The sequence below is a fragment of the Xanthomonas sacchari genome, from assembly GCF_040529065.1.
Classification (GTDB): Bacteria; Pseudomonadota; Gammaproteobacteria; order Xanthomonadales; family Xanthomonadaceae; genus Xanthomonas_A; species Xanthomonas_A sacchari.
The window spans coordinates 1538496-1651252 of record NZ_CP132343.1 but is presented as its reverse complement, the minus strand read 5'-3'; the positions used below and the strand labels follow the sequence as shown (position 1 = coordinate 1651252).

102 protein-coding genes and 1 pseudogene (2 of these 103 cut by a window edge) are annotated in these 112757 nt (G+C 69.9%); 56 read left to right on the top strand and 47 right to left on the bottom strand.

All coding sequences use genetic code 11. From position 1 onward, the window contains the following. Both leuS and RAB71_RS07010 read right to left on the bottom strand, forming a co-directional pair. A protein-coding gene (leuS, locus tag RAB71_RS07015) for a leucine--tRNA ligase (RefSeq protein ID WP_010340433.1) crosses the window boundary here: on the bottom strand, positions 1-2241 show its 5' portion. Its footprint begins 402 nt before the window's first position; only the first 2241 of its 2643 coding nucleotides appear in the window; it begins with the start codon at positions 2239-2241; its stop codon lies beyond the left edge, outside the window. 222 nt (positions 2242-2463) lie between these two features. Beyond that, positions 2464-3078 carry a DUF998 domain-containing protein gene (locus tag RAB71_RS07010; protein WP_267883976.1) on the bottom strand — a complete coding sequence of 205 codons (615 nt, stop codon included), beginning with the start codon at positions 3076-3078 and terminating at the stop codon, positions 2464-2466. Between the two features lie 163 nt (positions 3079-3241). On the opposite strand from RAB71_RS07010, the gene trxA reads away from it, so the two are divergent. The 5 genes from trxA to RAB71_RS06985 all read left to right on the top strand — a co-directional run bounded on the left by trxA (position 3242) and on the right by RAB71_RS06985 (position 8443). Next, positions 3242-4102 (top strand): thioredoxin, encoded by an 861-nt coding sequence (gene trxA, locus RAB71_RS07005; protein ID WP_010342372.1) that lies wholly within the window; start codon positions 3242-3244, stop codon positions 4100-4102. Between the two features lie 154 nt (positions 4103-4256). Continuing rightward, positions 4257-4706: a DUF4442 domain-containing protein gene (locus tag RAB71_RS07000; RefSeq protein WP_010342371.1), complete on the top strand. Its 450-nt coding sequence runs from the start codon at positions 4257-4259 to the stop codon at positions 4704-4706. A gap of 206 nt (positions 4707-4912) precedes the next feature. Then, positions 4913-5590: a DUF502 domain-containing protein gene (locus tag RAB71_RS06995; protein ID WP_010342370.1), complete on the top strand. Its 678-nt coding sequence runs from the start codon at positions 4913-4915 to the stop codon at positions 5588-5590. Then, complete coding sequence (locus RAB71_RS06990) at positions 5587-6369, top strand: queuosine precursor transporter (RefSeq protein ID WP_029562004.1); 783 nt, start codon at positions 5587-5589, stop codon at positions 6367-6369. Before RAB71_RS06995 ends, RAB71_RS06990 begins: the two co-directional genes overlap by 4 nt. 199 nt (positions 6370-6568) lie before the next feature. Then, entirely contained in the window at positions 6569-8443 is a 1875-nt protein-coding gene (locus RAB71_RS06985) for a DUF885 family protein (RefSeq protein ID WP_041500443.1), read from the top strand. A 384-nt stretch (positions 8444-8827) separates the two neighbouring features. On the opposite strand, the gene mmuM is transcribed toward RAB71_RS06985, so the two are convergent. Then, complete coding sequence (gene mmuM, locus RAB71_RS06980; protein ID WP_010342367.1) at positions 8828-9766, bottom strand: homocysteine S-methyltransferase; 939 nt, start codon at positions 9764-9766, stop codon at positions 8828-8830. Between the two features lie 185 nt (positions 9767-9951). On the opposite strand from mmuM, the gene RAB71_RS06975 reads away from it, so the two are divergent. From RAB71_RS06975 to RAB71_RS06895, 17 genes and pseudogenes are all read left to right on the top strand, one after another. Then, complete coding sequence (locus RAB71_RS06975; protein ID WP_199774662.1) at positions 9952-10341, top strand: VOC family protein; 390 nt, start codon at positions 9952-9954, stop codon at positions 10339-10341. A gap of 126 nt (positions 10342-10467) precedes the next feature. Further along, on the top strand, positions 10468-10920 hold the full coding sequence (locus tag RAB71_RS06970) for a DUF2147 domain-containing protein (protein WP_010342365.1): 453 nt from the start codon (positions 10468-10470) through the stop codon (positions 10918-10920). A gap of 206 nt (positions 10921-11126) precedes the next feature. Continuing rightward, positions 11127-13187 carry a methionine--tRNA ligase gene (metG, locus tag RAB71_RS06965; protein ID WP_010342364.1) on the top strand — a complete coding sequence of 687 codons (2061 nt, stop codon included), beginning with the start codon at positions 11127-11129 and terminating at the stop codon, positions 13185-13187. A gap of 94 nt (positions 13188-13281) precedes the next feature. Next, the gene (locus RAB71_RS06960) at positions 13282-13872 is read left to right on the top strand and encodes an HAD family hydrolase (RefSeq protein WP_041500445.1); all 591 of its coding nucleotides are present in this window, start codon (positions 13282-13284) and stop codon (positions 13870-13872) included. A 4-nt stretch (positions 13873-13876) separates the two neighbouring features. Continuing rightward, positions 13877-14467 carry a hypothetical protein gene (locus RAB71_RS06955; RefSeq protein WP_010342361.1) on the top strand — a complete coding sequence of 197 codons (591 nt, stop codon included), beginning with the start codon at positions 13877-13879 and terminating at the stop codon, positions 14465-14467. A 98-nt stretch (positions 14468-14565) separates the two neighbouring features. Then, positions 14566-14976, top strand: coding sequence for an Rnf electron transport complex subunit RnfB (gene rnfB, locus RAB71_RS06950; RefSeq protein WP_081481952.1), 411 nt, complete (start codon positions 14566-14568; stop codon positions 14974-14976). A 90-nt stretch (positions 14977-15066) separates the two neighbouring features. Next, the gene (locus RAB71_RS06945) at positions 15067-15855 is read left to right on the top strand and encodes a hypothetical protein (protein WP_010342359.1); all 789 of its coding nucleotides are present in this window, start codon (positions 15067-15069) and stop codon (positions 15853-15855) included. Between the two features lie 88 nt (positions 15856-15943). Then, entirely contained in the window at positions 15944-16315 is a 372-nt protein-coding gene (locus tag RAB71_RS06940; RefSeq protein WP_010342358.1) for a hypothetical protein, read from the top strand. A 58-nt stretch (positions 16316-16373) separates the two neighbouring features. After that, positions 16374-16931 (top strand): sigma-70 family RNA polymerase sigma factor, encoded by a 558-nt coding sequence (locus RAB71_RS06935; RefSeq protein WP_010342357.1) that lies wholly within the window; start codon positions 16374-16376, stop codon positions 16929-16931. Continuing rightward, the gene (locus RAB71_RS06930; protein ID WP_010342356.1) at positions 16928-17716 is read left to right on the top strand and encodes an anti-sigma factor domain-containing protein; all 789 of its coding nucleotides are present in this window, start codon (positions 16928-16930) and stop codon (positions 17714-17716) included. The genes RAB71_RS06935 and RAB71_RS06930 overlap by 4 nt, the downstream gene beginning before the upstream one ends. A 612-nt stretch (positions 17717-18328) precedes the next feature. Then, positions 18329-19306, top strand: a complete 978-nt coding sequence (locus RAB71_RS06925) for an acyl-CoA desaturase (protein ID WP_175300590.1) — start codon at positions 18329-18331, stop codon at positions 19304-19306. After that, positions 19303-20556 (top strand): NAD(P)/FAD-dependent oxidoreductase, encoded by a 1254-nt coding sequence (locus RAB71_RS06920; RefSeq protein ID WP_041500450.1) that lies wholly within the window; start codon positions 19303-19305, stop codon positions 20554-20556. The genes RAB71_RS06925 and RAB71_RS06920 overlap by 4 nt, the downstream gene beginning before the upstream one ends. An 86-nt stretch (positions 20557-20642) precedes the next feature. Further along, positions 20643-21422, top strand: a pseudogene (locus RAB71_RS06915) (DUF1365 domain-containing protein); the annotation flags it as partial. Then, a complete protein-coding gene (locus tag RAB71_RS06910) occupies positions 21419-22732 on the top strand; it encodes a cyclopropane-fatty-acyl-phospholipid synthase family protein (RefSeq protein WP_010342347.1) in 1314 nt (437 codons plus the stop codon). The pseudogene RAB71_RS06915 and the gene RAB71_RS06910, both read left to right, overlap by 4 nt. Further along, positions 22729-23274 (top strand): DUF2878 domain-containing protein, encoded by a 546-nt coding sequence (locus tag RAB71_RS06905; RefSeq protein WP_010342346.1) that lies wholly within the window; start codon positions 22729-22731, stop codon positions 23272-23274. The genes RAB71_RS06910 and RAB71_RS06905 overlap by 4 nt, the downstream gene beginning before the upstream one ends. Beyond that, positions 23271-24053, top strand: a complete 783-nt coding sequence (locus RAB71_RS06900; RefSeq protein ID WP_010342345.1) for a DUF1295 domain-containing protein — start codon at positions 23271-23273, stop codon at positions 24051-24053. The genes RAB71_RS06905 and RAB71_RS06900 overlap by 4 nt, the downstream gene beginning before the upstream one ends. Before the next feature lie 21 nt (positions 24054-24074). After that, a complete protein-coding gene (locus tag RAB71_RS06895) occupies positions 24075-25151 on the top strand; it encodes a cyclopropane-fatty-acyl-phospholipid synthase family protein (RefSeq protein ID WP_010342344.1) in 1077 nt (358 codons plus the stop codon). Between the two features lie 214 nt (positions 25152-25365). On the opposite strand, the gene RAB71_RS06890 is transcribed toward RAB71_RS06895, so the two are convergent. Further along, on the bottom strand, positions 25366-25710 hold the full coding sequence (locus RAB71_RS06890) for a RidA family protein (protein ID WP_010342343.1): 345 nt from the start codon (positions 25708-25710) through the stop codon (positions 25366-25368). Continuing rightward, positions 25707-26399, bottom strand: coding sequence for a DUF998 domain-containing protein (locus RAB71_RS06885; protein WP_010342342.1), 693 nt, complete (start codon positions 26397-26399; stop codon positions 25707-25709). The genes RAB71_RS06890 and RAB71_RS06885 overlap by 4 nt, the downstream gene beginning before the upstream one ends. Before the next feature lie 472 nt (positions 26400-26871). Between RAB71_RS06885 and mprF the strand changes: the two genes are divergently transcribed. After that, entirely contained in the window at positions 26872-29436 is a 2565-nt protein-coding gene (mprF, locus tag RAB71_RS06880; RefSeq protein ID WP_010342341.1) for a bifunctional lysylphosphatidylglycerol flippase/synthetase MprF, read from the top strand. Between the two features lie 413 nt (positions 29437-29849). On the opposite strand, the gene RAB71_RS06875 is transcribed toward mprF, so the two are convergent. The 4 genes from RAB71_RS06875 to RAB71_RS06860 all read right to left on the bottom strand — a co-directional run bounded on the left by RAB71_RS06875 (position 29850) and on the right by RAB71_RS06860 (position 32760). Further along, positions 29850-31274: a virulence factor family protein gene (locus RAB71_RS06875; protein ID WP_029562001.1), complete on the bottom strand. Its 1425-nt coding sequence runs from the start codon at positions 31272-31274 to the stop codon at positions 29850-29852. Between the two features lie 122 nt (positions 31275-31396). Further along, positions 31397-31582, bottom strand: coding sequence for an oxidoreductase-like domain-containing protein (locus RAB71_RS06870; RefSeq protein WP_010342339.1), 186 nt, complete (start codon positions 31580-31582; stop codon positions 31397-31399). 75 nt (positions 31583-31657) lie between these two features. Continuing rightward, positions 31658-32257: a hypothetical protein gene (locus RAB71_RS06865; protein WP_010342337.1), complete on the bottom strand. Its 600-nt coding sequence runs from the start codon at positions 32255-32257 to the stop codon at positions 31658-31660. Continuing rightward, complete coding sequence (locus RAB71_RS06860; RefSeq protein ID WP_234006664.1) at positions 32254-32760, bottom strand: 2'-5' RNA ligase family protein; 507 nt, start codon at positions 32758-32760, stop codon at positions 32254-32256. The genes RAB71_RS06865 and RAB71_RS06860 overlap by 4 nt, the downstream gene beginning before the upstream one ends. On the opposite strand from RAB71_RS06860, the gene RAB71_RS06855 reads away from it, so the two are divergent. Further along, positions 32686-32895 carry a hypothetical protein gene (locus tag RAB71_RS06855; protein WP_234006678.1) on the top strand — a complete coding sequence of 70 codons (210 nt, stop codon included), beginning with the start codon at positions 32686-32688 and terminating at the stop codon, positions 32893-32895. The two genes, RAB71_RS06860 and RAB71_RS06855, sit on opposite strands and share 75 nt — an antisense overlap. A gap of 134 nt (positions 32896-33029) precedes the next feature. Here the strand turns inward: RAB71_RS06855 and RAB71_RS06850 are convergent, their stop codons facing one another. Further along, the gene (locus tag RAB71_RS06850; RefSeq protein ID WP_041500455.1) at positions 33030-33485 is read right to left on the bottom strand and encodes a PA2169 family four-helix-bundle protein; all 456 of its coding nucleotides are present in this window, start codon (positions 33483-33485) and stop codon (positions 33030-33032) included. A 444-nt stretch (positions 33486-33929) separates the two neighbouring features. Between RAB71_RS06850 and RAB71_RS06845 the strand changes: the two genes are divergently transcribed. Next, positions 33930-35075, top strand: coding sequence for a tetratricopeptide repeat protein (locus RAB71_RS06845; RefSeq protein WP_029562000.1), 1146 nt, complete (start codon positions 33930-33932; stop codon positions 35073-35075). A gap of 6 nt (positions 35076-35081) precedes the next feature. Here the strand turns inward: RAB71_RS06845 and RAB71_RS06840 are convergent, their stop codons facing one another. Next, the gene (locus tag RAB71_RS06840) at positions 35082-36284 is read right to left on the bottom strand and encodes an MFS transporter (RefSeq protein ID WP_010342332.1); all 1203 of its coding nucleotides are present in this window, start codon (positions 36282-36284) and stop codon (positions 35082-35084) included. 262 nt (positions 36285-36546) lie between these two features. Here RAB71_RS06840 and RAB71_RS06835 point away from each other — a divergent pair, with 262 nt between their 5' ends. Beyond that, entirely contained in the window at positions 36547-37635 is a 1089-nt protein-coding gene (locus RAB71_RS06835; RefSeq protein ID WP_010342331.1) for an alkene reductase, read from the top strand. A gap of 41 nt (positions 37636-37676) precedes the next feature. Here RAB71_RS06835 and RAB71_RS06830 read toward each other — a convergent pair whose 3' ends face one another. Next, positions 37677-40202, bottom strand: coding sequence for a S9 family peptidase (locus tag RAB71_RS06830; protein WP_138985737.1), 2526 nt, complete (start codon positions 40200-40202; stop codon positions 37677-37679). A gap of 320 nt (positions 40203-40522) precedes the next feature. Then, positions 40523-40864: a zinc ribbon domain-containing protein YjdM gene (locus RAB71_RS06825; protein ID WP_010342329.1), complete on the bottom strand. Its 342-nt coding sequence runs from the start codon at positions 40862-40864 to the stop codon at positions 40523-40525. A 90-nt stretch (positions 40865-40954) separates the two neighbouring features. Between RAB71_RS06825 and RAB71_RS06820 the strand changes: the two genes are divergently transcribed. The 8 genes from RAB71_RS06820 (at position 40955) to RAB71_RS06785 (ending at position 46903) form a co-directional block, all read left to right on the top strand. Beyond that, complete coding sequence (locus tag RAB71_RS06820) at positions 40955-41911, top strand: cation diffusion facilitator family transporter (RefSeq protein WP_010342328.1); 957 nt, start codon at positions 40955-40957, stop codon at positions 41909-41911. A 125-nt stretch (positions 41912-42036) separates the two neighbouring features. Further along, entirely contained in the window at positions 42037-42507 is a 471-nt protein-coding gene (locus RAB71_RS06815; RefSeq protein WP_010342327.1) for a peptidylprolyl isomerase, read from the top strand. A gap of 121 nt (positions 42508-42628) precedes the next feature. Continuing rightward, positions 42629-43987, top strand: a complete 1359-nt coding sequence (locus RAB71_RS06810; RefSeq protein WP_010342326.1) for an Hsp70 family protein — start codon at positions 42629-42631, stop codon at positions 43985-43987. A 319-nt stretch (positions 43988-44306) separates the two neighbouring features. Further along, entirely contained in the window at positions 44307-44633 is a 327-nt protein-coding gene (locus RAB71_RS06805) for a YkgJ family cysteine cluster protein (protein ID WP_010342325.1), read from the top strand. A 16-nt stretch (positions 44634-44649) separates the two neighbouring features. Next, positions 44650-44850: a hypothetical protein gene (locus RAB71_RS06800; RefSeq protein WP_010342324.1), complete on the top strand. Its 201-nt coding sequence runs from the start codon at positions 44650-44652 to the stop codon at positions 44848-44850. Positions 44851-45092: 242 nt separating this feature from the next. Further along, the gene (locus RAB71_RS06795; protein WP_010342323.1) at positions 45093-45887 is read left to right on the top strand and encodes an EAL domain-containing protein; all 795 of its coding nucleotides are present in this window, start codon (positions 45093-45095) and stop codon (positions 45885-45887) included. 93 nt (positions 45888-45980) lie between these two features. Beyond that, a complete protein-coding gene (locus tag RAB71_RS06790; RefSeq protein WP_010342321.1) occupies positions 45981-46559 on the top strand; it encodes a mechanosensitive ion channel family protein in 579 nt (192 codons plus the stop codon). A gap of 98 nt (positions 46560-46657) precedes the next feature. Continuing rightward, entirely contained in the window at positions 46658-46903 is a 246-nt protein-coding gene (locus RAB71_RS06785) for a DUF2789 domain-containing protein (protein ID WP_010342320.1), read from the top strand. A gap of 22 nt (positions 46904-46925) precedes the next feature. On the opposite strand, the gene RAB71_RS06780 is transcribed toward RAB71_RS06785, so the two are convergent. Beyond that, positions 46926-47192, bottom strand: a complete 267-nt coding sequence (locus tag RAB71_RS06780; protein ID WP_010342319.1) for a DksA/TraR family C4-type zinc finger protein — start codon at positions 47190-47192, stop codon at positions 46926-46928. Positions 47193-47299: 107 nt separating this feature from the next. Next, entirely contained in the window at positions 47300-47833 is a 534-nt protein-coding gene (locus tag RAB71_RS06775; protein WP_010342318.1) for a DUF2058 domain-containing protein, read from the bottom strand. Between the two features lie 116 nt (positions 47834-47949). On the opposite strand from RAB71_RS06775, the gene RAB71_RS06770 reads away from it, so the two are divergent. Continuing rightward, positions 47950-48447, top strand: a complete 498-nt coding sequence (locus RAB71_RS06770; RefSeq protein ID WP_010342317.1) for a M48 family metallopeptidase — start codon at positions 47950-47952, stop codon at positions 48445-48447. 68 nt (positions 48448-48515) lie between these two features. After that, positions 48516-49226 (top strand): rRNA pseudouridine synthase, encoded by a 711-nt coding sequence (locus tag RAB71_RS06765; protein ID WP_010342316.1) that lies wholly within the window; start codon positions 48516-48518, stop codon positions 49224-49226. 97 nt (positions 49227-49323) lie between these two features. Here the strand turns inward: RAB71_RS06765 and RAB71_RS06760 are convergent, their stop codons facing one another. Beyond that, entirely contained in the window at positions 49324-50130 is an 807-nt protein-coding gene (locus RAB71_RS06760; protein WP_010342315.1) for an SGNH/GDSL hydrolase family protein, read from the bottom strand. Between the two features lie 494 nt (positions 50131-50624). On the opposite strand from RAB71_RS06760, the gene RAB71_RS06755 reads away from it, so the two are divergent. Continuing rightward, a complete protein-coding gene (locus tag RAB71_RS06755; protein WP_175300588.1) occupies positions 50625-52235 on the top strand; it encodes a PQQ-binding-like beta-propeller repeat protein in 1611 nt (536 codons plus the stop codon). Positions 52236-52386: 151 nt separating this feature from the next. On the opposite strand, the gene RAB71_RS06750 is transcribed toward RAB71_RS06755, so the two are convergent. Then, positions 52387-55299, bottom strand: coding sequence for a TonB-dependent receptor domain-containing protein (locus tag RAB71_RS06750; protein ID WP_010342313.1), 2913 nt, complete (start codon positions 55297-55299; stop codon positions 52387-52389). A gap of 729 nt (positions 55300-56028) precedes the next feature. Between RAB71_RS06750 and RAB71_RS06745 the strand changes: the two genes are divergently transcribed. Together RAB71_RS06745 and RAB71_RS06740 are read left to right on the top strand one after the other, a co-directional pair. Then, a complete protein-coding gene (locus RAB71_RS06745; protein WP_010342311.1) occupies positions 56029-57429 on the top strand; it encodes a serine protease in 1401 nt (466 codons plus the stop codon). Positions 57430-57562: 133 nt separating this feature from the next. Further along, positions 57563-57730 carry a hypothetical protein gene (locus RAB71_RS06740; RefSeq protein ID WP_010342310.1) on the top strand — a complete coding sequence of 56 codons (168 nt, stop codon included), beginning with the start codon at positions 57563-57565 and terminating at the stop codon, positions 57728-57730. Between the two features lie 103 nt (positions 57731-57833). Here the strand turns inward: RAB71_RS06740 and RAB71_RS06735 are convergent, their stop codons facing one another. Further along, positions 57834-58007, bottom strand: a complete 174-nt coding sequence (locus RAB71_RS06735) for a DUF1328 family protein (RefSeq protein ID WP_010342309.1) — start codon at positions 58005-58007, stop codon at positions 57834-57836. A 321-nt stretch (positions 58008-58328) separates the two neighbouring features. Between RAB71_RS06735 and RAB71_RS06730 the strand changes: the two genes are divergently transcribed. Further along, entirely contained in the window at positions 58329-58817 is a 489-nt protein-coding gene (locus RAB71_RS06730; protein WP_010342308.1) for a pyridoxamine 5'-phosphate oxidase family protein, read from the top strand. A 54-nt stretch (positions 58818-58871) separates the two neighbouring features. Here RAB71_RS06730 and RAB71_RS06725 read toward each other — a convergent pair whose 3' ends face one another. From RAB71_RS06725 to RAB71_RS06710, 4 genes are all read right to left on the bottom strand, one after another. Further along, positions 58872-60005: a M50 family metallopeptidase gene (locus RAB71_RS06725; protein WP_010342307.1), complete on the bottom strand. Its 1134-nt coding sequence runs from the start codon at positions 60003-60005 to the stop codon at positions 58872-58874. A 156-nt stretch (positions 60006-60161) separates the two neighbouring features. Next, positions 60162-61220: an HDOD domain-containing protein gene (locus RAB71_RS06720; protein WP_010342306.1), complete on the bottom strand. Its 1059-nt coding sequence runs from the start codon at positions 61218-61220 to the stop codon at positions 60162-60164. A 317-nt stretch (positions 61221-61537) separates the two neighbouring features. Continuing rightward, a complete protein-coding gene (locus tag RAB71_RS06715) occupies positions 61538-62020 on the bottom strand; it encodes a nuclear transport factor 2 family protein (RefSeq protein ID WP_029561998.1) in 483 nt (160 codons plus the stop codon). A gap of 170 nt (positions 62021-62190) precedes the next feature. Next, complete coding sequence (locus tag RAB71_RS06710; RefSeq protein ID WP_029561997.1) at positions 62191-65754, bottom strand: methylmalonyl-CoA mutase family protein; 3564 nt, start codon at positions 65752-65754, stop codon at positions 62191-62193. A gap of 218 nt (positions 65755-65972) precedes the next feature. Between RAB71_RS06710 and RAB71_RS06705 the strand changes: the two genes are divergently transcribed. Both RAB71_RS06705 and RAB71_RS06700 read left to right on the top strand, forming a co-directional pair. After that, the gene (locus RAB71_RS06705) at positions 65973-66290 is read left to right on the top strand and encodes a YXWGXW repeat-containing protein (RefSeq protein ID WP_041500459.1); all 318 of its coding nucleotides are present in this window, start codon (positions 65973-65975) and stop codon (positions 66288-66290) included. 466 nt (positions 66291-66756) lie between these two features. Further along, positions 66757-67857, top strand: a complete 1101-nt coding sequence (locus tag RAB71_RS06700) for a Glu/Leu/Phe/Val dehydrogenase dimerization domain-containing protein (RefSeq protein WP_010342303.1) — start codon at positions 66757-66759, stop codon at positions 67855-67857. Between the two features lie 120 nt (positions 67858-67977). Here RAB71_RS06700 and RAB71_RS06695 read toward each other — a convergent pair whose 3' ends face one another. Then, a complete protein-coding gene (locus tag RAB71_RS06695) occupies positions 67978-70806 on the bottom strand; it encodes an autotransporter serine protease (RefSeq protein ID WP_234006599.1) in 2829 nt (942 codons plus the stop codon). Positions 70807-71008: 202 nt separating this feature from the next. Between RAB71_RS06695 and RAB71_RS06690 the strand changes: the two genes are divergently transcribed. From RAB71_RS06690 to RAB71_RS06665, 6 genes are all read left to right on the top strand, one after another. After that, positions 71009-72184 (top strand): thiolase family protein, encoded by a 1176-nt coding sequence (locus RAB71_RS06690; protein ID WP_010342299.1) that lies wholly within the window; start codon positions 71009-71011, stop codon positions 72182-72184. Between the two features lie 122 nt (positions 72185-72306). Then, positions 72307-72648, top strand: coding sequence for a hypothetical protein (locus RAB71_RS06685; RefSeq protein ID WP_010342298.1), 342 nt, complete (start codon positions 72307-72309; stop codon positions 72646-72648). Positions 72649-73244: 596 nt separating this feature from the next. After that, positions 73245-73598: a hypothetical protein gene (locus RAB71_RS06680; protein WP_010342297.1), complete on the top strand. Its 354-nt coding sequence runs from the start codon at positions 73245-73247 to the stop codon at positions 73596-73598. A 129-nt stretch (positions 73599-73727) separates the two neighbouring features. After that, a complete protein-coding gene (locus RAB71_RS06675) occupies positions 73728-75437 on the top strand; it encodes a diguanylate cyclase (protein ID WP_010342296.1) in 1710 nt (569 codons plus the stop codon). Positions 75438-75541: 104 nt separating this feature from the next. Next, complete coding sequence (locus tag RAB71_RS06670; RefSeq protein WP_010342295.1) at positions 75542-76087, top strand: polymer-forming cytoskeletal protein; 546 nt, start codon at positions 75542-75544, stop codon at positions 76085-76087. Beyond that, positions 76084-76446 (top strand): hypothetical protein, encoded by a 363-nt coding sequence (locus tag RAB71_RS06665; RefSeq protein ID WP_010342294.1) that lies wholly within the window; start codon positions 76084-76086, stop codon positions 76444-76446. The genes RAB71_RS06670 and RAB71_RS06665 overlap by 4 nt, the downstream gene beginning before the upstream one ends. A 695-nt stretch (positions 76447-77141) precedes the next feature. Here RAB71_RS06665 and RAB71_RS06660 read toward each other — a convergent pair. Beyond that, the gene (locus tag RAB71_RS06660) at positions 77142-78782 is read right to left on the bottom strand and encodes an acyl-CoA dehydrogenase family protein (protein ID WP_010342293.1); all 1641 of its coding nucleotides are present in this window, start codon (positions 78780-78782) and stop codon (positions 77142-77144) included. 111 nt (positions 78783-78893) lie between these two features. Here RAB71_RS06660 and RAB71_RS06655 point away from each other — a divergent pair, with 111 nt between their 5' ends. From RAB71_RS06655 to pdeM, 4 genes are read left to right on the top strand one after another with little or no spacing between them, the layout of a single operon-like run. Next, positions 78894-79898, top strand: coding sequence for a ligase-associated DNA damage response exonuclease (locus RAB71_RS06655; RefSeq protein WP_010342292.1), 1005 nt, complete (start codon positions 78894-78896; stop codon positions 79896-79898). After that, positions 79895-81487, top strand: a complete 1593-nt coding sequence (locus RAB71_RS06650) for an ATP-dependent DNA ligase (RefSeq protein ID WP_010342291.1) — start codon at positions 79895-79897, stop codon at positions 81485-81487. The genes RAB71_RS06655 and RAB71_RS06650 overlap by 4 nt, the downstream gene beginning before the upstream one ends. Continuing rightward, positions 81484-84030 carry a ligase-associated DNA damage response DEXH box helicase gene (locus RAB71_RS06645; RefSeq protein WP_010342290.1) on the top strand — a complete coding sequence of 849 codons (2547 nt, stop codon included), beginning with the start codon at positions 81484-81486 and terminating at the stop codon, positions 84028-84030. Before RAB71_RS06650 ends, RAB71_RS06645 begins: the two co-directional genes overlap by 4 nt. Next, positions 84020-84670 carry a ligase-associated DNA damage response endonuclease PdeM gene (pdeM, locus tag RAB71_RS06640; RefSeq protein WP_010342289.1) on the top strand — a complete coding sequence of 217 codons (651 nt, stop codon included), beginning with the start codon at positions 84020-84022 and terminating at the stop codon, positions 84668-84670. Before RAB71_RS06645 ends, pdeM begins: the two co-directional genes overlap by 11 nt. A gap of 551 nt (positions 84671-85221) precedes the next feature. Here pdeM and RAB71_RS06635 read toward each other — a convergent pair. The 8 genes from RAB71_RS06635 to rlmD all read right to left on the bottom strand — a co-directional run bounded on the left by RAB71_RS06635 (position 85222) and on the right by rlmD (position 92248). After that, entirely contained in the window at positions 85222-86472 is a 1251-nt protein-coding gene (locus tag RAB71_RS06635) for an NAD(P)/FAD-dependent oxidoreductase (protein WP_010342288.1), read from the bottom strand. Between the two features lie 98 nt (positions 86473-86570). After that, positions 86571-86777 carry a cold-shock protein gene (locus RAB71_RS06630; RefSeq protein WP_003488188.1) on the bottom strand — a complete coding sequence of 69 codons (207 nt, stop codon included), beginning with the start codon at positions 86775-86777 and terminating at the stop codon, positions 86571-86573. Positions 86778-86865: 88 nt separating this feature from the next. Further along, the gene (locus RAB71_RS06625) at positions 86866-87618 is read right to left on the bottom strand and encodes an S-methyl-5'-thioinosine phosphorylase (protein WP_087943469.1); all 753 of its coding nucleotides are present in this window, start codon (positions 87616-87618) and stop codon (positions 86866-86868) included. Between the two features lie 85 nt (positions 87619-87703). Next, on the bottom strand, positions 87704-88258 hold the full coding sequence (locus RAB71_RS06620; protein WP_010342284.1) for a hypoxanthine-guanine phosphoribosyltransferase: 555 nt from the start codon (positions 88256-88258) through the stop codon (positions 87704-87706). Then, positions 88258-89265 carry a beta-N-acetylhexosaminidase gene (gene nagZ, locus RAB71_RS06615; protein ID WP_010342283.1) on the bottom strand — a complete coding sequence of 336 codons (1008 nt, stop codon included), beginning with the start codon at positions 89263-89265 and terminating at the stop codon, positions 88258-88260. The genes RAB71_RS06620 and nagZ overlap by 1 nt, the downstream gene beginning before the upstream one ends. Before the next feature lie 250 nt (positions 89266-89515). After that, positions 89516-90190, bottom strand: a complete 675-nt coding sequence (locus tag RAB71_RS06610) for a DsbA family oxidoreductase (protein WP_010342282.1) — start codon at positions 90188-90190, stop codon at positions 89516-89518. A 117-nt stretch (positions 90191-90307) separates the two neighbouring features. Continuing rightward, the gene (locus RAB71_RS06605) at positions 90308-90832 is read right to left on the bottom strand and encodes a CYTH domain-containing protein (RefSeq protein ID WP_010342281.1); all 525 of its coding nucleotides are present in this window, start codon (positions 90830-90832) and stop codon (positions 90308-90310) included. A 69-nt stretch (positions 90833-90901) separates the two neighbouring features. After that, a complete protein-coding gene (gene rlmD / locus RAB71_RS06600) occupies positions 90902-92248 on the bottom strand; it encodes a 23S rRNA (uracil(1939)-C(5))-methyltransferase RlmD (RefSeq protein WP_010342280.1) in 1347 nt (448 codons plus the stop codon). A 149-nt stretch (positions 92249-92397) separates the two neighbouring features. Here rlmD and RAB71_RS06595 point away from each other — a divergent pair, with 149 nt between their 5' ends. Further along, entirely contained in the window at positions 92398-93108 is a 711-nt protein-coding gene (locus RAB71_RS06595) for a response regulator transcription factor (RefSeq protein ID WP_010342279.1), read from the top strand. Positions 93109-93416: 308 nt separating this feature from the next. Here the strand turns inward: RAB71_RS06595 and recO are convergent, their stop codons facing one another. From recO to rpoE, 10 genes are all read right to left on the bottom strand, one after another. Continuing rightward, entirely contained in the window at positions 93417-94280 is an 864-nt protein-coding gene (gene recO, locus RAB71_RS06590) for a DNA repair protein RecO (RefSeq protein WP_234006665.1), read from the bottom strand. A gap of 141 nt (positions 94281-94421) precedes the next feature. Next, positions 94422-95393 carry an IS110 family transposase gene (locus RAB71_RS06585; RefSeq protein ID WP_353940057.1) on the bottom strand — a complete coding sequence of 324 codons (972 nt, stop codon included), beginning with the start codon at positions 95391-95393 and terminating at the stop codon, positions 94422-94424. Between the two features lie 407 nt (positions 95394-95800). After that, positions 95801-96706, bottom strand: coding sequence for a GTPase Era (era, locus tag RAB71_RS06580; RefSeq protein WP_010340598.1), 906 nt, complete (start codon positions 96704-96706; stop codon positions 95801-95803). Beyond that, positions 96703-97383: a ribonuclease III gene (gene rnc, locus RAB71_RS06575; RefSeq protein WP_010340597.1), complete on the bottom strand. Its 681-nt coding sequence runs from the start codon at positions 97381-97383 to the stop codon at positions 96703-96705. Before rnc ends, era begins: the two co-directional genes overlap by 4 nt. Then, the gene (locus RAB71_RS06570; protein ID WP_010340596.1) at positions 97373-97750 is read right to left on the bottom strand and encodes a DUF4845 domain-containing protein; all 378 of its coding nucleotides are present in this window, start codon (positions 97748-97750) and stop codon (positions 97373-97375) included. The genes rnc and RAB71_RS06570 overlap by 11 nt, the downstream gene beginning before the upstream one ends. A 20-nt stretch (positions 97751-97770) precedes the next feature. Next, positions 97771-98571, bottom strand: coding sequence for a signal peptidase I (lepB, locus tag RAB71_RS06565; RefSeq protein WP_010340595.1), 801 nt, complete (start codon positions 98569-98571; stop codon positions 97771-97773). A 112-nt stretch (positions 98572-98683) separates the two neighbouring features. Next, entirely contained in the window at positions 98684-100474 is a 1791-nt protein-coding gene (lepA, locus tag RAB71_RS06560; RefSeq protein ID WP_010340594.1) for a translation elongation factor 4, read from the bottom strand. A gap of 174 nt (positions 100475-100648) precedes the next feature. Further along, positions 100649-102181, bottom strand: a complete 1533-nt coding sequence (locus RAB71_RS06555) for a DegQ family serine endoprotease (RefSeq protein ID WP_010340593.1) — start codon at positions 102179-102181, stop codon at positions 100649-100651. 90 nt (positions 102182-102271) lie between these two features. Beyond that, the gene (locus tag RAB71_RS06550; protein WP_104609615.1) at positions 102272-103231 is read right to left on the bottom strand and encodes a sigma-E factor negative regulatory protein; all 960 of its coding nucleotides are present in this window, start codon (positions 103229-103231) and stop codon (positions 102272-102274) included. Next, positions 103228-103848 carry an RNA polymerase sigma factor RpoE gene (gene rpoE / locus RAB71_RS06545; protein WP_010340494.1) on the bottom strand — a complete coding sequence of 207 codons (621 nt, stop codon included), beginning with the start codon at positions 103846-103848 and terminating at the stop codon, positions 103228-103230. The genes RAB71_RS06550 and rpoE overlap by 4 nt, the downstream gene beginning before the upstream one ends. Positions 103849-104087: 239 nt before the next feature. Between rpoE and RAB71_RS06540 the strand changes: the two genes are divergently transcribed. Then, a complete protein-coding gene (locus RAB71_RS06540; protein ID WP_010340493.1) occupies positions 104088-106151 on the top strand; it encodes a 3-hydroxyacyl-CoA dehydrogenase NAD-binding domain-containing protein in 2064 nt (687 codons plus the stop codon). Between the two features lie 128 nt (positions 106152-106279). On the opposite strand, the gene RAB71_RS06535 is transcribed toward RAB71_RS06540, so the two are convergent. The 5 genes from RAB71_RS06535 to RAB71_RS06515 all read right to left on the bottom strand — a co-directional run bounded on the left by RAB71_RS06535 (position 106280) and on the right by RAB71_RS06515 (position 110940). Next, a complete protein-coding gene (locus tag RAB71_RS06535) occupies positions 106280-107284 on the bottom strand; it encodes a cation diffusion facilitator family transporter (protein ID WP_010340492.1) in 1005 nt (334 codons plus the stop codon). Positions 107285-107351: 67 nt separating this feature from the next. After that, on the bottom strand, positions 107352-108545 hold the full coding sequence (locus tag RAB71_RS06530; RefSeq protein ID WP_010340491.1) for a zinc-dependent alcohol dehydrogenase: 1194 nt from the start codon (positions 108543-108545) through the stop codon (positions 107352-107354). A 9-nt stretch (positions 108546-108554) separates the two neighbouring features. After that, positions 108555-109088: a hypothetical protein gene (locus tag RAB71_RS06525; RefSeq protein WP_010340490.1), complete on the bottom strand. Its 534-nt coding sequence runs from the start codon at positions 109086-109088 to the stop codon at positions 108555-108557. 76 nt (positions 109089-109164) lie between these two features. Continuing rightward, a complete protein-coding gene (locus tag RAB71_RS06520) occupies positions 109165-109776 on the bottom strand; it encodes a DUF4142 domain-containing protein (protein WP_029561755.1) in 612 nt (203 codons plus the stop codon). Positions 109777-109932: 156 nt separating this feature from the next. Continuing rightward, positions 109933-110940, bottom strand: coding sequence for a YeiH family protein (locus tag RAB71_RS06515; RefSeq protein WP_040900647.1), 1008 nt, complete (start codon positions 110938-110940; stop codon positions 109933-109935). Between the two features lie 102 nt (positions 110941-111042). Between RAB71_RS06515 and RAB71_RS06510 the strand changes: the two genes are divergently transcribed. Together RAB71_RS06510 and RAB71_RS06505 are read left to right on the top strand one after the other, a co-directional pair. Then, on the top strand, positions 111043-111936 hold the full coding sequence (locus RAB71_RS06510; protein ID WP_010340487.1) for a LysR substrate-binding domain-containing protein: 894 nt from the start codon (positions 111043-111045) through the stop codon (positions 111934-111936). Between the two features lie 333 nt (positions 111937-112269). After that, positions 112270-112757, top strand: the beginning of a protein-coding gene (locus tag RAB71_RS06505) for a TonB-dependent receptor (RefSeq protein ID WP_167397500.1). The gene runs 2209 nt beyond the window's last position; the window shows 488 of its 2697 coding nt (coding positions 1-488); it begins with the start codon at positions 112270-112272; its stop codon lies beyond the right edge, outside the window.

The window sequence follows — 112757 nt, the reverse complement described above, 5'->3', positions numbered from 1 at the left end:
CGCGGCGATGGCGGTGTTGAAGCTGTGGCGGCGGCCGTAGTCGTCGGCGACCTTGCCGATGGTCTCGTGGGTCTTGCGCCGCAGCGCCTTGTGCTCGGCATTCAGCGCGGCCGGGTCCAGCGCCGGCGCGGCGCCGTCGGCGACATGCTTGTGCACCTGCGCCCACAGCCGGCGCAGGAACCGCGCCATGCCGTCGACACCGGCCTCGTTCCACTCCAGCGACTGCTCCGGTGGCGCAGCGAACATCGAGAACAGGCGCACCGTGTCGGCGCCGTACTTGCCGACCATCGCCTGCGGATCCACGCCGTTGTTCTTGGACTTGGACATCTTCTCGGTGCCGCCGATCAGCACCGGCTGGCCGTCGCCGCGGTGCACCGCGCCGATCACCCGCGCCTTGTCGTCGCGCTGCACGTCCACGTCGGCCGGGTTGATCCAGTCCTTGGAACCGTCCGGGTTCTGCCGGTAGAAGGTCTCGGCGATCACCATGCCCTGGGTCAGCAGGTTGGTCGCCGGCTCGTCGCTGTCCACCAGGCGCGCGTCGCGCAGCAGCTTGTGGAAGAAGCGGAAGTACATCAGGTGCAGGATCGCGTGCTCGATGCCGCCGATGTACTGGTCCACCGGCAGCCAGTAGTTGCCGCGCTTGTCGACCATGTCCTTGGCGCCGGGCGAGGTGTAGCGCGCGTAGTACCAGCTCGACTCCATGAAGGTGTCGAAGGTGTCGGTCTCGCGCTCGGCCGCCGCGCCGCACTGCGGGCAGGTGGTCTTGCGCCATTCCGGGTCGGTCTTCAGCGGCGAACCGGTGCCGCTCAGCGCCACGTTCTCCGGCAGCAGCACCGGCAACTGGTCTTCCGGCACCGGCACCGCGCCGCAGCTCTGGCAGTAGATCACCGGGATCGGGCAGCCCCAGTAGCGCTGGCGGCTGACGCCCCAGTCGCGCAGGCGGTAGTTGACCCGGCGCTGGCCCTGGCCCTTGCGCTCGAAGCGCTCGGCCAGCGCTTCGAACGCGCCCTGGAAGTCCAGCCCGTCGAACTCGGCGGAATTGACCAGTTCCAGCTCGCGGGTCTTGTCGCCGTACCAGTCCTGCCAGCGGCTCGGATCGTAGCTGCGCTCGTCGTCGTTCTTCGGCGCCTTCAGCGCGATCACCTGGCGGATCGGCAGGGCGTACTTGCTGGCGAATTCGAAATCGCGCTGGTCGTGGCCGGGCACCGCCATCACCGCGCCGGTGCCATAGCCCATCAGCACGAAGTTCGCGACCCACACCGGCACCTGCTCGCCGCTGATCGGATGCACCGCGGTCAGGCCGGTGGCCATGCCGCGCTTTTCCTGGGTTTCCAGTTCGGCCTCAGAGACGCCGCCCTGCTTCAGCTCGGCCAGCAGCGCGGCCAGCTGCGGATTGGACTTGGCCGCATGCAGCGCCAGCGGGTGCTCGCTGGCGATGGACACGAAGGTTACGCCCATCAGCGTGTCCGGGCGCGTGGTGAACACGCGCAGCGGGTCCAGCGCACTGCCGTCGGCGTCGCGCACGTCGAACTGGATCTCCAGGCCCTCGGAACGGCCGATCCAGTTGCGCTGCATGGTCTTGACCGATTCCGGCCAGCCCGGCAGCTGATCCAGGCCGTCCAGCAGTTCCTGCGCGTAGTCGGTGATGCGCAGGAACCATTGCGGGATCTCGCGCTTTTCCACCAGCGCGCCGGAGCGCCAGCCGCGGCCGTCGATGACCTGCTCGTTGGCCAGCACGGTCTGATCGATCGGGTCCCAGTTCACCACCGCGTTGCGGCGGTAGGCCAGGCCCTTGCGCATCAGCCGGGTGAACATGCGCTGCTCGTGCACGTAGTACTCGGGCCGGCAGGTGGCGAACTCGCGCGACCAGTCGATGGCGTAGCCCAGCGACTTGAGCTGGCTGCGCATGTGGTCGATGTTGGCGTAGGTCCACTTCGCCGGCGCGGTCTTGTTCTTGATCGCCGCGTTCTCGGCCGGCAGGCCGAACGCGTCCCAGCCCATCGGCTGCAGCACGTTCTTGCCGATCATGCGCTGGTAGCGGCTGATCACGTCGCCGATGGTGTAGTTGCGCACGTGGCCCATGTGCAGCGCCCCGGACGGGTACGGCAGCATCGACAGGCAGTAGAACTTGGGCTTGTCGGAGGTCTCGTCGACCTCGAAGGCGCGGGTGGCGTCCCAGAACTGCTGGGCGGAGGATTCGACCTGCTGCGGGTCGTAGGCGGTGGGCTCGACGGCGGACATGGAAACGGGCAAGGGCCAGGCGGCAACAAAGCGGCCAAGGGTACCGTAGCGCGGCAAGCCGCTCCAATCCCGGCGACGGACGGCACTGGCGCGCAACGCCCGCGCACGCTCCGGCAGGCGCAGGGACCACCGCTGCAGCGGCGTCGGCGCCGCGGGCGAGCGCGGCGGGCCGCGGCCAAGGCAGCGCCCGCCGCGCCGGCCAACTGCGCAAGACCGGCAGGGTCAGCCGCGGCGCGCGACCGCCCGGGGTCCGGGCCAGCACGCCAGCAGTGCCAGCCAGCCCCACCACAGCAGGAACACCAGCCGCTGCGCCAGCGCCGGCGACAGCAGCCGGTCCAGCGCGAACGCGCCCAGCGCTACCAGCAGCGCCATCGCCAGCGCCAGCGCGGCCCAGACGCGCGCGGCGGGATCGCGGCGCGCGCCCAGCCCCAGCAGGGCCGCGGCTGCCACCAGCGCCACCACCCACAGCAGCCAGGCGCTGGCATGCAACTGGGTCGCGCGCGCTTCCAGGTCGGTCGGGTCCAGCGGCAGCAGGCCCATGCCGGCGAAGGCCAGGCCGGCCAACAGCAGCAATTGCCCGCCGACCCGCAGCGACCAGGGCGTCTGGCGGCCCGCGCGGCGCAGCAGCCGCAGCGCCAGTCCCATCGCCAGGCCCCCAGGCAACACGAATGCCAGCAGGTTGAACGCCCAGGCATGCGGGATGCCGCGCGCACCGAGCAGGGCCAGCGGATGCGACCACGGCAGATAGCCGGGCAGCACCGCGCCGAAGCCCAGCATCGCCACCACCGCGGCCACCGCCAGCAGCGGCCCGATCCAGCGCAGCACCCGTTCGCTCACCTCGCCCATCCGTTCCCGTCCTTTCGCGCCGGCATGGCGCCCGAAACCCGGCATTGTCGCCGCTGCGGCCGCGGCCGGCATCCGTGTCACGACGCCGCCGCCCTTGCATCGGCGCCGCCGCGCCTCCATACAGAGCGTCTTCTCGACTGCGATGACGCCGCCCATGTCCGACACGCCCCACGTTTTCGACGCCAAGACCGAGACCTTCGAAGCCGATGTGCTGCAGCGCTCGCTGCAGACGCCGGTGCTGGTGGACTTCTGGGCGCCCTGGTGCGGCCCGTGCAAGACCCTGAGCCCGATCCTGGAAAAACTGGCGGCCGAGTACAACGGCGGCTTCGTCCTGGCCAAGGTCGACGTGGACCAGGAACAGCAGATCGCGGCGGCGTTCCAGATCCGCTCGGTGCCGACGGTGTTCCTGGTCAAGGGCGGACAGCTGGTCGACGGCTTCCCCGGCGCCCTGCCCGAAGGCCAGTTGCGCGAGTTCCTGACCCAGCACGGGATCGTGCCGCTGGCGGCGCAGGAGCCGGCCGAGGACGTGCCGGCCGCGCCGCTGGATCCGCAGGCCGAGGTGCAGCGCCTGCGCGAGGCGGTGGCGGCCGAGCCGGACAAGGACGAGCTGAAGCTGGATCTGGCCCTGGCCCTGGTCAAGGTCGGCGCCGCCACCGAGGCCGAGACCCTGATCGACGCGCTGCCGGCCAACCTGGCCACCGACGAGCGCGCGGTGCGGGCGCGGGCGCGGCTGGGCTTCGTCGGCGCGCTGCAGGCCGCGCCGCCGCTGGAGACCCTGCAGGCGACACTGGCGCAGGATCCGGCCGACCTCAAGGCGCGCTACCTGCTGGGCGTGCGCCACCTGGTCGGCGGCGACGACGCGGCCGCGCTGGAGCAGTTCCTGGAGATGCTGCGCCAGGACCGCACGTTCGAGGACGGCCTGCCGAAGAAGGCGCTGATCGACGCGTTCCGGGTGATCGAGGACGAGGACCTGGTGGGGCAGTACCGCCGCAAGATGTCCGCCCTGCTGTTCTGAGGCGGCCGCGGCACTGGCGTCGGCGGGCCGCGTGCGCCGCCGACGCCGTCGCGGCGGCCGGTCAGGCGCGCCAGCGCGACACAGGCGCCCCGCCGATGCACCATACGCATGCGTCTGGTAGGCTCGCGTTCTCTGTTCCAGCCCCTCTCGCACGATGAAGCCATCGCTGTTCCGCCTGGGCCTGAACCTGTGGCCGCCGTTCCTATGCGCCGGCATCCACGTGACCGCGCTGAGCGCCGACTACCGCCACGCGCGGGTCGAACTGCGCATGCGCCCGTGGAACCGCAACTACGTCGGCACCCATTTCGGCGGCAGCCTGTTCGCCATGACCGACCCGTTCTGGATGCTGCTGACCATGCAGAACCTGGGACGCGACTACTACGTCTGGGACAAGGCCGGCAGCATCGAGTTCGTGCGCCCGGGCCGCGGCACGGTCAGCGCGCAATTCGACCTGGACCAGGCCCTGTTGGACGAACTGCGCGCCGCCACCGCAAGCGGCGACAAGTATCTGCACTGGTTCGAGACCGACGTGGTCGACGCCCAGGGCGAGGTGGTGGCGAGGACGCGCAAGCAGCTGTACGTCAAGCGCAAGCCGGCGCGATAGCGCGGCCGACCCGCGGTTTCGCCAAGGCCTGTCCTGTCTCTGCGCAAACGGGCACACACTGCGAGCTGACGCGACCTCAACTTGCGCGCGCGGCGCGACGATTCGGCTGGCGTGCGCACGCCCCGGCCCAATCGCAGCTGCACAACCGCGCCGCGCGACCATGCCGCGCCGCACCAACGGCCATCAGGCGCCGCTACACTACGCGGATGTCGCCCGATCTCGCCGCCCCCGCTCCCCGCCCGTCCCTGCAACGGCTGTTCTTCACCGGCCTGCTGACCCTGTTGCCGATCTGGCTGACCTGGGTCGTGGTCAAGTTCGTGTTCGTGCTGCTGTCGGGCATCAGCAGCCCCTGGGTGGTGCCGCTGTCGGTGCGCATCGCCGCCTCGTTCCCGCGCGAACTGGGCTGGGCGACCGCGCAGTGGGTGCAGAACACCATTGCCCTGATCGCCACCCTGGCGGTGATCCTGCTGGTCGGCTTCCTGAGCCGGCGCATGATCGGCCAGCGCCTGCTGCGCTGGTTCGAGGCGGTGATGCGCCGCATCCCGCTGGCCAGCGTGGTCTACGACAGCGTGCGCAAGCTGGTGGACATCCTGCAGACCCAGCCCGGCAGCACCCAGCGCGTGGTGCTGATCGACTTCCCGCACCGGGACATGAAGTCGGTGGGCCTGGTCACGCGGGTCATCAAGGAACACGGCACCGGCCGCGAGCTGGCCGCGGTGTATGTGCCGACCACGCCCAACCCGACCTCCGGCTACCTGGAGATCGTGCCGGTGGAACTGCTCACGCCCACCGACTGGAGCGTGGACCAGGCCATGAGCTTCATCATCTCCGGTGGCGCGGTGGCGCCGGAGAGCGTGCCCTTCACCCGGACCATGGACCGCTGACGCCGATGCGCCGCGGCACGCTCGACGATCGCGCGGTCCGGCTGTTCATCGCCCTGGCGGCGTTCTTCTGCGTCAACGCCGCGCTGGCCGAATTCATCGGGGTCAAGATCTTCGCCTTCGAAGACACTCTGGGCATCGCACCGCTGAACTGGAACCTGTTCGGGCAGACCGGCTCGATGAACTTCACTGCCGGCACCCTGCTGTGGCCGCTGGTGTTCATCCTCACCGACACCATCAATGAGTTCTTCGGCCGCCGCGGCGTGCGCTTCATCTCCTGGTTGGCGGTGGGGCTGATCGGCTACGGCTTCCTGTTCGCCTTCGCCGCGATCGCGCTGGCCCCGGCCGGATTCTGGGTCACCGCCGCGCAGAACCAGGGCGTGCCCGACTATCAGGCCGCGTTCGCCGCGGTGTTCGGCCAGGGCATGTGGACCATCGCCGGCTCGCTGGTCGCGTTCATGGCCGGCCAGCTGATCGACGTGGCGGTGTTCCACCGCATCCGCAGCGTGACCGGCGAAAAGCACGTATGGCTGCGCGCCACCGGCTCCACCGCAGTCTCGCAGCTGATCGACAGCTTCGTGGTGATCTACATCGCCTTCGTGCTCGGCCCGCAGCACTGGTCGATGCAGCTGTTCCTGGCGGTGAGCACGCTGAACTACATCTGCAAGATGCTGCTGGCGGTGCTGCTGATCCCGCTGCTGTACCTGATGCGGCGGCTGATCACCGACTATCTGACCCCCGAGCGCGCCGAGCAACTGCGCGAGGAAGCGGCCGCCGACTGAACGCCGGCACACGCGCGAGCGCCCCGCACGCCCTCGCGCGCGGCCATCGTGCAGCGCCGCAGAGGCCGCTGCCGCCTGGCCCGTCGCGCCACGGCGCCCGCCCGCGACAGGGCGGCGGGCGCCCGCGGGCAGCGGCCATGGGTGGCCTCGGCGGTGCGGATCGGGCAAGCTCCCCGCTCGCTTGTCGTTGGAGCCCGCAATGCCGCCCCGCTTTTCCCGCCTGCTGTCCCTCGCCATCGCCACCGCCCTGAGCCTGTCGCTGGCGGCCCCGGCGGATGCGGCCAAGAAGAAGACCACCAAGCAGACCACCGCGCAGACCCGCGCCAAGGCCAGCAAGGCGCGCAAGGCGCGGCCGGCGCCGGCCCCGGTGGTGCTGACCAAGGCGCAGCAGTTGAACAAGCTGTACGACGACTACTGGGAAGCCTCGCTCAAGCTCAACCCGCTGCAGGCCACCTTCCAGGGCGACAGCCGCTACAACGACCAGTTGCCGAACTTCCTCTCGGCCGCGTTCCGCCAGCAGTCGCACGACTTCACCGTGGAGTGGCTGAGCAAGGCCGAGGCGATCGGCAAGGATGGCCTGACCGGGCAGGACCTGCTCAGCTACGAAATCTTCGTCGGCGATGCGCGCAACGCACTGGAGGCGGAGAAGTACCCGAGCTGGATGCAGCCGGTGAATCAGTTCTACAACGTCGGCAGCATCATGGTGATGCTCGGCTCCGGCACCGGCGCGCAGCCGTTCCACACGGTCAAGGACTATGACAACTGGTCGCGGCGCGCGCTCGGCATCCCGGCGCTGTTCGACCAGGCCATCGCCAACATGCGCGAGGGCATGAAGGCCGGCGTGGTGCAGCCGCGCGCGCTGATGGAGAAGGTGCTGCCGCAACTCGATGCGATCATCAAGCCCACCGCCGAGGAGAGCCTGTTCTGGGGCCCGGTGCGCAATCTGCCCGCCGACATCCCCGAGGCCGAGAAGCAACGCATCACCGCCGAATACAAGCGCATGATCGAGTACCGCATCATGCCCGCCTACCGCTCGCTGCGCGGCTTCATCGCCACCGAGTACCTGCCGGCCACGCGCAGCACCGCCGGCGTCGGCGCCCTGCCTGGCGGCGATGCCTGGTACGCCTGGAACGTGCGCCAGAGCACCACCACCGACCTGACCCCCGCCCAGATCCACCAGATCGGCCTGGACGAGGTGGCGCGCATCCAGGGCCAGATCCAGGCGGTGATGAAGCAGGTGCGCTTCCGCGGCTCGATGCAGAAGTTCTTCAAGTTCATGCAGACCGACAAGCGCTTCAGCTTCAGGAGCGAGGACGAACTGCTGAGCTACTACCGCGGCCTGGAGGGCCGGGTCGACGCGGCGGTGCCGCGCATGTTCTCGCTCAAGCCTAAGGCCGCGTTCGAGATCCGCCCGGTGGAACCGTACCGCGCGCAGTCGGCGGCCAGCGGCTCGTACATGCGCCCCAGCGAGGACGGCCGCCCCGGCATCTTCTACGTCAATACCTACGACCTGCCCAGCCGCAAGACCTGGGATGCGGAAGACCTGTACCTGCACGAGGCCATTCCCGGCCACCACTTCCAGCTCGGCCTGCAGCAGGAGCTGACCAACCTGCCCAAGTTCCGCCGCTTCGGCGGCGAGACCGCCTTCATCGAAGGCTGGGGCCTGTATGCCGAGTCGCTGGGCAAGGATCTGGGCCTGTACCAGGACCCGTACAACTACTTCGGCTACCTGCAGAACGAGTTGTGGCGCGCGATCCGCCTGGTGGTGGATACCGGCCTGCACAGCAAGGGCTGGACCCGCGAGCAGGTGATCGACTACATGCTGCAGAACTCGGCCACCAGCCGCACCGACGCCGAAGCCGAGGCCGAACGCTACATGGCCATCCCCGGCCAGGCGCTGTCCTACAAGATCGGCGAGATGAAGATTCTGCAGTTGCGCGACTACGCCCGCACGCAACTGGGCGACAAGTTCGACATCCGCGAATTCCATGCCGAAGTGCTGAAGGACGGCTCGGTGCCACTGAACGTGCTGCAGGAGAAGATCGAACGCTGGGTGGCGAGCAAGAAGGGCTGAGCGGGGCGCCGCTTCGCTCGCGGGGAACGCGGGCTGAGGCGTCGCGGGATTTTGTAGGAACGGCTTCAGCCGCGACAGTCTCCGCCGCCGACACTGCCTCGCCTGCGCGTCGCGGTTGAAACCGCTCCTACGAAAGGTCGCATCGGCGGCGGCGCCATCGCCCTCCCGCTGCGTCCATCCCACTCGGTGCGGATAGCGCGCCGGTTTCCATCAAGGCATCAGACGCACACGAACCCATTGTGGGAGGGACTTCAGTCCCGACGCGGTTCACTGCAACGCATCGGGACTGAAGTCCCTCCCACAACAGCAGGAGCCGCCGACATCAGCTGCGACCCCACCGGCCAAGACGGCGTACGGTCGCGTGCAAGGCGACCCACCTCCTCGCTACGACGATGCCAGACGCTGCGCCAGCTGCGCGATGTCCTGCGGCGTGGTGCGGCAGCAACCGCCGATCAGGCGCGCACCGGCGGCACGCCAGGCGGTGAGGTGGTCGGCCAGAGCCCCAGCGTCGGCGCTGCCGGCCTGCCAGCATTTGCGGTCGGCGTCGTAGCGCTCGCCAGCATTCGGATACACCACAAGCGGCACGCGGGTCAGCGTCGCCAAATGGCGCAACGCCACGGTGGCCAGCGACGGGGCGACACAGTTGACGCCGAGCGCGACCACCTGCGGATGGCCGTCGAGCAACGCCACCACCTCGCGCAACGGCGTGCCGTCGCTGAGATGCGTCGCATCGCGCAGCGTGCAGGTGAACCAGGCGACGGTCTGCGGGAATGCCTCCAGCACCTCCAGCAAGGCCACCATTTCCACCAGTGACGGCTGTGTTTCGCAGGTCAGCAGGTCCACGCCCGCCTCCACCAGCACGGCGATGCGCGGGCGATGGAAGTCCCGCAATGCCGCCTGCGGCAACGCGTAGTCGCCACGGTACTCGGACCCGTCGGCCAAGTAGGCACCATACGGACCGACCGAGCCGGCAACCAGCAACGGCCCCGCCTGCGGATGCCGCGCGAGATGCGCCTGCCGCGCCTGCTGCGCCAGTTCGACGCTGCGCGCGATCAAGCGCTGCGCTTGCACGAGATCGATCCCGCGTGCGGCAACCCCCTGCGGCGTGGCCTGGTAGCTGGCGGTGATCGCACACTGCGCACCAGCGGCGAAATAGTCGCGGTGCAATTGGCGGATCAGGTCCGGCTGTTCCAGCAGGATCTTCGCCGACCACAGCGGATCGCGCAGATCGCAGCCGCGCCGTTCCAGTTCAGTGGCCAGCGCGCCATCGAGCACCAGGCAACGGTCATCGGCCAGCAACGCGGCAAGCGGGTTGTGCGGCATGCTGCGGCCTCGCAGCGAAGGAACGCGCAGTGTCGCAGACGGCGGCGGCACGGTGCGACGCTGCGCTATGCTGCCGCCATGCCATCGACCCTATTGCCGACTGCGCACGACACCACCGCCGCGCCACCTGCGAGCACTGCCGCCGCCCACGCTCGCTGCGCGAGCGCGCCGCGATGACGTCGCCGCTGACCCTCGACGGCCTGCACCACGTGGCGATCATCGCCTCCGACTACGCGCGCTCCAAGGACTTCTATTGCCGCCTCCTGGGCCTGCCGGTGATCGCCGAGGTCTACCGCGACGCGCGCGACTCCTGGAAGCTGGACCTGGCCCTACCCGACGGCAGCCAGCTCGAACTGTTCTCGTTCCCCGCGCCACCGCCGCGACCGAGCCGCCCGGAAGCCTGCGGCCTGCGCCACCTGGCGCTGCGCGTGCGCGACCTGGACGCCGCCGTCGCGCACCTGCAGGCGCACGGCGTGGCGGTCGAACCGATCCGCGTCGACGAATACACCGGCCGCCGTTTCACCTTCTTCGCCGATCCCGACGACCTGCCGCTGGAACTGTACGAAAACGGCTGAACGCCCACCGCCGGCCACGCTGAACCGCATGACGCAGTGCGGATTCCCAGCACCATACGCTTGGGTATACAGTCGGATCAGGCCGGCATCGCGCCGGCCGCACCGGACATCCCTCGGGAGGGGAACATGCGCACGAGCTTCAAGACCCTGATGCTGGCCCTGCCGCTGAGCGCGGCGGCATTCATGGCGCACGCCGCCGACACCTCGCCGGTCGGCCGCTGGCAGACCATCGACGACGAAACCGGCAAGCCCAAGTCGATCGTGCAGATCGAACAGGCCGGCAATGGCACGCTGAGCGGCAAGGTGGTGGAGATCCTGCAATCCAACCACGGCCCCAACCCGATGTGCGACAAGTGCGACGGCGAGCGCAAGGGCAAGCCGATCAAGGGCATGACCATCCTGTGGGGCCTCAAGCCCGACGGCACCGCGGTGTGGGACGGCGGCTCGGTGCTGGACCCGGCCAAGGGCAAGACCTACAAGGCCAAGATCACCCTCACCGACGGCGGCAAGAAGCTGCAGATGCGCGGCTACATCGGCATCGAGGCGTTGGGGCGGACGCAGACCTGGATCAGAGAGTAGAAGCCGGGAATCGGGAGTGGAGAATCGGGAATCGTTAAAAGCGGCATCTGCTGGCCTGATGCCCCTCCACTCCGACAAGGCGCCTGCAAAGGCGCCTTCTTCGTGGCCCATCGGCTCGCGGGCGGCCGCTCTTGCGATTCCCCATTCCCGATTCCCCATTCCCAGCTCCATGCAATAATCCCCGGCCCCCAGAAACGCCGGCCGCCATGACCACCGCCCTCGTCACCACCGCCCTGCCCTATGCCAACGGACCGCTGCATCTGGGGCATCTGGTCGGCTACATCCAGGCCGACATCTGGGTGCGCGCGCGGCGGTTGCGCGGCGACCGCACCTGGTTCGTGTGCGCCGACGACACCCATGGCACGCCGATCATGCTGGCCGCGGAGAAGGCCGGGGTCACCCCGGAAGACTTCATCGCCGCGATCCAGGCCAGCCACGAGCGCGATTTTGCCGCGTTCGGCGTGGCCTTCGACCATTACGACTCGACCAACTCGGACGCCAATCGCGCCCTGACCGAGGCGTTCTACGCCAGGCTCGACGCCGGCGGCCACATCGCGCGGCGCTCGGTGGCGCAGTTCTACGACCCGGCCAAGGGCATGTTCCTGCCCGACCGCTACATCAAGGGCATCTGCCCGAACTGCGGCAGCGCCGACCAGTACGGCGACAACTGCGAGGTCTGCGGCGCCACCTATTCCCCGACCGAGCTGAAGAAGCCCAAGTCGGTGATCTCCGGCGCCACGCCGGAACTGCGTGATTCGGAGCACTTCTTCTTCGAGGTCGGCCGTTTCGACGGCTTCCTGCGCGATTGGCTGGCCGGCGACGTGGCCCTGCCCGGGGTCAAGGCCAAGCTGATGGAGTGGCTGGACAGCGAAGGCGGCCTGCGCGCCTGGGACATCTCCCGCGACGCGCCCTACTTCGGCTTCCAGATCCCCGGCCAGCCGGGCAAGTATTTCTACGTGTGGCTGGACGCGCCGATCGGCTACCTGAGCAGCTTCCAGACCCTGTGCGCGAGCCTGGGCGAAGCCTTCGAGCCGCACCTGGCCGCCGGCACCGCCACCGAACTGCACCACTTCATCGGCAAGGACATCGTCAACTTCCACGGCCTGTTCTGGCCGGCGGTGCTGCACGGCACCGGCCACCGTGCGCCGACCCGGCTGCACGTCAACGGCTACCTGACCGTCGACGGCGCCAAGATGTCCAAGTCGCGCGGCACCTTCGTCATGGCCCGCACCTACCTGGACGTGGGCCTGGAGCCGGAAGCGCTGCGCTACTACTTCGCGGCCAAGTCCTCCGGCGGCGTCGACGATCTCGACCTGAACCTGGGCGACTTCGTGGCGCGGGTCAACGCGGACCTGGTCGGCAAGTTCGTCAACCTGGCCAGCCGCTGCGCCGGCTTCATCGACAAGCGCTTCGGCGGCATGCTCGCCGACGCGCTGCCGGATGCGGCGCAGTACACGCGCTTCGTCGCCGCGCTGGCGCCGATCCGCGAGGCCTACGAGCGCAACGACCCGGCCAGCGCGATCCGCCAGACCATGGCCCTGGCCGACGAGGCCAACAAGTACATCGACGAACACAAGCCGTGGGTGCTGGCCAAGCAGGATGGCGCCGAAGCGCAACTGCAGGCCGTGTGCACGCAGGGCCTGAACCTGTTCCGGGTACTGGCCGCCGCGCTCAAGCCGGTGCTGCCGCGCACCTGTGCCGAGGCCGAGGCCTTCCTGTCGGCCCCGCTCACCGCCTGGCATGACCTCGACGCCCCGCTGCTGGCGCACGCCATCCAGCCCTACGCCCCCCTGTTCACCCGTCTCGACCCAAAGCTGCTCGACGCCATGACCGACGCCTCCAAGGACACCCTCGCCCCCACTCCAGCTGCCGCGCCCCCCGCCAAGCAGGAAGCGAAGGCCGCCACCAATCCCCAATCCCCAACCCCCAATCCCGGCCACATCGGCATCGACGACTTCGCCAAGCTCGACCTGCGCATCGGCAAGGTGCTGGCCTGCGAGTTCGTCGAAGGGTCGGACAAGCTGCTGCGCTTCGAACTGGACGCCGGCGAGCTGGGCAAGCGGCAGATCTTCTCCGGCATCCGCGGCAGTTACGGCGAGCCGGAAACGCTGGTCGGCCGCAACGTGGTGTTCATCGCCAACCTGGCACCGCGCAAGATGCGCTTCGGCCTCAGCGAGGGCATGATCCTGTCGGCCGGCTTCGACGGCGGCGCCCTGGCCCTGCTCGACGCCGACAGCGGCGCGCAGCCGGGCATGCCGGTGCGGTAAGGCCGGGAAAGGGGATCGGGAATCGGGAATCGCAGAGCTGCAGGTGGCTGCCAGACCCGCTTTTACGATTCCCGTTTCCCCATTCCCCATTCCCATGGACTTGGCCCTTTTCGACTTCGACCACACGGTCACCACCGCCGATACCTATTCGGGGTTCCTGCGGCGGGTGGCCACGCCGGCGCAACAGGCGCAGGCGCGCTGGACGGTCGGGCCCTGGCTGGCCGGCTATCGGCTGGGGCTGGTGTCGGCGGCGGCGTTGCGCACGCGGGTCACCCGCCTGGTGTTCGCCGGACGCGATGCAGACGAGATCGCCCGCGAAGCCGAGCGCTATGCGCACGAGGCGCTGCCGCCGCTGCTGCGGCCGGACATGCTGCAGCGGATCGCCTGGCATCAGGCGCAGGGACACAGCGTGGCGGTGGTGTCCGGTTCGCTGGACCTGTATCTGCAACCCTGGTGCAAGCAGCATGGGCTGCACCTGATCTGCAATCGCCTGGAAGTGCAGGACGGGCGCCTGACCGGACGCTATCGCCACGGCGACTGCGGGCCGCGCAAGGCCGCCCTGATCCGCATGCAGTACGACCTGAACGCCTATCCGCGCATCTACGCGTACGGCGACAGCCGCGAGGACCGGCCGATGCTGGCGCTGGCGCACGAGCGCTGGTACCGCGGGCGCCGGATCGCCTGAGCCGATGACGCCGCGCCAGACACCGCCGCCCCTGCCGTCCGCTGCGCAGCGCGCGGTCGCATCCGCACCACGCAGCGACGCTGGAGCGACGCCACCGCGCGACCGCAGCGCGGTCGTCGCCTTGTCGATCGTGGCGCTGGCGCTCCTGCTCGGCATCGGATTCGCCGTCAGCGCGTGGGGGTGGCGCATGTACCCCGCGGCGCGCAGCGACGACGCCTGGGTGGCGACGCCGGCGTCGCGCGCCGGGGGCGCCAGGCCCGGCGCGCCGGCCGCCGTCTCCACGCATGCGCCCACGGACGACGCGACCGTGGTGATCGCCCGGTTCCGCGAGGACGTGCTGCCGACGATCCGGGTCGGCCAGACCGCGCAGGTGCGCCTGGCCGGCGATGCGGAGAGCGCCTGGGTCGGCCACGTCCAGGCGATCGGCGCCGACACGGACGCGGCGCTCGACAGCGCCGCGCAGGCCGGCAACCATGTCCAGCGCGTGCAGCGGCAGCCGGTGCGGATCGTGCTGGACCGTGCCCAGGACGCGCCCCCCACGCCGGCGCCGGGCACCGCGGTCCAGGTCGTGATCAACACCTACAGCGCGCGCTAGGCTCGGGCCGCAGCGGACGCCGCGCTACACTGTGCCGGCTTGCCACGCCGGCGTTTCCGCTCTTTCGCCTCTGCTCCATGCCGCGCGCCGCCTCCGCCATGACGCCCACCCACGACGCCCTGCTCGAACGTCTCGATCGCCTGCTGCCGCAGACCCAATGCGGCCAGTGTGGGTTCGATGGCTGTCGCCCCTATGCCGAGGCGATGGCCGCCGGCACGGCGCAGGTGGACCGCTGCCCGCCCGGCGGCGACGCCGGCGCGCGCGCCCTGGCGCGGGTGCTCGGGGTCCCCGTCCTGCCCTACGACCGCAGCCGCGGCACGCACACGCCGCCGCAGGTGGCGTGGGTGGTCGAGGCCGACTGCATCGGCTGCACCAAGTGCATCCAGGCCTGCCCGGTGGACGCCATCGTCGGCGGCGCCAAGCACATGCACACGGTGCTGGCACCCTTGTGCACCGGCTGCGCACTGTGCCTGCCGGCCTGCCCGGTGGACTGCATCGTCCTGCGCTGAGACGCCCGCGCCACGCGGCCGCCACCGCGGGCGCATCCGGATCGGCGCCGGCCGCGTATGTCCTGGTGTCATCCCACCGGAGCGCCGTGCATGCCGACGTCGACCGCCGCCTTCCCGTTCACCCGACCGCACCTGCCGCTGGCGCTGGTGCTGAGTACCGCCGCGCTCGTCGCCGCGGCACCGGCCAGGGCGATGCTGCACTACGAGGGCATCGCCTATGCCGCCGACAGCAAGCAGGTGCTGTACCGCGAAAGCCATTGGGTCCGCGACGATGGCGCGCGCGTGGTGCTGTACCAGTGCGCCGATGGCAGCGCATTCGCACGCAAGCGCGTGGACGACGGCAGCGCCGCGCCGGACTTCGAACTGATCGATGCGCGCAGCGGCTACCGCGAGGGCGTGCGCCGCAGCGGCGGCGGGCGCGAGATGTTCAGCCAGGCCAAGGGCCAGGCCGAACGGCGTGCGCCACTGCCCAAGAGCGAGCAGGCGCAGGTGATCGACGCCGGTTTCGACGCCTATCTGCGCCAGCGTTGGGACAGCCTGGGCAGCGGCGCGCCGCAGCGCATCGCCTTCGCGCTGCCCAGCGAACTGCGCACGCTCGACTTCCGCATCACGCCCGGCCCGGCCGATGCCGAGGTGCAGCGCTACACCCTGAGCCTGGCCGCCTGGTACGGCACGCTGCTGCCCGACCTCAGCGTCGCCTATGCACGCCAGGACCGGCGCCTGCTCGAGTTCCGCGGCGTCGGCAACATCCGCGACGCGCGCGGCCGCTACCCGACCGTGCGCATCGAATTCCCCGAACGCCTGCGCGGCCAGGCCGATGCCGGCGCCTGGGAGCAGGCGCTGCAGCAACCGTTGGTCGCGCAATGCAGCGCGCGCTGAGCCGCGCCGCCAGCGCATTCACGCCGGCCATCGCCGCAGCCGCTACAACCATGCCTGCGCATCGCCCGCGCATCGACGAGGACACCTCATGGCCAAGGCCTACCTGTGGTTCAACGCCGCGCTCTACGCGCTCCTGGCCATCTGGTGCACGCTGCTGCCGGCGCAGACCGCCGCCGCGGTGGGCTATGTCGGCCTGGACCGCTCCGGCCAGTCCGAATACCTGGTCATCTACGGCGGCCTGCAATTGGGCATGGCCTTCCTGTTCGGCTACTTCGCCCGCACCGGACAACTGCGCACCGGCCTGCTCCTGGCGCTGGCGTTCTACGTGCCCATCGTGCTCTACCGCAGCGCCAGCCTGCTGCGGCTGTGGCCGGTGGGCCCGACCACGACCGGCCTGGCCGCGTTCGAGATCGTCCTGCTGCTCGCCGCGCTCATCCTGTGGCGGCGCCAGCGCGCCTGAGCGACGGCCGCGGCGAAAGCCTGTAGCATCGCGCCGACCTTCGCCACCGTCTCCCGGCATGACCGAGTCGCCCGATCACGACGAAGCAGGACAATTGCTGGTCGCCACCGCCGCCGGCGACAGCGCTGCGTTCGAACGCCTGTACCGCACCACCGCCTCGCGCCTGTTCGGCGTGTGCCTGCGCATCGTGCCGCAGCGCGGCGAAGCCGAGGACGTGCTGCAGGAAGTGTTCTCCTCGGTCTGGCGCAAGGCCGCGCAGTTCGACCCGCAACGCGCGCGCGGCCTGACCTGGCTGACCATGATCGCCCGCAACAAGGCCATCGACCATCTGCGCGCACGCGCCCCGGCGCGGCAGTCGGTGGCGCTGGACGACGCCGGTGAACTGCAGGACGAAGGCCGCGACCCGCTCGCCGATACCGAGTGGCGGGTGGCGGGACGGCGCCTGGACGTGTGCATGGGCGAACTGGAGCCGCCGCGCGGCGAGCTGATCCGCACCGCGTTCTTCGACGGCATCACCTACGAGGAACTGGCCCACCGCAGCGGCACGCCGCTGGGCACGGTCAAGAGCTGGATCCGCCGCGGCCTGGCCAAACTGAAAGCGTGCCTGGAACGATGAACGCCTCCGTGCCCGATCCGCAGGAAACCCCGCCGCCGCGCGACGTGCTGGCCGGCGAATACGTGCTCGGCGTGCTCGACGCGCAGGAGCGCCGCGCCGCCGAAGCGCGCATCGACAGCGACCGCGCCTTCGCCGAGGCGGTGCTGCAGTGGCAGCAGCACCTGATGCCGCTGGCCGACGAGATCGCGCCTGTGGAGGTGCCCGAACGCGTGTGGGTGCGCATCCGTGCCTCGCTGGGCCTGGATGCGCCGACGCCGCGCGCGCGGCCCGCCGCGCCCGGGTTCTGGGACAGCGTGCGGACCTGGCGCTGGCTCAGCGCCGGCGGCTTCGCCACCGCCACCGCCTGCCTGCTGGCGCTACTGCTGGCGCGTGCGCCGGTGCCGCCGCCGGCCGCGCAGCCGCCACCGGTCGCCACCACCACCCCCAAGCCCAGCGGCATCGCGATGACCTCCACGCTGATGCAGGACGACGGCAAGCCCGGCTACGTGGCGCTGATGGACGCCGACAAGCGCAGCATTACCCTCACCCCGCTGGGCGGCACCCACGACAGTGCGCGCGTGCCCGAGCTGTGGCTGATCCCGGCCGACGGCAAGGCGCGCTCGATGGGCGTGTTCGATGAGGCCAAGGCGCGCGTGGCGCGCATCCCCGATGCGCTGATGCCCATGCTCAGCGACGGCGCGGTGCTGGCGGTGACCATGGAACCGCCCGGCGGCGCGCCCGGCGGCGTGGCCACCGGCCCGGTCGTGGCCAAGGGCGGCATCAGCACGCTGCAGCTGGCGCCGTAGACAACCCCTTCTCCCATATCGGGAGAAGGTGCCCCGAAGGGGCGGATGAGGGTACGGGCGCAGCCTCGTGGAGCTGTTTCCGCGAGGCGCTTCGCGCCGCACCCTCACCCCAACCCCTCTCCCGATGGGAGAGGGGCAATACGCCTCAGCACGCTGCAACTCGCACCGTAGACAACCCTTCTCTCACCGGGACCATGGATTCCCTTCTCCCATCGGGAGAAGGTGCCCCGAAGGGGCGGATGAGGGTACGGGCGAGGCCTCGTGGACCTGTTTCCGCGAGACGCTTCGCGCCGCACCCTCACCCCACAACCCCTCTCCCGATGGGAGAGGGGCAGTTCCAGGCGCCTTGCACGCGCCGCAGGCAGTCCGTGCTGCGCTCAACTGCAAGAACCCGGCGCGCATTCACCCGCCCACCACTCGCGCGCAGGCAACATCGCCGCCGCCGTCGCGCATCCGCGCGACAGCCAGATCTTCCGATCGCGCGACGCCTGCGCTGCGCCGTCGTGGCCCGCGATGCCACGCCCGCAGCCGTGCAGGGGAAATGCGACTTGGGTGCATCCGTCTTCCGGTTTCGCCCGTATCGCTCCCCAAGTCCCCCAATGAGACGCGCTTGTGCCGAGTCCCGTTCCGGAACCCCGCCCTTCCACATCGCCGCCTGCGCCGCGTGGCCGCATCCTGCGCACCTTGCGCCGCTGGTTCGACACCAGTGCCGAGATCGAACTGGATCCGGCGCGCGCCGACCGCATCGACTGGCTGCGCGCCGCGCCCTACATCGCCCTGCACCTGGCGTGCCTGGGCGTGTTCTGGGTCGGCGTGTCGTGGTTCGCCGTGGGCATGGCGGTGGCGATGTACGCGGTGCGCATGTTCGCGCTCACCGGCTTCTACCACCGCTATTTCGCCCACCGCGCGTTCAAGACCTCGCGCCCGGTGCAGTTCCTGTTCGCTGCGATCGGCGCCACCTGCGTGCAGCGCGGGCCGCTGTGGTGGGCCGCGCACCACCGCAACCATCATCGCCACACCGACACCCCGGCTGACCCGCATTCGCCGCGCCAGCACGGCTTCTGGTGGAGCCATAGCGGCTGGTTCCTGACCCCGCGCGGCTTCCGCACCGACTGGGAGGCGATCCCGGACCTGCGCCGCTTCCCCGAACTGCGCTTCCTCGACCGCTTCGACCTGCTGCTGCCGGTGCTGCTGGCGCTGGCGCTGTTCCTGCTCGGCGGGTGGCTGCAGCGGCACGTGCCGCAGCTCGGCACCGATGGCCCGCAGTTGCTGGTGTGGGGCTTCTTCGTCTCCACCGTGGCGCTGTTCCATGCCACCTTCACCATCAACTCGCTGGCGCACCGCTTCGGCAGCCGCCGCTTCGACACCCGCGACGACAGCCGCAACAACCTGTGGCTGGCACTGCTGACCTTCGGTGAAGGCTGGCACAACAACCACCATTTCTTCCCCGGCGCCGCGCGCCAGGGCTTCCGCTGGTGGGAGCTGGACCTGACCTGGTACGGACTGAAGGCGCTGTCGTGGACGCGCGTGATCCGCGAGCTCAAGCCGGTGCCGGCCGGGCTGGTGCGCGCGCAGGCGCGTGCCCGATGAGCCGGATCGCGGTGGTGGGCTCGGGGATCGCCGGCCTCGGCGCGGCGTGGCTGCTGTCGCAGCGCCACGAGGTGACGCTGTACGAAGCGGCCGACTATCTCGGCGGCCATACCCATACCCATGCGATCGAACTGGACGGCGCGGAATACGCGGTGGACAGCGGCTTCATCGTGTTCAATCCGGAGCACTACCCGTTGCTGAGCGCGTTGTTCGCGCGGCTGGGAGTGGAGTCGCAGCCGACCACGATGAGCTTTTCGGTGCACGAGGAACGCACCGGGCTGGAGTACAACGCCGGCACGCTCGATGGGCTGTTCTGCCAGCGCCGCAACCTGCTGTCGCCGCGTTTCTGGCGCATGCTGCGCGACCTGCGGCGGTTCTACCGCGAGGCGCCGCAGGTGCTGCATGACGCTTCCCTGGCGCAACTCACCCTCGGCGAATTTCTGCAGCGCCACGGCTACTCCCAGGTGTTCCGCGACGCGCACCTGGTACCGATGGCCTCGGCGCTGTGGTCCTCGCCGTCGCGGCAGATCCTCGATTTCCCGATGCGTCAGCTGATCGGCTTCATGGCCAACCACCACATGCTGCAGGTCAGCGGCCGCCCGCAGTGGCGGGTGGTGCGCGGCGGCTCCAACAGCTACGTGCGCGCGCTGCGCAGCCGCTGGCGGGTGCGCGAGCGGCTCGGCACGCCGGTGCGCGCGATACAGCGCACCGCGCACGGCAGCGTCGCCATCGCCTGCGATGCCGACACGCAGCAATACGACCATGCGGTGCTGGCCTGCCATGCCGACGACGCGCTGCGCCTGCTCACCGATCCCAGCGACGCCGAAACCGCGATCCTCGGCGCGATCGGCTACCAGGACAACGAGACCGTGCTGCACACCGACGCGCGCGTACTGCCGCGCGACCGCCGCGCCTGGGCCGCCTGGAACGCGCACGTGCCGGCCGATCCGGACGCGCCGTGTACGGTCAGCTACTGGATGAACGCACTGCAGTCGCTGCAGGCGCCGCAGCCGTTCATCGTCAGCCTCAACCGCAGCGATGCGATCGATCCGGCCAAGGTGTTGCGGCGCATGCGTTACCGGCATCCGCTGCAGACCCAGGCATCGGTGGCGGCGCAGGCGCGCAAGGGCGAGATCCAAGGCCAGCGCAACACCTGGTTCGCCGGCGCCGGCTGGGGCTTCGGCTTCCACGAGGACGGCCTGCGCAGCGCGGTCGACGTCGCCGCCGCGCTGGGGGTACCCTGGTCATGACACTGATGCGCCGTGCTGCCGTGTCCGCCCCGCCGGCTGGCGCCGTCTCGACAACGTCGGCGGCGGCGGGCACGACCTTGCACGGCCTGCACAGCGCGGTGTACACCGGCTGGGTGCGGCATCGCCGCTACGCACCCAAGGCGCTGGCGTTCCGCTATCCGCTGTTCCTGCTGTACCTGGACCTGGACGAACTGGAGCAGGTGTTCGCGCGGCGCTGGCTGTGGTCGGTGAACCGGCGCAACCTGGCCGAGTTCCGCCGCAGCGATTACCTCGGCGACCCTGCGCAGCCGCTGGACGAAGCGGTACGCGACCGCGTGCAGCAGCACACCGGCGAACGCCCGCTCGGCCCGGTGCGCATGCTCACCCACCTGCGCTACTTCGGCCATTGCTTCAATCCGGTCACGTTCTACTACTGCCACGACGCGCAGCAGCGCCTGCACAGCATCGTCGCCGAGATCACCAACACGCCGTGGCGGCAGCGCCACGCCTACGTGCTACCGATGGCCGAGGCGCGCAGCCACGGCGCCACCCACGCCTGGCGCTTCGCCAAACGCTTCCATGTGTCGCCGTTCATGGCGATGGCGCACACCTACGCCTGGCGCTTCAGCGAACCCGGTGCGCAACTGCGCGTGCACATGGACGTGCTCGATCCTGCGCCCGCAACCGTGCGACGGCGCTTCGACGCCACCCTCGTCCTGCAGCGCCGCGCGCTCGACGGCGCCAGCCTGGCGCAGGCATTGCTCCGCTATCCGGCGATGACCCTGCAGGTCATGGCCAAGATCCACTGGCAGGCCCTGCGGCTGTGGCTGCGCGGCAACCCGGTGCACGACCACCCCGACCACTCCCTTCCGCGAGAAAGCCGATGAACGCTCCGCACGCGCCCTCTTCCGCCGCCGCGCTGGCCCCGGCCGCACCGCCGTTGCGCGGGCTCGACCGCCTGCTGCGGAAGCGTCTGCTCGCCACCCTCGATGGCCTGCGCGAGGGCCAGTTGCGCATCGAGGAGACCGGCACGCTGACCACGCTGGGCGATGCCGGCGCCGATGCCGACGTGCTGCAGGCGCATCTGCGCATCCACGATCCGCGCTTCTACCGCCAGGCCGCGCTCAACGGCAGCGTCGGCGTCGGCGAGGCGTACATGGATGGGCTGTGGGACTGCGACGACCTGGTTGCGCTGGTGCGCCTGCTGGTGCGCAACCGCGACCGCCTGGACGCGATGGAGACCGGCCTGGCCCGGCTTGGCGGCCTGGCGATGCGCGGCCTGCATGCGTTCGCGCGCAACACCCGTGCCGGCAGCCGCCGCAACATCGCCGCGCACTACGACCTGGGCAACCAGCTGTTCGAGCTGTTCCTGGATCGCAACCTGATGTACTCCTCAGCGATCTTCCGCGATGCCGACGCCGCCCTGGGCGAGGCTGCGCTGGAGCGCGCGGCCGAGCGCAAGCTGCAGCGCATCTGCGCCAAGCTCGATCTGCAGCCGCATCATCATCTGGTCGAGATCGGCACCGGCTGGGGCGGCTTCGCGCTGCACGCGGCCAAGCACCATGGCTGCCGCGTCACCACCACCACCATCTCGCGTGAGCAGTACGAACTGGCCCGGCAGCGCGTCGCCGCCGCCGGGCTGTCGGACCGAGTCGAGGTGTTGTTGCGCGACTACCGCGATCTGAATGGCCGCTACGACCGCCTGGTCTCGATCGAAATGATCGAGGCGATCGGCCACCAGTACCTGGACACCTACTTCGGCAAGGTCGGCAGCCTGCTCAAGGACGACGGCCAGGCGCTGATCCAGGCCATCACCATCGAGGATCACCGCTACGCGCAGGCGCTCAAGTCGGTGGACTTCATCAAGCGCCACATCTTCCCCGGCAGCTTCATTCCCTCGGTGGCAGCAATGACCGGGGCGATCGGCCGCGCCAGCGACCTGCGCCTGTTCAATCTTGAAGACATCGGCCCCAGCTACGCGCTCACCCTGCGCGCCTGGCGCGAGCGCTTCATGGCCAGGCTGCCGCAGGTGCGCGCGCTCGGCTACGACGAACGCTTCATGCGCATGTGGGAGTTCTACCTGGCCTATTGCGAGGGCGGCTTCCTGGAGCGCTCGATCGGCGACGTGCACCTGTGGCTAAGCAAGCCGCGCGCGCGGCCGGCGCAGTTCGCCCCGGCGCTGGCGGGCGACGCATGAACAACCTCGTCAACTACCTCGCCCTGCAGGGGCTGTGGCTGGCAGCGGTGGTCGGCGCCGCGCACGGGTTGGCCTGGGCCGGTCCGGCAGCACTGGCGCTGTTCGCGCTTTACCAACTGTGGCCGCGGCGCCGCGCCCGCGGCGACGCCGCGCTGGTGGCGCTTGTACTGCCCCTGGGCGCCGGCGTGGATGCCGCCATGCGCGCCGGCGACTGGGTGCGCTACGCCGCCGCGCCGCCGTCACCGTGGCCGCCGCTGTGGATCCTGGCGCTGTGGGCCGGCTTCGCGCTGACCTTCCAGCACTCGCTGGCATGGGTGATGCGCCATCTCTGGCGTGCGGCGCTGTTCGGCGCCACTGCCGGCCCGCTGGGCTACGTGCTGGCCGCGCGCGGCTGGCAGGCGGTGACGCTGGTTGAGCCGTTGCCGCAGGCGCTGCTGGCACTGGCCGTCGGCTGGGCCGCGGCGCTGACCTTGCTGAGCCTGGCGACACGCCGCCTGATGGTCGCCACGCCGGCCCTTCCGGCAACCGGAGCGGCGCGATGAACGCCTGGCCGCTGCTGCATGTGGGCGTGTTCACCGTGCTGGTCATGCTCGCCGGCTGGGCCTGGCAGCGGCATACCCGCAACGCCGGTGTGGTCGACGTGCTGTGGTCGGCGTGCATGGCGCTGACTGCGGTGTACTGCGCCTGGCGCGCCGACGGCGCACTGCTGCCGCGGGTGCTGACCGCCGTGTTGGGCGGACTGTGGGGCGCGCGCCTGGCCTGGCACCTGGGCGTGCGCGTGTTCGGCGATGCCCACGAGGACGGCCGCTATCGCGCCCTGCGCGAGCACTGGCAAGGCGACCAGCGCAAGTTCCTGGCGTTCTTCCTCGGCCAGGCGCTGGTGGTGCTGGCGTTCGCGGTGCCGCTGTCGGTGGCCGCGCACAATCCGCAGCCGCAGTGGAGCGTGTGGACCACCCTGGCGGTGGCGACCTGGCTGGTCGCGGTGGGCGGGGAAAGCCTGGCCGACCGGCAACTGGCCGCGTTCCGCGCCGACCCGGCGAACAAGGGCAAGACCTGCCGCCAAGGCCTGTGGCGCTACTCGCGGCATCCGAACTACTTCTTCGAATTCGTGCACTGGTTCGCCTACGTGTTCCTGGCGGTGGGCAGCGGCGCGCTGTGGGTCGGTGTGGCCGCGCTGGGGCCGCTGCTGATGTTCGCCTTCCTGTACCGCGTCACCGGCATTCCCTACACCGAACAGCAGGCCCTGCGCTCGCGCGGCCGCGACTACGCCGACTACCAGCGCAGCACCAGCGCCTTCTTCCCCATGCCGCCGCGGCACTGAGCCGCACCAGGAGATCCGCCGATGTCCAGCACCTTCGCCACCTCTTCCCCGCCCGCCGCGCCGGCCGAACCACTGGCCACGCGGCTGGCCGAATCCGGCCTGCTGCCCGACGCCATGCTGCGCGCGGCGATGCGCCGGCTGTGCGCGCAGCGCCTGCGCGAGGAGCGCGCCGGCGGCGCCGACGCGGCCTGGGAACGCCAGCGCCTGCTGATCGAATCGCTGCGCGAGAGCGCCATCGCCATCGAGACCGATGCGGCCAACCGCCAGCACTACGAAGTGCCACCACGTTTCTTCGAGCTGTGCCTGGGCAAGCGCCTGAAGTACAGCAGCTGCTACTGGGACGCGACCACGCCCGACCTCGATGCGGCCGAGGAACGCATGCTGCAGCTGTACGGCGAACGCGCGCAGTTGCGCGATGGCCAGCGCATCCTCGAACTGGGCTGTGGCTGGGGCTCGCTGACCTTGTGGATGGCCGAGCAGTTCCCCGGCGCGCGCATCACCGCGGTGTCCAACTCGCGGCCGCAGCGCGAGCACATCGAAGCGCAGTGCCGCGCGCGCGGGCTCAGCAACGTCAAGGTGATCACCCACGACGCCAACACCCTAACCCTGCCGACCGAGAGCTACGACCGCGTGGTCTCGATCGAGATGTTCGAGCACATGCGCAACTACCGCGAACTGCTCAAGCGCGTCAGCCACTGGCTGGTGCCGGGCGGGCGGCTGTTCGTGCACATCTTCTGCCATCGCGACCTGGCCTACCCGTTCGAGGTGCAGGGCGAGGACAACTGGATGGGCCGGCACTTCTTCACCGGCGGCCTGATGCCGGCGGCCGACACCCTGCTGCAGTTCCAGGACGACCTGGCGATCGAACGCCGCTGGCTGCTGTCCGGCCAGCACTACGAGAAGACCGCCAATGCCTGGCTGCACAACCAGGACCGCCACCGCGACGCGCTGATGCCGGTGCTGCAGGCCACCTACGGCGCCGACGCCAAGATCTGGTGGCAACGCTGGCGCATGTTCTGGATGGCCTGCGCGGAACTGTTCGGCTACGAACAGGGCCAGCAGTGGGGTGTGGCGCATTACCGGTTCGTGCGGCGCTGAGGCGCTTGGGCGCCGGGAATGGAGAATGGGGAAACGGGAATGGGCGTCCCGCGAGTCCCGGCATTACCTGGGAAACCCGAGGAACTCGCGGTCAGCGGGAACGGGCCTTACCGGCGACGCCTCTCGTGGCTAAAGCAACTGATCCACGCGGTCGCCCAGGCGACGACACTGCCGCCTTTCCCATTCCCCATTCCCGACTCCCCATTCCCGGCTTTCACGCCGCCGCGGTAATCACGATCTCGATCTTCCAGGCCGGGTCGGCCAGCTTGGCCTGCACGGTGGCGCGGGCCGGGGTGTTGCCGGGGCTGACCCATTCTTCCCAGACCTTGTTCATCTCGGCGAACTCGGCCAGGTCGGTCATGTAGATCTCCGCGCGCAGGATCCGGCTCTTGTCGGTGGCGGCGAGCGCCAGCAGCCGGTCGATCGCGGCGAGCACTTCGCGGGTCTGGCCGGCGATGTCGGCGCTGGTGTCCTCGGCGATCTGGCCGGCCAAGTAGGCCACGCCGTTGTGCACGGTCATTTCCGACATGCGCGGGCCGGTATCGAAACGCTGGATCATGATGCGCTGTCCTGTAGTGGGAAGACCGCGCCATTGTCGCGCGATTGCGCAGCGGCTGCAGGCGCCGGCCGCCACACGCGGTACGCCACCGGCAACAGCCAGGCCAGGATCAGCACGATCGCCAGCTTCTGGGTCAGGCCGCGCGGCGGCGCGCGCCACAGCACATGCAGCCACAAGACCGCGAACGCCAGCACCGCCAGCAGCAGCAACGGCCCGGCGCGGCCCTTCCACGCTCCCTGCCCGCGCAGCCATGCGCTTTGCAGCAGCATCGCGGTGGTCGCGCACAGAAACGCGGTCTGCGCGGACAGCCCATGCACCAGCGGCGCCAGCAGCGGCGCGCGCTGCGGCAGATAGCTGTCGCCGATCGCCACCCCACACAACCCCAGCGCCGCGCCACCGAACAGCAGCACAGGCGCGCCGCTGCGCGCGCGTGGCGGCGACTGCGCATACAGGCCGGCTGCCAAGGCCATCACAGCCGCCGCCAGCAGGACGTAGACAGTGCGCAGTACCAGGCCGCCGGGTCCATGCAGGTATTGGCTGAGCGTGGCCTGCTGCCACTGCAGATCGGCGCGCAAAACCTGCAGCGCCACCGCCACACCGAGAAACAGCAATGCCAGCAGCAGCGCCGTGGCACCGGCCAGGCGCGTCCAGCGCGGCGGTGCGGAAAGGGGAAACGCGGACAACTGCATCGACAGGCTCCGGACCGACAAGGACCGTCGCCACACGCGTCGGCCACGCCCCTCCGCGGCCCCCGACGCCGTGGCGACGTACGATTCCACTATCATGCGCGTCGCCGGCGCGGCCGGTATAGCCTAGGGCGTGCGATGTGCGGTGGAGGAACGGCAGTGATGAGGGAGGATGCAGTGCGCACGCGACGCGGTGCCACCGCGGATGGCGCCACGCCATCCGTTCGGGATCGCGTGGCGCCGCTGATCGCCGCCCTGCCTGGCGATGGCGCGCGGCATGTCGGAGCAACCGGCCTCGCCACAGCCTCCCACTTACCGCGCTCTGACCTCCGTTTCGCAGCCCATCCATGTTCGTGACACGATTTCCTCCAACCGGTATCGCGATGGCCCGTCTCCGTTTCACCCGCAGTCTTGCTTCGGCTCCGTCGCGTACCGCGTACCGCGCGCCGTGGCGTCTTACCGCCGCCCGCCCGCAATGACCGACACCGCGCCCTCCGCTCCCGCGTCCACGCCCGGCTGGCGCCGTGCGCTGCCGGTGCTGGCCAGCCTGGCGATCCTGGCCCTGGCGCTGCATGCGCTGGCCACGGAGTTCAGCACCCATGGCTACAGTGCGATCCGTCACGCCTTCAACCAGCTGAGCCTGACGCAGATCGTCCTGACCCTGCTGCTGGGCCTGAGCAGCTACGCCTGCCTGATCGGCTTCGATGCCGTCGGCCTGCGCCGCAGCGGGCGCAAGCTGCACCCGATGCGGATCAGCATCACCGCGTTCCTGGCGCATGCGGTCGGCCAGACCCTGGGCTTCGCCGCGCTGACCGGCGGCGCGGTGCGCCTGCGCGGCTACGGCCGGGTCGGGCTGAGCCTGGCCGAGATCGGCCAGGTGGTGCTGATGAGCACGCTCGGCTTCGTGTTCGGCGCCTGGCTGCTGCTGGCGCTGGCCCTGACCCTGGAACCGGCCGCCGCGGCGCTGGCGCTGCCGGTCGGCGCGACCGCGGTGCGCGCGATCGGCATCGCGTTGCTGGTCGGCTTCGCCACGATGCTGCTGCTGGCCGGTCGTGATGGCCGCACCCTGCGCTGGCGCAGTCACGAACTGTGGCTGCCGGACCGGCGCACCACGCTGGGCGTGACCGCGCTGAGCGTGGTCGAGCTGGGCCTGGCCAGCGCCGCGTTCTACGTGCTGCTGCCCAACGAATCGGGCATCGAATACATCGGCTTCGTCGGCCTGTACCTGGTCGCGGTGGTGGCGGGCCTGGTCTCGACCGTGCCGGCCGGCCTGGGCGTGTTCGAGTGGAGCCTGCTTAAGCTGCTGCCCGGCGTGGCGCCGGCGGCGGTGCTGGCGGCGGCGCTGATCTACCGTATCACCTACTACGTGGTGCCGCTGCTGCTGTCGGTGCTGATGGCGTCGCTGTCCGGCCTGCGCCGGCCGCTGGCCGCCAGTGCCGGCGGGGTGCGCGTGGCCTGGCGCACGCTGCGCCCGTGGCTGCCGCAGATCATCGCCCTGGCGGTGTTCGCGGTCGGCGCGGCGCTGGTCATCGACGGCACCCTGCCCACGCCCAAGCGCCGCCAGGACATGGCGCCGCTGTCGATCATGGAGACCTCGCACCTGCTGGCCAGCCTCGGCGGCGTGGTGCTGCTGCTGATCGGCCAGGGCCTGCAGCGGCGCAGCCATGCCGCCTGGGTGCTGGCGATCGGCATCTGCGTGCTGCTGCCGCTGCCGGCCTGGCTGCGCGGCGGCCACGTCTCGGTGGCGCTGTCCTCGCTGGTGGTGGCGGTCGGCCTGTGGGGCGCGCGCCGCGAGTTCTACCGCGAGGGCGCGCTGCTCGACGAGGCCTGGTCGTGGCCGTGGCTGCGCAACCTCGGCCTGGTGCTGATCGCCACGATCTGGCTGCTGTTCTTCGTCTACAGCCATGTCGAATACCAGAACGAGCTGTGGTGGGAGTTCGCCACCTCGGCCAACGCGCCGCGTGCGCTGCGTGCGGTGCTGCTGGTCAGCGTGGCGGTGGTGGTGTTCGGACTGGCGCGACTGCTGCACAGCACCCGCTCGCCATTGCCGCCGGCCGATGGCGCGCAACTGGACTCGCTGGCGCCGGTACTGGCCGAGGCCACCGACACCCAGGCCTGCCTGGTGCTGACCGGCGACAAGGCGCTTTTGCAGGCCGAGGACGGCCCGGGCTTCGTGATGATGCAGCGCTACGGCGGCTCGCTGGTGGCGATGGGCGACCCGGTCGGCACCCCGGAGGTGGCCCGCGCGCTGATCTGGCGCTTCCGCGAGGAAGCCGACCGCATGGGCCTGCGCCCGGTGTTCTATCAGGTCGGCGAGCAGCACTGGCAGACCTACCTGGACCTGGGCCTGACCTTGGTCAAGCTCGGCGAGGAAGCGATGGTGTCGCTTGAGGGCTTCCACCTGGAGGGCCGCGACCGCGCCGATCTGCGCCAGGCCTGGAACCGCGGCAAGCGCAGCGGGCTGAGCTTCCGCATCGTCGAAGCCGACGCGGTGGACGCGCTGATGCCGGTGCTGGCCGAGGTCTCGCAGCAATGGCTGGAAGACAAGGCCGGCGCCGAGAAGGGCTTCTCGCTGGGCAGCTTCGATCCCGCCTACCTGCGTCGCTTCCCGATCGCAGTGGTGGAGTTCGAAGGCAAGGTCGTGGCCTTCGCCAACCTGTGGCAGGCGCCGGCCGGCCACGAGCTGTCGGTGGACCTGATGCGGCACATCGCCGACGCGCCGAAGGGCACGATGGATTTCCTGTTCATCGAGCTGTTCCTGTGGGGCCGCGACCAGGGCTACAAGCGCTTCTCGCTGGGCATGGCGCCGCTGTCGGGCCTGGCCCAGCACCGCCTGGCCGGGCGCTGGAACCGCTTCGGCAACCTGATCGTGCGCCACGGCGAACGCTTCTATGGCTTCACCGGCCTGCGCCGCTTCAAGTCCAAGTTCGCCCCCGCCTGGCGCACCCGCTACCTCGCCGCCCCCGGCGGCATGCACCTGCCGGCCGCGCTGCTGGACGTGACCCGACTGATCTCGCTGGATCCGCGCAAGCCTGAGTAGCCGGGATTGGGGAGTTGGGATTGGGGATTGGCCTGGCCGCCTCATTGCTGGGGCATTGCGAGGCTTCGCGCCGTACCCTCATCCGCCCCTTCGGGGCACCTTCTCCCGCAGGGAGAAGGAAAAGCGGCTAGCCCCTCTCCCACCGGGGCGACAGGGTGCGGCTTGCGCGTCACTGACGCGCGCACCCTGGAGCGCCCGCGCCGCGAGCGCGGGCCGGGCGCGAAGCGGGGGTTGGGGTGAGGGTACGGCCGCCATGGAGTCCGGCGACACAGAACGGGCGCTTTTCCCGCGCAGAACTGGGGTTTCAGCGATCAGCGTCGCGGCTGAAGCCGCTCCTACGAGGGCGCGAGCAGATAAGCCAACACGCGCGACCATCCCACCAATCCCCAATCCCGCCGCCCCAATCCCCGCCCCTACTGAATCCGCTGCAGGATCTGCTTGGCCAGCGTGGCGTAGTCGCCCTGGAAATGATGGTCGCCCGGCAGCTTGACCAGTTGCGCCCCGCCCTTGGGCAGGTCCGGGCACAGCGCGTCGTCGTCGTCCTGCCCGTAGATGCACAGGGTCTGCGCCGGCGGCATCTTCGCCACTTCCGGGGCGATCGGCAGGCCGTCGTCGCCGGAACTGATCCAGTTGGACACGTGGAACTCGTAGTCGGCGGTCTTGCCCACCGACAGCAAGGCGGTGAGCTGCACCTGGTCGCGCATCGCCTCCGGCAACTGGTTGTAGGCCGCCGGCAGCACGTCGGCGCCCTGCGAGAAGCCGATCAGCACCACCCGTCCGCGCTGCCACAGGTGGCTGTAGTGGCGGTAGATGCGGTCCAGGTCGGTGGCGAAGCCCTGCGGCGTGCGCTCGCTCCAGAAGTAGCGCAGCGAATCCACGCCCACCACCGGGATGCCGGCCTTGGCCAGGGCGCCGGCGACCTGCTGGTCGAGCCCGGCCCAGCCGCCGTCGCCGGAGACGAAGATCGCGAACACGTTGCCGTTGTCGGCGTCGGAGGCCGCCGCGGCGGCCGGCACTTCGACCACCGGCAGCCCGGCCAGGTCGGCCGGGGTCGGCGGCAGGCTGACGCCAGGCCGGTCGCCCAGCGAACGCACCGCCGCGCGCAGCCCAGGCAGCGCGTCGCCGCTGGCGCTACGGCGGAACTGCCGCGCCTGCGCCACCTTCTGCAGGAACGCATCGCTCTGCTGGGTGCAGCGGTCGCGCCGGCTCTTGGCGTCCAGCGCCGCCAGCCACGGCACCGGCAGTGTGGTCGGCTGCAGCGCACGCGCCGGCGCGGTGATGCCGGCGCCGCAGATCTGGTCGTCGAGCACCTGCACCGGGCAGAAATCCTCGGTCAGCAGGCCCGCCAGCAGATGCTTGGGCGCCTGCGCGGCGACCGCGTAGGCCAGCGCGGCGCCGTCGCCGTCGCCGACCAGCAACGGCAGGTGGTAGGTCGGCACATGGAAATAGGCCTGCACGTAGCGCGAGAAGTTCTCCACGTCGCCGGCAGAGAAACCGCAGGTGCCGTCGATCTTGGCCAGCACCGCCTGCAGGTGCGCGCTGTCGATCACCGCCACCATCGCGCCATCGTCGCGCAGCGCCTCGATCTGGCGCATGCGCTCGGCATCGGCGTGCTTGCCGCCGGCGAACCACAGCACCACGCGCTTCGCATTGCCCTTGGGCAACAGCACCGGCACCTGCTCGAAGCGTCCATGGCTGAGCTTTTCCGGCGATGTCGCCGGCGCACCGGCACTCGGCGCGGCGGCGGTCGCAGCGCCCGGCGCCGCACCGGCGATGCCGGCCACAAGCAGTCCACCCAGTGCACATCCCCACACCCAACCGCCACGCTTCTGCATCATCCAGCCATCCTGAAAAGGCGCGTTAAAGATAATCCCGAACGGCGGCGGCGCGAAGCGCGGCGCGCGCTGCGGTTCATGCCAGGTACGCCGGACCCGGGCCATCGCCTGCACCGGCGGCCCTGTCAGCCATCCGCGTCGGCGCCAGGGTGGCGCAGTTGCCAGGCCGCCAGCGCCTGCCGGTAGCGCTCCAGTTCCTCGTGGTAGAGGTCGTAGACGCACAGCGGACAGCCGCTGTCGCAGCAGTCGCTGGGGGCTGGCGGCAGCGGCGCCTGCGGGCGGGGATCGGCGTTGGCGGCAGGGTCGGACATGGGGCTTGGTGGTGGCGGCCGGACGGACCGGCGCGGCAGTGTAGAAGAAGGCGGCGCCGGGTGGCCCGCGCCTGGTCAGCCGATCGCCTGGCGCAGATTGGCGCGCGCGGCCGCGTCGTAACGCGCGTGGAAGCGCTCGCTGAGGAAAATGCGCGGCTGCGCCAGCACGGTGCGCAGGAAGGCGCGGCGCTTGCGCCGGTACAGCCAGCCCGGCACCACCCCGCGGTACTCCTCGGCGATGGCGCGGTCGTAGGCGGCGAAGGCTTCCGGTGTGGCGCCGAGGATGGCCATGTCGCAGTCCAGGAACAGTGCCGCGTCCGCATCCACCGAGGCGAAGGTCAGTTGCCCGTGACGCGCGGTGAGTTCGATCAGCGCGGCGACCCGCGCCGCGTCCACGCCGGCATCCGGCAGCCACTGCGCGATCGCCGCCTCGGCCAGGCGCGCCGACTGCGCTTCGTTGTCGCCGCGGCCGGCGCGGTACACCGCATCGTGATAGAGCACCGCCAAGTAGACCTCGCGCGGCTGCTGCCAGCCGGTGTCGGCGGCGACCTCGGCAAAGTGCGCCAGCACCGCCTCGACGTGGCCGAAATGGTGATAGGCGCGCGGCGGTTCGGCGTAGGCCGCCCGCAACTGCGCCCACTGCGCATCGGGCAGGGTCAGCGGCGCCGCGCTCATTCGCTGCTCTTCCTGGGATCGGCCAGCAACGGCCAACTCGCTTCGTGCAGGTAACGGCCCTGGCCCTGCACGCTGCGGATCAGGCTCAGCGACGCCGCCTGCCAGGAAAGCGCCGGTACGCGCTGCGGGGCCAGCGGCTGTTCGACATAGGCCAGGGTCATGTGCGGCAGATAGGCGCCGTCGGCACGTGCGGCGACACCGTGCCGGGCCAATTGCTGCTGCAACGCCTGGCGCAAGGCCTGCAGCGGCTGGGGCTCGGCATCGCCGCGCAACACCAGCGGTCGGCTGCGCGCGCGGCTGTCGAAGGTCACCGCCTGGTCGAATGCAAGGTCAAATGGCGAGGCCGCAAGCGCTTGTCCGGCGGCGCAGGCCTGCTGCAGCAAGCGTGGCGGAATCCCGGCGTATTCGCCCAGATAGTGCAAGGTCACATGCAGCCGCTCGGGCGGCAGTGCGCGGCCGCGCAATCCATGGTCGTGGCACAGCTGCTGACCGAGGCGATGCACCGCCTGCGCGGTCTGCGCGTCCGGCAACAACGCAAAGAACAGGCTTTAAAGAACAGGCTTTCGCGCGCAGCGGGCGCGTCGAAGCCGAGCGAGAACTGGGCGCCGTCGGGCGCAGTATCGGGATACATGGAGTAGAGCGGCAAACGCCGCAAGCGGATCGGGCAGCGGTCGAGCGCGCATGGTAGCAAGCGCGCCTGGTCGCTGCAGATCCGGCACGCCGCCCGGGCAGCGCCGCGATGGCGGCGTGCCGGGCAGGCGGCGGACGGCGATCAGGCCGCGTTCTTCATCGCGTGCTTGCGGGTGCGCATCACGTCGTGGCAGGCGCGCACTTCCGGCAGCAGGCGGGTGGCGGCATCGCGCGCGGCCACCGGGGTGTCGGCGTCGGCGATGGTCTCGTTGAAGGCCTTCAGCAGGCGGTCCTCGGACTCTTCCAGTTCGGCGACATAGCCGTACTTGGTGTCGCCCAGCGCGGCGCGGACCTTGCCGTACATCTGCTGCATGCTGCCGACCATGGTGCCGTGCTCTTCCGGCTTGCCGCCAACCGACTGCACCACCGCGCTCAGGCTGCTCACGATGTCCGACTTGACGCCGGCGATGCGCAGGAACAGCGCGGACAACTCGGCGTCGCCCACCTTCTTGGCCGCTTCTTCGTAGAAGTCCTTGCCGTCGCGGGAAATGGCGATGAGGTCGTTGAGGCTGTGCGTGGTCTTGCTCTGGATGCTCATGGAAAACTCCTGTGGCGAAGCCGGCGATATCGCGCAACGGGCACGCGGGGTGGACCTGGATATCGCACGGCGCGGTCGAGAGAATTGCCGCGTTGCGTGGTGATGGCGATGCTGGGCAGAACCGCATAAAGCGCACGTGAGCCGTTCGCCGTTGTTCGTCACGCGCCATTGCCGGGGGTGAACATGCGTTCATTGGGAACCGCGCGCAGTCAGGCATGTGGTGAAATTTTCACCATCCTGTCTGGGCGTGTTGCGGCGCTTCGCCAAACGCGACTTATCCACATGATTGCCCCCTGATCGTCCACAGTGGCTGTGGATGACTGCCACTGAGCCTGCCGGTCCAAGACCGCCCGTCGGCGCGGCCACGACGGCCTCCCGGCACCGCGGTCAAAGGCCTATAGTGCTGACGAGCCCTCGCCACTGCAGGGCGCCGCGAGGTGCGTCATGTTCGCCTGGACTGCGTTCGCCCTGCTCGCTACCGCTGCGGCCGCCCCATCGCCGCCGATGCCACCGCCGTACGCGGCAGAAGCGGCACAGGCTGCCGCGCTACTCCCAGCGCCAACCGCCGCACCGACGCCGACGCCGGAGCAGATCCTGCAATTGCCGCCGGCACTGCACGCGCTGCTGCAGCAACGCATCGAGCGCAACGCCGACGCCGAGCACCGCCTGCAGCAATTGGTGGCATTGGCCTTCGACGCCAACGGCCTGAACCTGCAATACGACCCCAAGGCCACCCACAGCGTCGCCGAGAGCTACGCGACCCGTCGCGTCAATTGCCTGTCCTTCACCCTGCTGTTCGTGGCGATGGCGCGCGACATCGGGCTGCAGGCGCAGGTCCAGGAAGTGCGTCGCGTGCTGAGCTGGTACGAGGACGGCAATGCGCTGTACAACGTCAGCCACGTCAACGCAGGCGTGCGCGTGGACAGCGGCCGCGGCAGCATCGACCTGGACCGCAGCGTGCTGATGGACCGGCGCGGGCCGCAGCCGATTTCCGACCGCCGCGCCCTCGCCCACTACTACAACAACCGCGGCGCCGAGCTGATGGTCGACGGCGATCTCGACGGCGCCCGCGCGCATCTGGCGATGGCGCTGCAGATGGACCCACGCTTCGCCGGGGCCTGGAACAACCGGGGCGTACTGGCGATGCGCGATGGCGACAGCGCCGCCGCCGCACGCGACTACGCCAAGGCGTTGGAGATCGATCCGGAACACCTGCCGGCGCTGTCCAACGCCGTGGGTCTGGCCCGACGCCTGGGCGACAGCCCCCGCGAGGCCGCGCTGCAGCGGCAGATGGAACAGGTGCGCCAACGCGACCCATTCCAGCAATACCTACTCGGCAACGAGGCGGAGCGACGCCAGGACTACGCCGCGGCGATCGCCTACTACCGGCATGCCCTGCACCTGTACGACGGCGCCCACCTGCTGTACTTCGCCCTGGCCCGCGCCTACCTGCACAGCGGCGACACCCGCCGCGCCACCGCGGCGCTGCGCGAGGCCATGGCGCACGCCGATCCGGCCACGCAACCGCGCTACCAGGGCAAGCTGGACGCGCTGCGCAGGCTGTCTTCCACGGCGCGACCGCTGCGCTAGCGCACCCTAGCCAGCCGCGGGCGCGCAGGCCGCACGTCGTGCCGCGTGGCGCGCCCACAGGTAGATCAGCAGGCCGCCGACGGCCATCGCCGCGCCCACATAGCCGGTGGAGGTCCAGCCCAGGCCGGCGCCGATCGCGATGCCGCCCAGCCACGGCCCCAGCGCGTTGGCCAGGTTGAACGCGGCATGGTTGGAGGCCGCGGCCAGGGTCTGCGCGTCGCTGGCCACATCCATCAGGCGGGTCTGCAGCACCGGCGCCAAGGCGCCCATGCTGCCGACCGCGACCACCGCCGGCAGCACCGCCCACGGCGAGGTCGCCGCCAGCGGGAACGCCAACAACACTGCCAGCGACCACAGCAGCACCAGCGGCACCGCGCGGAACTGCATGCGGTCGAACAGCCAGCCGCCGGCCAGATTGCCGAGCAGCCCGCCCAGCCCGAACGCGCCCATCGCCACCGGGATCCAGTGTTCGGACACGCCGGTGACCTCCATCAGGGTCGGCGCCAGATAGCTGAAGACGCAGAACATGCCGGCGAAGCCGATCGAGCCGATGCCCAGCGCCAACCACACCTGCGTGCGGTTGAAGGCGCGCAACTCGCGCAACGGCGAGGGCCGCGCCTCCTGCGGATCGGCCGGCAGCAGGCGCCACACCAGCAGCACCGTCAATATCGCGATCGCCGCGACCAGGGCATAGGCGTAGCGCCATTGCGCCACCTGGCCGAGCCAAGTCGCCAGCGGGTTGCCGACCAGCACCGCTAGGTTCAGGCCCAGCAGCACCCGGCTGACCGCGGCACCGCGCTGGTCGGGCGGGCCGATCGAGGCGGCCACCAGGGTCGCCACGCCGAAATAGGCGCCGTGCGGCAATCCGGCGACGAATCGCGCCACCAGCATGCTGTGATAGTCCGGCGCCACCGCGCTGGCCAGATTGCCGAACGCATAGAAGCCCATCAGCGCCAGCAGCAGATCGCGCCGCGGCCAGCGCGCACCGAGGATCGCCAGCAGTGGCGCACCGACCACCACGCCCAGCGCATAGGCGCTGATCAGGTGCCCGACCTGCGGCGCATCGATCGCAAGGCCGCGGCCGATGTACGGCATCAGGCCCATGGTGGAGAACTCGCTGGTGCCGATCGCGAAACCGCCCATCGCCAGCGCGAACAGGATCAGCACGTAGCCGCGCCGCGACAGCGGCGCCGTGGCGGATGAGGTCATGCGCACGTCCCAGGAAGAAGGGCCGCCCATTATTGTGCATCGCAGCAAGCCCTGCAGCCCCACCCGCGCAACGCCGCGTCTCGCCGCACCGCTGGCGGCGTTTCGGGCGGCGATGCGCGCGCGACGGTGCCGCCGCAGCAACGCACTGTCCCATCGCGCCGCCGCGAAACCGCCGCGCGCGTCCCCATGTCCTGCACGCACATCGCCTTGCAGCGCCCCGCTGTAGGGTCGCCCGCCCCACTCCACAACGAGAGACCCACCGATGACCGATACTCCTTCCCCGCTGTTCACGCCGCTGCGCCTGGGCGCGATCGCACTGGCCAACCGCATCGTGATGGCGCCACTGACCCGCAACCGCGCCGAAGGCGAAGGCCGCATCCCCTCGCCGCTGGCCGCCGAGTACTACGGCCAGCGCGCCAGCGCCGGCCTGCTCATCGCCGAGGCGACCCAGATCAGCCCGATGGGCCAGGGCTACAAGGACACCCCGGGCATCTACAGCGACGCGCAGGTCGCGGCCTGGAAAAAAGTCACCGATGAGGTGCACCGCCGCGGCGGCAAGATCGTGCTGCAGCTGTGGCACGTCGGCCGCATCTCGCACGTCAGCCTGCTGCCGGACGGCGCCGCGCCGGTGGCGCCCAGCGCGCTGCGCGCCGACGCCAAGACCTTCACCGCCGAGGGCTTCACCGATGTCTCCGCACCGCGCGCGCTGCGCCTGGACGAGATCCCCGGGCTGATCGAGGACTTCCGCCGCGCCGCCCGCAACGCCATCGCCGCCGGCTTCGACGGCGTGGAAGTGCATGCCGCCAACGGCTACCTGATCGACCAGTTCCTGCGCGACGGCAGCAACCATCGCGACGACGCCTACGGCGGCAGCATCGAGAACCGCACCCGCCTGCTGTTCGAAGTGGTGGAGGCGGTGGCGCAGGAGATCGGCGCCGACCGTACCGGCGTGCGCCTGTCGCCGGTGACCCCGGCCAACGATGCGCGCGACAGCGACCCGCAGCCGCTGTTCGAGCGCGCGGTGGAACGCCTGGATCCGCTGGGCCTGGCCTTCGTGCACGTGATCGAAGGTGCCACCGGCGGCCCGCGCGACAACATCGCCTTCGACTACGCCGCGCTGCGCGCCAAGTTCCATGGCCCGTGGCTGGTCAACAACGGCTACGACAAGGCGCTGGCCGAAGACGCCGTGGCCTCCGGCCGCGCCGACGCGGTGGCCTTCGGTCGCCCGTTCATCGCCAACCCGGACCTGGTGGAACGGCTGCGCCGCGACGCCCCGTTGAACGAGGTGGATGCCGACACGCTGTACGGCGGCGGTGCCAAGGGCTACACCGACTACCCGACGCTGGACTGATCACGTCCTGCGGCGGCACCGCAACGGTGCCGCCGCAGCGGTCAGGGCGCGGCCGTGGGCGCGGCGGCCGCCGTCGGCGCCGGCGCGGCTTGCGGCCCGGACAGATGCGTCTGCAGGAAGCCGGCCACACCGCTCCACAATGCGACGCGGTGCTCGACGTCGCCGAAACCGTGGCCCTCGTCCTTGAAACTCAATCCCACCGGCGCGTTGCCGGCCATGTCCAGCATGCGCAGCATGCGCCGGGTGTGTTCGTAGTCCACCCGCCGGTCCTCCAGGCCGTGCGCCAGCATCACCGGCACCTTGATCGCGTCGTAGTGGTACAGCGGTGAAGTGTCGATCATCTGTGCCAGCTCCGCCTTGGGATCGCCCAGGCGCTTCTCCAGGTTCGCGCGTCCCTCGGCGCTGCGCGCGCCGTCGCTGGCGGTATAGAACAGGATGCGATCGGCCACGCCGGCGATGGAGACGGCGCAGCGGAAGCGTTGCGGCCAGCGGATCGTCATCACCAGCGCCGAATAGCCGCCGTAGCTGGCGCCGACCACGCACATGCGTTGCGGATCCAGCGGATAGCGCGCCTGCGCCTGCACGATCGCCGCATCGATATCGTCCTCGATCAACGTGCCGAAGCTGCCGCGCCCGGCCTCGCGAAACGCGCGACCGTAGCCGTCCGAGCCGCGGAAGTTGACCCGCAGCACGGCGTAGCCCATCGAGGCCAGGAACTGGGTCTCCGGATCGAAGCCCAGCGCGTCGGCGACGCCGATCGGCCCGCCGTGCGGAAACACCACCAGCGGCTTGGGTCCGGCACCAGGCGGCAGGGTCACGAAGGCTTCCAGTGGTAGTCCGTCGCGCCCCTTGAATCGCAACACCTCGCTGGGGGCGAAGGTCATGCCGTGCAGCCATGGCATGGTCTCGCCGATCGCGCGCGCCGCGCGCTTGTCCAGGTCGAGATGGTAGAGCTGCGGCGGCTGGTCGCTGGCGTCGGCCCACAGCACGATCTGCTTGCCGTCGGCATTGCGCGCGGCGATCTGCAGGTTGCGCCCAGGCAAGGCCGCGCTGAGCGCGCGGCCCACACGATCGTCGGCGCTTTCGAAGTAGTGGCTGACCAGGCGTCCGCTCTCGTAATAGGTGACACCGATCGGCGTGCGCTGCGGGCCCTGGATCAGGTCGACCACGTCGACCCCGCTGCGGCTGAACAGCGTGCGCACGATCTTGCGCGTGGCCACGTCGTAGGCGACCAGGTCCCGCTGCGCGCGTCCGTCGTCGGTGACCGCGTAGATCTCGTCCGCGGCGTAGGACAGGCCGACCGGCTCAAAATCACGCAAGTGGTCGAGCGTCATCACGTCGCGATAGGGCGCTCCTTCGCTGTCGCGGTAGCGCAGCACGTAGCCGTCGTCGCGGCGCACGATGGCCAGGCGCAACCGCCCTTCCCCATCGGTCAGCCAGCCGACGTCGCGCTCCAGGCCGACGTTGACCCGGTCGCGCAGGCGCGGCCGCCAGCGGTCGATCGCCGCCTGGCTGGAGACGTCCAGGACCTGCACCGCATTGTCGCCGTTGCTCAGCGTGGTGGCGTAGAGCACCTGGTTGGGGCGCTGCGGCAGCGCGTCGACCAGGAACCCGCCATCGGGCAAGCTCAGCGGGCTCCATTTGCGCTTGCCGTCGGCCCCCGTATCGGCGCGGATGCCGCGCACCACGTCGCGCCCGTTCTTGACCGGCACGGTGAACAACAGCGCGTCGTTGCCGGCCCATAGCATCTGCCGGATCGGATCGACGCTGGTGGCGAGCACCCGCTGCTGATCGCTGGACAGGTCGAGCAGTTCGATGCGCCACTCGTCCTTGCGCTCGCGCACCTGCAACGCCAGCAGGTCGCCGCGCGGATTCAGGCTCAGGCCGGTGATGCGGCTATCGCGGAACAGCGTGGCCGGCGCGATCGGCAGGGCGCCTGGCGCCGGCGGTGCGCGCAGCGCCACCTGCGCCGCGGGACGTGCGTCGGGGTGCTGCGCCAGCGCCTTGCGGTAGAACTCCGGAAACGGGTCCGGGTAGTGCCCGGCGTAACGCAGGGTGTAGCGCGCCCACAGCACCGGATGGGTCTGCTGCAACCAGTCCATCGCCGCCAAGGCGCGATTGACCATGCCCATGTCGCCGCTGAAGAACGAGGACGGCCGGAACAGCAGGTCGCCCGGGTAGGTGATCTGCCCCGGCTCGAGCCGGAAGCGGAACTCGTCGCTGTCGCGCAGGTTGTAGCCGAACTGCGAGATCAACAGCACCCGGCGCCAGGCGTAGTCGCCGGCCGGCGCGATGTACAGCCGGTAGCTGATGCCCGGCTTGAGACCGGACATGGTGCCGCCACCAAAGACCTTGCCGTCCTTGTTCAACTCCACGCCGCTCAATGCGACGTCGGTGTCCACCGCCACCACCACCAGGCCTTCGCCCGGCGCCAACTCCGGCGTCTGTCCCGGCTTGACTTCCTGCATTCGCGCCCAGGCCGGCAGCGCCAGCAGGCAGAGCCCCAAGGCCAGGATCAAGGTGCGCGCCAGACGGCCGGCAGCCGTCGCCCCTGTGTTCGTTCGCATGTGCATCCCCTGTTCCGTGTCTGTGCCGGTCCGGCCGGCGACGCCCCCCGGCGCCGTTGCACATGATAGCCGCCGCACCGCGCACGCTGGGCGCCGGTGGCGACGACGGCCACGTCGCGGGTGGTCGCTTCTCCCCTTCGCAGGCAGGACGCACGCCGTGCGCAGCTGGCGCTCGGGCGGGCGGCATCGCGTGTAGGAGCGGCATCAGCCGCGACGGGCAGTCCTGATGACGTCAGTCGCGGCTGAAGCCGCTCCTACGGAGCATCTGCCTCCCTACAGACTACCGAACGCCGCCAGCGCGCGACCCCGCCGCGCCAGGCTCACGCCTTGCGCAGGAAGCAGGTCTTCAGCACCAGGCCCTTGATCTTGTCCGAGTTGCCTTCGATGTGTTCGGCATCGTCCTCGACAAAGCGGATGCCGCGGATCACCGTGCCCTGCTTGAGCGGGATCGACGAGCCCTTGACCTTCAGGTCCTTGATCACCACCACCGTGTCGCCGGCCTGCAGCACGTTGCCGTTGCTGTCGCGCACCACCGTCGCCGCGTCGTTGGCAGCGTCGGCCGCGACCGGCCACTCGTGGCCGCAGTCCGCGCACACCCAGTTGGCGCCGTCGACATAGGTGTTTTCCAGGGTGCATTGCGGGCAGGCGGGTGCGGCGGGCATGGGAGTCCTTGATACGGCGACGACGGCGAGCCGCCTATTGTAGCCGCCCGCCCCGTGCCGCCGCGCGGCCGCCCCAGCCGCAGGAATGCCATGTCCGCTTCGTCCGGGTCCCGTCTCGCGATCTACGCCGCGCTCGCCGGCAATCTCGCCATCGCCATCGCCAAGTTCGTCGCCGCCGGGCTCTCGGGCAGCTCGGCGATGCTCAGCGAAGGCGTGCATTCGCTGGTGGACACGGTCAACGAACTGTTGCTGCTGTACGGCCTGCGCCGCGCCGCGCGCCCAGCCGATGCCACCCATCCGTTCGGGCATGGGCGCGAGCTGTACTTCTGGAGCTTCATCGTCGCCCTGCTGGTGTTCGCACTCGGCGCCGGGGTGTCGCTGTACGAGGGCATCGCCCATATCCGCGATCCGCAGCCGGCCAGCGACCACACCCTCAACTACATCGTGCTGGGGCTGTCGCTGTTGTTCGAGGGCGGCTCGTGGTGGGTCTCGCTGCGCGAGTTCCGCGCGCGCAAGGGCCGCCTGAGCTACGTGCAGGCGTTCCGCGAGAGCAAGGATCCGAGCCTGTTCACCGTGCTGGTGGAGGACAGCGCAGCGCTGATCGGCCTGCTGATCGCGCTAGCCGGGCTGCTCGCCGCGCAGTGGCTGGACATGCCGGAACTGGACGGCGTCGCGTCCGTCGGCATCGCCGCGGTGCTGGCCTGCTCGGCCTTCGTGCTGGCGCGCGAGACCAAGGGCCTGCTGATCGGCGAGCCGGCGGCGCGCCCGCTCGGCGACGCGCTGCGGCGCATCGCCGCGGCCGATCCGGACGTGCGCGCGGTCAACGGCGTGCTCAGCGTGCAGATGGGGCCGGACCAGGTTGTGGCCGCGCTCAGCGCCGAGTTCGAGGACCAGCGCAGCACCGCGCAGATCGAGGCGTGCATCGAGCGCATCGAGGCCGCCGCGCGCGCCGAGCACCCGGAGCTGCAGGCGCTGTTCGTCAAGCCGCAGACCCCGGAGACCTGGCTGGCCCGGCGCACCGCGCTGCGCCAGCCGCCGCCGGCCTGAATGGGCACGTGCCGGCGCGACTTGCGGCCCTGCGCCGCTTTTCGTTAGGGTAGCCGGGTAGCACCCCTCTCATCGCGCTGTGACTGTGCCGGCGTATCCCCCTTACTCACTGAACGAGGTTTCCCATGGAGATCGCCAACGGGCTTGTCGCCACCATCCACTACACCCTCACCGACGATGCCGGTGAAGTGATCGACCAGTCCTCGCCGGACAATCCGCTGAGCTACCTGCACGGCGCCGGCAACATCGTGCCGGGCCTGGAGAAGGCGCTGACCGGCAAGCGCACCGGCGAGTCGGTCAAGGCCGACGTGATCCCGGCCGAAGGCTACGGCCCGCGCCACGAGCAACTGGTGCAGCAGGTGCCGCGTGGTTCGTTCCCGGATGCCGCATCGCTGGCGCCGGGCATGCAGTTCCAGGCGCAGACCGACCAGGGCCCGCTGCTGGTCACGGTCACCGAGGTCGGCGAGCAACTGGTGACCATCGACGGCAACCACCCGCTGGCCGGGCAGGTGCTGCACTTCGCGGTGGAAGTGGCCGGCGTGCGCGAGGCCACCGAGCAGGAAAAGAACCAGGGCCACGCCGGCGCCGCGCTGTAAGCGGCCCGCTTTCCTGTTCCCAACGAGGCCCGCCGATGCGGGCCCCGTGCGTTCCGGGCCGCGCTTGCGTCGCGCCGCGGCTTGCCCCACAGTGCGCGGCCCTCCCGCCCCCGGCACCGTCATGCGCCTCGGTATCGACTTCGGCACCAGCAATTCCGCCGCCGCCGCGGTGATCGACGGCCGCGTGGTGCCGATCGACTTCGGCGCGCAGCAGCAGTTCCGCACCACGGTGTATTTCCCCGAGGTGATGCGCGACCCGGCCGAGTTCGACCTGACCCCGGCGCTGGAACGACAGGTGGACGAGCTGATCGAGTCCGGCCGCCGCGATGCGCTCGCCGCCGGGCGCGAACGCGGCCCCGACGCGTTGCGCCGCGATGCGATCCGGGTGGTGCGCCGGCAATGGATGGAAACGCAGATGCGCGAGCCGCGCAGTTCGGCGGCGCTGCTGCAGAACGCGGTGTACGGCGACGATGCGCTGGACGCGTATTTCGTCGAGGGCGAAGGCAACCTGGTGCAGAGCCCCAAGTCGATGCTCGGCTACAACCTGCACCCGCGCGCACGCCAGACCATCACCGGCATCGCCGCGCACATTCTCGAACACATCCGCCTGACCGCCTCGCAGCAACTGGGCGTGCAGGTGCGCCGCGCGCTGCTCGGGCGCCCGGTGCAGTTCCGCAGCTCGATCGGCGAGGCCGGCAACGCGCAGGCGCTGGAGATCCTGCATGGCGCGGCGATCACCGCCGGCTTCGACGACGTCGCCTTCCTGGAGGAACCGGCCGCCGCGGCGATGCACTACCATGCGGTCAGCGGAGAGCGCCACGCCACGGTCGTGGTCGACATCGGCGGCGGCACCACCGACATCGCCTACGCCAGTGTCGGCGGCGACGCCGCGCCGCAGGTGCACCGCGCCTGGGGCATCCCGCGCGGCGGCACCGACATCGACCTGGCGCTGAGCCTGGCCGGATTCATGCCGCAGTTCGGCCGCGGCATCACTCGCGTGCCCTCGCACCACTACGTCGAGGCGGCGATGGTGCAGGACACCACCCGCCAGCGCGATTTCCGCCAGCACCGCTACGACGGCGTGCCCGCCCCCTACGACACACGCCTGCAGGCGCTGCAGGAGCCTGGCAACACCGCGCGCCTGTATCGCGCGGTGGAGCGCAGCAAGATCCGCCTCAGCGACGCCGAGCGACACGCAGAGACGCTGGACTACATCGAAGCCGGGCTGCAGGTGCAGGTGCACGCCGACGAACTGGTGCAGGCCGCACGCAGCTACCTGGAGGCGCTGCAGGAGCTGCTGGCGCAGGTCCGCCAGGACATCGGCGGCGATCCGGCCGCGGTGTTCCTGACCGGCGGCATGTCGCGCGCCGGCTATCTGCAGCGCCTGGTGGCCGCGGCGTTCCCGCAGGCACGCCTGGTCCACGGCGATCCTTCGTTCGGCGTGGTGCAGGGCCTGGCGCTGGCCGCCGCGCAGGACTGACGCAGCACGGGCCTGGCGGGGCGCGCCCCGACCGGCCGTGCTCGGCCGGCGCACTGGCTGCGCCCCACGTTGTTCATACTGCAGCGGCGCGACTGGCGTAGCATGGGCTGTACGCTTCAGCGTCACGTCGCTACGCGCGTCTCGTCCGGCCGTTCCTGTCGCCCGACTCGCTTCCTTCTCGCGCCACCCTCCGTCCTGCTGCAGGCCGGATCCTTCGGAGCGCCATGTCTCCCGCCCCTGCCACGCTCCAGGCCCAGCGCCCGGCGTCGCCGCTCCAGCCACCTCGCCGGCCGGCACGCCCAGATCGCGGCAGCCGCGCATGAGCGAGCCGATGCGGGACACGGCCGACCCGGCCATCGCCTGCGACCGCTGCGACGCGATCTGCTGCCGCCTGACCGTGCTGGTGATGCCGGACGACCAGGTTCCCGAGCATCTCACCGAATACACCCGCGAGGGCCTGCACGTGATGGCGCGCGACGAGGACGGCTGGTGCGTGGCGGTGGACGGCGCGCGCATGTGCTGCTCGATCTATGCGCAGCGCCCGGCGGTCTGCCGCAAGTTCGCGATGGCCGGCCCGTACTGCCGCGAGATCCGCCGCACCCACCACGAGCAACTGACCCGTGGCATTCCCCTGACGATGTACTGACTGCAGGAGTTCCAGCATGGCACGACCGACCAGCACCACCGCTTCGCCCAGCGCACGGAACGCACGCGGCGCCAGCGCCGCCGACAAGGCGCAGAAGGGCCTCAGCCGCGAGCGCATCGAGGCCGACCTGGCCGCCTTCCACCAGGCCGGCGGCCGCGTCGAGGTGCTCGGCACCACCCGCGTGCTGAAGAAGGTCGACGTCGCCGACGCCGGCTAGCGCCACCCGCGCGCGCCGCCATTGCGCGTGCCTGCGCAGGATGCCGCGAGCACCTGGACGCCGGTCCGCGCCAAACGATGGCGCGGCGCCCGGCACGCCAAGACGACGCCTCCGGTTGTGGTCGACGCCTGCACCGGCCAGTCCCGATGCGGCGTATTCCGGAGCCAGCACCGGCCCGAAGCACGGCGCCGCCTTCACACCGAAAGCGCATACTGCGATCTCTTCCACGGTCTCGGCTCGGCATGCTCCTGCGCTCTCTGTCCGCCGAACTCGGCCAGCCCGCCTGCGGCAACTGCCGCGATGGCGAGCCGCTGGATTTCGTCGTGCGCATGGCGTTCCAGCCGATCGTCGATGCCGCCACCCGCTCGATCTACGCCTACGAAGCGCTGGTGCGCGGCGAGGACGGCAGCGGCGCGGCGGCGGTGCTGGCGCGGGTCCGCCCCGAGCAGATGTACCGCTTCGACCAGACCTGCCGGGTGCAGGCCATCGCCACCGCCGCGCAGCTGGGCCTGCGCACGCGCCTGTCGATCAACTTCATCCCCAACGCGGTGTACGAGCCGGCGACCTGCATCCGCCTGACCCTGAAGGCGGCCGAGCACTTCGGCGTGCCGACCGGCGACCTGATCTTCGAGATGAGCGAATCCGAACGTGTCGCCGACCTGCCCAAGGTCGTGCGCATCCTGCGCGACTATGCGCAGCGCGGCTTCCTCACCGCGATCGACGATTTCGGCGCCGGCCACTCCGGCCTGAACCTGCTCGCCGATTTCCAGCCGCACCTGATCAAGCTGGACATGGCGCTGATCCGCGGCATCGACGCCAGTGCCGCACGCCGCCACATCGTCGGCGGCATCGTCGCGATGGCCGCGCCGCTGGGCTGCCGCATCCTCGCCGAGGGCGTGGAAACGCCCGAGGAGTACCGCGCACTGCGTGCGCTGGGCATCGATCTCTACCAGGGCTATCTGTTCGCAAAACCGGCGCTGGAGGCGCTGCCCGAGGTCACCGAGGCGCAGTGGGACGCGCTGGAGCGCGCCGACTGAGCGACGCGCTGCCGCACAGCGCACGCCAGCACGACTTGCCCGCAGCGGCCACGCTTGCGACCATCGCGCCTCCCCTGCGCGCTCCGAAGTGCAATGCCTTCGCTCCATACCCTGCTGCCGCCGTGGACACACCGCTGGCTCGATGTGATCGTGCCCGGCGCGCAGATCGTGCTGATCGTGCTTGCGGCCTGGTTGCTGCGGACCGTGTTGCGGCGGCTGATCCGGCGCCTGGGCGAGCACCACGCGCTGCCGCCGGAACTGGTGCTGATGGCGCGCCGCGGCAGCGGCTTCGTGATCTACGCGGCGGCGCTGCTGCTGATCCTGGACCGCTTCGGCGTGTCCGGCACCGTGCTGTGGACCGCCTTCACCGGCTTCGCCGCGGTCGCGGCGGTGGCGTTCTTCGCCGCCTGGAGCGTGCTGTCCAACATCTTCTGCACGCTGCTGATCTTCACCACCCGCCCGTTCCGCCTGCACGATCACATCGAGCTGCTGGAGAACGGCGAGAAGCCCGGCCTGAAAGGCCAGGTGATCGACATCAACCTGATCTACACGACGCTGCGCGAGGAACGCGACGGCGACGGCGAGAGCGTGCTGCAGATCCCCAACAGCCTGTTCTTCCAGCGCAGCACCCGCCGCTGGCGCGGCCATCCGGTGCCGCCCGGCCTGGGTTGAGCCTCGACGCCGACGCTGACGCCATGCACATGGCGCAGCCGCTATGGTCGACGCCAGCCGCCTCGTGCGGCGCTCCTCTCTTCCCGACCAGGTACTGCATGGAACCCGTCATCCCCCCGTTCGCCGACCTTTTCGCCCAGCTCGGCCTGCCCAACAGCGAAAGCGAGATCCGCCAGTTCATCGCCCGGCACGCGCCGCTGCCCGATGACATGCGCCTAGAAGAAGCACCGTTCTGGACGCCAGCGCAGGCGCAGTTGCTGCGCGAGGAACGCCTGGAAGACGCCGATTGGGCGATCGTGGTCGATCAGCTCAACATCGCGCTGCACGCGCAGCCCAAGCCTTGACCCGACCGCGCCGGCTGGAGCATCAACGCAGCTGGCTGTCCTTGCTGCCGCGGCGGTTGTAGCCGCTGTGCTCATGCTGTGCGCGGTCCTGCGCGTCCTGGCAGGCCACGCACAGACGCACGCCCGGCACCGCCTTGCGCCGCGCCTCGGGAATCGGCGCATCGCAGTCCTCGCAGTGGCTCAGCCCCGGGCCCTGCGGGAGTTGGCTGCGCGCCCGCTTGATCGCATCCTCGACGGTCGCATCGATCTGGTCCTGCACCGCGCCGTCGCCTGCCCACCCAGTGGCCATGGTCGTCTCCGCACTGTTGCCTTGCCTGGATGATGCGGCCGGCACCGGCAAATGCAATGCACGCAGGCTTCACCTAGCCGAGACGTTCATGCGGCGCCGCGCCGCAATCACCAGATCAGATCGTCCGGCACCTTGAACTGGCTGTAGTAGGGATCGTCCTCGCCGCTGGCCGGCGTCGCCGCCAGCGCATCGAACACGATGGTCGCAGGATCGCGGGCGACGATCTTTTCCACCACTGCGCGCGGCACTGGCACGTAGCCGGCATCCAGCCGCGCGATCGCCACGCTGCCGGCGATCAGTTGCGTGCGCAGCGCTGCATCCACGCGCAGCCGCTGGATCTTGCCGGCATCGGTGAAGTGGTAGTCGATCTCGCCGTCGGCCTTGAGCTTGTGGTTTTCGACCAGTTGCCGCGCCTGCGCGCGCTGCTCCTGCGCACGCGCCTGCGCGTTGCGTTCGGCGGACAGGGCGCGGTCGCGCTCCACCCGCTCCTGCCGCAACCGCTCGCTCTCGCGCTGCTCGGCGCTGGGCGGCGGCGGGGTCTTGCCCTGGCGCGCCTTGGCCTGCTCGCGCGCGACCTGCGCCACCTGGCTCTTCTTCACCAGGCCGGCCTTGAGCAGTTGCTCCTGCAGGGGGTTGCGCATCGGAAGCGTCCACGGACTCGGATTCGGGAGCCGCATGATACCCGCAGCGCCGGCAGCCGCCCGCGAAGGCACGGGTGTCGGATGCCCTGACGCACGCGGCACGCTAAGGTGGCGGCATGGAGACCCTGCGCTATCTCGTAGGCTACCCGCCCCATGTCCTGGACCAAGTCCGCGAGATGATCGCGCGCCAGCGCCTGGGCGACTGGCTGCGCAGACGCTACCCCGAGGCCAACACGGTCCGCACCGATCGCCAGTTGTACGACTACACGCAGGCGCTCAAGGACCGTTGCATGCGCAGCGCCGAGCCGCTGCACAAGGTGATCTACGACAACCGCCTGCAGGCGGTGAAGCACGCGCTGGGCACCCACACCACGGTGTCGCGGGTACAGGGCGGCAAGCTCAAGGCCAGCCGCGAGATCCGCATCGCCGGCGTGTTCCGCGATGCGCCGGCGGCGTTCCTGCCGATGATCGTCGCCCACGAACTGGCGCATCTGAAGGAAAGCGCGCACAACAAGGCCTTCTACCAGCTGTGCGCGCACATGACGCCGGACTACCACCAGTTGGAGTTCGACCTGCGCCTGTACCTGACCCAGTTGGAACTGGGCGAGCACTGAGACGCCGCTGCGTGGCAGCGCCCCCGCGACGCCCGTACACTGCGCCCCCGACCGATCGCGTACTGCCGATGTCCAGCCCCGTCCGTCTCGACAAGCATCTCGCCGCCCTGCTGCCGTGTTCGCGCGGCGAGGCGCAGCAGTACATCGAGGGCGGCTGGGTCAGCGTGGACGGGGTGGTGGTCGAGGAACCGCAGACGCCGATCACCACCCAGCAGGTGACGCTGGCGCCCGACGCGCAACTCGGCCCGGCGCAGCCGGTCACGCTGCTGCTGCACAAGCCGGCCGGGATGCGCGCCGAAGACGCGCTCGCGCTGGCGACGCCCGGCACCCGCAGCGCGCTGGATGCCAGCGACATGCGTGTGCTCAAGCGCCATTTCCTGCGCCTGAGCCTGCCGCTGCCATTGGAGAGCGAGGCCAGCGGATTGCTGGTGCTGAGCCAGGACCGCCGCGTGCTGCGGCGGCTGAGCGAGGACGCGGCCACGCTGGAGCAGGAATTCGTGGTGGAGGTCAGCGGCACCTTGCAGCCCTATGGCCTGCACCGGCTCGCGCACGGCCTGCGCCATGGCCAGCGCACGCTGCCGCCGTGCAAGGTCAGCTGGCAGAGCGAACAGCGCCTGCGCTTTGCGATCAAGCACGTGCAGCCGGGCCAGTTGCACGACATGTGCGCGCAGGTCGGACTGCAGGTGAGCGGACTGCGCCGCCTGCGCATCGGCCGGATTTCGCTGGGCAAGCTGGCGCCGGGCGAGTGGCGCTATTTGCCGGAGGGGGAGCGGTTCTGAGGGGCGACGGGCGCTGCGGCGAAGATCATTGTTTCCGGCGGTCGTACCCTCACCCCAACCCCTCTCCCGGGGGGAGAGGGGCCAGGAGCGTGCGTGCTCAGGGCTTTGCCAGCGCGCGCTGGATGGCCTGCTCGGCCAGCGGCGCCATCACCGCATAGCCGGCGTTGTTGGGGTGCACGCCGTCGATGGCCACGGTCTTGTCCATGCCGCCGTCGCGGTTGCTCAGCTTGCTGTAGTAGTCCAGATACACCGCGCCCTGCTGCTGCGCGTACTGCTGCATCCAGGCATTGAGCGCACGCACCTTCTGCGCCGGCTGCAGGCCCGGCCGCCACGGATAGTCGGTCACCGGCAGCACAGAGGCCAGTACCGCCTTGATGTGGTGGGCCTGGGCCAGTTCGGTCATCGAGCGCAAGTTGTCCTCGATCATCTCCAGCGTGGACAGCCCGGTGTTGCCGGCCAGGTCGTTGGTGCCGGCCAGGATCACCACCACCGCCGGCTTCAGGTCGATCACGTCCTGGCGGAAGCGCACCAGCATCTGCGCCGTGGTCTGCCCGGAAATGCCGCGATTGACGTAGGCGGACTTGCCGGGGAAGAACGTGGTGCCTTCGCGGCGGCCCCAGGCGTCGGTGATGGAATCGCCGTAGAACACCACGCGCGGCGCGTCCGCTGCCGGCGCCGGCAGCGCGGCGTTGTCGGCGCGATAGCGCTGCAGTTGCGCCCAGTCCAGCAGCCGCTGCTGCATCGCCTTCACTTCGTCGGGCTTGAGCGTGTCCGGCGCACGCGTGTACAGCGCATCGACCTTGCCCTCCAGCGCCGCGGTGGACGTGGGCGTTGCCGCCTGCACGGCGCCGGAAGCAGTGGCGCACAGCGCGATGGCGAGGGACAACAGCGAGGGGCATTTCATCGAGGCATTCCTTGTGCGGACAACAGTGATCGCACAGTGTAACCAACCGTCCGGATTGCCCATGCGGCGCTGCCGCAGCGCCGCCGCGACTGCGTCGTATCGCAGGCGATTCAGCCGGTGCTCACGCTACGGCGATCGCCGGCAGCATCGATGGCGCATATCGCTGGGCTCCGTCGCCATGTGCATCGTGGCGCACGGTCGATGCCTTGCAACGCAGGGCTGCGACCGCCATCGCACCGTGCACCGACATGCGTCACGCGCGTGCCGCGGCGATGACAGCGCGATGCCGTCGCCATCGTTTTTCGCTATCACCGCAACCTTTTGCGACCGCCCTAACTTTTTCGTAAGTACATGACACACAAGGATTTCCACTTCTAGGATGGCCGCGGACGTGACGGGGGGATCCTCACTCCCAAGCCCGAAGGACATCCATGAAAACGCGTGATGCACACCAGAACCTCTCCCGCCTGCGGCTGGCGTTGATTCCCGGCTTGATGTTCAGCGCAGTGGCGATGGCGCAGTCCGCAGGCACCGCAGCGGCAGCGACCGATACCAGCGCCGCAAGCGCGCAATGGCGCAGCGCCTTTTCCGGCGGCACGCCGTTCGCCACGCACAGCCTCTGGGACAGTGCCGGCGGCGGCTTCCTCAACACCCGCTTCGCGCCCGGCGAATGGCAGATCACCCCGTTCAACGCGGCGCGCCTGAAGACCGCGTGGACCTTCACCACGCAAGGCGACGTCTCGGCCACGCCGACCGTGCAGGGCACGGCGCTGTACGTGCCGGACTGGGGCGGCCAGCTGTATCGCATCGACACCGACCTGGGCAAGGCGGTGTGGCAGGTGAAGCTGGCCGACTACACCGGCATCGCCGGCTCGCTGTCGCGCAACAGCCCGGCGATCGCGCGCGACAGCGTGCTGGTCGGCGACCAGGCCAGCGGCACCGTGCTGGCGATCGACAAGACCACCGGCAAGCTGCTGTGGAAGACCCTGGTCGAATCCAACCCGCAGGCGCGCATCACCGCCTCGCCGGTGATCTACGGCGACCGCGTGTATGTCGGCGTGTCCTCGGGCGACTGGGGCGGGCTGAGCGCCGGCTACAAGTACACCTTTCGCGGCAGTGTCGCCGCACTCGACCTGAAGACCGGCAAGCTGCTGTGGAGCTTCCGCACCGCGCCGGAGGGCTACACCGGTGCATCGGTGTGGGGCACGCTGGCGATCGATCCGCTGCGTCAGCGCGTCTACGCCACCACCGGCAACAACTACTCGGTGCCGACCGAGGTGGCCAGCTGCGTCAAGAACGCCAACGGCGACAAGACCGCGCAACTGGCCTGCATGGCGCCGGACAACTACGTCGATTCGGTGCTGGCGCTGGACATGCGCAGCGGCAAGCCGGTGTGGACGCGCCGCCTGCAGGGCGCCGACGCATGGTCGCTGTCGTGCCTGGTCGCGCCGACCAATGGCCTGTGCCAGGACCCGCAGGGACCGGACTACGACTTCAGCGGCGGCGGCGCCAACCTGTTCACGGCGATCCGCAACGGCAAGCCGCAGGCGCTGGTCGGTGCCGGCCAGAAGAGCGGCGTGTACTGGGCGTTCGACGCCGATACCGGGCAGACCGTGTGGTCGACCCAGGTCGGCCCGGGCGGCACCGCCGGCGGCATCGAATGGGGCTCGTCGGTGGATCCGTTCTCCGGTCGCGTGTACGTGGCCATCAACAACAACGAGCACACGCCGTACACGCTGGCGCCGGGCAACACCGAAACCTGGAACGCCGGCTCCTGGGCCGCGCTGGATGCGGCCAGCGGCAAGATCCTGTGGCAGGTCAAGGTGCCGGGGACCGATCCGGTGCAGACCGCGTTCGGCGCCGGCGGCCGCGGCCCGCTGGCGTCGTCGCCGGGCCTGGTCTATGCCGGCTCGATGTCCGGCGCGATGACCGTGCTCGATGCCAAGACCGGTGCCACGCTGTGGAGCTTCGACGCCGGCGGTTCGGTGTCCAGCGCACCGGCGATCGTCGATGGTGCGGTGTACTGGGGTGCCGGCTATAGCCGCTTCAACTTCGGCACCGGGGTCAACAAGCTGTACAAGTTCGTGCCGTCGAGCCGGCGCTGAGCGCAGCCCGCGCTCGCGGTAACGCGTCCATCGCCTCTCCTGCGCAAGCGGGAGGGGCGATGTTGCATCTGGAACGCACCGCCTCGCGCGGGCATAAAAAAAGCCGGCGGGCTTCGCTTCCACGAAACCCGCCGGCCTGTCGGCGTGTTGCTCAGTTGAACGTGTAGTCCAGCGTCAGGAACATTTCCCGGCCGTTGTACTCGCTCGCGGTCTGCCCGGTGGTGACGAACTCGAAGCCGCCGGCGTAGTACGGAATCGCACCGACCTTGTCGAAGATGTTCGACACGGCGAGCTTTGCATGCAGATCCGGGGTGATCTGCAGGCCGACCGAGCCGTTCCAGGTGATCCACGCCGGCGCATGGCCGCGGTAGGTGGTGTCCTGCACGGTGACCTGGTTGCCGTCCTGGGTGACCTGGCACACGCCGGTGGAGATCGTCTCGCCGCCATTGGACACGGTGACCATGCTGGGCTGGATGCCGTTGGGCAGCACGTCGCAGCCGGCGTAGTTGGGTGCGCGCATCCGGCCGTTGCGCACGCCGGAGATCGACACGTTCCAACGGCCCTTGGTCCAGTCGGCGATCCAGGTCATGCGGCTGGCCACGTTTTGGTAGCGGGTGTTCTGCAACGGATCCGACGCCAGCACGCGCTGCTTGTACGACAGGTTGTTGGTGTAGTTGATGCCGGCGCGGAAATCGCCGTAGCCGTCGGTGTGGAACTTGTAGTCCAGCGTCGCGTCGACGCCGGCGACGTACAGCGAGGCTTCGTTGATCGGGCCCGATTGCACCGACACGATCTGGCCGTTGGCGTCGCGCGTCACCATCTGGGTGACCATCCGGCAGTACTCCGATCCGGCCACGTGCGCCGTGTACGGCGACAGGCCCGAGGTGCCGTTCGGCTTCAGGCCGGTCAGGCAGCCGGCCTCGTCGGCGAGCACGGTGTCCTGGCCCAGGTACTGGATGGCGTTGTCCACGCCCATGTTCCAGTAGTCGGCCGACACCGAAAGCCCCTGCACGCCCGGCACCTGCCAGACGAAGCCGTAGGTCCAGGAGTGTCCGGTCTGCGGCAGCAGCAGGCGGCTGCCGTTGGTGTAGAGCGTGTAGTACTGCGAGGTCGGGCGCTGCACGCTGTTGCACCAAGTGTTGTTGTTCTGCCCGGCCTTGATCGCGTTCACGCACTGCAGCGGGTCGGCATAGAAGCCCACCGGCGAGGTCGAACCGGTCAGGTAGATGGCCTGCATGTCCGGCGCCTTGAAGTTGGTGCCGTAGCTGCCGCGCAGCAGCAAACCGTCGTACGGACGCCACTCCAGGCCCGAGCCCCAGGTACGGGCGATGTCGGCACGGCTGGCGTCGTTGTACTTGTCCAGGCGACCGGACAGCGTCCAGGTCACCGTGTCCAGCACCGGCAAGCGGAACTCCGTGCCCAGCGAGAAGCGCTGCCGGGTACCGGCGCCGGTGAGATACGCGCCGAACGGGTTCTGGAAGGTGGACGGATCGGCCGCGCGCGGGTCGGGCGACAGCTTGAAGCCGTTGTGCGCGGCTTCGAACACCGCGGCCCAGCCCACCGACCGATCGGCCCAGGGCAGCGTGAACAGGTCGCCGTTGACGCGCAGTTGCGCCTGGTCGAGCCAGGACGAAGCGGTGTTCACGCCGGTCACCGCGAACTGGTCGTACTGCTGCGGGGTGATCGGGTTCCAGAACTGCTGCCAGTTGAACGCGTAGATCGGCAGGCCGTCGGCGGTGGTGCCCTGCTGCTGGCCGAGGAAGAAGTTGTTGGTGGCCTGCGCGTTGTAGCCGGTGAACTCCTCGCGGACGATGTACTTCTGGGTGTTGAGGTTGAGGTCCCAGTTGAAACGGCCGTCGAACACGGTGCCGCGCAGGCCGGCCTGCAGGTTCCAGTTGCGCTCGCGGTCGTAGGTGTTGGCGCTGACGCCGATCTCTTTCTGGGTTAGCTGGCGGATCACCTGGTTGACCGTCTGCCCGGTGGTCTGGTCGTAGAACGGGCCGGCGCTGAACACGTTGAGCTGCGTGTTGGAGATGCCCACGGTCTGGTACAGCGCGGCCGAGCCGTAGAACTGCAGACCGTTCTGGAAGTCGTACTCGCCCGCCAGATAGCCGCTGTTGCTGATGCTGCCCGGGGTCAGCACCCAGTTCTGGAACAGCGCCGGCTGCGCGCAGTAGAAGCCGTTGTCGGTGACGCCGGTGACCTGGGTGCCGTTGGTGGTCACCGAGTGCGACTGGGTCAGGCGCGAGTTGGTGAACTTGTCGCAGGTGCCGGCGGGCGGCGTGATGTAGCGGCCGTTGGCGTCGGTGGCCGACAGGGCGATCGCGCCGGCGGCGTCGTACTGGTAGCCGAACATGCGCGAGGCCGGCCCCCAGGCGCCGTAGCCCGCGTCGGCCACGGAATCCTGGTAGGGCCGGTCCATGCCCCACAGCGCGCTGCGGTTGGAGTGCTCCAGGTTGTAGGTCACGTGCCAGTTGTCGCCCGCGCGGCCACCGACGAAGTTGATGTCGCCGTAGTCGCGGCCACCGCGCGTCGCACCGCCCAGGGTGACCTGCAACTGGTTGCCCTGGTAGTCCTTCTTCAGGATCACGTTCACCACGCCGGCGACCGCATCCGAGCCATAGATCGACGACGCGCCGGAGGCCAGCACTTCGATGTGATCGATCATCCCGGTGGGGATGTTGTTGAAGTTCTGGAAGTTGCTCTGCTTGTTGAGCGGCTGCGGGTAGTCGACCACGCGATGGCCGTCGATCATCAGCAGGCTGAACCCGGGGCCGAGTCCGCGCAGGTTCACCGAGCGCGCATTGACCGAACTGGAGCCCCACGAGGCCGGGTCGGACACCTGCTGGCCCACCTGCGGCAGCGAGTCGAGGAATTCCCACAGCGTGGTGTAGCCCTGCTTCTTGATCTCTTCGCCGGTGATGGTGACCACCGGCGCAGGGCCTTCGACCTCCACGCGCGGGATCAGCGATCCGGTGACCGTCACCGCCTTGAGTTCGACCGGCTTGTCGGCCTTGCCGGCACCACTGGGCGGGGCCGCGTCATCGGGCGCGGATTGCGCCATGACAGAGGGCGCCCACAGGGCGAGCGCAACGGAACTGGCGATGAGTCCACGCCGGAAAGCGATTCTGTTCACTGGTCTCCCCCCACAGGAGCGATCGATGTTCGAGATGTGTCGAGCCCGCCCTAGCCCCCTGGCCTCGCGCGGGCCGTCCGCGAAGCGGTGCATACACGAACAAAAAGTTCATATATGTGACGCCAGCGTTATAGGCCGAATTTGAATCGATGCAAGCTGCGTTGCAGCACAACGCGGTTCGATTTAAGTAATTGAATCTACTGAAATTTGTCGGAAAGCTTACAGAAAGGTTGCAGCCGCTTCGAGTTCGCCGGTCCGGGGACTCCCAAGGGGTCTGGCGCTGCGGCGAAGGGCGCGCAAGCAGGCACGCCAGGCGACGCCGACGGCGCAACATCGCTTGGCGAACGCCTGTCGCATCGATCAGATGGCCGTGCCGCGCTGTCACCGCTGTCGCCGCGTCACCACGCAAATCGCGCCACCTCACGTCCACTGCGCGGCACGATGGAACGCACCGACATGCCAGCAGCGCGAGGCGCTTCTTTCGCGCCATCACACGCAATGTGAGCAGCTGTCTACGAAACCGGCCTTCCGAGCGTGACGCCTGGCACGCAATCGTGGGGGCGTCGCCCGTAGCCTCGGCAGGCACCCTGAACTCGGGTGCAATGGCATCCGGTCCCCTGCCGGATGGTCTCGTCCCTCTTCGCAAAAGGAAGATCGATGAATCGCAAGCATGCGTTGTACCTGGCGTTGCTGGCCGGCATTGCCGGCATGTCCCCCGTCGCCATGGCTGCCACTCCCCCAGCAGCCGAAATGGATTCCGCCCCGGTCGAAGCCCGCCCGGATGCCGCCGCGCTCGGTGGCGCCGAATTGCGCAGCCTCACCCCGGGCAGCGCACACGCCCCGCGCCTGATCGAACTGGCCGCGCCCGACAGCACCAAGGCGGCGGCGATGAAGCAGGCACGCGGGCAACAGGTGAAGAACGGCCAGCCGCTGCAGATCGGCTTCTCCCGCGACGTCGCCAAGCCCGACATCAACCTGCGCCGCCTGTCCTGGCAGACCCTGCCCAATGGCGCGCAGGTCACCAGCTTCGAGATCGTCTCGACCAATGCGCAGGCGCTGCGCGCAGCGCTGCAACTCAGCGGCAGCGGCGCCCAGCCCGGCGATCCGCGCAAGGCGACGCTGCGCTTCGCCGGCGAGGATGGCCGCGTGTTCCAGCAGAGCGGCGCCGATTTCGCCGGCAGCCAGCCCGGCTGGTCGGCGGTGATCGCCGGCGCACGCATGGTGGTGGAGATCGAACTGCCGGCCGGCCAGTACCCGCAAGGCTTCACGCTGAAGATCCCGCAGCTCTCGCACCTGGACATCAGCCCGGTGGCCAGCGACACGATGATGCGGCCGATGATCGGCGAGAGCGATTCGTGCGAGCGCGACATCGTCTGCCGCGCCAATCCGACCTCCGGCTTCACCTCGGCGGCCAAGTCGGTGGCGCGCATGACCTTCACCAGCGGCGGCAGCACCTACCTGTGCACCGGCACCCTGCTCAACAACAGCAATTCGCCGAAGAAAGCGATGTTCTGGAGCGCGGCGCACTGCATCAGCACCCAGACCGTGGCCAATACGCTGCAGACCTACTGGTTCTACGACGCCACCACCTGCGGCGGCTCCACGGTCAATTCCAACTACACCACGCTCGGCGGCGGCGCCTACCTGCGCTATACCAACACAACCCGCGACACCACGCTGCTCGAGCTCAAGAGCGCTCCGCCGAGCGGCGCGTTCTATGCGGGCTGGAGCAGTTCGGCGATCGGCTCCACCGGCACCGCGATCGAGGGCATCCACCACCCGGCCGGCGACGTCAAGAAGTACTCGCTGGGCAAGGTCACCGCGCTGTCCAGCTCCATCGACGGCAAGTCGCCGCTGTACCGCGTGCAGTGGAGCACCGGAGTCACCGAAGGCGGCTCGTCCGGCTCCGGCCTGTTCACCGTCAACAGCAGCGGCGCCTATCAGTTGCGCGGCGGCCTGTATGGCGGCTCTTCGTACTGCAGCGCGCCGAGCGATCCGGACTACTACTCGCGCTTCGCCGACGTGTATTCGTCGATCCAGCAGTACCTGAGCCCGTAAGCCAAGGTCCGGGAGGGCCGTACTCCCGCACCTGCGCCTAGGACAGGCCGTCTCACACGGGCGGCCTGTCCGTTTCGCACGCGGTGGCACACACCGGCTACACTCGACGCATTCCCCTACCGGCAGATGCGCATTGGCCAAGCCCAATTACTCTTTCGAAAAGCGTCAGCGCGAGCTGGCCAAGAAGAAACAGCAGGAAGAAAAGGAAGCGCGCAAGCGCGAAGCGCGTGCCGCAGCCGCCAAGCCTGCCGCGGACGGCGACGCCGCACCGAACGACACCGACAGCGCCAGCGACACCTAGGCCATCGCGGCATGGCAGGCGCCTGCCGCCCAGCGTGACGCTTCCATCCAGTGCCCCTGTCGCGCGACACACCTGCATCGGCGCGACCTGACCGGCCTCGCGCTCAGTCGACCTTCTTGGCCAGCATCGTGCCCAGCACGAACAGCACCAGGGCGATGACGATGCCGGCCCAGAACAGGAACTTGGCGACGCCCATCGCCGCGCCTGCCACGCCGCTGAAGCCGAGCGCGCCGGCGATGAGTCCGATGATGGCGATGATGATGGCCCACTTGATCATGATGCGGTCTTCCCGAAACGAGGACATGCGCACGCCGTCGCGGCGTGCACTGGCGCCGGCAAATGGCCGGCGCTGATGTCGGAGACTAGCCAGCGCGGGATGCGCACGTGGTGAAACGCGGATGCACGCGCCGTGCACGCATCGCCACCACGTATGCTGAAGCACTAACCGCATGTTGGCGGTGCAGTGCTGCAGCAACACGCGCGGAACCTGCGCATGCACGCACCGCCTCTGCACATCGCCTCCACCCTCCCGTCACGGACCGCGCGCGCCCCGCCCGGCACAGTGCAGCCGGGCACTGTCGCCCGCTCGGAGATCCGCATGGCCAGCCCGCAGGAACTGGAAGAGAAATTCTGGAAGGCATTGAAGTCCGACCGCACCGTGATGCTGGGCCTGGACGGCGTCGAGGACGGCCACGCCCGCCCGATGACCGCGCAGTTCGAGGGCGATCGCGGCGGCCCGATCTGGTTCTTCACCTCCAAGGACAACGCGCTGGTGCAGAAGCTGACGCAGAGCCAGCGGGTGATCGCGGCGTTCAGCGCCAAGAACCACGATCTGTTCGCCAGCATCAGCGGCACCCTCAGCGTCGATAACGACCAAGCGGTGATCGAGCGCCTGTGGAATGGCTTCATCGACGCCTGGTACGAACAGGGCAAGGACGATCCCAAGCTGGCGCTGCTGCGCCTGGATCCGGACCACGCGCAGATCTGGCTCAACGGTTCGAGCCTGATGGCCGGCATCAAGGTGCTGTTCGGCATCGACCCCAAGCGCGATTACCAGGACAAGGTCGCCGACGTGCCGCTGCGCTGAGCGGCACGCAACGCGATGCACGCCAGCCGGCCGTTCGCCGGCTGGCAGATACCATCAACGAACCGACGCGACCGGCAAACGCTGGCGGATGGCCTCACGCAGCCCGCGTTCGCACTGTCGCGTCGCTGCGTCCACGTCGTTCTCGGCCAAGGCTTCGGCACGCGCCAATGCAACCAGTGCGGCACGTTGGTCGCCACGCCGCGCCGCCATCAGCGCCTGGCAGCGCGGCCGCAACGCCGGCACCGCCCAGTCGAGGTCGGCCGTCAGCGCCGCATCCAGGGGATCGGCAGTGTCCTCACCGGCTATCGCCCGTGAGAACGCAAGTTCGCAACGCAGCAGCGCGATCATGGTGTGCCAGGATTCGGCGACCGGCGCAGGCAGCGTCGCGACCTGCGCCTCGAAGTCCGGCTGCAGGGCCGCGACTTGTGTCCACTCGCCACGGTTCTGCATGGCTTTCAGCGTGAACCAGACATAGAAAAACCAGCCATCGCCGTCCGCGAGCAGGGCCAGGCGGTGTGCCGGCAACTTGTCCGCAGTGACGCCGCGAAGCGAGAGGCCATTGAGTTCGGCCAGTACATCGGACAGGGCGTCCGGATCGCGCCGCCGCGCATGTTCGAGCAACTTCAGACCATCGCTGCCGCCGAGTGCGCTCTGCAACGGCACCAGGTTGCCCAACCCGACTGCCAGATTGAACGCGGCTGCGCCGGTGCAGAACGCGCCGCTGGTGCTGCCCAGTCCCAGGCGCCATGCCAACAATCCGCACCCGGCCGCCGTCAGCAGATTGGCCAGCGGACCGCCGGCGATCAGCAGCAAATATTGCCGGCGTACCGCCGCGTAGGGATTGGGCACCGCGATCACGCTGCCCGCGTTGTCACCCGGACGCTGCCGCTGCCAGCGGATCCGCCAGCCGCGACGGCGCGCGAGCAACTGCAGCGGCCCCACGTGCACCCGGTACACGGTCATGCCGATCGCCCGCCCCGCCAACACGTGCCCGCCTTCGTGGATGGCGACCGTGACCAATGCCGCCAGCGGGAACAGCAGCATCACCAGGAACGGCTCCAGCGAGGACGTGACCACGTGCGCCAGGGCGAAGCAGCCGGCCAGCATCGCCAGCGCCCCCACGCTCATCAGGACCCAGCGGACGCCACGGAACAGCAGATCGAGCCAAGGCGGCGGCGCCCAGGGCATGGCGGGTTGTGCCCCGGCACTCATCCGCACCTGCCCTCGTGCTGCGCGCCCAGCACCGCACCGCGCAGCGCGCCCCCCGCGCCGTACCGCGTCTTTCGTCGTCTACCGAGTCCTTGCACGTTTCGCCTGTGCCGTCCGAGCGTGCGCCTGTCGCGACTAGCGACGATAGCGCACCGCCAGTTGGGCGGCCGCGGCGGCGCGATGCCGGCGCAGCGCCAGCCCGAGCGGGCTCATGGTGGCGACATCGGCGTCGCCCGACTGCTCTTCCAGGGCGCGCTGCACCCGTGGCGACAGCCCCCAGTCGGCGGAAATGGCCTTGGCGCAGTGCGCCGACCACGCCTCCAGCATCTCGGTCATCGCCGCCGGCGTGGGGGCTGCCTCGGCGTGGCGTGCATGGACATCGCGCAGCACCTGCACCACCGAGACCGCGCCCAGCCCGCACAACAGCGCCAGCAATTGCGCGGCGTTCGCATCCTCGCGGTCGGGGACCTGGGAGGCGGCATGCGCCGACAGCAGGGTGTGTTCCCACAGCACCGCCGCACAGCGGCCGAAGACGCTGCCGTCGTCGACGATCACCGGCTGCAGCAGCGCCGCCAGCACGATCTGGCGCAGGCCCTCCGTACCGAGCAGGGCCACCGCCCGCTCCAGGTTCTCGATCGGCTCGGGATGGCGGCGGTAGACGACGCTGTTGGCGATGCGCAGCAGATTGCCGGCCAGCGCCGGATCCTGGCCGAGGATCGTGGCGATGGCATGGGCGCCGGCAGCCGGATCGTTGATCGCACGGGTGAGCTGCGGCAGCAGATGCGGGCGCCGCGGCGTATAGCGCGGATGCGCGTCGATGCGCGCCAGCACTGCGGCGGCATCGGCCATGACCGCCGGTGCGACCGCGGCCGATGCAGTGACCGGCCGCCCGGCGAACGCCAGTTCGCACAGCCGCGCCAGGATCGCGGCGTCCGGCACCGGCTCCAGGTCGAGCAGGGCCGGGTCGGCGAACGGGTCGACGCCCTGCTCCGCGGCGTCGACAGGCGCGGCTGGCGCAGTGCGTGCAGACGCGGCCGGCGTGTCGGGCAGGCCGGCATCGTCGGCGCCGACGCGCGCCTGCGGCGCCTCGGCCGCATCGCCTTCGCCACGGCGCAGCCACCACCAGAGTCCGGCTCCCAGCACCAGCACACCCGCACTGATGGCAATCCACATGATCGGCACGATCGTCGTCATCCGCAAAACATCGCCAGGTCCCCGCGCCCGGCCACCGGTGCGCGCCCATGCGGCGCGCCATGTCATTCAAGCACGCCGCGCGGGTTTCTGCGCAACGTCGGCGTCACGCAGCCGCCGACCTCCGTCAGGTGGCCATGGACAGCGCGCGATCGCACAAGCCGGTGGCAAGCAAGCGGCGTGCCGCAGCGCCCGCCAGTGCCCTGTCCCGCTGCTGCGCCGATGTCCACAGCGCACCGCGCAATGTGCGCGGCCGATCCGGGTCCAGGCCCAGGGACGCACGACGACTCGCCTCTCGGCGGCGACGGGACCGGGCGCGCTCAGTGCGGCGCCGGCGCGGGCACCGTGCGATGGCCGTAGCTGAGCACCCGGGTCAGCTTCCAGCCGTCCGGGTCCTGGCGCCACACCATCACGAACTTGGCGATGCCCTCGCAGCGGCCGCTGGCCAGTTCGCAGAAGCGGTGTTCGCCTTCCTCGATCGCGCCGAAGTCCTTGACCGGGTAGACCCGCAACGTGCCGGGCAGCAGTTCGCGGCGGACCTTGCCGCAGATCCATTTGCGCGTGTTGTCGACGACGCTCGCGCGGTCCCGGGTGACGCCGCCGGTGTCGTGATAGAACTCTACGTCCGGCACGAACATGGACTCGAACGCGGTCATGTCGCAGCGGTTGTAGGCATCGAACAGGCGCTGATCCAGCGCCGCGACGGTGTCGAACAGCGGCCCCGCCGCGCCGTCATCGGCCGGTTCCGCCGCGCCGGCCACCGCCGTGCATGCGATCAGCCACAACGCTCCCCAGGCTTTCATCGGCAACTTCCCCGTGTGTCGATACGCCACTATGGGCCTGTCGCGACAGCGGCCGCAACACGGCTGCATGCGGGCGCGCGGCCGCCTGCGCGACGCACGCCTGCCGCAGCGAGGCGCGCGGCAGGCATGCTCGCCACCGACGGCGTCGGCGGCGCCTGCACTCGTGGGCGCTACATGTTGCGCCGATACTCGCCGCCCACCTCGTACAGCGCGTGGCTGATCTGGCCCAGGCTATGCGTCTTGACCGCCTCCATCAGCGCCGCGAACACGTTGCGGCGCTCGCGCGCGGTGCGCTGCAGGGCGCTCAGACCGGCGCTGTCGACGGCCAGCGCCAGCGCGTTGCGGCGCCGCTGCCAGTCCTGCACGTTGCCGATCTGCTGGTCCTTCTCCTGCTCGGTGGAGCGGATCAGCTCGATCTCGGTCGCGGTCTCGCCGGCGTGCTCCTTGGGCAGGAAGGTATTGACCCCGACCAGCGGCAGGCTGCCGTCGTGCTTCTTGTGTTCGTAGTACAGGCTCTCTTCCTGGATCTTGCCGCGCTGGTACATGGTGTCCATCGCGCCGAGCACGCCGCCGCGCTCGCTGATCGCCTCGAACTCCTTGTACACCGCCTCCTCGACCAGGTCGGTGAGCTGCTCGACGATGAAGCTGCCCTGCCAGGGGTTCTCGCAGAAGTTCAGCCCCAGCTCCTTGTTGATAATCATCTGGATCGCCACCGCGCGGCGCACGCTTTCCTCGGTCGGCGTGGTGATCGCCTCGTCGTAGGCGTTGGTGTGCAGGCTGTTGCAGTTGTCGAACAGCGCGTACAGCGCCTGCAGCGTGGTGCGGATGTCGTTGAACTGGATCTCCTGCGCGTGCAGCGAGCGGCCGGAGGTCTGGATGTGGTACTTCATCATCTGGCTGCGCTCGTTGCCGCCGTAGCGCTCACGCATCGCCCGCGCCCAGATGCGCCGCGCCACCCGGCCGATCACCGTGTACTCCGGGTCCATGCCGTTGCTGAAGAAGAAGCTCAGGTTCGGCGCGAAATCGTCGATGTGCATGCCGCGCGCCAGGTAGTACTCGACGATGGTGAACCCGTTGCTGAGGGTGAAGGCGAGCTGGCTGATCGGGTTCGCCCCGGCCTCGGCGATGTGGTAGCCGGAGATCGAGACCGAGTAGAAGTTGCGCACCTTCTGCTCGACGAAATACTGCTGGATGTCGCCCATCATGCGCAGCGCGAACTCGGTGCTGAAGATGCAGGTGTTCTGCGCCTGGTCCTCCTTGAGGATGTCGGCCTGCACCGTGCCGCGCACGCTGGACAGGGTCTGCGCCTTGATCTGCGCATAGGTCTGCGCGTCCATCAACTGGTCGCCGCTGACCCCGAGCAGGGCCAGGCCAAGACCGTCGTTGCCCGGCGGCAGCTCGCCGTGATAACGCGGGCGTTCGCGGCCCTCGAACAATTGCGCCAGGGCCTGCTCGGCCTGCGCCCAGCGCTGCGCGTCGGCCTTCAGATACTTCTCCACCTGCTGGTCGATGGCGGTGTTCATGAACATCGCCAGGATCATCGGCGCCGGGCCGTTGATGGTCATCGACACGCTGGTGGTCGGCGCGCACAGGTCGAAGCCGGAGTACAGCTTCTTCATGTCGTCCAGGGTCGGGATGTTGACCCCGGAGTTGCCGATCTTGCCGTAGATGTCCGGGCGCGGCGCCGGGTCCTCGCCGTACAGGGTGACGCTGTCGAAGGCGGTGGACAGGCGTGCGGCCGGCTGGCCGACGCTCAGGTAATGAAAGCGCCGGTTGGTGCGCTCGGGCGTGCCCTCGCCGGCGAACATGCGGATCGGGTCCTCGCCGGTGCGCCGGTACGGATACACGCCGCCGGTGTACGGATAGCTGCCGGGCAGGTTCTCCTTGCCGAGGAAGGTCAGCAGTTCGCCCCAACTCTTGTAGCGCGGCGCGGCGATCTTCGGAATGGACTGGTGGCTCAGCGACTCCCGGTAGTTCTCCACCCGGATCGACTTGCCGCGCACCGCGTATTCGGTGACCGGATCGGTGATCGACTTCAGCCGTTGCGGCCACTCGCGCAGCAGCTTCAGCGATTCGCTGGACAGCGACTGCAAGGCATCGTTGTAACGCTGGCGCAGCAACAGCAGGGTCGCGTCCACGGCAGCGTCGGACGCCTCGGCGGATGCGCGCGACGCCGGCAGCAGGTCCTGTGCCGCATACAGTTCCAATTGCGCCGGCAACTGCGGATCCTGCAGCTCATGCAACGCCTGCCAGAACGCCTGCGCGCGGTCGGCGGCCTCGGCCTGGCGCAGCACCCCGGCATTGAGCGCCCGGCCCTGCTCGGCGATCTCGGCCAGGTAGCGCACGCGTGCGCCGGGAATCAGCACGGTGGCGCGCGGCTCCTTCAGCGTGGTGTCGAGCTGCGGGCGGAAATCGCAGTGCGCCGGCGGGCCAGCGGCGGCATCGGCCTGCGCGGTCAGCTTGTCGCGCAGCAGGCGGCACAGATTGACGAACATCCAGCTCACGCCGGGGTCGTTGAACTGGCTGGCGATGGTTGGGTACACCGGCACCGCCTCGTCCTCCAGCTGGAACGCCGCACGGTTGCGCCGCCACTGCTTGCGCACGTCGCGCAGCGCGTCCTCGGCGCCGCGGCGGTCGTACTTGTTCAGCACCACCAACTCGGCGAAGTCGAGCATGTCGATCTTCTCCAGCTGGCTCGGCGCACCGTAGTCGCTGGTCATCACGTACACCGGGAAATCCACCAGGTCGACGATCTCCGAATCGCTCTGGCCGATACCGGCGGTCTCTACGATCACCAGGTCGTAGCCGATGCCCTTGAGCAGCGCGATGCAGTCCTTCAGCACGCGGTTGGTGGCGGCGTGCTGGCGCCGCGTGGCCATCGAGCGCATGTACACGCGCGGGCTGCGCAGCGCGTTCATGCGGATGCGGTCGCCGAGCAGCGCACCGCCGGTGCGGCGCCGGCTGGGGTCCACCGACACCACCGCGATGCGCATCTGCGGGAAGCTGGCCAGGAAGCGGTTGAGCAGTTCGTCGGTGACCGAGGACTTGCCAGCACCGCCGGTGCCGGTCAGGCCCAGCACCGGTGCGGCGCGCCGGCTACGCGGCTCCGCCACGGACGCCGTGCCGGACTGCCACTGTTTGCGCAACAGCGCCAGTTCCGCCTCCGAGAACGCGCCGTCCTCGATCGCCGACAGCATCCGGCCGATCCCGATCTCGTCGTCGATGTCCGGCAGCGGGGGGCCGGCCGGCGACGCGCCACGCGCCTGCGCCGCGGTCTCGCGCCCTTGCCCGGCACGCGCCACCACGTCCTCGATCATCTCCACCAGGCCCATCTTCATGCCGTCGTTGGGGTGGTAGATGCGCTCCACGCCGTAGGCCTGCAGTTCGGCGATCTCCTCCGGGGTGATGGTGCCGCCACCGCCACCGAACACCCGCACATGAGAGGCGCCGCGCTCGCGCAGCATGTCCACCATGTACTTGAAGTACTCCACGTGGCCGCCCTGGTAGGACGACAGCGCGATCGCGTCGGCATCCTCCTGCAGCGCCGCGCGCACCACGTCCTCGACGCTGCGGTTGTGGCCGAGATGGATCACCTCGGCGCCCTGCGCCTGGATCAGGCGGCGCATGATGTTGATCGCCGCATCGTGACCGTCGAACAGGCTGGCGGCGGTGACGAAACGCAGGGGACTGGCGTCGGTCTGCGGCAACGGAACGCGGGACGCGGGAAGGCTCATCGTGCGGACATCGAAAAGAGAATGCCGCGATTCTAGGCGCGCAGCGCGACACGGGCAGGTTGCGCTGCAGCATCCGCACGCGGGCGGCAAACCGCATACGCGACGTCGCGCCTGGCTATCCGCTGCATGAATACGCCCTCGGCCGCGCGTCAACACCCGTGTCGGTCGCGGCGTTTCCTCCCGCGTCGGCACCCCGCCGATGCCTTCGGAGACATCGCATGTTCGCTCGTCCCTTGTTGCTGGCTACCCTGCTCGGCGGCGCGCTCGCCGGCGGTATGGCCGCCGCGCCCGCGCAGGCGCGCGAAGTGGTGGAACTGTCGGTCCGCACCGCGCCACCGCCGCCGATCGTGGAACGGGTGGTGGTGCGGCCCGGCTACGTGTGGATGCCCGGCTACTGGCGGTGGAACGGCCACCGCCACGTCTGGGTCGCCGGCCGCTACGTGGTGGAACGGCCGGGCTACGTCTACGTCGGCCCGCGCTGGGAGCACTACGGCCCAGCCTATCGCTTCCACGCCGGCTATTGGGCGCGTCACTAGTCCCAGTTCCCCCAAACAGGGCCCGCGATCGCCGTGCCGGCGGCGATCGCGGGCAACGCCGCCGCGGCGTGCTGGGCCGCGGCAAGGCGTCAACAATCGCTGCCGCCCATGGCGCCAACGTGCGCCCCCTCCCGCCGCACCAGCGTCGGTCACCGCGACCGCAGGACCGGCCAAGGCCACATCGCGCCGCCCGCCCCCGTGCGCCCCGCGCCAAAACCGCCCTCTCCCGCCACGCACGCGCCCCTCGGCGAACGCGCGCACACCGCCGGTGGCGTCGCACAGCGCCGCGAGATGCCCGCACAGCCCGGCCACCACGCCATCGCACCGGCGCGCGGCAATTGCTTTAAAATGCCGCCATCGCGACGCTCAGGGCCTGTTCCGGAACCGTCGCGTTTTTGTTTTGCGCCACCCCCAGGCACGGTCCTGGACCATGGTGCCCGACACCTGCAACGCCAGCGGAGCCCCCATGCTTTTCGAAACGCTAGCCAACACCGGCCACGAACAGGTCGTCTTCTGCCATAACCGCGACGTGGGACTGCAGGCGATCATCGCCATCCACAACACCGTGCTCGGCCCGGCACTGGGCGGCGTGCGCATGCGCCCCTACGCCAACACCGAATCCGCCCTGCAGGACGCGCTGCGGCTCAGCCGCACCATGACCTACAAGAACGCGCTGGCCGGGCTCAACATCGGCGGCGGCAAGGCAGTGATCATCGGCGACCCGAAGAGCGACAAGTCCGAAGCGCTGTTCCGCGCCTTCGGCCGCTACGTCGATTCGCTGGGCGGCCGTTACATCACCGCCGAGGACGTCGGCACCGACGTCAACGACATGGAGCAGATCTACCTGGAGACCGAGTACGTCACCGGCGTGCACCAGGTGCATGGCGGCTCCGGCGACCCGGCCCCGTTCACCGCCTACGGTGCGCTGCAGGCGCTGATGGCCTCGCTGCAACGCAAGTTCGGCCACGAGGAGATCGGCAAGACCAGCATCGCCGTGCAGGGCCTGGGCCACATCGGCATGGAGCTGGTGAAGCTGCTCAAGGAACGCGGCGCCAAGCTGTACGTGACAGACCTGGATCCGGCGCTGGTCGCACGCGCGGTGGCCGAGTATGGCGCCGAAGCAGTGGACCCGGACGACATCTACGACGTCGCCGCCGACGTGCTGGCCCCGTGCGCGCTGGAGAGCGCACTCGACGAAGCCAAGCTGCCGCGGCTCAAGGTCAAGATCGTCTGCGGCACCGCCAACAACCAGTTGGCCAATCCCGCGGTCGGCGAGGAACTGCACCGCCGCGGCATCCTCTACGCGCCGGACTACGCGGTCAACGCCGGCGGCGTGATGAACGTGTCGCTGGAGATCGACGGCTACAACCGCGAACGCGCGATGCGGCTGATCCGCAGCATGTACCACAACCTCGGCAAGATCTTCGACCTGTCCGAGCGTGAGAACATTCCGCCGCAACAGGCCGCCGACCGCATCGCCGAGGCGCGCATGCAGGCGATCGGCAAGCTCAAGCTGCCGCTGGGCCGCACCGCACCGCGCTCGATGGGCCATCTGCGCGGCGAGTGACGCCACGCACCGCCTGCACCGCAGGCGGAATGCCGCAGATCGCAGGGCCGGGACGTCCCGGCCCTGCTTGACGGATCGACCCCGCACCGGCGCCGCATGCGCCGGGCCGGGTCCCCGGACTCAGAAGCCCAGGCGATAGCGCAGCGACACCGCGCGGTCGTCGCCACGCGGGCCGAAGCGCTGGTCGTAGCCCAGCCCCAGCAGCCCGCCGTTCCAGCGGGTCTGCAGGCTGGCGCCGAACAGGCCACCCGAACGCGCCGGCTGCAGGTCCACCAGCGGCGCCCAGGCGTTCACGCCGACGAAGCTGGCCTGCCGGTCCAGGCCCTGCGCGGCCAGCGTCTGCTGCCACTCGGCGTAGCCCTGCAGCGACCAGCCGCGCCCGCCGACGCCGCCACGCAGGCCGGCCAGCGCCTGGCTGCGCGAGGAACTGGCGGCACCGGCCATCAATCCGAAGCCATCGCCGCCCTGTTCGCGGAAGCCATCGCTGTCGATGCGGCTGTAGTCGGCGCCGGCATACGGCGTCAGCCACGTCGGGCCGCGTCCGAGCCGATAGCCGACCTCGACGCTGGAAGACAGGAAGCGACCGGCATAGCGGCTGGACGCATCGGCGACGGCGTCGCCGAGCAGCAGGCTGCGGTCGAGCTGGCGCTGGTACTGGCCGGTGCCCAGTTGCGCCAGCGCGTAGGCGTCGCCGGCCACCGCGCCAAGGTACACCTGGCCCTGCACCTGGCGGTTGCGGCTGCGGTCCAGGCCGCCGGCGTCGTTGGCGCGGCTTTCGCCGAAGGCGAAGCCGGCCACCGCGTGTTCGCTCAGGCGCAGGTCCTGGCCCATCAGCCAGCCATCGAGCTGGAACTGGCTGCCGGCGAAGCTGCCCTGCCCGGTCTCGCCCAGGCGTTGGCTCCAGGCGCCGACCGCGCGCGGCTGGTCGACCAGCGTGTCGAAGCGGCTGGACAGCGCGCGCCGCTGCAGGTCCATGGTGTCGAAGGTCATTGCGGTGGCCGCGGCATGCGCCTCGCCGGACAGGCTGCGCAGCGTCGCCGACGCCGCTGCCACGCTCGGCGACTGCTGCACGGCGCCGGCCGCCTTGAGCAGCGCGCCGCCGACCGTGGCCGGAGCCTGGCTCAGCTGCGTGTTGAGCTGCGCGAACGCCGCATCCACGCGCGTCGCCGAGGCCAGCGTGGCGGCGGTGATGTTGCCGAAGCTGGCCGCGGCAGCGGTGACGCTCAGCGACTGCACGGTGATCGAGGCGCTGGTGGCGTCGTAGGACAGCGACGAGGTCAGGAACACGTTCGATGGCGTGGTCACCGAGGTGAAGGTGCCGGTGAGCCCGCCGTTGGCCTGCAGCACCGTGTACGCGGTGTTGTTGACCACGTAGTCGCGCTTGCCCAGCACGTACAGCGAACCGCCCTGCAACACGGCGCTGCCGCCGACCGAGAGCTTGTCACCGACCAGCAGGGCCAGGCGGCCGTTGCTGCTCTGCACGTAGTTGCCGCTCAGGCTCAGGGTGGCCGCGCCGACCTGGAAGGTGCCGGCATTGGCGACGCTGCCGCCGAGCGCGCCAGTACCGATGAAGGTCGCGCCGTTGCTGATCGCCACGTTGGAACTGCCGAGGCTGGCCGCGCTGAGCGTGCCGCCCTGCACCTGGGTGTCGCCGCTGTAGGTGTTCTGGGTGCCGCTCAGAGTCAGCGTGCCGCTGCCCTGTTTAATCAGGCCGCCGCTGCCGGCGATGTCGTTGGCCCAGGTCGAGCTGCCGGTGAATCCCACCGTCACGTCGCCCCAGTCGAAGCGGCCCGGTCCCTGCACCGCCTTGCCGACGTTGAGCAGGCCGTAGCCGAAGGTCGCATCCACGCCCGGCGTGCCCAGGTCGGTGGCGGTGCCGAGCAGGGTCTGCCGGACCAGGTCGTTGGTGAAGTACGGGAAGGCCTGCCAGACCAGCGCCGCCGCACCGGACACCAGCGGCGCCGCAAACGAGGTGCCGCTGCCGTAGTAGTAGTCGGGGTTGCTGGTGGAGGTGGTCGCCTTGGGATCGACAAACACCTCGGTGCCGGGCGCGACCAGGCAGTAGCGCATCGCCGCGCCGCAGGCGTTGGAATACGAGGCCAGTTGCGTGCCGGTGGTGGAATCGGTGGCCGCCACCACCAGCCAGCCGCGCTCCAGGTCAGCCGCCGGCAGCGTGCCGTTGGGGCCGGCCTTGCTGGGCAGCGAGGCGATATCCGAGGGCGTGGCCTTGGATTCGTTGCCGGCGGCGAACACCACCAGGCCGCCGTTGCCGAGCACGAACGGGCGGTACTCGTCGGCGATGGCGTTGGTCGAGTTCAGGTCGGTCCAGTAGATGCCGCCCCAGGAGTTGTTCATCACCTTGACCCCGGCATTGATCAGGTCCTGGTGCACTTGGGTCAGGCCCAGGCCGCCACTGACCTGGTTGCCGTTGCCGGTGCCGTCGTCCTTGGGCGGCGTGTCGGAGATGATGCGCGCGGACACGATCTGCGCGCCCGGCGCGATGCCGCCCGGCCACTGCCCGACCGACTTGCCCGCCGCCAGCTGCGCCACGGTGGTGCCATGGCCGTCGACGTCGTCGACCTTGGTGTTGTTCTGGCTCGGATCGACGTAGATCAGGTTCGACACCACCCGTCCGGCCAGCGCCGGATGGTTGCGGTTGACGCCGGTATCGACCACGCCGATGCGGTAACCGCCGCCGTCGTAGCCGGCGTTGTGCGCGGCCAGCGTATTGGTCAGGGTCAGATGCGCGTCGAACGCCGGCTGGGGCGGCGGCGGCGAGGTGGGTGGAGGCGACGTCGGCGGCGGCGGAGGAGGGGGCGGCGGCGGCGAGGTCGGAGGTGGCGACGTCGGCGGCGGACTGCCGTGGACCAGATTGCCACCACCGCCACCGCCGCCACCGCACGAGGTCAGCGCAACCGCCACCGCGGCCGCCAGCAGCGACCGTGTCATCAATGCCCGCATTGTCGTTCCCCTCTCCCTTGATCTGCCGCACCGTCCGGTGCCATTCCCATTCATCGGCCGTCGACGGCGATGACCCACGCCAATCTACACCGAAACATCGCCCACGGGACGGCCGCCCCGGGTCCCTGCGATTTGGCAAGACCCCGCGCCGCGGCAGATAATCGGAACACTACTTTCGTAAGGGTTTGCCATGACCGAGATCGTCATCGCCGCGGCCAAGCGCACCGCCATCGGCGCGTTCCTGGGCCAGTTCAACGGCGTGCCCACGCCGACGCTGGGCGCCGCGGCCATCCGCGCCGCGCTGGAGCAGTCCGGCATCCCCGCCGCCGACGTTTCCGAAGTCATCATGGGCTGCGTGCTGCCGGCCAACCTCGGCCAGGCCCCGGCACGCCAGGCCGCGCGCGCGGCCGGCGTACCCGACGCCACCGGCGCCACCACCATCAACAAGGTCTGCGGCTCGGGCATGAAGGCGGTGATGCTGGGCCACGACCTGATCAAGGCCGGCTCGGCCAGCATCGTCGTCGCCGGCGGCATGGAATCGATGAGCAACGCGCCGCATCTGCTGCCCAACTCGCGCACCGGCAACCGCTACGGCAACTTCCAGGCGGTCGACCACATGGCCTGGGACGGCCTCACCAATCCCGACGACGGCCAGGCGATGGGCGTGTTCGGCGAGGCCACCGCGGAGAAGTTCGGCTTCAGCCGCCAGGACCAGGACGCGTTCGCAATCGAATCGGTGACGCGCGCGCAGGCCGCGCAGCGCGATGGTGCCTTCGCCGACGAGATCGTTGCGGTCGCCGTGGCCACCCGCAAGGGCGAAGTGCAGGTCGACAGCGACGAGCAGCCGGGCAAGTCCGACGTGACCAAGATCCCGGCGCTGAAGCCGGCGTTCAAGAAGGACGGCACGGTCACCGCGGCCAGTTCCTCGAGCATCTCCGACGGCGCCGCCGCGCTGGTGCTGCTGGGCGCCGACGAGGCCGCCCGCCGCGGCGTCGCGCCGCTGGCGCGGATCGTCGGCCATGCGACCTTCTCGCAGGCGCCGGAGTGGTTCACCACCGCACCGGTGGGCGCGATCCGCAAGCTGCTCGACCAGGTCGGCTGGAGCCTGGACCAGGTCGACCTGTTCGAAATCAACGAAGCCTTCGCCGTGGTGGCGATGGTGCCGATCAAGGAACTGGGCCTGGACCACGCCAAGGTCAACGTGCACGGCGGCGCCTGCGCACTCGGCCATCCGATCGGCGCCTCCGGCGCGCGCCTGCTGGTGACATTGCTAAATGCGTTGCGCAGCCGTGGCGGCCGCCGCGGAATCGCGACGCTGTGCATCGGTGGCGGTGAAGCGACAGCGGTCGCCATCGAATTGATTTGATTGGGATTAACCCCTGAAACACAAAAATGAATGCGCGTGCGCTTGACAGCCGACTTTGGCTTGTCATCATGTTGAGGGCGCGCATTCGCGCGTTGCCTAACTAAACGACGAGGATAGACACAATGAGCATCAACAAGCTGCTGATCGCAATGGCCCTGGGTCTGGCCCTGGCCGCGTGCTCGAAGCAGGAGCAGGCCCAGGACGCCGCGCAGTCGGCTAACGAAGCCGCCACCGACGCCCAGGCTGCTGCCGACCAGTCGGCTGCCGCCGGCGCCCAGACCGCCGACGCCGCTCAGGCCGCTGCCGACACCGCCGCGACCGCCGCCAACACCGCTGCCGACGCTTCGGCCGCTGCCGCCGCTGCCCCGACCGATGCCGCTGCCGACAAGGCTGCCGACACCGCCAAGGCTGCGGAAGACACCGCCGACAAGGCGAAGGACGCTGCTCAGGAAGCCAAGAAGTAATCACTTCTTGCTTTTTGCAGTCCTGAAAGAGCCGCTGGTCCGCCAGCGGCTTTTTCTTTGCCTGGTGTTTGCCGAGGAGCGCGGCGAAGGCGCCAGCAGCGTGCCGGCACAACGTGTCACGAAGGGCGGCGAGTGCGCATGTTCGCCTCGCGCGAATGCCGCACCGTCTTCCGCCGCTGACGTCGCCTCACAAACGCGCGTCCCCGCAGGATTTTCGGTGCCATTGCGTCGCCATCGCGTTGTGCGCGTGCGCGCTGTACGCATGACCCGCACCCACGCGTCGCACCGCCGGCAGCGACCGCGCGACTTGCTGGACGCCAGCGTCGAGCGACGCCATCCATAGGCACTGCCGCCATGCGCCGCGCAAGTGCGGGCATGTACGCGCCGACGTCGGGCATCTGCGTTGCACCCATCGTCGGCATACGACTGCGAGGGCGTGTATCGCCGTGTCTGGCTCCGCACCCGCGGCACACCTCCCCCACCAGCGGCAGCGCCTTCCTGAACACTGTCCAGCGCCACGGCCCCGCCTTGACGCAGGCTGCATGCGTGCCCGCCTAGGCTGCGCCGCGTCACCCACCCGTGGACGGAGAAGCCGCATGAACAAGACCCCGATCGTCGCCCTGCTGGGCGCCCTCGCACTGGCCGGCTGCCAGGGTCCCGAATCGCAGCAGGCGCAACGCGACGCCAAGGTCGCCGCCGAGCAGACCGGCGAGGCCGCCAAGGAGGCCGCGGGCCAGGTCGCGCAGGCCGGGCGCGAAGTGGCCGCCGACGCACGCGACGCCGCGCACCGCGCCGCCAACTCCGATGCGGTGCAGGATGCCTCGGCCGCGGCCAAGGAAATGGCGGCCGATGCCAGCGAGGCCACCGCCCAGGCCGCACAGAAGGTCGCCGACAAAGCCCGCGAGAACGCCAACGAAGATCCGCACAACGGCGACCGCGAGCACCGCTGAGTTACCGCCGCCCCCGCCTGCGCGGGGGCGGCAGCTGCGGCGCGGCGCATGCCGCGGCGCACCGGTAGAGGAGGTCTTTTTTTGTGACGCCGGTCCAAGGCGTTTGCGCCGTCACAGTAGACTTTTGCGATGCCGATCCTTCTTCGCGTGCGGGCCAGGACCCGCCTAGCCCTCCTGTTCTCCGCTGCGGTTTTCGTGCTGATCGGCTTCGGTGTCTTCTCAGGCGCGCAGCGCTCGATCTCCGATGCCGAACGCGTCGCCCACACCCATGAAGTCCTGCGCAACATCGACGAGGTGCAAGCCACCTTGCTGATGACCGAGTCCTCGCTGCGTGGCTACGAACTGACCAACAACCAAGCCTTCCTGACCCTCTATTACGACAGTGCCGAGCGCGTGCCACGGCAACTGGCGCAACTGCGCAAGCTGGTCTCCGACAATCCCGTCCAGGTCGCCAATGTGCAGACGCTGGAGCGACTGATGAACACGCGCCTGACGCAGATGCGGCAGATGCTGGCGGTATACCAGCGCGATGGCCTGGAAGCGTTGCAGCGGGCGATGGCGCCGAACGTGTATCAGAGTTCCAGCGCGATCCGCGATCAGGTGCAGCAGATGATCGACGTGGAGCAGCAATTGCTGCAGCGCCGCGACCTGTCCAACCAGCGCAGTTCGGACATGCTGCTGGCGCTGGCCCTGGCCGGCATCCCGTTCGGCCTGGGCAGCGTCGGCGTGGTCTACGCGCTGCTGTTCCGCGAACTGCGCAACCGCAGCAACGCCGAACAGGCCGCCTCGGTCGCCAACGAGAAAATGGAAGCCAGCATCACCGAGCTGGAGCGCACCAGTGCCGACCTCAACGCGCTCAGCCGCTATACCGGCCTGCTGCAGAGCTGCGTGGAGCCGGCCGAGGCACTGACCGTGACCGCACGCCTGCTCGCCGCGCTGATGCCCGACACCGGCGGCAGCGTCTACCTGCTGCGCGCCTCGCGCGACCGCGCCGAGGAGATCGTCAGTTGGGGCGAGCCGCCGGTTGGCAGCGAGCCGGCCGTGGCGCCGCAGGACTGCTGGGCCTTGCGTCGCGACAAGAGCCATTTCGTGCATGCGCAGGGCCACGACTCGGCCTGCGCGCATCTGCGCGAGGATCCCTACGCCGCCGGTGCCAGCACCGCCTGCATTCCGCTTTCCGCGCAGGGCACGCAATTGGGCTTCGTGTTCCTGGCCGGGCGCGGCACCGGTCCGCTGCCGCGCATTGCCATCGCCGAGGCCGCCGCCGAGCAGTTGTCGCTGGCGTTGAGCAACCTGCGCCTGCGCGAGTCGCTGCGCCTGCAGTCGATCCGCGACCCGCTCACCGGCCTGTTCAACCGGCGCTACCTGGAAGAATCGCTCAACCACGAACTGGCCCGCTGCGGACGCCGGCAGATGCCGCTGTCGCTGCTGATGCTGGACGTGGACCACTTCAAGCAGTTCAACGACCTTCACGGTCACGGCGGCGGCGACGCCCTGCTGGCCGCGGTCGGGCAGATGCTGTCGACGCGGCTGCGCGGCGAGGACATCGCCTGCCGCTACGGCGGCGAGGAGTTCACGGTGATCCTGCCGGAGACCGGGCCGGAACAGGCACAGGCCATCGCCGAACAGATCCGCGGCGCTGCCCAGCAATTGAGCGCAACCGTGGACGGCAAGGCGCTGCCGGCGGTGACCATGTCGATCGGCGTGGCCAGCTATGCGCGCGACGGCGTGGTCGCCACCACCCTGCTGCGCAAGGCCGATGCGGCGCTATACCGGGCCAAGCGCTGCGGCCGCAACCAGGTACAGGTCTACGACCCGGCGCTGGACGGCATGGGCTGAACCGGCGGCGGTCGCGGTCGGGCCGCCGTTTTGAAGAAAGCGTCACAAAACCGACGCGATAGAGCGGCGATAGTCGCGCTTCCCCCGACTGGAGACGACAGCCCATGTCCATCTGGAAAGACCAGGGTCCCGCGCGCAAGGATGGCCTGCCGCCCGTTCCCGGTAACGGCGCGTTGCCGCCGGAGCCGCGCCCGCCGGGCGATGCCGCCCAGGGCGAACCGCTCGCCGCGGTCGCGGCCGCCGCCCCTGCCGCCCGCGCCCCTGCGCCGGCACCCGCCGCGAAGGAATCGCTGATCGCCGCCGACATCAGCATCGAGGGCAAGATCGAGGGTACCGGGCACATCCGCATCGCCGGCAAGTTCAAGGGCGACGTCAACGTGCAGGGCGACCTCACCATCGAGACCGGCGCCAAGCTCAGCGGCGGCGTGCGCGCCGACAAGGTGGTCATCGCCGGCGAGCTGGAGGGCAACATCGAGTCGGCCTCGCGGGTGGAACTGCTCGCCTCCGGCGCACTGATCGGCGACGTCAAGGCCGGCTCGCTGACCGTGGCCGCCGGCTCGCGCATGCGCGGCCAGGCCGACTTCGGCTGGGACGACGACAAGCACGCCCGCAAGGGCGGCAAGCCCGCGGAGTCCGACGCCGGCGCATGAGCAGCCCGCGTCCCGGCAGTCCGGGGGCGACCCGGACCTGCCCGCACTGCAAGGCCACCATCCTCGAAAGCGCCAGCGTCTGCCCGGCGTGCAAGCACCATCTGCGCTTCGATTCGGCGGTGCTGCAGCAGTCGGCGCCGTCGGCGCTGGTGCCGCTGCGGGTGGAGGGCAGCATCCGCCACCCGGACGACGGCAGCGCGTGGGAATACACCGTATTGGTCAGCATTCGCAATGGCCGCGGCGAGGAAATCAAGCGCCAACTGGTCGGCGTCGGCGCCATGCTCGACGGCGAGGAACGCAGCTTCACGCTGTCGGTGGAGGCGACGCCGGTGCGTGGGGGGAAGCGCGGGAGGCATTAGCGGCTTTGACGCGGGGATTCGGGATTCGGGATTCGGGATTCGGGATTCGGGATTCGCAAGAGCCTAGCCCCTCTCCCATCGGGAGAGGGGTTGGGGTGAGGGTACGGCCGCACGACGCCGGTGATCGCTGCACTTGCTGCCCGACTGCGCTGGCGGCCGTACCCTCATCCGCCCCTACGGGGCACCTTCTCCCGGAGGGAGAAGGGGGCGCCGGCCCGCTTCCCTTCCCAGCTAGTGAAGACGCCATGGGCTGCGATGCCGTACACCAGCGCCCAGAAGTGCAGCCCCTCTCCCACCGGGAGAGGGGTTGGGGTGAGGGTACGGTCGCGCGACGCCGGTGATCGCTGCACTTGCTGCCTGGCTACGTTGGCGGCCGTACCCTCATCCGCCCCTTCGGGGCACCTTCTCCCGGAGGGAGAAGGAAACGCCGGCTAGCTTTTCCACATGTCGAGGGCGCTGGTCTCCATAGCGCAGTCCAAGGCATCGCAGAAGCTGAGCCCCTCTCCCCTCGGGAGAGGGGTTGGGGTGAGGGTAAGGTTGCGCGACGCCGGTGATCGCTGCACTTGCTGCCTGGTTACGCTGGCAGCCGTACCCTCATCCGCCCCTGCGGGGCACCTTCTCCCGGAGGGAGAAGGAAGTGCCGGCCCACTCATTTCCCACTTGGCGACGGCGCAGTGGGGCGCCATGGCGCAGGCCTACGACAACGCACGCACCAGCAGTTCCTCGACCGGCACACCCGGCTCCAGCGTGCCGAACGCCAGGCCGTGCGCGCCGGCCAGGCGGCTGTGCACGAACGCGGTGGCGGCCGGGCTGGCGCTGCGTAGCAGGAGTGCGGCCTGCAAGGCCAGTATGATACGTTCGGCCAGGCGCCTTGCGCCGTACTCGTCCACCTCGGCGTGGCCGGCCAGCGGCGCGCGCAGTGCGTCCAGCGCCGCGTCGTACGCTGGGTCGCTGCCGGCCGCCGTCTGCAGTTCCGCCAGCACCGCGGCGCCGGTGGCCGGCTCGCGCGCCAGTGCACGCAGCACGTCCAGGCACTGAATGTTGCCGCTGCCCTCCCAGATCGAATTCAGTGGCGCCTGCCGGTACAGCCGCGGCAGGATCGACTCCTCCACGTAGCCGGCGCCGCCCAGGCATTCCTGCGCCTCGTTGACGAAGGCCGGCGCGCGCCTGCACAGCCAGTACTTGCCCAGCGCGGTGGCGATGCGCGCGAACGCCGCCTCCGACGCGTCGGTGTCGGCCGCGTCCACCGCGCGCGCCACGCGCAGCGCGAACGCGGTGGCGGCTTCCGATTCCAGGGCCAGATCGGCGAGCACGTTGCGCATCAGCGGCTGCTCGACCAGGCGCTTCCCGAAGGCGACGCGATGTCGCGCGTGGTGCAGCGCCTGCGCCAGCGCCATGCGCATCTGCGCGGCGGCGGCGAGCATGCAGTCGAGCCGAGTCAGCATCACCATGCCGATGATCCGCGCCACCCCGCGCCCTTCCTCGCCGACCCGCTGCGCCCAGGCCCCGGCGAACTCCACTTCGCTGGACGCGTTGGACCAGTCGCCCAGCTTGTCCTTCAGCCGCATCAGCCGCAGCGCGTTGAGCTGGCCATCGGGCAGGCGCCGTGGCAGCAGGAAGCAGGTCAGGCCGCCCGGCGCCTGCGCCAGTACCAGGAAGCCGTCGGACATCGGTGCGGAGAAGAACCACTTGTGCCCGACCAGGCTGTACGCGCCGGCGCCGTCCAGCGGCGTGGCGACGGTGGCGTTGCGGCGCACGTCCGAGCCGCCCTGCTTCTCGGTCATGCCCATGCCCAGGGTGATGCCGGCCTTGTCGGCGATCGGCACATCGCGCGGGTCGTAGTGCGGCGCGGCGGCCTTGTCGGCCCATTCGCGCAAGGCCGGGTCCTGGCGCAGCACCGCCACCGCGGCGTGGGTCATGGTCAGCGGGCAACTGGTGCCCGCCTCGGCCTGGTGGTGCAGGTAGCTCAGCGCCGCGCGCGCCACATGCGCGCCCGGCTGCGGGGCGTGCCAGGACAGTCCGGCCACGCCATGCCGCTTGGCCGCATCCAGCAACTGGTGATAGGCCGGGTGGAACTCGACCGTGTCGATGCGGTGGCCGTAGCGATCGTGCGTGCGCAGCCGCGGTCGGTCGCGGTTGGCGTCGAAGCCGAGCCGATACAGCGCATCGCCGGCCAGCGCGCCGTACTGCGCCAGCGTTGTGGCGAAGCCGGCCGCGCCCTCGCGTGCGATGGCCTCGCGCAGCACCGCGTCGTCGGCCCACAGATCGCGCGGTTCGAACGGTGGCGGCTGGTTGTCGACCGTATGCGTGGCGAAGGCCGGCAGGTCCGTGTGCATGCATCTCCCTCCCAGAAGCGCTGCACGCATTGTGGCCGATCCGTCGCGCGGCCGCGAACGCGCGCGGCGGATTCTCATCTCCTGCACACCGGCTTGGACACAGTGGCGCCCATGCCGAATGCCGCTTCCCAGGACCTGGTGGTGCTGCGCCCGGAAGGGCTGTACTGCCCCGCCGGCGACTTCCATATCGATCCCTGGCGACCGGTGCCGCGCGCGGTCATCACCCACGGCCACGGCGACCACGCGCGCTCGGGGATGGGCGAATACCACTGCGCTGCCGCCGGCCTGCCGATCCTGCGCTGGCGGCTGGGCGAGCAGGCCTATCGCGCCTACGACTACGGCACCCGCTTCACGCTCGGCCGCGCGCAAGTGTCGCTGCATCCGGCCGGACACGTGCTCGGCTCGGCGCAGGTACGCATCGAAGTGGATGGCGAGGTCTGGGTCGCCTCGGGCGACTACAAGCGCCAGCCCGATCCGACCTGCGCGCCGTTCGAGGTGGTGCGCTGCGACACCTTCATCACCGAAGCCACCTTCGCCCTGCCTGTGTACCGCTGGCCGGATACCAGCGCGGTGGCGCGCGAGATCGTCGCCTGGCGCCGCGAGTGTGGCGCGCGCGGCGAAGCCGCGGTGCTGTTCTGCTATGCGCTGGGCAAGGCGCAGCGCGTGCTCGCCGAACTGCAGCCCTGGGACGACCAGCCGGCGCTGCTGCACGGCGCGGTAGCGGCCGGCGTGGCGGTGTACCGCGAGGCCGGCGTGGCGATGCTGGACACGCGCACCGTGTCCGAACTGGACAAGCGCGCCGACTACGCCGGGCAACTGGTGCTGGCGCCGCCCTCGGCCGCCGGCAGCCCGTGGCTGCGCCGCTTCCGCCACGCGCAGCTCGGCTTCGCCTCGGGCTGGATGCGGTTGCGCGGCAACCGCCGCCGGCGCAACTACGACCGCGGCTTCGTGGTCTCCGACCATGCGGACTGGCCCGACCTTCTGCGCACCATCGACGAGACCGGCGCGCGGCGCGTGATTGCGACTCACGGCAACACCGACGCGATCATCCGCGCGCTCAACGAACGCGGCGTCGCCGCCGAGGCGTTCCGTACCGACTACGGTGGCGAGGAATGAAACGCTTCGCCGCGCTGTATCGGCAATTGGACCAGAGCACCGCGACGCTGGACAAGCGCGCCGCGCTGGTGGCGTATTTCGAGCAGGCGCCGCCGGCGGACGCGGCCTGGGCGATCTGGTTGCTCAGCGGCGGCAAACTGCGGCGCATCGCCAACACCCGCGAACTGCGCGAGTGGATCGCACAGGAAAGCGGCCTGCCCGGCTGGCTGGTGGACGACAGCTACGACCACGTCGGCGATCTGGCCGAAACCCTGACCCTGCTGCTCGACGATCCGGCGGAAACCCCGGACCCGGCACCGCTGCGCGACTGGATCGAGGAGCGCCTGCTGCCGGTGGCCGCACAGGACGACGCCGCGCGCCGCGCCGCGGTGGTGGCGGGCTGGCGCAGCCTGGCCTTCGACGAGCGCCTGCTGTTCAACAAGCTGCTGACCGGCGCGTTGCGCGTGGGCGTTTCGCAGCGGCTGGTGCAGCAGGCGCTGGCGGCGATGTCGGGGATCGACATCGCACGCATTGCCCAGCGCATGCTCGGCGCCTGGTCGCCGACGCCGCAGGCGCTGGAGCAACTGCTGTCCGACGAGGTGCTGCCCAGCGACCGCCAGCAGCCCTACCCGTTCTTCCTCGCTTCGCCACTGGAAGCCGAGGCCGCCACGCTCGGCGCCCTCGACGACTGGCTGCTGGAGTGGAAATGGGACGGCATCCGCCTGCAACTGATCCGCCGCGACGCCGAGGTAGCGCTGTGGTCGCGTGGCGAGGAACGCCTGGACGGGCGCTTCCCGGAAATCGAAGCCGCCGCGGCGACGCTGCCGCGCGATGCGGTGATCGACGGCGAACTGCTGGCGTGGCGCGAGGGCGAGGATGCGCCGCTGCCGTTCACCGCGCTGCAGACCCGCATCCAGCGCCGCAAGCCCGGCGCCAAGACCCTGGCCGACACGCCGGCGCGCGTGCTCGCCTACGACCTGCTGGAACTGGACGGCCACGACCTGCGCGAGCAGCCGCTGCAGCAGCGCCGCGCGCAGCTGCAGGCCTTGCTGGAAGCGCACGCCGATCCGCGCCTGACCCTGTCGCCGCAGGTGCAGGCGACGACGTGGGAGCAGGCGGCGGCGCTGCGCGAGGATGCGCGCGTGCGCGGCGTGGAAGGGCTGATGCTCAAGCGTGCGACGTCGCCCTACCAGTCCGGCCGCCGTCGCGGCGATTGGTGGAAATGGAAGGTGGCGCCGCTGACCATCGACGCGGTGCTGCTGTATGCGCAGGCCGGCCACGGCCGGCGCAGCACGCTGTACACCGACTACACCTTCGGCCTGTGGGATGGCGAGCAACTGGTGCCGGTGGCCAAGGCGTACTCCGGCCTGGACGACAGCGAGATTCTGGCGCTGGACCGCTGGATCCGTGCGCACACCACCGAGCGCTTCGGCCCGGTGCGCGCGGTGACGCCGTATCACGTGTTCGAGCTCGGCTTCGAGGCGGTGAATCGCAGCAGCCGGCACAAGTCCGGCATCGCCGTGCGCTTCCCGCGCATCCTGCGCTGGCGCCACGACAAGCCGTTCGCCGAGGCCGACCGCTTGAGCACGCTGCAGGCGTTGGCGCGATGAGCGGATCGGCGGCGCGGCGGCGCCCGGCCGATGCGCCGCTGTACGCCTGGTTCGCGCAGCAGGGCTGGCAACCGCTGCCGTTCCAGCGCGCGCTGTGGGGGCATTACCTGGACGGCGGCTCGGGGCTGCTGCACACGCCTACCGGCAGCGGCAAGACCCTGGCCGCGTTCGGCGGCCCGTTGCTGGAGGGCCTGCGTGCGCAGGCCGCGGCGCAGGCGGCCGCCGCCAAACAGAAGCCCGCCCGTGGCAACGGCGCCAGCGCGGCTGCCAAGACCGTCTCGCCGCCGCGCACGCGCCGGCAGGCGCAGCGCGACCTCAAGGTGCTGTGGATCACCCCGTTGCGTGCGCTCGCCGCCGACACCGTGCGCGCGCTGCGCGAACCGGCGCAGGCGTTGGGCCTGGACTGGCAGGTCGGCCTGCGCACCGGCGATGCCAGCGCGCGCGACAAGCGCCTGGCGCGTAGCGGCAAGCTCGACGTACTGGTGACCACGCCCGAATCGCTGGCACTGCTGCTGTCCTATCCCGATACCGCGCCGCAACTGGCGACGCTGCGCTGCGTGATCGTCGACGAGTGGCACGAACTGCTCGGCAACAAGCGCGGCGTGCTGCTGCAGCTTTGCCTGGCACGGCTGCGCGGCTGGGCGCCGGCGCTGCGCACCTGGGGCCTGTCGGCCACGCTCGGCAACCTGGACGAGGCGCGCGACGTGCTGCTGCCGCACCTGCCGCAGGCGCCGATCGTGGCCGGGGTCAAGCCGCGCACGCTGACCCTGGAGACGCTGGCGCCGGCGGTCGGCGAACGCTTCCCCTGGGCCGGCCACCTGGGCCTGGCGCAGTTGCCGCGGGTGCTAGAGAAGCTTTTCACGGTGCGCACCAGCCTGTTGTTCACCAACACCCGCGCGCAGGCCGAGCTGTGGCACCAGGCGCTGACCTCGGTGTGGCCGGAAGAGGCGCACACGCTGGCGCTGCACCACGGCTCGCTGGATCCGGCGCTGCGCAGTGCCGCCGAGCAAGGCTTGCGCGACGGCAGCCTGCGCTGCGTGGTGGCGACCTCGAGCCTGGACCTGGGCGTGGACTTCCCCGCGGTCGACCAGGTGCTGCAGGTCGGCAGCCCCAAGGGCGTGGCGCGGCTGCTGCAGCGCGCCGGCCGCGCCAAGCACCGCCCCGGCGAGGCCGGCCACGTGCTGTGCGTGCCCTCGCATGCGCTGGAACTGGTCGAATACGCCGCCGCGCGCCGCGCCATCGCCCATGGCCGCATCGAATCGCGGCCGTCGCCGCGACTGTCGCTGGACGTGCTGGCGCAGCACTGCATCACCTGCGCGCTGGGCGGCGGCTTCGACGCCGAGGCGCTGTACGCCGAAGTGCGCGGCACCGCCGCCTTCGCCGCGCTGGACCCACCGACCTGGCAGGCGGTGCTGGAATTCGTCGTGCAGGGCGGGCGCGCGCTGGCGCAGTATCCGGACTACCGCAAGGTGGTGCTGGACGAAGACGGCCTGTACCGCGTGCACGACCGTCGCATCGCCCTGCGTCATCGCCTGTCGATCGGCACCATCACCAGCGACGGCAGCGTCGCGGTGCGCTTCCTGCGCGGCGGCCGGCTCGGCGCGGTGGAGGAGCAGTTCGTCGGCCGCCTGCGCCGCGGCGACCGCTTCCAGTTCGCCGGGCGCCTGCTGGAACTGGTGCGGCTGGAGGACATGACCGCCTACGTGCGCCTGGCCAAGGGCGGCGACGGCAGCGTGCCCAAATGGATGGGCGGGCGCATGCCGCTGTCTTCGGAACTGGGCCGCGAGGTGGAAGCGGTGTTCGCCGATCCGCGCGGCGAGGCCGAACTGCGCGCGCTGGCGCCGCTGCTCGGCCTGCAGCGCGCGCTGTCGGATCTGCCGGCGCCGCAGCGGCTGCTGGCCGAGCGCGTACGCGCCCGCGACGGCCAGCACCTGTTCGTGTATCCGTTCGCCGGCCGCCAGGTGCACGAAGGCCTGGCCGCGTTGCTGGCGCTGCGCTGGGGCCGGCGGCAGCGCAATACCTTCAGCTTCGCCGCCAACGACTATGGCTTCGTGCTGTCGCCGGCGGAGGATGCGCCGATCGACGCGGCGCTGCTGCGCGAGCTGCTGAGTCCGGCGCAGTTGTTCGAGGATCTGCGCGAGAGCCTCAACCTGGGCGAACTGGCGCGCCGCCAGTTCCGCGAGATCGCCCGCGTCGCCGGCCTGTTGCCGCCGAGCCTGCCCGGCCGCCTGCCGCGCAGCCTGCGCCAGTTGCAGGCTTCCAGCGGCCTGCTATACGACGTGCTGAGCCGCTTCGATCCCGAGCACCTGCTATTGGCGCAGGCCGAGCGCGAGGTGTTGCAGGGCCAGATGGAACTGACCCGGCTCGCCGCCACCCTGGACGATTGCGCCGCGCGCGAACTGGCGCTGCACAGTCCTCGCAGCCTTACGCCATTGGCATTCCCGCTGTGGGCCGAGAGCATCCGCGGCCAGCTCAGCACCGAAGACTGGAAGGCACGTGTGATGCGCGCGGCGGCGCAACTGGAGCAACGCCATGCGCGCTGAACTGGACTGGCTGCTGGCCGGCGAACCGATGCGCCTGCTCGGCGACCGCGCGCTGTACTGGCCGGCGCGGCGACGGCTGCTGATCGCCGACCTGCACCTGGGCAAGGCCGACGTCTTCCGCCGCGCCGGCATCGGCCTGCCGCGCGGCGGCACCGCGCTCGACCTGGCGCGGCTGTCGGCCCTGCTGCAGGCACAGGATGCGGTGGAACTTTGGATCCTCGGCGATGTGCTGCACGGCGCCGCGCCCGATGCCGACTGGCAACGCCAATGGCATGCCTGGCGCGCGCAGCATCCGCAGCTGCGCGTGGCGGCGATCGCCGGCAACCATGACCGCGCTCTGGCCGGCGCCGGGCTGGACATCGCCCTGCTCGGCGCGCAGGTGGAGGACGGCCCGTTCGTGCTGCGCCACGATCCGGTGACGGATACGCAGCGCCACGTGCTGTGCGGACACTTGCATCCGCTGGCCAAACTGCCGGGCCTTCGCCCGCGCTGGCCGGCGTTCTGGCTGCGCGACGGCATGACCGTGCTGCCGGCGTTCTCGCACTTCACCGCCGGCGTCGCCCCGGTCCTGGCGCCGGGCGAGCGCCTGGTCGCCTGCGTGGAGGGTGCGGCCTTCGCCCTTCCAGTGGCGACGGCGTAGATCGGGCGCGGTGGCAGATGGTCGTGACTGCAACCGACCTGGCCGGTGCGCTGCCGTGCTGTGGGAGGGACTTCAGTCCCGATGCGTCCGACTCAAAGGCGTCGGGGCTGAAGCCCCTCCCACAGTGCAATCGCAAACATCGCGCGAGTGTTGGTAACCACGCTTAGGTATCGCGCCGGGCAGCCCATGACCACGATCAAAGCAACAACTGCACTGCCCTGGTGTGGGAGGGACTTCAGTCCCGACGCGACCAACTGAAGGGTGTCGGGGCTGAAGCCCCTCCCACACAAGATTGGCGAATCGCGGCACGACAGTGTTGCAAGTGCAAACACAGAACAACCGTGGAACCACGGATGCCCTGCCATCTGTCGTAGGAGCGGCTTCAGCCGCGACCGGGCGTTCCCGGGAACGCCCGGTCGCGGCTGAAGCCGCTCCTACGACACCACGGCACCATCGCCGCCGGACCGCGCTCGCTGCGTTGCGCTCTGCACGCGCCGTCGCCGCGACGAGTCACCGAAGCTCGCGTCCGATCGCGTCCGCGATCTCGCCGCCTACGGCAGCGCCACGCGTCGCGTCATCGCCTCCTGCAACGCCGCGAAAAACTCCGGCGCCAGCGGCAGCTTGCCGAACCAGCCGTGCTGGGTACCGCTGAGCACGCGCAGCATGTGCCCGCGGCCACCCGGCATGCGCCCGGCCGGCAGCATCCCCACGTCGCGCAGCCGCGCCGCCAGGTCGCGCTCGGACTGGAACAGCGGGGTCAGCCAGCGGCTCCAGAACTGGTACACCGCCACGTGCGCCTGGCGCTGCGCCTGGTAGCGCGCCAGCGCCGCGTCGATGTCCGGCGCGGTGCGCAGGCTCTCGCTCAGCGCCCAGGCGTCCATCAGCGCCATGTTGACGCCCTGCCCCAGCTGCGGGCTCATCGCATGCGCGGCATCGCCAGCCAGGACCAGACGGCCGCGGTACCAGTGCCGCTGCACCGCGTCGCGGTAGCTGGCCCGCGCCAGTTGCGCGGGTGCGTCGATCTGCGCCAGGCGTTCGCGCGCCTGCGGCCACAGCTGCGCGATCTCCTCCAGCCACGGCTGCATGCCGCGCGCCTGCCAGGCCTCGAAGTCGGCGGTCGGCAGGCTCCAGAAGAAACTCACCCGCGGCTCGGCGTCGCCCGGGCGCGTGCCAACCGGCAGCAGGCCGATCATCTTGCGCGCGGCCACGTAGCGCTGGCGCAGTTCGTCGGCGAAGGCCCAGTCGCCGCGCGGCAGCAGGCACCACAACGCGCCCCAGGGATAGACCCGATCCAGCCGGGTCGCCTGCACCTGCCCACGCAGCGTCGAGGCCGAGCCATCGCAGGCGATCACCAGGTCGAACGGCCCGTGCCAGCGGCCGTGCTGGTCCTGCACCCGGCGCAGCGTGTCGTCGATGGCGACGATGCGCGTATCGCGCTGCAAGGTGGCGTAGCCGTCCCAGGCCTGCGCCAGCAGGGCGAACAAGGCGCCGCGCTGCATGCCCAGCCCGAACAGGCGCGCGTCCAGGTCGCGATAGCGCATGTCCATCACCGCGCGTCCGCACGGCGTCTCGCCGTACAGGCGGTGCACCGGCGCGCCGTAGGCCAGCGCCTGCTCGAGCAGGCCGATCCGCCACAGCACCTGCAGGCCGGTCGGCTGCAGCAGGAAGCCGGCACCGACCGGCCCCGGCTCGGCGGCGCGCTCGAACACCTGCACGCGGTGCCCGTCGCGCGCCAGCAGCAGCGCCAGCGCCTGGCCCGCGGTGCCGTAACCGACGATCCCGATCTGCAGTCCTTGCTTCATTGCATCCACTGTCTGCGAACGCCGCCACGGCGGCGACGTCTCCCACAAAAAACCCCGCCGAAGCGGGGTTCAAGGCACAACCGAGTCAACGCGAGCGCTTACTCGACCGGCGTGATATTCGAGGCTTGCGCGCCCTTCGGACCCTGGGTCACGTCGTAGCTGACACGCTGTCCTTCCTGCAAGCTGCGGAAGCCCTTGGAGTTGATCGCGGAGAAGTGCGCGAACACATCGGCGCTACCGTCTTCCGGAGAAATAAAACCAAATCCCTTGGCGTCGTTGAACCACTTGACGGTACCGTTCGGCATGGTGATGCGAGACCTTTTGCAGTGAATGGGTGGTGGTTGTGCGGCAGCCGCACCGGCGGAGTATGCAAAGCTTGCGCAGCGAAGACAATCACCCGCGCGCCAGTTCCCCCACCAGCTCCGGCAGGCCCACCGAGGCCGCCTCCACGTTGGCCAGCACCTCGGCCAGGGTGATCTCCTCGGCGTCGCCGCAGCCGGCCGCCCAGTTCGCCACGATCGCCAGGCAGGCGTAGTCCAGGCCCAGCTCGCGCGCCAGCCCGGCCTCGGGCATGCCGGTCATGCCGACCAAGTCGCAGCCGTCGCGGCGCAGCCGCGCGATCTCGGCAATGGTTTCCAGGCGCGGGCCCTGGGTGGCGGCGTAGCAACCGCCATCGACCAGAGCGGTGCCGGTGACGCGCGCGGCGGCCAGGATCTTGCTGCGCAGCAGCGGCGAATACGGATGGCCGAAATCCACATGCAGCACCTCGCTGCCCGGCTCCTCGCACAGGGTGGAGATGCGCCCCCAGGTGTAGTCGATGAGCTGATCCGGACAGGCCAGCACGCGCGGGCCGAAGCGCTCGGTGATGCCGCCGACGGTGTTCAGCGCCAGCACCCGCGTAGCGCCGATCTGCTGCAGCGCAGCAAGGTTGGCGCGGTAGTTGATCTTGTGCGGCGGCAGCGAATGGCCTTCGCCGTGGCGGGCCAGGAAGGCGACGCGATGGCCGAGCAGCGTGCCGACCCGCACCGGGCCGGAGGGCGCGCCGTAGCGCGTTTCGACCTCGTGGGTCTGCACGTCGTCGAGCTGTGCGAGCTTGTAGACGCCGGTGCCGCCGATGACGGCCAGTGCGATGTTGTCCATGCGGATCCTCGAACGGAAGGGAACGCCTGCGCCGGCGACGCGCGCCGGCAGCGGCAAACGACGGCGGCGGAGGCGAAGCTCGCCTGCGCGCTTACTCCTTCATCGCGTAGATCGCCGGCAAGTTGCGCAGAGCCTCGTTGACGTCCATGCCGAAGCCGAACACGTAGCGGTCGGGCACCTCGACACCGATGTAGTCGGCGCTTACCCCCGGCACGCAGCGGTCATGACGCTTGACCGTCAGCGCGGCGATGCGCACGTCGGTGGCGCCCTGCTCCAGGCACCACTCGCGCACCGCCTTCAGGGTCAGGCCTTCGTCGAGGATGTCGTCGAGCAGCAGCACGCGGCGGCCGTACAGCGCGGTGGCCGGGCGGTGCTTCCACACCAGCTCACCGCCGACGGTCTCGCCGCGGTAGCGGGTGGCGTGCAGGTAGTCCAGTTGCAGGTCCTGGCCACGGCTGCCCAGTTCCAGCGCCAGCTGGCCGGCGAACGGCAGCGCGCCGTGCATGATGGTCAGGTAGACCGGGGTTTCGCCGCGGTAGTCGGCGGCGATGGCGTCGGCCATCTGGGCGATGGCCTGGTCGATGCGCGGGCGATCGACCAGCAGGTCGGCCTGGGCCAGGGCCTGGGCGATGGTGAGAGTGGACATCAGGCGGTTTTTCCGAAGGTGGAGAGGAGATGGGATTGGGCGTGGCCGTAGCGGGCATCGGCCAGCAGGCCGTCCCAGCCGAGGCCGCCGCGGCCGATCAGGCCGAGCAGCGCGGCGGTGTTGAGCGGGCGGTCGCGTACGGCCTGCAGCGAGTCTTCGACCAGTTCCGGGTGGCAGACCAGCACGACATCGCAGCCGGCATCCAGGTGCGCGGTGACCCGCGCGGCGACGCCGCCGGCGGCGAACGAAGCAGCCATGCCGATGTCGTCGGAGAACACCACGCCGCGGAAGCCCAGTTCCTGGCGCAGGATCTGCTGGATCCAGCGCGGCGAGTAGCCGGCCGGTTCCGGCGCCACCTGCGGATAGACCACGTGCGCCATCATCACCGCGTCGGCGCCGGCGGCGATGCCGGCGGCGAACGGCACCAGGTCTTCTTGGCGCAGGGTCTCCAGCGGACGCGGATCCTCGGCGTCGTCGACGTGGGTGTCCTCGAGCACGGTGCCGTGGCCGGGGAAATGCTTGAGGGTGGCGCCCATGCCGACGCTGTGCATGCCGCGCACATAGGCCGCGGCGAAGGCGGCGACCACCTGCGGATCGTCGCTGAATGCACGGTCGCCGATGGCGCGGTTGCCGCGGGCCAGGTCCAGCACCGGGGCGAAGCTCAGGTCGACGCCGCTGGCGCGGATCTCGCTGGCCATCAGCCAGGCGTGCTGCTCGGCCATCTCCAGCGCCGCGGCAGGATCGCGTGCATACAGCGCGCCGAAACCCTGCAGCGGCGGCAATGCGCTGTAGCCCTCGCGGAAGCGCTGCACGCGGCCGCCTTCCTGGTCCACGCAGATCAGCAGCGGTCGCGGCGTGGCGGCGCGGATCGCCGCGCTCAACTCGGTCACCTGCGCGCGCGAGGCGAAATTGCGTTTGAACAGGACCACGCCGGCCACCGCATCGTGCTGCAGCCAGTCGCGCTCCTGCGCGGTAAGTTCGGTACCGGCAACGCCGATCGCGAGCATGCGGGGGATTCCTCCTGCCGGCGCGGTTCAGGCGCCTGTGGGCCGGCATTGTCGCAGATGCCGGCGTCGGCGGCAGGTCGCCCCTCTGTCAGCTGACACGTCGCGGTAATGAACGCGTCCGAGTTGAGGCACGCGCGGCGAGCGCAGCGCAGCGCAGCAGGGCCGCGCCGCGCTGCCGTTCGCCCGGTTCACGCGCGCAAGGCGGCCTTGCGGCCCGTTGCCTCCTGCGACGACGTCTGGCGCGGGACGTCTAGACCGCGCAGCCGTCCGGGCCGCAATCGTGGCCCGCCTGGGCGTCAGCGAGCAGGCCGCGCACGGTGGCGGCGAACACCTCCGGCGGCTGCGCGCCCTGCAGCGCCTGGCGGCCATCGATCACGTAGGTGGGTACCGCGCGGATGCCCATGGCCTGCGCCTGCTGCAATTCCGCCTCGATCTCGTCCAGACCCTCGTCGCCGTCCAGCAGCGCCTGCACCCGCGCCACCGACAGCCCGCCCGCGGCGCCGGCCTCGCACAGCGTCTGCGCCTCTGCCAGGTTGCGGCCCTCGGCGAAGTGCGCGTGGAACAGCGCCTCGGCGACCGCGTCGACATCGCCCTCGCGCGCGGCCAGCCACAGCAGCCGGTGCGCGGGCAGCGTGGTCACCCGCACCTGGCCGCGGCCGAAGTCGAACGGCAGACCTTCGGCACGCGCGGTGGCCTGGGTCTGCGCGAGGATCTGCTCGGTGCGCGCCGCACCACCGAACTTGGCCGCATAGGCCTCGCGCAACGGCACCGGCTCGGTGCCGGCATCCGGATCCAGTTGATACGGATGCCAGTGGATCTCCAGCGCCGGCGCCTCCGCGCCGAGCGACGCAAGACCTTGCTGCAACCGGCGCTTGCCGATCCAGCACCAGGGGCAGACCACGTCGGACCAGATATCGATGCGCATGAGCGGGGATTGGGGATTGGGGAGTCGCAAAAGCATAAGCCCGATCGCTGCGAGAAGCGGGGATTCGGGATTGGGGAGTGGGGATTCGCAAAAGCGGGCCGCGCGCGGCGTTTGGCTTTACGCTTTTGCCAATCCCGAATCCCGACTCCCCAATCCCGTCCATTCGCAGAATGGACAGTTCGCCAGCGCGACGTTGTAGTACCGGGGATCGTCGGTGACTTCGGCACCGAGCCAGTCCGGCCGGGCGAATGCCTCGTCGGCACTGTCCAGCTCGATCTCGGCGACCACCAGCCCGGCGTTGTCGCCGAGGAACTCGTCCACTTCCCAGAGGTGGCCCTGGTACTGCACAAGATGCCGGCGCTTGTCGATCAGGCCGCCCACGCACAGCGCCAGCAGCGCGCGCGCATCGTCAAGCGGAATCGGATACTCGAACTCCTGGCGGGTGTGCCCGAGCTCGCGCGACTTGAGGTTGAGGAACGCGGCCTCGCCCTGCACCCGCACCCGCACCGACGCCTTCTGCGCCCCACTGGCCAGCGCCGCCTGGTCGTTGAGATACCCCTGCGCCATCGGCATCACCGCATGCGCGGCCGCGCGCCAGCCGTCGCCGGTCACCAGGAATTTGCGTTCGATTTCGATGGCCATGGGAATCGGGAATGGGGAAAGGAGAATGGAAAAAGCTTAAACCGCGCGCGCAGCCGCCGTGACGAATCCCTAATCCCGATTCCCCATTCCCGGCTTCTCAAACACCGCAATGCTCTCCACATGCGCGGTATGCGGGAACATGTCCATCGCGCCGGCGGCCTTGAGCACGAAGCCCTGTTTGTTGACCAGGTAGCCGGCGTCGCGCGCCAGCGAGCCGGGATGGCAGCTGACGTAGACGATGCGCTGGAACTGCTTCAGCGGCAGTTGCTGCAGCACCTCCAACGCGCCGGAGCGCGGCGGGTCCAGCAGCAGCTTGTCGAAGCCCTGGCGCATCCACGGCGCCTGGCGCTGGTCCTGGGTCAGGTCGGCGGCGAAGAACTGGGCGTTGTCCAGGCCGCTGCGCTGCGCGTTCTCCCGCGCGCGCGCCACCAGCCCGGCGTCGCCCTCCACGCCCACCACCTCGCGCACGGTGCGCGCCAGCGGCAGGGTGAAGTTGCCCAGGCCGCAGAACAGGTCCAGCACCCGGTCGCCGGGCTGCGCGTCGAGCAGCGCCAGCGCGTGCGCGATCATCTTCTCGTTGAGCGCGGCATTGACCTGGATGAAGTCCAGCGGCCGGAACGCCAGTTCCACGTCCCACTGCGGCAGCCGGAACGACAGCGGCACCTCCTGCGGATACAGCGGATGCACGCTGTCCACGCCGCCGGGCTGCAGGAAGATGGCGAAGTCGTGCTGTTGCGCGAAGGCGATCAGCGCGTCCTGGTCGCGGGCGCTCAGCGGCTGCATGTGGCGGAAGGTCAACGCCACCGCGGCGTCGCCGGCGATGAACTCGATCTGCGGGATGTCGCGCTTGCCGTCCAGGCTCTCGACCAGTTCCGCCAGCGCGGTCACCTTGAAGCCGATCTGCGGGATCACCGTATGGCAGACCGACAGGTCGGCGACGAAGCGCGGATCCTGCTCGCGGAAGCCGACCAGGGTCTTGTCCTTCTTCTCCACCCGCCGCACCGAGAAGCGACCCTTGCGCCGGTAGCCCCACGGCGCGCCGGTCAGCGCCGGCAGCACCGCCTGCGGGGTCACGTGGCCGATGCGCTCCAGGTTCTCGGTCAGCACCCGCTGCTTAGCCACGATCTGCTGGTCCTCGGCCAGGTGCTGCAGCACGCAGCCGGCGCAGACGCCGAAATGCGGGCAGCGCGGCGTTACCCGCTGCGGCGAGGCCTGCAGCACCTGCACGGTGCGCGCCTCGTCGAAGTGGCGGTTGCGCGCGGTCGGTTCGGCCAGGACGGTCTCGCCAGGCAGCGCGCCGGCGACGAAGGCGACCTTGTCGCCCTCGCGGCGGGCCACGCCGCGGCCATCGTGGCTGAGGTCGGCGATGTCGGTCTGGAAGGGCGTGCGGTCGAGACGGTTTCTGGATCGGGCCACGTGGCAACAGGCTGCGGGCGGAAAAGGGCGGCTATTGTCGCAGATGGGCCGGGCCGGGACCGGCTTGCGATTGCCGCGCCGGCGAGGCAAAGTGGCGCACGCACGCGCGCCGCCGCGCGGGATGCGACCACGCCGCATGGAGGCTCAGCATGGCATCGACCCAGGACCCGGTAACGCGACTGCTGCTCGTCGAAGACGACCCGATCAGCCGCACCTTCTTCGACGCGACCCTGCAGGCGCTGCCGGCGCAGGTGGACCTGGCCGACTCCGTCGCCAGCGCCCTCGACCGCGCGCAGACGCAGGCCCACGACCTGTGGCTGATCGACGCCAACCTGCCCGACGGCAGCGGCAGCGACCTGCTGCGCCAGTTGCAGCGGCAGCGCCCCGGCACCCTCGGGCTGGCGCACACGGCAGACGCCAGCGGCACCGTTCGCGCGCAGCTGCTCGATGCCGGGTTCGCCGACGTGCTGCTCAAGCCGCTCAGCACCGAACGGCTGCTGCAATCGGTGCGCCGGCTGCTGGCGCGCGGCCACTCCGGCGGCACGCCGGGGACTGCCGAGCCGACCCTGGACTGGGACGAGACCACCGCGCTGGCCGCGCTCAACGGCGAGCGCGCGCATCTGATCGCGCTGCGCGAGCTGTTCCTGGCCGAGCTGCCGGGCACCCGCGACGCGGTCGCCTCGGCCCTGCAGCTCAGCGACGACCAGGCCGTGCGCAACCACCTGCACCGGCTGCAGGCCAGCTGCGGCTTCGTCGGCGCCGCGCGCCTGGCGCGCGCTGTGCGCCAACTGCATGGCGACCCGGCCTCCTCGCAGGCCCGCCACCAGTTCAGCGAGGCGGTGGCGGCGTTGTTGCACTGAAAGCCGGGATTGGGGATTGGGGATTCGGGATTGGGGATGCCGATCGGCGTCCGCCTGGGCTGGGGGAAACGCGGCCTCGGTTGCGATCCGCGCGCTCCCGGACGTTGCCAGGGCGGCGCAGGCCGCGGCCGCCCTCGCCTACCTGCCGTCTCCAATCTCACGTAGGCGCGGCTTCCGCCGCGACAGGCGTTACCGGGAACGGCCATCGCGGCTGAAGCCGCTCCTACAGAGAAACGTGCATCTGGTGACGTGTGCGGTCGCCTGGGTGCCCGTCTGGCCGCGGCGCTCGCGACGCCGACCCTGTACGATCACGACGCCGCGGACGGCGGCACCTTCGCCTCTTCCGCCGTGGACTCCGCCATCGCGTCGGACGTGGACTCCGGATCGGCGTCCGCGTCGGGCGTCGCCGCGCGGAGTGCCGCCTCCGGCGCCGCGGTGGCCGCGCTGCGCTGCCGTGCCAAGTCCTCGACCATTTCCCAGGATTTCAGGCCGCGCCCACCGAGGTGATGCAGCAGCACCACGCGCATGCCGCGGCGCAGGCCGGGCAGATCCTCGGCGACCGGTTCGGTGTCGTCGGCCAGGGCCAGCAGCGCGCGGCCGGTGGCCATGCCGCTGCGCTGGTCGTGGCCGCGGTCGCTCAACAACCGGCGCGGTCCGTGTTCGGCGTCGAGCACGTAGCGCGCGGCCGGGTCGATCGGCTCACCGTCGCCGTCGTGGCGCAGGTCGAAGCCCACGCCCAGCGCCTCCAGCAGATCGCGCTCGAAGCAGCGCAGCGACCAGGCCAATGGCGCCTCGGCCGCCAGCCGTGCGCGCACCCGCGCATAGGCCAGGTACAGGTCCGGCGCCGGGTCGTCGCGCGGGGCCAGGCGCAGGGTCAGTTCGTTGATGTAGAAGCCGGCCAGCATCGCCTCGCCGCTCAGCCGCGGCGCCGCATCCAGCGCCTCGGCCGCGCGCAGTTGCGCCAGTTCGCCGCGGCGCTGCGCGCTGAAGCGGATCGACTGCAGCGGCTGCAACGCCGCGCGCAAGGCCTGCTTCTTCGGCCCCTGCACGCCGCGCGCCAGCACCCCGAGCCGGCCGTGGTGCACGCTCAGCACCTCCACCAGCAGGCTGGTCTCGCGCCAGGGCCGGGCGTGCAGGACGAAACCGGGTTCGTGCTCTATCAAGGCGGGGATTCGGGAGTGGGGATTGGGGATTCGCAACAGCAGCGGCCCGGGAACGGAACGCGTGCGGATGCGCGGGAAGCGGTGCTATACCGAGTTAAACGGGACCACGCAAGAAAGGGCCGCGTTTCTTTGTAGATACCGTCTTACCCCCTAGCAGGCAAGTCCCCTTTTCGGATCGAACGCCGTACCCGATTTGAGAACCCCGTAGGCCAGGTGCAGGAGCTTGCGCATGGCGGCGCACACGATCTGCTTGCCGGCTTTGCCGCGTTCGCTCAGCCGCTGTTTCAGCGTCCGGATGATCGGGTTGTGGGTCATGGCCACCAGGGCCGGCATGAACAGGCCCGCACGCAGGCGGGGCGAGCCGGTGCGCGAGATGCAGACGTGGCCTTTGCGGTCGCCCGACTGCTGCAGGCACGGATTCAGGCCCGCGAAGGCGGTCACCGCCGCGGCATCGGCGAAGCGCCTCACATCGCCAAGCTCGGCCAGCATCAAGGCCGCGCTGGTGTCGGCAATCCCCTGGATGCTCACCAGCAGCTCGCGCTGCCCACGCAAGGTCGGATCCTGGTCGATGTGGTCATCGATGGCCTGCTCGATCTGGGCGATGTGGTGTTGCAGATCGGCCAAATGGACCTGGATCGAGTCCTTCACCTGGGCCGGAGCGACGTCCAGCCGGTTGCGCTCCATCTGCAGCATCTGTTGCAGATCCTGGCGCCGGCGCACCAGCGCTTTGAGCTGCTTGAGCGCCGGCGGATCAGGGTGCCAACGGCGTAACTGCTCGCGGTGACGCAGGGCATAACTGGCGATCAGCTTGGCATCGCTGCGATCGGTCTTGACCCGGCTGAGCTGGCTGCGTGCGTACGCGGCCGTCTGCGCAGGGTTGAGCACGCACACCTGATAGCCTCGTGCGTGGAGGAACTCGGCCAGCGCCTGGTGATAGGTGCCGGTGGCCTCCATGGCGATCCAGCTATCGGGCTGCGCATGCGTCTGCAGCCATGCCTGCAGGGCCTGGAAGCCCTTGGCATCGTTGGACAACTTGGCCTTGGTACGGTGCTTGCCATTGGTCAGATCGATGGCCGCATCGAAACTGCGTTTGGCGACGTCGATGCCGATGACGGGAGACATACGCGATTCCTCCATCGTGTCAGGGTCATGATCGGCGCTGGGCCCGGTCCTGCCTTGTCGATGCGAGTTCACGCCCGGGAGCGGACTCTGGATACCGTTCGGACACACAAGGGCCAGCATGTGGAGGGCGGAGCCGATCTACGATGCAAGCTCGAAGCTTTAGGAGCGACTGGGCCTCCCACACCTCCTCCGATGATCAGTCGGAAGACATGACGCCTGTTTAGGGGCGACATGTCCAGATACAAGGAGCGGCTTCAGCCGCGACGCGCGTTACCGGGACAGCCTGTCGCGGCTGAAGCCGCTCCTACAAAACGCCAGATGCGCTGCGCACCCTCAGAAAATCCCGAATTCCGGCTTGCAACAGCCGCAGGCTGGTCATCCCGAATCCCGAATCCCGAATCCCGGCTTTACTCCCCGTACCCGAACGCCTTCAACGCCGCCTCGTCGTCGGACCAGCCCTCGCGCACGCGCACCCAGGTCTCCAGGAACACCTTGGCGCCGAACAGGCGCTCCATCTGCTGGCGGGCCTTGGCGCCGATGTCCTTCAGGCGGGTGCCGCCCTTGCCGATCACGATCGCCTTCTGGCCTTCGCGCTCGACCCAGATCACCGCGCCGATGCGCAGCAGCGCGCCGTCTTCGGCGAAGCGCTCGATCTCCACGGTGGTCGCGTACGGCAGTTCCTCGCCGAGCTGGCGCATCAACTGCTCGCGCACCAGTTCGCCGGCCAGGAAGCGCTGGCTGCGGTCGGTGATCTCGTCTTCGCCGAACATCGGCGGCGCTTCCGGCACCAAGGCCAGCAGGTCGCGCACCAGCGCCTCCAGGCCCTTGCGCTTGAGCGCGGAGATCGGATGCACCGCGGCGAAGCTGCGGCCCTCGCTGACCTGCTGCAGGAACGGCAGCAGCGCGGTCTTGTCCTTGAGCCGGTCGACCTTGTTGACCACCAGCACCACCGGGATGCCGGCGTCGCTGAGCACGTTGAACGCCAGCGTGTCCTCCTCGTCCCAGCGCCCGGCCTCGATCACCAGCAGGCCGGCGTCCACGCCTTCCAGCGAGCCGCGCGCAGCGCGGTTCATCACCCGGTTCATGGCGCGCTTCTGCTCGCGGTGCAGGCCGGGGGTGTCGACCAGCAGCAACTGACCGGCCGGGAAGCTGGCGATGCCCAGCAGCCGGTGCCGGGTGGTCTGCGGGCGGTTGGAGACGATGCTGACCTTGGCGCCCACCAGGGCGTTGGTCAGGGTGGACTTGCCCACGTTGGGGCGGCCGATCACGGCCACGCTGCCGCTGCGGTAAGGGGGAGTGGCTTGTTCGTTCACTTGCTCGAATCCAGTTGCTCGATGGCGGCGGCGGCGGCCTGCTGCTCGGCCAGGCGCCGCGAGGTGCCCTCGCCCTCGGTCACCAGGGCGGGCTCGGCGAGTACGCAGCGTACCCGGAATAGCTTGGCGTGGTCGTCGCCGGTCTCGCTGATCAGTTCGTAGGCCGGCAGGGTCCGCTGCCGGGCCTGCAGCCATTCCTGCAGGCGGGTCTTGGCGTCCTTCTCCACCTTGCCCACCGGCAGCGCCGCCAGTGCGGTCTCGAACCAGGGCAGGATGGTGGCGCGGCAGGTCTCGAAGCCGGCGTCCAGGTAGATCGCCGCAACCACGGCCTCCACCGCATCGGCCAGGATCGAGTCGCGGCGATGGCCGCCGGACTTCATCTCGCCCGGGCCCAGGGTCAGGTGTTCGCCCAGTTCCAGTTGCCGGCCGATGGCGGCCAGCGAGGCCTCGCGCACCAGCTCGGCGCGGGCGCGGGTCAGCGCGCCCTCGTCGGCCTTGGGCCAGCGCTGGTACAGCGCCTCGGCGATCAGCAGGTTGACGATGCCGTCGCCGAGGAATTCCAGACGTTCGTTGTGCGGCGCGCCGGCGCTGCGATGGGTCAGCGCCTGCGCCAGCAACTGCGGCTCGGCGAAGCGGTGACCGATGCGGTCACCGCGCAGGATGGTCTTACTGGCCACCACGCGTCGTCAGGTCCTGGGTGGCGTCGAACTTGCCGACCACGTCCAGATTGGCGATCAGCGGGCGGCGCACTTCGTAGGCCACGTGCATCTTCACACCGGTGTCGGTGCGCTCGAAGGTGACGTCGCCGGGCTTGACGTTGTCCGAATTGTTGATGTCCAGGCGCCGGAACAGCGAGGCCTTGGCCTGAGACGGATCCATCTCGGCGCTGCCGGCTTCGGTCGCCAGGCCCTTCATCGCCGAGCGCACCGCATAGAACTCCATGTACATCGGGAACAGCTTCATGCCGATGTAGACGAAGAATCCGACCACCGCCAGCACGATCACGAACGAGGTCAAGGTCATGCCACTTTGCTTGTGCTTCATCGCGCTTCCCCTCACGCAAGTCACTGAATGGTCGTCCCGATCCGCGACGGATCGAAACTGCCGCTGCAAAACCAGCCTTCGCAATTGAGCCAGATCAGGAACGCCTTGCCGCGCAGGTTCTCCTCGGGCAAGAAATGGGTCTGGGTCCAGAACCGGCTGTCCTCGCTGTTGTCGCGATTATCGCCCATCACGAAGTACTTGCCCGGCGGCACCACCCAGTCGCCCTGGCCGGCCGGATTGTTGCGGTCGATCCACTCCAGCTCGGTGTGGGTGCGGCCCGGCAGGTACTCGGTGAGCAGCGTGGCACCGGTCATTTCCGCGCCCTTGCCCTTGCCGACGTACTCGCCCATGACCTTGTACTTCATCGGCGTGCCGTTGATGTACAGGGTGTCGCCGTGGAAGCCGATGCGATCGCCCGGCAGGCCGATCACGCGCTTGATCCAGTTCTCGTCCGGCTTGTGCGGCGGCTTGAACACCACCACGTCGCCGCGCTTGGGCTCGCCGACCGGAATGATCTTCTGGTTGGTGATCGGCAGGCGGAAGCCGTAGGAGAACTTGTTGACCAGGATGAAATCGCCGACCAGCAGGTTCGGCATCATTGAGCTGGACGGGATCTTGTACGGCTCGGCGATGAAGCTGCGCAGGATCAGCACCACCGCCAGCACCGGGAAGAACGCCCGCGAGTAGTCGACGATCACCGGCTCGCTGTCGAGCAGGCCGGCCCGCGCAGCGCGGCGCTTGGCGAAGAACAGCTTGTCCAGCAGGGTGATGATGCCGGTGGCGAAGGTCAGGACCACCAGCGCGATTTCAAACCATTTCATTCGGGTTCCTTCGGAACGGGATTTGGGATTGGGGATATGGGATTCGCAAGAGCGGGACGGCGGCAGGCGTACCTGCCTTGGCCAATCTCCAATCCCGAATCCCCAATCCCGGCTACTTGTCCATCTGCAGCACAGCCAGGAAGGCTTCCTGCGGGATTTCCACGCGGCCGACCTGCTTCATGCGCTTCTTGCCTTCCTTCTGCTTTTCCAACAGCTTCTTCTTGCGCGAGACGTCGCCACCATAGCACTTGGCCAGCACGTTCTTGCGCATGGCCTTGACCGTGGTGCGGGCGATGATCTGCGAGCCGATCGCGGCCTGGATCGCCACGTCGAACATCTGCCGCGGGATCAGGTCCTTCATCTTCTCGCACAGTTCGCGGCCGCGGCGGTCGGCGTGGCTGCGGTGGGCGATCAGCGACAGCGCATCGACCTTGTCGCCGTTGATCAGCACGTCCACGCGCACGAACGGGCCGGTGTCGAAACGCACGAAGTGGTAGTCCAGCGAGGCGTAGCCGCGGCTGACCGACTTGAGCTTGTCGAAGAAGTCCAGCACCACCTCGGCCATCGGCAGCTCGTAGCTGATCTGCACCTGGCTGCCCAGGTAGTTGATGCCGATCTGGCTGCCGCGCTTTTCCTCGCACAGCTTGATGATGTTGCCGATGTATTCCTCGGGGGTGAGGATGTTGGCGCGGATGATCGGCTCGCGGATCTCCTCGACCATGTTCACCGGCGGCAGCTTGGCCGGGTTGTCCATGCTGATGATGCTGCCGTCGGTCTTCAGCACCTCGTAGACCACGGTCGGCGCGGTGCTGATCAGGTCCAGGTTGTACTCGCGCTCCAGGCGCTCCTGCACGATCTCCATGTGCAGCATGCCGAGGAAGCCGCAGCGGAAGCCGAAGCCCATGGCCTCGGAGCTTTCCGGTTCGAAGCGCAGCGCCGCGTCGTTCAGGCGCAGCTTGTCCAGCGCCTCGCGCAGGTTGGTGTAGTCCTCTGCATCGACCGGGAACAGGCCGGCGAACACGCGCGGCTGCATTTCCTGGAAGCCCGGCAGCGGCTTGCTCGCCGGGTCGCCGGCCAGGGTCAGGGTGTCGCCGACCGGCGCGCCGTGCACGTCCTTGATGCTGGCGGTGACCCAGCCCACCTCGCCCGCGCGCAGCGCCGCCAGCACCTTGCGCTTGGGCGTGAACACGCCGACGTTGTCGACCTGGTGGGTGCGGCCGGTGGACATCACCAGCAGCTTGTCGCCAGCCTTGATCTCGCCCTGCATCACCCGCACCAGCGAGACCACGCCCAGGTAGTTGTCGAACCAGGAATCGATGATCAGCGCCTGCAGCTTGTCGGTGTCGCGCGGCACCGGCGGCGGGATGCGGTGCACGATCGCCTCCAGCACGTCGCGCACGTTCAGCCCGGTCTTGGCGCTGACCGGCACCGCGTCGGTGGCGTCGATGCCGATCACCGCCTCGATCTCGGCCTTGGCGCGGTCGATGTCGGCGGTGGGCAGGTCGATCTTGTTCAGCACCGGCACCACTTCCAGCCCCTGCTCCACCGCGGTGTAGCAGTTGGCCACCGACTGCGCCTCCACGCCCTGCGCCGCGTCCACCACCAGCAGCGCGCCCTCGCAGGCGGCCAGCGAGCGGCTGACCTCGTAGGAGAAGTCGACGTGGCCGGGGGTATCGATGAAGTTCAGGTGGTAGACCTGCCCGTCCTGCGCGGTGTACGGCAGCGACACGGACTGGGCCTTGATGGTGATGCCGCGTTCGCGCTCGATCGGGTTGGAGTCGAGCACCTGCGCTTCCATCTCGCGCGCCTGCAGGCCGCCGCAGAGTTGGATGATGCGATCGGCCAGGGTCGATTTGCCGTGGTCGACGTGGGCGATGATGGAGAAGTTGCGGATGTTCCGCATCGAATCAGAGGACATGAGGTGGGCGGCGGCCAGGACCGTCGTCAGGATAACGGGCCATTATCGCATGGCCGGCGGCCGCTGGTGACGGCCGCCGGGTTCGCCCCTGGCCCCGGGGTGCCGACCCGTCCGGATCGGCGCCCGGGATGGCGCCCAGCCTCCGCCGGGCGCGCGGGATCAGCCGCCGGCGCGCACCGCGACGAAGCTGGTGGTGTCGCGCACGCGGATCAGCAGCATCACCACGTCGCCCTTCTTGTAGGCGCTCAGCTGCTGGTTCAGGGCCGCCACGCTGCCGACCGGGGTGCGCCCGACCTGCAGAATGACCATGCCCGGCACCAGCTGCGCGTCGCGCGCGGCGCGGCCGGTCACCGCGGTGATGCGCACGCCCTTGCCCGGCTCCACCCCCAGCTGCTGGCGGGTGGCGGCATCCAGGTCGGCCACTTCGATGCCGAGCAGCGCATTGGCACCGGTGGCCGGGGCGGCGTTGTCGCCGACCGCCGGGCCGGCATTGGGCTGGGCGTCGTCGGCCAGCGCGGTCAACTGCACGGTCAGCTCGCGCGGCTTGCCGTCGCGCAGGATGCCCAGGCGCACCTTGGCGCCCGGCTGCATCGCGCCGATCATCGGCGGCAGGTCGCTGGAGGCGCCGATCTCGGTGCCGTTGACCGTGCGGATCACGTCGCCCACTTCCAGCCCGGCCTTGGCCGCCGGGCTACCCTGGACCAACTGGTTGACCAGGGCGCCGCGGGTATCCGGCAGGCCCAGGCCCTGCGCCTTCAGCGAATCGATGGCGCCGACCATGACCCCGAGCTGGGCGCGGGTGACCTTGCCGGTCTTCTTGATCTGCTCGACCGCGCTCATCGCCAGGTCGATCGGGATCGCGAAGCTGATGCCCATGTAGCCGCCGGAGGCGGAGAAGATCTGCGAGTTGATGCCGACCACCTCGCCGCGAGTGTTGAGTAGCGGGCCGCCGGAATTGCCCTGGTTTATCGCCACGTCGGTCTGGATGAACGGCACGTAGCGCTGGTCGGCGTAGGGATTGCTGCGGCCGGTGGCGCTGACGATGCCGGCGGTGACCGAGTGATCCAGGCCGAACGGCGAGCCGATCGCCACCACCCACTGGCCGGGCTTGAGCAGGTTGGAGTCGCCGATGCGCACCGTCGGCAGGTTCTTGCCGTCGATCTTCAGCAGCGCGACGTCGTACTGCTGGTCGCTGCCGACCACCTTGGCGGTGAACTCGCGGCGGTCGGTGAGCTTGACCTTGACCTCGCTGGCGCCGTCGACCACGTGGTGGTTGGTCAGCACGTAGCCATCGGGCGAGATGATGAAGCCCGAGCCCATCGAGCGGCCCGCGGGGCCGTCGTCGTCCGGCGTGCCGCCGCGCGGCTGCCCGGGCATGCCCGGCATGCCGTCCGGCCCGAAGAAGCGGCGGAAGAACTCGGGCATCTGGTCGTCGTCGGGCATGCCGCCGCCGGAGCGCGCGGCCGCGGCGCGGCGGCTGATGGTGGTCTCGACATTGACCACGCCCGGGCCGACCTGCTCGACCAGCCGGGTGAAGTCGGGAAGGTTGCCGACCAGCTGCGGCGCCGGCGCGGACTGCGCGGCCGGCGGCGGGGCGCTGGCGGCACTGGGGCTGGGCTGCTGCGCACAGGCAGCCAGCGGCACGGTCAGCGCCAGCAGGCCCAACAGATGGTGGCGGATACGGTGAGTCATCGGACGCGAGCCTCCGGTTCGGGAAGGGGAACAACGAGGGGACGAAGCAACGGGGACCACGCGCCGGGACGAGAGACCGGCGCGCGGGGTTCAGGGCTGCTGCGGCGGCGGGTTGGTCGCCGCGTCGGCAGGCAAACGGGGTTCGAACGGATAGAACGCCGCCGGGTCCGCGCCGCTGCGCGGGAAGCTGGCGGTGAATTCACCGCCGTCGGCGGCCGGCAGGGTCGAGCGCGGCCACGGCCGGGCCTGCAACGGCGCGGCGGGGTGCCCGAACGGATCGTTGGCGCGTTGCGCGACCATGGTCGGCGCGGCGACCGGCGCCACGAACGGGGGCTGTGCGGACGCCTTGGCCTGCGGCCTGGCGGGGGCCGCGGCGGCGTAGGCGCGCTCGGCCGGGGCGTTACGGGTGCGTACCGCCTGTTCGCTACGGGTGGTCTCGCGCCGCGCCGCCGCGGCCGCCTCCTGGCGACGATTGGCGGCGATCGCCATTGCCGGCGCGGCGGCGACGGCGGCGGCGAGATCGCCCTGCGGATCGGCGGGCGCCGGCGCGGGCGTCGGGACCTGCGGCGTGGCGGCGGCCGGCGCCGGCGTGGGCGCGGTAGCATCGGCGACCTGCGCCGGCGGCAACGCCTCGGGCGTCTGCGGCAGGCGTTGGGTCACGAACAACGCAAGCACCGCGACCGAAGCAGCCAGGGCCGCACTGCCGCCCCAGCGCCAGTTGCGGCGTTTGCCGGCGGCGCTGGCCGCATCGGCACGCGCAGCCTGCTGCGCTTCGGCGGCCACCGCCTGGCGCACGCGGGCACTGAAATCGCTGGGCGCCGGCACGCTGACACGGCCGCGCAAAATGTCGCCGCACAGCTGCCAGCGCTCATGGCAGCCGGACAACTCCTCGTCGTGCTGCAGCCGGCGCAGCACGAAGCGCGCTTCGTCGGCCGGCAGTTCGCCGTCGATCAGCGCGGACAGTTGCTGCCGGTAGTGCAGCTCGAACTTGTCCGGCGCTGCGCTGTCGGGCGCCGGCACTGGCTTGGGAAAGGGCGTGCTATCGGTCATACGCGGTGTCGCTCACGGGTGGCGCTGTCGGTATCCAGCAGGGGACGGAGTTCGGCGTCGATGGCCTCGCGGGCGCGGAAGATCCGCGAACGCACGGTGCCGATCGGGCAGCCCATCTTCTGCGCGATGTCCTCGTAGCTCATGCCCTCCACCTCGCGCAGGGTGATGGCGGTGCGCAACTCTTCCGGCAAGGCGTCGACCGCCTTCATCACCGTGCGCTCCAGTTCCTGGCGCATCAGCTCGCGCTCGGGCGTGTCGGTGTCGCGCAGCCGGGTGCCGCTGTCGAACTGCTCGGCATCGAGCACGTCGACATCGTCGGTGGGCGGCCTGCGGTTGTGCGCGACCAGGTAGTTCTTGGCGGTGTTCACGGCGATCCGGTGCAACCATGTGGAGAACTGGGCGTCGCCGCGGAAACTCCCGATCGCGCGGTAGGCGCGGATGAAAGTGTCCTGGGCCACGTCCTGACATTCGCTCCAGTCGGCGATGTAGCGCCCGATCAGCCCAACGATCCGGTGCTGGTACTTGCGCACCAGCACATCGAACGCCGCGCTCTCGCCGCGCTGCACACGCCGGACCAGTTCCAGGTCCAGCTCCTGGGGTGTTTCGACATCGGCCATAGCGGGCCGCACTCCTGTCAGCCCAACCTACGTCGGACCCTCTGACCGCCAATTCGGAAAAAAGTTCAGCGCCCCTCAGCGGATCGCCGCCCCACGACGTTAACCGGCGTTCCGTTAGGCTGGCGCAAGGCCAGCGGTCGCGGGACGCGCCTCAATTCCCCTGCATTGGGATTTGACGCGACGGAAACAACCTCTGGATGATAACGATCTTCTCCATACACAAGCGGATGGTCCTCCCCATGCTTTCAGGCTTCGACGGGCTCCGATTCAGTCACTGGCAAGCGGACATCCGCGGCGACGGCATCGTCGTGCTCAGCCTCGACCGCCAGGACGCGCCCGTCAATGCGCTGTCGCAGGACGTGCTGCTGGAGCTGGGCAATCTGCTCGAGCGCATCGCCATCGATCCGCCCAAGGGCGTGGTGATCCGCTCGGCCAAGGACAATGGCTTCATCGCCGGCGCCGACCTCAAGGAATTCCAGGAATTCGACCGCCGCGGCACCGTCAACGACGCCATCCGCCGCGGCCAGGCCACCTTCCAGAAACTGGCCGAGCTGCCCTGCCCCACGGTCGCGGCGATCCACGGCTTCTGCATGGGCGGCGGCACCGAGATCGCCCTGGCCTGCCGCTACCGCGTCGCCTCCAGCGATGCGGCCACCCGCATCGGCCTGCCCGAGACCAAGCTCGGCATCTTCCCCGGCTGGGGCGGCAGCGCGCGCCTGCCGCGGCTGATCGGCGCGCCGGCGGCGATGGACCTGATGCTCACCGGGCGCACCGTGTCGGCCTCGGCAGCACGCGCGATGGGCCTGGTCGACAAGGTCGCCGCGCCCGCCGTGCTCACCGATACCGCGGTGGCGCTGGCGCTGTCCGGCACCGCCCGTCCCTTCAAGCAGCGCGCCACCGCCTGGGCCACCAACACCTGGCCGGCGCGCAAGCTGCTGGCGCCGCAGATGCGCAAGCAGGTGGCGCGCAAGGCGCGCAAGGAACACTACCCGGCGCCGTACGCGCTGATCGGGGTGTGGGAACGCAGCGGCGGCAGCGGCATCCAGGCGCGCCTGGACGCCGAGCGCAAGGCCGTGGTCAAGCTCGCCAGCACGCCGACCGCGCGCAACCTGATCCGCATCTTCTTCCTCACCGAGCGGCTCAAGGCGCTGGGCGGCAAGGAGCACGGCATCCGCCACGTGCACGTGGTCGGCGCCGGGGTGATGGGCGGCGACATCGCCGCCTGGTCGGCCTACAAGGGCTTCGAGGTGACCCTGCAGGACCGCGAGCAGCGCTTCATCGAAGGGGCGCTGAGCCGCGCCGGCGAACTGTTCGCCAAGCGGGTCAAGGACGACAGCAAGCGCCCGGCGGTGGCGGCACGGCTGAAGGGCGACCTGGCCGGCGACGGCGTGCCGAGCGCCGACCTGGTGATCGAGGCGATCATCGAGAACCCGCAGGCCAAGCGCGAGCTGTATCAGTCCCTGGAACCGCGCATGCAGCCGAATGCGTTGCTCAGCACCAACACCTCCTCGATCCCGCTGACCGAACTGCGCGAGCACATCCAGCGCCCGGCGCAATTCGGCGGCCTGCACTATTTCAACCCGGTGGCGCAGATGCCGCTGGTGGAGATCGTCTGCCACGACGGCCTGGCGCCGGAGAACCAGAAGCGGCTGGCCGCCTTCTGCAAGGCGATCGACAAGCTGCCGGTGCCGGTGGCCGGCACCCCCGGCTTCCTGGTCAACCGCGTGCTGTTCCCGTACATGCTGGAAGCAGCCACCGCCTATGCCGAGGGCATTCCCGGCCCGGCGATCGACAAGGCCGCGGTCAAGTTCGGCATGCCGATGGGGCCGATCGAACTGATCGACACCGTGGGCCTGGACGTGGCCGCGGGCGTGGGCGCCGAACTGGCACCGTTCCTGGGCCTGCCGATTCCGGCGGCACTGCAGACGGTGGAGCCGGGCAAGCGCGGCAAGAAGGACGGCCAGGGCCTGTACGCGTGGGAGAACGGCCGTGCCAAGAAGCCCGAACTGCCGAAGGACTACCGCGCGCCGGACGACCTCGAAGACCGCCTGATCCTGCCGCTGCTCAACGAAGCGGTCGCCTGCCTGCACGAGGGCGTGGTCGCCGATGCCGACCTGCTCGATGCCGGCGTGATCTTCGGCACCGGCTTCGCCCCGTTCCGCGGCGGCCCGATCCAGCACATCCGCGCCGCCGGCGCCGACGTGCTGCTGGCGCGCCTGCGCGCCCTGCACACGCGCTACGGCGAGCGTTTCGCGCCGCGCCCGGGTTGGGAGTCGCCGGCGTTGCGCGAACCGGTGGTCTGAGGCGCTCAGGCGACTACTTGTAGGAGCGGCTTCAGCCGCGACCGACATCCCCGGTAAACGCCGGCGACCAACGCCCAACGAAAAACGCGTGCTGCGCCTGCACGAACGTCATCGCGCAGCAGCGCCAGTTACGGCTGCGGATGCCCGTGCGCATGCCCATGTGTGCGCTGCCCATGCGCCTGTGCATGATCGTCATGATCATGCCCGTGATGCTCGTGGCCACCACCCTCGCCCGCCGCCGGCGCGCCGCACGGCGTGGCGCCGCAATGGCCGGCTTCCATCTGCAGGGTGATGTGGTCGATATCGAACTGCGCGTGCAGGCCATCGCAGAGCGCGGCGCGCACTGCCTCGGCATCGCCGCCCTCGGCCACCACCACGTGCGCTGTCAGCGCCGGGGTGCTGGAGGCCAGCGCCCACACGTGCAGGTCGTGCACGCTGGCCACGCCCGGCGCGGCCTGCAGGTAAACGCGCACCGCATCCAGGTCCACGCCCTTGGGCACGCCTTCCAGCAGCACGTTGACCGCTTCGCGCAGCAGCACCCAGGTCCGCGGCAGCACCCACAGGCCGATCAGCACCGCCAGGATCGGATCGATCAGCTTCCAGCCGGTGACGCGGATCGCCAGCGCGCCGACGATCACCGCGACCGAGCCGAGCATGTCGCTCCACACTTCCAGGTAGGCGCCCTTCATGTTGAGGCTCTCGCCGCTGCCGGCCTTGAGCAGGCGCATCGAGATCAGGTTGATCAGCAGGCCGAACGCGGCGATGCCGAGCATGCCGACGGTGGCGATCTCCTGCGGCTGGCGGAAGCGCTGCACCGCCTCCCACAGGATGTAGCCGGCGACCACGAACAGCAGCGCGCCGTTGACCAGCGCGCCCAGCGCCTCCAGCCGCGCGTAACCGTAGCTGCGCTTGGCATCGGGCGGGCGCCGGCTCAGCCGCACTGCGATCAGCGCGATCATCAGCGCCAGCGTGTCGGTCGCCATGTGCGCGGCGTCGGACAGCAGCGCCAGGCTGTTGGTGAGGAAGGCGCCGGCGACCTCCACCACCAGGAACAGCGCGGTGAGGCCGAGCGCCCACCACAGGGGACGCTCGTGGCGGATTTCGGTAGGGGCGTGGCTGTGATCGTGGCCCATGGGGCGACCCGGCGGCGATGCGGAGGAAGATGGCCGCTACCTTAGGCCGCCGCCTGCGCGGAGACTATTACACCGCAGGTACGGCCGCCTGCCCCGGAACGAACACCGCGCGCACGCAGCCGTCCTGCTTGTGCTTGAACATCTCGTAGCCGCGCGCCGCGTCGTCCAGCGGCATGCGGTGCGTGGCCAGGAAGCGGGTCTTGAACGCACCGCTGCGGGCCAGTTCGAGCAGGCGCGGCACGTAGCGCTGGCCATGCTGCTGCGCGGTGCGCACGGTCAGGCCCTTGTTCATCACCGCGCCCAGCGGGAACTTGTCCATCAGGCCGTAGACACCGAGGATCGACAACGTACCGCCCTTGCGACAGGCCAGGATCGCCTCGCGCAACGCCTGGCCGCGATCGGTGTGCAGATGCAGCGCCTGCTTGACCCGGTCGTAGGCATGACCGAGGCCGGTGCCGTGCGCTTCCATGCCGACCGCATCTATGCAGGCATCGGGGCCGCGTCCACCGGTCATTTCGCGCAGCATCTCGACCACGCTGTCGACCGCGCTGTAGTCGATCACTTCGTTGCCCAACACGTCGCGCGCCAGCGCCAGGCGCTCGGGCAGGCGGTCGATGGCGATGACCCGCTCGGCACCCAGCAGCCGCGCGCTCTGCTGCGCCATCAGTCCCACGCCGCCGCAGCCCCACACCGCCACGGTGGCGCCGGGCTGGATGTCGCAGAAGTCGGCGCCCATGAAGCCGGTGGGACCGGCGTCGGACAGGAACAACGCATCCTCGTCGTCCACCTCTTCCGGGATGGCGAAGCAACCGACGTCGGCATGCGGCACGCGGATGAAGTCCGCGTGCGAGCCGGCGTAACCGCCGAAGGCGTGTGTGTAGCCATAGATGCCGGCGGTCGGATAGCCGAGCAGCGGCTCCTGCATCTCCCAGTGGGGGTTGGTGTTGTCGCACAGCGAGAATTCCTGGCGCCCGCAGTGCCAGCATTCGCCGCAGGAAATGAACGAGGGCACGACCACGCGTTGGCCGACGCGCAGGTTACGCACGTTCGGTCCGATCTCGACCACTTCGCCCATGAATTCGTGGCCGATGATGTCGCCTTCGCGCATCGTCGGCAGATAGCCGTCGATGAAATGCAGGTCCGAACCGCAGGTTGTGCTGAGGCCCACCTTGAGGATGACATCGCGTGGATTGACGATGCGCGGATCGGGAACCGTTTCCACCCGCAGATCGTTGACGCCGTTCCAGCACAGTGCGCGCATGGCGGACTCCTAGTGTTCGTGGTGATCGCGGCCGCGCGCGGACGGGTTGTCGCGCAACGTCGGCACTTCGCCGCACTCGATCCAGGCCTTGAACCGGTGCAGTACCTTGCCGATCAGCGCATCCGGGGCCGCACCGACCAGCTTGGCCACGGCCTGCGCGAGGAGATCGCCCTCGACGCGATACTCCAGCGCCAAGGTGGTTTCGCAGCCGAAGCCATCCGGCGCGGCACGCACGCTCAGCGTGGTCTGCAGCTGCAGTCCATGCTCGCCGCTGCCGGCATAGCTGACCGATTCGCCGAGGTGGACTTCGCCGCGCCGGTAATCCACGTCGAGATGGCGCTCCAGCGGCAGGCGCAGGCGCCATTGCGAGGCGTAGCCGTCGCCGGATTGCAGGTCGGCCAGGCCTGCCAGCACCTGCTGCTGGACGCCCATGTCGCACCAGGCATCGAGGATCTGGTGGGGTTCGCCGAGAATGCTGAGAGTGCGCACCAGGCGCGTACCGTCCAGAGTGACGGGCGCGTCGGTCGCCGAAGATTCGCTCATGGGAAGCTCCTGGCAGGACCGGAATGTTCGTTCGCGGAGCGGGTCACGGCGCCTCGGCCGCGACCCGCAGCGCGGCTCAGCGGGTGGAACCGGCCGGCGACGCGCCGGCGCTCTGCAGCTGCTGCGCCTTGGCCAAGTGCTCGGCCACGTGGGTGCGTGTGGTGCGCAGATGCGCGGCCACATCCGGGGTCTTCGCTGCGGGGATCAGGGTGCTGTCGAGCATCTGCAGGGCGGCCTGGTGATCCTTGACCATCGCCATGACATAGGCCTGTTCGAAGCGATCACCGTCCAGGGCCTGCAGCTTGCCGGCCTCCGCCTTGGCCTTCTGCATCTGCTGCTGCGCCGGCGCGGCCTTCGCATCAGGACCCCACGGCGCGATCTTGGCGTTGTTGTCCGAGTGCTCCTTGACCATCTGCATGGCGTAGTCGCGCACCGGGCCCTTGACCTGCTTCTGCAAGGCCAGGTTGCCGGCGTTGATCTCGCTGGTGTTGATCGCCGACAGCACGCCAAGCGCCTGCTTTTCGTTGAGCGCGGACGCGCGCGCGCCTTGCGCGCCCTGCATGCCGGTCGAGGTCTGCGCGGCGGACGTCGACGGCGTTTGCTGCTGCATCGCGCCGGGATCGGCACTGCCGGCCTGGCCGGACGTATCGGTCTGCGCATGCGCTAGACCGACGCCGAGAACCGACATCAGCGCCAGAGAGAAAGCGGAACGGGAATGACGCATGACAATCTCCTTTGCATGGCAGGTATCGCCATGCTCCGCGGCCTTTCGTGAGCGCTTGGTTGAACGTGGGTGCAGGCGATGCGAAATGCTGCAGATGCACGTGGACTGCGGTGCCCGCGCCTACGGCAACCAGCGCAGCAGCAATACGCTGAGGCTGGCCAGCGCCAGCAGCGAGAGCGTGCCGGCCGCCAAGACGCGGCCGCCGGACGCAAGCACCGTGCGCAGATTCACCGACAGTCCCAACGCGGCCATCGCCACCAGGGTGAACAGCAGCGACAGCGACTGCGCCGCTTCGATCACTGGCGCCGGCAGCACGCCCAGCGCGCGCAGGCCCATCATGCCGACGAAGCCGAACACGAACCACGGCACCAGCGCGTGCGCCGGGCGCCGCTGCGTCGATGATCCACCACGCACCAGCCCCAGCAGCAGCATCACCGGCCCCAGCATCAGCACCCGCATCAGCTTGACCAACGCACCCACCTGCGCGCTCAGCGCGCCCACCGGCACGGTCGCCGCCAGCACCTGCGGCACCGCGTACACGGTCAGGCCGGCGAGGATGCCGTAATGGCGCTGGTCCAGGCCCAGCACGGGCACCGCCAACGGCAGCAGCAACACCACCAGCACGCCCAGCGCCGCGGTGAAGGCGATCGCTGCAGCGACATCCTCGGAGTCGGCATCGATCACCGGCGCCGCCGCCACGATCGCCGAATTGCCGCAGATCGCATTGCCGCACGCGACCAGCGTGGCCAGCCGCGACGGCAGGCCCAGCGCGCGGCCGATGCCGTAGCCGATGGCGATCGCCAGCAGTACCACCGCGGCAATGGCACCCAGCAACAGGCCGCCGGCCGCGCCGATGGCGCCGATCCCGACCGAGGCGCCGAGCAGCGCGATGGCCAGTTCCAGCGGCAGCTTGGCGGCGAAGGCGATGCCGGCATGCGTGGACGGCGGCAGGCGCCACGCCGTGCGCAGCAAGGTGCCGAGCACGATCGCGAACACCAGCGCATCGATCCAGCGCCGGCCCAGCCACTGCAGTTGCACGCGCTCGGCCAGCCAGGCCAAGGCCGCCACGCCGATGGCCAGGGCCAGCCCGGGCAGCAAGGCCGAAGGTCGGTGCAGTGGTACGTGCATGGGCGCGATCCGGATCGAAGTAGCGACAGGCTGCGCCCGCAGACCGTTCCGATCCATCGCATAATTTCGCACACTTCATTCGCTCACTCCGAACGGTTGCCCATGACCCTGGAACAACTCGCCCTGTTCGTGGCGGTGGCCGAGCGCCAGCACCTGACCCTGGGAGCGCAGGCCGCGCATCGCACGCCGTCGGCCGCCAGTGCCGCAATCAAGGCATTGGAGCAGCAGTACGGGGTGGCGCTGTTCGACCGGGTCGGCCGCGGCCTGGCGCTGACCGCGGCCGGTGCGGCGTTCTGCGAGGACGCCAAGGCGATCCTGGCGCGCAGCCGTGCGGCCGAACTGGCGCTGAGCGAGTGGCGCGGCGTGCTGCGCGGCACCCTCGACCTGCACGCCAGCCAGACCGTGGCCAGCTATTGGCTGCCGACCCGGCTGATGGCCTTCCATGCGCGCTATCCGCAGATCGAGATCCGCCTGAGCGTGGGCAACACCGACAGCGTGGCGCGCGCGGTGCGCGAGGGACGCGCCGAGCTGGGCTTCGTCGAAGGCCGCGTGCAGGCTCCCGAACTGCTGAGTTCGGCGCTGGACCACGACCGGCTGCGCGTGGTGGCCGCACCGGACCACCCGCTGGCCGGGCGCCGCCGCCCCGGGCTGGCGCGGCTGGTCGCCGACAGCACCTGGATCATGCGCGAGCCTGGCTCGGGCACGCGCTCGGCGTTCGAGGCGGCGCTGCGCGATGCCGGCATCGCCCCGGAACGCCTGCGCGTGGCCCTGTCCCTGCCCTCCAACGAAGCGGTGCTGTCGGCGGTCCAGGCCGGGCGCAGCCTGGCGGCGATCTCGCAACTGGCCGCGGCGCCGTGGCTGGAGAGCGGCCGCCTGCAGGGCATCGAGGTGACGCTGGCCGAACGCACCTTCCATGTCCTGCGCCACCGCGAACGCGGCCTGGGCGCGGCCGCCGCCGCCCTGCTCGACTTGCAGGCGCAGCCCACCGTGGCCTGAGCGTGGCGGGGCGAGGAGCGCGACGCGGCGCGCGACATCCATTCCAAAACGAGATAGCCCTCGGCAAATGCTTCATTGGAATGGAATGCCTGTCGCTTCTATCCTCGCTTCCGGTCTCTCGCGCGCCAGGGCAGCGGAAAGGGGATGTCCACGGCGCCGCCGCCGGACATGCCGCGCACGCCCCGCCGTGTCGACGGACACGCCATCGAGGACAGCGATCGGGACAGCCCGCAGACATGCACGGCGCCCTGCCGATGCCTCCCGGGCCGGACGCCTCCGGCCCACGCCAACTTGCTCGGTCACTTTTTGTCCTGGGAGGGAACAAAAATGCCTTTGGAACAGTCCCGTCGCCCGCTCGGCCGGCGCGCGCACCGCCCTGCCGCCCGCACCCTACTGGGCGCGGCCATCGTCCTGGCCCTGTCCGGCAGCTTCGCCGCGCACGCGCAGAGCACCAGCGCCGATCCCGCGGCCACGCCACCTGCCAAGCCCGATGCCACGACCGACGCCAAGACCGGCCAGCAGCCGGTCACCCTGGACAACGTGATGGTGGTCGGCCAGCGCGCCAGCCTGGAACAGGCCGTGCAGGCCAAGCAGCTCGACGACCACGTGGTGGAAGTCATCTCCGCCGACAACATGGGGCAGATGCCCAACGTCACCGTGGCCGAGGCGCTGGTGCGCCTGCCCGGCGTCAACGGCACCCGCGACCGCGGCAACGAAAGCCTGGCCACCGTGCGCGGCCTGGGCCCGCGCATGACCATGGGTACGGTCAACGGCCGCGAGATCGCCTCCTCCGAACCCAACCGCGCGGTGCGCTGGGAAGT

What these genes read in the sequence shown, in the direction of transcription:
- RAB71_RS06785 (WP_010342320.1), top strand. Translation starts at nt 46,658, where the DNA reads ATGGAACCCGTCATCCCCCCGTTCGCCGACCTTTTCGCCCAGCTCGGC.
- RAB71_RS06655 (WP_010342292.1), top strand. Translation starts at nt 78,894, where the DNA reads ATGCCGAATGCCGCTTCCCAGGACCTGGTGGTGCTGCGCCCGGAAGGG.
- RAB71_RS06920 (WP_041500450.1), top strand. Translation starts at nt 19,303, where the DNA reads ATGAGCCGGATCGCGGTGGTGGGCTCGGGGATCGCCGGCCTCGGCGCG.
- nagZ (WP_010342283.1), bottom strand. Translation starts at nt 89,265, where the DNA reads ATGCTCGCGATCGGCGTTGCCGGTACCGAACTTACCGCGCAGGAGCGC.
- RAB71_RS06530 (WP_010340491.1), bottom strand. Translation starts at nt 108,545, where the DNA reads ATGCGCGCACTGTGCTGGAACGGCGTCAACGATCTGCGGGTGGAAACG.
- RAB71_RS06705 (WP_041500459.1), top strand. Translation starts at nt 65,973, where the DNA reads ATGTTCGCTCGTCCCTTGTTGCTGGCTACCCTGCTCGGCGGCGCGCTC.
- RAB71_RS06935 (WP_010342357.1), top strand. Translation starts at nt 16,374, where the DNA reads ATGACCGAGTCGCCCGATCACGACGAAGCAGGACAATTGCTGGTCGCC.
- lepB (WP_010340595.1), bottom strand. Translation starts at nt 98,571, where the DNA reads ATGAAATGGTTTGAAATCGCGCTGGTGGTCCTGACCTTCGCCACCGGC.
- RAB71_RS06790 (WP_010342321.1), top strand. Translation starts at nt 45,981, where the DNA reads ATGCCTTCGCTCCATACCCTGCTGCCGCCGTGGACACACCGCTGGCTC.
- RAB71_RS06635 (WP_010342288.1), bottom strand. Translation starts at nt 86,472, where the DNA reads ATGAAGCAAGGACTGCAGATCGGGATCGTCGGTTACGGCACCGCGGGC.
- mprF (WP_010342341.1), top strand. Translation starts at nt 26,872, where the DNA reads ATGACCGACACCGCGCCCTCCGCTCCCGCGTCCACGCCCGGCTGGCGC.
- RAB71_RS06520 (WP_029561755.1), bottom strand. Translation starts at nt 109,776, where the DNA reads ATGTCGGTTCTCGGCGTCGGTCTAGCGCATGCGCAGACCGATACGTCC.
- RAB71_RS06930 (WP_010342356.1), top strand. Translation starts at nt 16,928, where the DNA reads ATGAACGCCTCCGTGCCCGATCCGCAGGAAACCCCGCCGCCGCGCGAC.
- RAB71_RS06810 (WP_010342326.1), top strand. Translation starts at nt 42,629, where the DNA reads ATGCGCCTCGGTATCGACTTCGGCACCAGCAATTCCGCCGCCGCCGCG.
- RAB71_RS06770 (WP_010342317.1), top strand. Translation starts at nt 47,950, where the DNA reads ATGGAGACCCTGCGCTATCTCGTAGGCTACCCGCCCCATGTCCTGGAC.
- RAB71_RS06750 (WP_010342313.1), bottom strand. Translation starts at nt 55,299, where the DNA reads ATGGCGCAATCCGCGCCCGATGACGCGGCCCCGCCCAGTGGTGCCGGC.
- RAB71_RS06875 (WP_029562001.1), bottom strand. Translation starts at nt 31,274, where the DNA reads ATGATGCAGAAGCGTGGCGGTTGGGTGTGGGGATGTGCACTGGGTGGA.
- RAB71_RS06895 (WP_010342344.1), top strand. Translation starts at nt 24,075, where the DNA reads ATGTCCAGCACCTTCGCCACCTCTTCCCCGCCCGCCGCGCCGGCCGAA.
- RAB71_RS06865 (WP_010342337.1), bottom strand. Translation starts at nt 32,257, where the DNA reads ATGAGCGCGGCGCCGCTGACCCTGCCCGATGCGCAGTGGGCGCAGTTG.
- RAB71_RS06760 (WP_010342315.1), bottom strand. Translation starts at nt 50,130, where the DNA reads ATGAAATGCCCCTCGCTGTTGTCCCTCGCCATCGCGCTGTGCGCCACT.
- RAB71_RS06730 (WP_010342308.1), top strand. Translation starts at nt 58,329, where the DNA reads ATGGCCAGCCCGCAGGAACTGGAAGAGAAATTCTGGAAGGCATTGAAG.
- RAB71_RS06960 (WP_041500445.1), top strand. Translation starts at nt 13,282, where the DNA reads ATGGACTTGGCCCTTTTCGACTTCGACCACACGGTCACCACCGCCGAT.
- RAB71_RS06665 (WP_010342294.1), top strand. Translation starts at nt 76,084, where the DNA reads ATGAGCAGCCCGCGTCCCGGCAGTCCGGGGGCGACCCGGACCTGCCCG.
- RAB71_RS06995 (WP_010342370.1), top strand. Translation starts at nt 4,913, where the DNA reads ATGTCGCCCGATCTCGCCGCCCCCGCTCCCCGCCCGTCCCTGCAACGG.
- RAB71_RS06835 (WP_010342331.1), top strand. Translation starts at nt 36,547, where the DNA reads ATGACCGATACTCCTTCCCCGCTGTTCACGCCGCTGCGCCTGGGCGCG.
- RAB71_RS06720 (WP_010342306.1), bottom strand. Translation starts at nt 61,220, where the DNA reads ATGACGACGATCGTGCCGATCATGTGGATTGCCATCAGTGCGGGTGTG.
- rnfB (WP_081481952.1), top strand. Translation starts at nt 14,566, where the DNA reads ATGACGCCCACCCACGACGCCCTGCTCGAACGTCTCGATCGCCTGCTG.
- metG (WP_010342364.1), top strand. Translation starts at nt 11,127, where the DNA reads ATGACCACCGCCCTCGTCACCACCGCCCTGCCCTATGCCAACGGACCG.
- trxA (WP_010342372.1), top strand. Translation starts at nt 3,242, where the DNA reads ATGTCCGACACGCCCCACGTTTTCGACGCCAAGACCGAGACCTTCGAA.
- RAB71_RS06595 (WP_010342279.1), top strand. Translation starts at nt 92,398, where the DNA reads ATGGCATCGACCCAGGACCCGGTAACGCGACTGCTGCTCGTCGAAGAC.
- RAB71_RS06765 (WP_010342316.1), top strand. Translation starts at nt 48,516, where the DNA reads ATGTCCAGCCCCGTCCGTCTCGACAAGCATCTCGCCGCCCTGCTGCCG.
- RAB71_RS06775 (WP_010342318.1), bottom strand. Translation starts at nt 47,833, where the DNA reads ATGCGCAACCCCCTGCAGGAGCAACTGCTCAAGGCCGGCCTGGTGAAG.
- RAB71_RS07000 (WP_010342371.1), top strand. Translation starts at nt 4,257, where the DNA reads ATGAAGCCATCGCTGTTCCGCCTGGGCCTGAACCTGTGGCCGCCGTTC.
- RAB71_RS06630 (WP_003488188.1), bottom strand. Translation starts at nt 86,777, where the DNA reads ATGCCGAACGGTACCGTCAAGTGGTTCAACGACGCCAAGGGATTTGGT.
- RAB71_RS06735 (WP_010342309.1), bottom strand. Translation starts at nt 58,007, where the DNA reads ATGATCAAGTGGGCCATCATCATCGCCATCATCGGACTCATCGCCGGC.
- RAB71_RS06700 (WP_010342303.1), top strand. Translation starts at nt 66,757, where the DNA reads ATGCTTTTCGAAACGCTAGCCAACACCGGCCACGAACAGGTCGTCTTC.
- RAB71_RS06510 (WP_010340487.1), top strand. Translation starts at nt 111,043, where the DNA reads ATGACCCTGGAACAACTCGCCCTGTTCGTGGCGGTGGCCGAGCGCCAG.
- RAB71_RS06690 (WP_010342299.1), top strand. Translation starts at nt 71,009, where the DNA reads ATGACCGAGATCGTCATCGCCGCGGCCAAGCGCACCGCCATCGGCGCG.
- RAB71_RS06855 (WP_234006678.1), top strand. Translation starts at nt 32,686, where the DNA reads ATGCAGCCGCTCGGGCGGCAGTGCGCGGCCGCGCAATCCATGGTCGTG.
- RAB71_RS06885 (WP_010342342.1), bottom strand. Translation starts at nt 26,399, where the DNA reads ATGCAGTTGTCCGCGTTTCCCCTTTCCGCACCGCCGCGCTGGACGCGC.
- RAB71_RS06570 (WP_010340596.1), bottom strand. Translation starts at nt 97,750, where the DNA reads ATGAAGCACAAGCAAAGTGGCATGACCTTGACCTCGTTCGTGATCGTG.
- RAB71_RS06940 (WP_010342358.1), top strand. Translation starts at nt 15,944, where the DNA reads ATGGCCAAGGCCTACCTGTGGTTCAACGCCGCGCTCTACGCGCTCCTG.
- RAB71_RS06680 (WP_010342297.1), top strand. Translation starts at nt 73,245, where the DNA reads ATGAACAAGACCCCGATCGTCGCCCTGCTGGGCGCCCTCGCACTGGCC.
- RAB71_RS06795 (WP_010342323.1), top strand. Translation starts at nt 45,093, where the DNA reads ATGCTCCTGCGCTCTCTGTCCGCCGAACTCGGCCAGCCCGCCTGCGGC.
- RAB71_RS06800 (WP_010342324.1), top strand. Translation starts at nt 44,650, where the DNA reads ATGGCACGACCGACCAGCACCACCGCTTCGCCCAGCGCACGGAACGCA.
- RAB71_RS06825 (WP_010342329.1), bottom strand. Translation starts at nt 40,864, where the DNA reads ATGCCCGCCGCACCCGCCTGCCCGCAATGCACCCTGGAAAACACCTAT.
- RAB71_RS06820 (WP_010342328.1), top strand. Translation starts at nt 40,955, where the DNA reads ATGTCCGCTTCGTCCGGGTCCCGTCTCGCGATCTACGCCGCGCTCGCC.
- RAB71_RS06905 (WP_010342346.1), top strand. Translation starts at nt 22,729, where the DNA reads ATGAACAACCTCGTCAACTACCTCGCCCTGCAGGGGCTGTGGCTGGCA.
- RAB71_RS06850 (WP_041500455.1), bottom strand. Translation starts at nt 33,485, where the DNA reads ATGAGCATCCAGAGCAAGACCACGCACAGCCTCAACGACCTCATCGCC.
- RAB71_RS06515 (WP_040900647.1), bottom strand. Translation starts at nt 110,940, where the DNA reads ATGCACGTACCACTGCACCGACCTTCGGCCTTGCTGCCCGGGCTGGCC.
- RAB71_RS06830 (WP_138985737.1), bottom strand. Translation starts at nt 40,202, where the DNA reads ATGCGAACGAACACAGGGGCGACGGCTGCCGGCCGTCTGGCGCGCACC.
- RAB71_RS06585 (WP_353940057.1), bottom strand. Translation starts at nt 95,393, where the DNA reads ATGTCTCCCGTCATCGGCATCGACGTCGCCAAACGCAGTTTCGATGCG.
- RAB71_RS06780 (WP_010342319.1), bottom strand. Translation starts at nt 47,192, where the DNA reads ATGGCCACTGGGTGGGCAGGCGACGGCGCGGTGCAGGACCAGATCGAT.
- RAB71_RS06675 (WP_010342296.1), top strand. Translation starts at nt 73,728, where the DNA reads ATGCCGATCCTTCTTCGCGTGCGGGCCAGGACCCGCCTAGCCCTCCTG.
- RAB71_RS06805 (WP_010342325.1), top strand. Translation starts at nt 44,307, where the DNA reads ATGAGCGAGCCGATGCGGGACACGGCCGACCCGGCCATCGCCTGCGAC.
- RAB71_RS06605 (WP_010342281.1), bottom strand. Translation starts at nt 90,832, where the DNA reads ATGGCCATCGAAATCGAACGCAAATTCCTGGTGACCGGCGACGGCTGG.
- RAB71_RS06695 (WP_234006599.1), bottom strand. Translation starts at nt 70,806, where the DNA reads ATGACACGGTCGCTGCTGGCGGCCGCGGTGGCGGTTGCGCTGACCTCG.
- RAB71_RS06540 (WP_010340493.1), top strand. Translation starts at nt 104,088, where the DNA reads ATGCTTTCAGGCTTCGACGGGCTCCGATTCAGTCACTGGCAAGCGGAC.
- RAB71_RS06710 (WP_029561997.1), bottom strand. Translation starts at nt 65,754, where the DNA reads ATGAGCCTTCCCGCGTCCCGCGTTCCGTTGCCGCAGACCGACGCCAGT.
- RAB71_RS06685 (WP_010342298.1), top strand. Translation starts at nt 72,307, where the DNA reads ATGAGCATCAACAAGCTGCTGATCGCAATGGCCCTGGGTCTGGCCCTG.
- RAB71_RS06970 (WP_010342365.1), top strand. Translation starts at nt 10,468, where the DNA reads ATGCGCACGAGCTTCAAGACCCTGATGCTGGCCCTGCCGCTGAGCGCG.
- RAB71_RS06955 (WP_010342361.1), top strand. Translation starts at nt 13,877, where the DNA reads ATGACGCCGCGCCAGACACCGCCGCCCCTGCCGTCCGCTGCGCAGCGC.
- RAB71_RS06660 (WP_010342293.1), bottom strand. Translation starts at nt 78,782, where the DNA reads ATGCACACGGACCTGCCGGCCTTCGCCACGCATACGGTCGACAACCAG.
- RAB71_RS06910 (WP_010342347.1), top strand. Translation starts at nt 21,419, where the DNA reads ATGAACGCTCCGCACGCGCCCTCTTCCGCCGCCGCGCTGGCCCCGGCC.
- RAB71_RS06670 (WP_010342295.1), top strand. Translation starts at nt 75,542, where the DNA reads ATGTCCATCTGGAAAGACCAGGGTCCCGCGCGCAAGGATGGCCTGCCG.
- RAB71_RS06815 (WP_010342327.1), top strand. Translation starts at nt 42,037, where the DNA reads ATGGAGATCGCCAACGGGCTTGTCGCCACCATCCACTACACCCTCACC.
- RAB71_RS06715 (WP_029561998.1), bottom strand. Translation starts at nt 62,020, where the DNA reads ATGAAAGCCTGGGGAGCGTTGTGGCTGATCGCATGCACGGCGGTGGCC.
- RAB71_RS06845 (WP_029562000.1), top strand. Translation starts at nt 33,930, where the DNA reads ATGTTCGCCTGGACTGCGTTCGCCCTGCTCGCTACCGCTGCGGCCGCC.
- RAB71_RS06745 (WP_010342311.1), top strand. Translation starts at nt 56,029, where the DNA reads ATGAATCGCAAGCATGCGTTGTACCTGGCGTTGCTGGCCGGCATTGCC.
- RAB71_RS06840 (WP_010342332.1), bottom strand. Translation starts at nt 36,284, where the DNA reads ATGACCTCATCCGCCACGGCGCCGCTGTCGCGGCGCGGCTACGTGCTG.
- RAB71_RS06550 (WP_104609615.1), bottom strand. Translation starts at nt 103,231, where the DNA reads ATGACCGATAGCACGCCCTTTCCCAAGCCAGTGCCGGCGCCCGACAGC.
- RAB71_RS06900 (WP_010342345.1), top strand. Translation starts at nt 23,271, where the DNA reads ATGAACGCCTGGCCGCTGCTGCATGTGGGCGTGTTCACCGTGCTGGTC.
- rpoE (WP_010340494.1), bottom strand. Translation starts at nt 103,848, where the DNA reads ATGGCCGATGTCGAAACACCCCAGGAGCTGGACCTGGAACTGGTCCGG.
- mmuM (WP_010342367.1), bottom strand. Translation starts at nt 9,766, where the DNA reads ATGCCGCACAACCCGCTTGCCGCGTTGCTGGCCGATGACCGTTGCCTG.
- RAB71_RS06650 (WP_010342291.1), top strand. Translation starts at nt 79,895, where the DNA reads ATGAAACGCTTCGCCGCGCTGTATCGGCAATTGGACCAGAGCACCGCG.
- pdeM (WP_010342289.1), top strand. Translation starts at nt 84,020, where the DNA reads ATGCGCGCTGAACTGGACTGGCTGCTGGCCGGCGAACCGATGCGCCTG.
- lepA (WP_010340594.1), bottom strand. Translation starts at nt 100,474, where the DNA reads ATGCGGAACATCCGCAACTTCTCCATCATCGCCCACGTCGACCACGGC.
- RAB71_RS06725 (WP_010342307.1), bottom strand. Translation starts at nt 60,005, where the DNA reads ATGCCCTGGGCGCCGCCGCCTTGGCTCGATCTGCTGTTCCGTGGCGTC.
- RAB71_RS06535 (WP_010340492.1), bottom strand. Translation starts at nt 107,284, where the DNA reads ATGGGCCACGATCACAGCCACGCCCCTACCGAAATCCGCCACGAGCGT.
- RAB71_RS06945 (WP_010342359.1), top strand. Translation starts at nt 15,067, where the DNA reads ATGCCGACGTCGACCGCCGCCTTCCCGTTCACCCGACCGCACCTGCCG.
- RAB71_RS06870 (WP_010342339.1), bottom strand. Translation starts at nt 31,582, where the DNA reads ATGTCCGACCCTGCCGCCAACGCCGATCCCCGCCCGCAGGCGCCGCTG.
- RAB71_RS06620 (WP_010342284.1), bottom strand. Translation starts at nt 88,258, where the DNA reads ATGTCCACTCTCACCATCGCCCAGGCCCTGGCCCAGGCCGACCTGCTG.
- RAB71_RS06525 (WP_010340490.1), bottom strand. Translation starts at nt 109,088, where the DNA reads ATGAGCGAATCTTCGGCGACCGACGCGCCCGTCACTCTGGACGGTACG.
- RAB71_RS06610 (WP_010342282.1), bottom strand. Translation starts at nt 90,190, where the DNA reads ATGCGCATCGATATCTGGTCCGACGTGGTCTGCCCCTGGTGCTGGATC.
- RAB71_RS06555 (WP_010340593.1), bottom strand. Translation starts at nt 102,181, where the DNA reads ATGACTCACCGTATCCGCCACCATCTGTTGGGCCTGCTGGCGCTGACC.
- RAB71_RS06890 (WP_010342343.1), bottom strand. Translation starts at nt 25,710, where the DNA reads ATGATCCAGCGTTTCGATACCGGCCCGCGCATGTCGGAAATGACCGTG.
- RAB71_RS06755 (WP_175300588.1), top strand. Translation starts at nt 50,625, where the DNA reads ATGTTCAGCGCAGTGGCGATGGCGCAGTCCGCAGGCACCGCAGCGGCA.
- RAB71_RS06985 (WP_041500443.1), top strand. Translation starts at nt 6,569, where the DNA reads ATGCCGCCCCGCTTTTCCCGCCTGCTGTCCCTCGCCATCGCCACCGCC.
- RAB71_RS06645 (WP_010342290.1), top strand. Translation starts at nt 81,484, where the DNA reads ATGAGCGGATCGGCGGCGCGGCGGCGCCCGGCCGATGCGCCGCTGTAC.